The organism is Bacillus sp. PS217 (assembly GCF_037963535.1).
GTDB classification, from domain to species: Bacteria; Bacillota; Bacilli; order Bacillales; family Bacillaceae; genus Bacillus; species Bacillus subtilis.
In genome coordinates this window covers 2639556-2754898 of record NZ_CP150157.1, presented here as the reverse complement: position 1 = coordinate 2754898, position 115343 = coordinate 2639556, and the positions used below count along the sequence as shown (strand labels likewise).

General features: G+C 43.7%; 118 protein-coding genes, 1 other RNA gene, 5 pseudogenes and 2 other annotated features (2 of these 126 cut by a window edge). Of the genes and pseudogenes, 96 read left to right on the top strand and 28 right to left on the bottom strand.

What is annotated here, in order from left to right:
• The 10 genes from NSQ83_RS14365 to NSQ83_RS14320 all read left to right on the top strand — a co-directional run.
• On the top strand, nt 1-771 hold the end of the coding sequence (locus NSQ83_RS14365; RefSeq protein ID WP_167568561.1) for a phage tail tape measure protein. The gene continues 3006 nt to the left of window position 1, outside the view; only the last 771 of its 3777 coding nucleotides appear in the window; its start codon lies off the left edge, out of view; it ends in the stop codon at nt 769-771.
• 12 nt (nt 772-783) lie between these two features.
• The gene (locus tag NSQ83_RS14360; RefSeq protein WP_167568563.1) at nt 784-1617 is read left to right on the top strand and encodes a phage tail domain-containing protein; all 834 of its coding nucleotides are present in this window, start codon (nt 784-786) and stop codon (nt 1615-1617) included.
• Nucleotides 1618-1639: 22 nt separating this feature from the next.
• A complete protein-coding gene (locus NSQ83_RS14355; protein ID WP_339239241.1) occupies nt 1640-3505 on the top strand; it encodes a prophage endopeptidase tail family protein in 1866 nt (621 codons plus the stop codon).
• A gap of 10 nt (nt 3506-3515) precedes the next feature.
• Complete coding sequence (locus NSQ83_RS14350) at nt 3516-5411, top strand: teichoic acid biosynthesis protein (protein WP_339238575.1); 1896 nt, start codon at nt 3516-3518, stop codon at nt 5409-5411.
• Between the two features lie 12 nt (nt 5412-5423).
• Complete coding sequence (locus NSQ83_RS14345) at nt 5424-7220, top strand: BppU family phage baseplate upper protein (RefSeq protein WP_339238572.1); 1797 nt, start codon at nt 5424-5426, stop codon at nt 7218-7220.
• A gap of 11 nt (nt 7221-7231) precedes the next feature.
• On the top strand, nt 7232-7597 hold the full coding sequence (locus NSQ83_RS14340) for a hypothetical protein (protein WP_167568571.1): 366 nt from the start codon (nt 7232-7234) through the stop codon (nt 7595-7597).
• Nucleotides 7598-7798, top strand: coding sequence for an XkdX family protein (locus NSQ83_RS14335; RefSeq protein ID WP_042975107.1), 201 nt, complete (start codon nt 7598-7600; stop codon nt 7796-7798).
• A gap of 49 nt (nt 7799-7847) precedes the next feature.
• Nucleotides 7848-8270 carry a holin family protein gene (locus NSQ83_RS14330; RefSeq protein ID WP_167568573.1) on the top strand — a complete coding sequence of 141 codons (423 nt, stop codon included), beginning with the start codon at nt 7848-7850 and terminating at the stop codon, nt 8268-8270.
• A gap of 43 nt (nt 8271-8313) precedes the next feature.
• Complete coding sequence (locus tag NSQ83_RS14325) at nt 8314-9129, top strand: N-acetylmuramoyl-L-alanine amidase (protein ID WP_167568575.1); 816 nt, start codon at nt 8314-8316, stop codon at nt 9127-9129.
• A gap of 445 nt (nt 9130-9574) precedes the next feature.
• A complete protein-coding gene (locus NSQ83_RS14320) occupies nt 9575-9817 on the top strand; it encodes a helix-turn-helix domain-containing protein (protein WP_042975111.1) in 243 nt (80 codons plus the stop codon).
• Nucleotides 9818-10354: 537 nt separating this feature from the next.
• Here NSQ83_RS14320 and NSQ83_RS14315 read toward each other — a convergent pair.
• Nucleotides 10355-10507 (bottom strand): hypothetical protein, encoded by a 153-nt coding sequence (locus NSQ83_RS14315; protein WP_042975112.1) that lies wholly within the window; start codon nt 10505-10507, stop codon nt 10355-10357.
• 127 nt (nt 10508-10634) lie between these two features.
• On the opposite strand from NSQ83_RS14315, the pseudogene radC reads away from it, so the two are divergent.
• The 11 genes and pseudogenes from radC to rpmA all read left to right on the top strand — a co-directional run.
• Nucleotides 10635-10940 (top strand): annotated as a pseudogene (gene radC, locus NSQ83_RS14310) (DNA repair protein RadC); the annotation flags it as partial.
• Nucleotides 10941-11031: 91 nt separating this feature from the next.
• On the top strand, nt 11032-12045 hold the full coding sequence (gene mreB, locus NSQ83_RS14305; RefSeq protein WP_003229650.1) for a cell shape-determining protein MreB: 1014 nt from the start codon (nt 11032-11034) through the stop codon (nt 12043-12045).
• Nucleotides 12046-12075: 30 nt separating this feature from the next.
• The gene (gene mreC / locus NSQ83_RS14300; RefSeq protein WP_009967915.1) at nt 12076-12948 is read left to right on the top strand and encodes a rod shape-determining protein MreC; all 873 of its coding nucleotides are present in this window, start codon (nt 12076-12078) and stop codon (nt 12946-12948) included.
• Complete coding sequence (mreD, locus tag NSQ83_RS14295; protein ID WP_004398811.1) at nt 12945-13463, top strand: rod shape-determining protein MreD; 519 nt, start codon at nt 12945-12947, stop codon at nt 13461-13463. The genes mreC and mreD overlap by 4 nt, the downstream gene beginning before the upstream one ends.
• Nucleotides 13464-13515: 52 nt before the next feature.
• On the top strand, nt 13516-14196 hold the full coding sequence (gene minC, locus NSQ83_RS14290) for a septum site-determining protein MinC (protein WP_004398901.1): 681 nt from the start codon (nt 13516-13518) through the stop codon (nt 14194-14196).
• A gap of 1 nt (nt 14197) precedes the next feature.
• Complete coding sequence (gene minD / locus NSQ83_RS14285; RefSeq protein WP_014664846.1) at nt 14198-15004, top strand: septum site-determining protein MinD; 807 nt, start codon at nt 14198-14200, stop codon at nt 15002-15004.
• 148 nt (nt 15005-15152) lie between these two features.
• Nucleotides 15153-15947, top strand: coding sequence for a stage IV sporulation protein SpoIVFA (gene spoIVFA / locus NSQ83_RS14280; protein ID WP_004398684.1), 795 nt, complete (start codon nt 15153-15155; stop codon nt 15945-15947).
• Nucleotides 15940-16806 carry a stage IV sporulation intramembrane metalloprotease SpoIVFB gene (gene spoIVFB / locus NSQ83_RS14275; RefSeq protein WP_014480452.1) on the top strand — a complete coding sequence of 289 codons (867 nt, stop codon included), beginning with the start codon at nt 15940-15942 and terminating at the stop codon, nt 16804-16806. The genes spoIVFA and spoIVFB overlap by 8 nt, the downstream gene beginning before the upstream one ends.
• A gap of 57 nt (nt 16807-16863) precedes the next feature.
• Nucleotides 16864-16939, top strand: a sequence feature (ribosomal protein L21 leader region).
• A gap of 13 nt (nt 16940-16952) precedes the next feature.
• Nucleotides 16953-17261, top strand: coding sequence for a 50S ribosomal protein L21 (gene rplU / locus NSQ83_RS14270; RefSeq protein WP_003229668.1), 309 nt, complete (start codon nt 16953-16955; stop codon nt 17259-17261).
• 2 nt (nt 17262-17263) lie between these two features.
• Nucleotides 17264-17602, top strand: coding sequence for a ribosomal-processing cysteine protease Prp (locus NSQ83_RS14265; protein ID WP_003229669.1), 339 nt, complete (start codon nt 17264-17266; stop codon nt 17600-17602).
• Nucleotides 17603-17614: 12 nt separating this feature from the next.
• Entirely contained in the window at nt 17615-17899 is a 285-nt protein-coding gene (gene rpmA, locus NSQ83_RS14260) for a 50S ribosomal protein L27 (RefSeq protein WP_003222623.1), read from the top strand.
• A gap of 120 nt (nt 17900-18019) precedes the next feature.
• Here rpmA and NSQ83_RS14255 read toward each other — a convergent pair whose 3' ends face one another.
• The gene (locus NSQ83_RS14255; protein ID WP_003229671.1) at nt 18020-18142 is read right to left on the bottom strand and encodes a hypothetical protein; all 123 of its coding nucleotides are present in this window, start codon (nt 18140-18142) and stop codon (nt 18020-18022) included.
• Between the two features lie 77 nt (nt 18143-18219).
• Here NSQ83_RS14255 and spo0B point away from each other — a divergent pair, with 77 nt between their 5' ends.
• Genes spo0B through pheA form a run of 4 tightly spaced genes read left to right on the top strand, consistent with a single transcriptional unit; the run spans nt 18220 to nt 21496 of the window.
• Complete coding sequence (gene spo0B, locus NSQ83_RS14250; protein ID WP_004399131.1) at nt 18220-18798, top strand: sporulation initiation phosphotransferase Sop0B; 579 nt, start codon at nt 18220-18222, stop codon at nt 18796-18798.
• Nucleotides 18799-18831: 33 nt separating this feature from the next.
• Complete coding sequence (obgE, locus tag NSQ83_RS14245; protein ID WP_003246161.1) at nt 18832-20118, top strand: GTPase ObgE; 1287 nt, start codon at nt 18832-18834, stop codon at nt 20116-20118.
• A 60-nt stretch (nt 20119-20178) separates the two neighbouring features.
• Nucleotides 20179-20622, top strand: a complete 444-nt coding sequence (thrR, locus tag NSQ83_RS14240) for a transcriptional regulator ThrR (RefSeq protein WP_003222630.1) — start codon at nt 20179-20181, stop codon at nt 20620-20622.
• 16 nt (nt 20623-20638) lie between these two features.
• The gene (gene pheA, locus NSQ83_RS14235; protein WP_014477545.1) at nt 20639-21496 is read left to right on the top strand and encodes a prephenate dehydratase; all 858 of its coding nucleotides are present in this window, start codon (nt 20639-20641) and stop codon (nt 21494-21496) included.
• A gap of 23 nt (nt 21497-21519) precedes the next feature.
• Here the strand turns inward: pheA and NSQ83_RS14230 are convergent, their stop codons facing one another.
• Together NSQ83_RS14230 and nifS are read right to left on the bottom strand one after the other, a co-directional pair.
• Nucleotides 21520-22062, bottom strand: a complete 543-nt coding sequence (locus tag NSQ83_RS14230; protein WP_004398582.1) for a transcription repressor NadR — start codon at nt 22060-22062, stop codon at nt 21520-21522.
• Complete coding sequence (nifS, locus tag NSQ83_RS14225) at nt 22022-23209, bottom strand: cysteine desulfurase NifS (protein WP_029727121.1); 1188 nt, start codon at nt 23207-23209, stop codon at nt 22022-22024. Before nifS ends, NSQ83_RS14230 begins: the two co-directional genes overlap by 41 nt.
• Nucleotides 23210-23311: 102 nt before the next feature.
• Here nifS and nadB point away from each other — a divergent pair, with 102 nt between their 5' ends.
• The 6 genes from nadB to NSQ83_RS14195 all read left to right on the top strand — a co-directional run bounded on the left by nadB (nt 23312) and on the right by NSQ83_RS14195 (nt 29672).
• Nucleotides 23312-24907: an L-aspartate oxidase gene (nadB, locus tag NSQ83_RS14220; RefSeq protein WP_106073631.1), complete on the top strand. Its 1596-nt coding sequence runs from the start codon at nt 23312-23314 to the stop codon at nt 24905-24907.
• Nucleotides 24861-25730 carry a carboxylating nicotinate-nucleotide diphosphorylase gene (nadC, locus tag NSQ83_RS14215; RefSeq protein ID WP_198878590.1) on the top strand — a complete coding sequence of 290 codons (870 nt, stop codon included), beginning with the start codon at nt 24861-24863 and terminating at the stop codon, nt 25728-25730. The genes nadB and nadC overlap by 47 nt, the downstream gene beginning before the upstream one ends.
• Nucleotides 25717-26823: a quinolinate synthase NadA gene (gene nadA / locus NSQ83_RS14210; RefSeq protein WP_198878591.1), complete on the top strand. Its 1107-nt coding sequence runs from the start codon at nt 25717-25719 to the stop codon at nt 26821-26823. Before nadC ends, nadA begins: the two co-directional genes overlap by 14 nt.
• A gap of 116 nt (nt 26824-26939) precedes the next feature.
• Nucleotides 26940-28103, top strand: coding sequence for a spore coat assembly protein SafA (gene safA, locus NSQ83_RS14205; RefSeq protein WP_131227743.1), 1164 nt, complete (start codon nt 26940-26942; stop codon nt 28101-28103).
• A 147-nt stretch (nt 28104-28250) separates the two neighbouring features.
• Nucleotides 28251-28847, top strand: coding sequence for a spore germination protein SgpA (gene sgpA, locus NSQ83_RS14200; RefSeq protein WP_015714450.1), 597 nt, complete (start codon nt 28251-28253; stop codon nt 28845-28847).
• Nucleotides 28848-28949: 102 nt separating this feature from the next.
• Complete coding sequence (locus NSQ83_RS14195; protein ID WP_004398802.1) at nt 28950-29672, top strand: YebC/PmpR family DNA-binding transcriptional regulator; 723 nt, start codon at nt 28950-28952, stop codon at nt 29670-29672.
• 40 nt (nt 29673-29712) lie between these two features.
• Here NSQ83_RS14195 and NSQ83_RS14190 read toward each other — a convergent pair whose 3' ends face one another.
• From NSQ83_RS14190 to NSQ83_RS14175, 4 genes and pseudogenes are all read right to left on the bottom strand, one after another.
• On the bottom strand, nt 29713-31167 hold the full coding sequence (locus tag NSQ83_RS14190) for an alanine/glycine:cation symporter family protein (protein ID WP_198878592.1): 1455 nt from the start codon (nt 31165-31167) through the stop codon (nt 29713-29715).
• Between the two features lie 163 nt (nt 31168-31330).
• The gene (locus NSQ83_RS14185; RefSeq protein ID WP_029727127.1) at nt 31331-31471 is read right to left on the bottom strand and encodes a hypothetical protein; all 141 of its coding nucleotides are present in this window, start codon (nt 31469-31471) and stop codon (nt 31331-31333) included.
• 6 nt (nt 31472-31477) lie between these two features.
• On the bottom strand, nt 31478-31846 hold the full coding sequence (locus NSQ83_RS14180) for a DUF5412 family protein (protein WP_173614414.1): 369 nt from the start codon (nt 31844-31846) through the stop codon (nt 31478-31480).
• A gap of 3 nt (nt 31847-31849) precedes the next feature.
• Nucleotides 31850-31924: pseudogene (locus NSQ83_RS14175) on the bottom strand (hypothetical protein); the annotation flags it as partial.
• Between the two features lie 84 nt (nt 31925-32008).
• Here NSQ83_RS14175 and NSQ83_RS14170 point away from each other — a divergent pair.
• Nucleotides 32009-32131 carry a hypothetical protein gene (locus tag NSQ83_RS14170; RefSeq protein ID WP_128422329.1) on the top strand — a complete coding sequence of 41 codons (123 nt, stop codon included), beginning with the start codon at nt 32009-32011 and terminating at the stop codon, nt 32129-32131.
• 45 nt (nt 32132-32176) lie between these two features.
• On the opposite strand, the gene NSQ83_RS14165 is transcribed toward NSQ83_RS14170, so the two are convergent.
• A complete protein-coding gene (locus tag NSQ83_RS14165; protein WP_003246159.1) occupies nt 32177-32824 on the bottom strand; it encodes a phosphotransferase in 648 nt (215 codons plus the stop codon).
• A 237-nt stretch (nt 32825-33061) separates the two neighbouring features.
• Here NSQ83_RS14165 and iolG point away from each other — a divergent pair, with 237 nt between their 5' ends.
• From iolG to yajC, 9 genes are all read left to right on the top strand, one after another.
• Nucleotides 33062-34087: an inositol 2-dehydrogenase gene (iolG, locus tag NSQ83_RS14160; RefSeq protein WP_015714446.1), complete on the top strand. Its 1026-nt coding sequence runs from the start codon at nt 33062-33064 to the stop codon at nt 34085-34087.
• A gap of 70 nt (nt 34088-34157) precedes the next feature.
• Entirely contained in the window at nt 34158-35465 is a 1308-nt protein-coding gene (locus NSQ83_RS14155) for an MFS transporter (RefSeq protein WP_003246197.1), read from the top strand.
• Between the two features lie 47 nt (nt 35466-35512).
• Nucleotides 35513-36025 (top strand): sporulation cell-cell signaling protein BofC, encoded by a 513-nt coding sequence (bofC, locus tag NSQ83_RS14150; RefSeq protein WP_003229715.1) that lies wholly within the window; start codon nt 35513-35515, stop codon nt 36023-36025.
• A 137-nt stretch (nt 36026-36162) separates the two neighbouring features.
• Complete coding sequence (gene ruvA / locus NSQ83_RS14145; RefSeq protein ID WP_003229717.1) at nt 36163-36768, top strand: Holliday junction branch migration protein RuvA; 606 nt, start codon at nt 36163-36165, stop codon at nt 36766-36768.
• Nucleotides 36769-36778: 10 nt separating this feature from the next.
• Entirely contained in the window at nt 36779-37783 is a 1005-nt protein-coding gene (ruvB, locus tag NSQ83_RS14140) for a Holliday junction branch migration DNA helicase RuvB (RefSeq protein ID WP_003229718.1), read from the top strand.
• Nucleotides 37776-37976, top strand: coding sequence for a DUF2905 domain-containing protein (locus NSQ83_RS14135; RefSeq protein WP_003222669.1), 201 nt, complete (start codon nt 37776-37778; stop codon nt 37974-37976). Before ruvB ends, NSQ83_RS14135 begins: the two co-directional genes overlap by 8 nt.
• A gap of 29 nt (nt 37977-38005) precedes the next feature.
• Complete coding sequence (gene queA, locus NSQ83_RS14130; RefSeq protein ID WP_003229723.1) at nt 38006-39034, top strand: tRNA preQ1(34) S-adenosylmethionine ribosyltransferase-isomerase QueA; 1029 nt, start codon at nt 38006-38008, stop codon at nt 39032-39034.
• A gap of 26 nt (nt 39035-39060) precedes the next feature.
• Nucleotides 39061-40206 carry a tRNA guanosine(34) transglycosylase Tgt gene (tgt, locus tag NSQ83_RS14125; RefSeq protein WP_003229725.1) on the top strand — a complete coding sequence of 382 codons (1146 nt, stop codon included), beginning with the start codon at nt 39061-39063 and terminating at the stop codon, nt 40204-40206.
• 36 nt (nt 40207-40242) lie between these two features.
• On the top strand, nt 40243-40509 hold the full coding sequence (yajC, locus tag NSQ83_RS14120; RefSeq protein WP_004398708.1) for a preprotein translocase subunit YajC: 267 nt from the start codon (nt 40243-40245) through the stop codon (nt 40507-40509).
• A 56-nt stretch (nt 40510-40565) separates the two neighbouring features.
• Here yajC and NSQ83_RS14115 read toward each other — a convergent pair whose 3' ends face one another.
• Nucleotides 40566-40955, bottom strand: a complete 390-nt coding sequence (locus NSQ83_RS14115; protein WP_014477528.1) for a TIGR04086 family membrane protein — start codon at nt 40953-40955, stop codon at nt 40566-40568.
• Between the two features lie 197 nt (nt 40956-41152).
• Here NSQ83_RS14115 and NSQ83_RS14110 point away from each other — a divergent pair, with 197 nt between their 5' ends.
• Entirely contained in the window at nt 41153-41809 is a 657-nt protein-coding gene (locus NSQ83_RS14110; RefSeq protein WP_106073629.1) for a DUF421 domain-containing protein, read from the top strand.
• Nucleotides 41810-41812: 3 nt separating this feature from the next.
• On the opposite strand, the gene spoVB is transcribed toward NSQ83_RS14110, so the two are convergent.
• Nucleotides 41813-43369, bottom strand: a complete 1557-nt coding sequence (gene spoVB / locus NSQ83_RS14105) for a stage V sporulation protein B (RefSeq protein WP_106073628.1) — start codon at nt 43367-43369, stop codon at nt 41813-41815.
• 115 nt (nt 43370-43484) lie between these two features.
• Here spoVB and comN point away from each other — a divergent pair, with 115 nt between their 5' ends.
• From comN to dtd, 8 genes are all read left to right on the top strand, one after another.
• Nucleotides 43485-43781: a post-transcriptional regulator ComN gene (gene comN, locus NSQ83_RS14100; RefSeq protein WP_004398498.1), complete on the top strand. Its 297-nt coding sequence runs from the start codon at nt 43485-43487 to the stop codon at nt 43779-43781.
• Nucleotides 43782-43819: 38 nt separating this feature from the next.
• Nucleotides 43820-46033, top strand: a complete 2214-nt coding sequence (gene secDF, locus NSQ83_RS14095; protein ID WP_015251564.1) for a protein translocase subunit SecDF — start codon at nt 43820-43822, stop codon at nt 46031-46033.
• A 157-nt stretch (nt 46034-46190) separates the two neighbouring features.
• A complete protein-coding gene (locus NSQ83_RS14090; protein WP_003229739.1) occupies nt 46191-46688 on the top strand; it encodes a cation:proton antiporter regulatory subunit in 498 nt (165 codons plus the stop codon).
• A 75-nt stretch (nt 46689-46763) separates the two neighbouring features.
• Complete coding sequence (locus NSQ83_RS14085; protein WP_003229740.1) at nt 46764-47087, top strand: lipopolysaccharide assembly LapA domain-containing protein; 324 nt, start codon at nt 46764-46766, stop codon at nt 47085-47087.
• A 66-nt stretch (nt 47088-47153) separates the two neighbouring features.
• Nucleotides 47154-49514 (top strand): single-stranded-DNA-specific exonuclease RecJ, encoded by a 2361-nt coding sequence (gene recJ / locus NSQ83_RS14080; RefSeq protein ID WP_198878593.1) that lies wholly within the window; start codon nt 47154-47156, stop codon nt 49512-49514.
• Between the two features lie 5 nt (nt 49515-49519).
• Nucleotides 49520-50032, top strand: a complete 513-nt coding sequence (locus NSQ83_RS14075; protein WP_003229745.1) for an adenine phosphoribosyltransferase — start codon at nt 49520-49522, stop codon at nt 50030-50032.
• Between the two features lie 167 nt (nt 50033-50199).
• On the top strand, nt 50200-52404 hold the full coding sequence (gene relA / locus NSQ83_RS14070; protein WP_003229747.1) for a GTP diphosphokinase: 2205 nt from the start codon (nt 50200-50202) through the stop codon (nt 52402-52404).
• A 12-nt stretch (nt 52405-52416) separates the two neighbouring features.
• On the top strand, nt 52417-52857 hold the full coding sequence (gene dtd / locus NSQ83_RS14065) for a D-aminoacyl-tRNA deacylase (protein ID WP_004398689.1): 441 nt from the start codon (nt 52417-52419) through the stop codon (nt 52855-52857).
• 26 nt (nt 52858-52883) lie between these two features.
• Here the strand turns inward: dtd and NSQ83_RS14060 are convergent, their stop codons facing one another.
• The gene (locus tag NSQ83_RS14060) at nt 52884-54440 is read right to left on the bottom strand and encodes an SH3 domain-containing protein (protein WP_004399040.1); all 1557 of its coding nucleotides are present in this window, start codon (nt 54438-54440) and stop codon (nt 52884-52886) included.
• A gap of 132 nt (nt 54441-54572) precedes the next feature.
• Here NSQ83_RS14060 and NSQ83_RS14055 point away from each other — a divergent pair, with 132 nt between their 5' ends.
• From NSQ83_RS14055 to NSQ83_RS14035, 5 genes are all read left to right on the top strand, one after another.
• Nucleotides 54573-54743, top strand: a complete 171-nt coding sequence (locus NSQ83_RS14055; RefSeq protein ID WP_004399157.1) for a YrzK family protein — start codon at nt 54573-54575, stop codon at nt 54741-54743.
• Nucleotides 54744-54802: 59 nt separating this feature from the next.
• Nucleotides 54803-55035, top strand: a binding site (T-box leader).
• A gap of 89 nt (nt 55036-55124) precedes the next feature.
• Nucleotides 55125-56399, top strand: a complete 1275-nt coding sequence (gene hisS / locus NSQ83_RS14050; protein WP_015251569.1) for a histidine--tRNA ligase — start codon at nt 55125-55127, stop codon at nt 56397-56399.
• Nucleotides 56400-56412: 13 nt separating this feature from the next.
• Nucleotides 56413-58191, top strand: coding sequence for an aspartate--tRNA ligase (gene aspS / locus NSQ83_RS14045; protein WP_198878594.1), 1779 nt, complete (start codon nt 56413-56415; stop codon nt 58189-58191).
• 60 nt (nt 58192-58251) lie between these two features.
• A non-coding RNA gene (ssrS, locus tag NSQ83_RS14040) (6S RNA) lies at nt 58252-58444 on the top strand.
• Between the two features lie 82 nt (nt 58445-58526).
• Nucleotides 58527-59291, top strand: a complete 765-nt coding sequence (locus NSQ83_RS14035; protein ID WP_003229763.1) for a tRNA threonylcarbamoyladenosine dehydratase — start codon at nt 58527-58529, stop codon at nt 59289-59291.
• Nucleotides 59292-59330: 39 nt separating this feature from the next.
• Here NSQ83_RS14035 and NSQ83_RS14030 read toward each other — a convergent pair whose 3' ends face one another.
• Nucleotides 59331-60596, bottom strand: a complete 1266-nt coding sequence (locus tag NSQ83_RS14030) for a replication-associated recombination protein A (protein WP_015714437.1) — start codon at nt 60594-60596, stop codon at nt 59331-59333.
• Nucleotides 60597-60798: 202 nt separating this feature from the next.
• Between NSQ83_RS14030 and cymR the strand changes: the two genes are divergently transcribed.
• From cymR to NSQ83_RS13990, 8 genes are all read left to right on the top strand, one after another.
• Complete coding sequence (cymR, locus tag NSQ83_RS14025; protein ID WP_003225879.1) at nt 60799-61215, top strand: cysteine metabolism transcriptional regulator CymR; 417 nt, start codon at nt 60799-60801, stop codon at nt 61213-61215.
• 18 nt (nt 61216-61233) lie between these two features.
• On the top strand, nt 61234-62376 hold the full coding sequence (locus tag NSQ83_RS14020; RefSeq protein WP_003229769.1) for a cysteine desulfurase family protein: 1143 nt from the start codon (nt 61234-61236) through the stop codon (nt 62374-62376).
• 27 nt (nt 62377-62403) lie between these two features.
• Entirely contained in the window at nt 62404-63519 is a 1116-nt protein-coding gene (mnmA, locus tag NSQ83_RS14015; RefSeq protein ID WP_004398509.1) for a tRNA 2-thiouridine(34) synthase MnmA, read from the top strand.
• Between the two features lie 85 nt (nt 63520-63604).
• The gene (locus tag NSQ83_RS14010) at nt 63605-64225 is read left to right on the top strand and encodes a tetratricopeptide repeat protein (protein WP_206697897.1); all 621 of its coding nucleotides are present in this window, start codon (nt 63605-63607) and stop codon (nt 64223-64225) included.
• A 24-nt stretch (nt 64226-64249) separates the two neighbouring features.
• Nucleotides 64250-66646: an ATP-dependent RecD-like DNA helicase gene (locus tag NSQ83_RS14005; RefSeq protein WP_198878595.1), complete on the top strand. Its 2397-nt coding sequence runs from the start codon at nt 64250-64252 to the stop codon at nt 66644-66646.
• Nucleotides 66647-66702: 56 nt separating this feature from the next.
• On the top strand, nt 66703-67227 hold the full coding sequence (locus tag NSQ83_RS14000) for a PRC-barrel domain-containing protein (RefSeq protein WP_119899626.1): 525 nt from the start codon (nt 66703-66705) through the stop codon (nt 67225-67227).
• An 11-nt stretch (nt 67228-67238) separates the two neighbouring features.
• Nucleotides 67239-67430: a hypothetical protein gene (locus NSQ83_RS13995; RefSeq protein ID WP_003225893.1), complete on the top strand. Its 192-nt coding sequence runs from the start codon at nt 67239-67241 to the stop codon at nt 67428-67430.
• Nucleotides 67431-67451: 21 nt separating this feature from the next.
• On the top strand, nt 67452-67583 hold the full coding sequence (locus NSQ83_RS13990) for a YrzQ family protein (protein WP_003229780.1): 132 nt from the start codon (nt 67452-67454) through the stop codon (nt 67581-67583).
• Nucleotides 67584-67617: 34 nt separating this feature from the next.
• Here NSQ83_RS13990 and NSQ83_RS13985 read toward each other — a convergent pair whose 3' ends face one another.
• From NSQ83_RS13985 to NSQ83_RS13970, 4 genes are read right to left on the bottom strand one after another with little or no spacing between them, the layout of a single operon-like run.
• Nucleotides 67618-68274: an amino acid ABC transporter permease gene (locus tag NSQ83_RS13985; protein WP_198878596.1), complete on the bottom strand. Its 657-nt coding sequence runs from the start codon at nt 68272-68274 to the stop codon at nt 67618-67620.
• A gap of 16 nt (nt 68275-68290) precedes the next feature.
• Complete coding sequence (locus tag NSQ83_RS13980) at nt 68291-68941, bottom strand: amino acid ABC transporter permease (protein ID WP_198878597.1); 651 nt, start codon at nt 68939-68941, stop codon at nt 68291-68293.
• Nucleotides 68942-69001: 60 nt separating this feature from the next.
• Entirely contained in the window at nt 69002-69823 is an 822-nt protein-coding gene (gene glnH, locus NSQ83_RS13975; protein ID WP_032722249.1) for a glutamine ABC transporter substrate-binding protein GlnH, read from the bottom strand.
• Nucleotides 69824-69844: 21 nt separating this feature from the next.
• Nucleotides 69845-70573: an amino acid ABC transporter ATP-binding protein gene (locus NSQ83_RS13970; RefSeq protein ID WP_032722248.1), complete on the bottom strand. Its 729-nt coding sequence runs from the start codon at nt 70571-70573 to the stop codon at nt 69845-69847.
• A 156-nt stretch (nt 70574-70729) separates the two neighbouring features.
• Between NSQ83_RS13970 and NSQ83_RS13965 the strand changes: the two genes are divergently transcribed.
• The 13 genes from NSQ83_RS13965 (at nt 70730) to NSQ83_RS13905 (ending at nt 84012) form a co-directional block, all read left to right on the top strand.
• Nucleotides 70730-71791 carry an AI-2E family transporter gene (locus tag NSQ83_RS13965; protein ID WP_198878598.1) on the top strand — a complete coding sequence of 354 codons (1062 nt, stop codon included), beginning with the start codon at nt 70730-70732 and terminating at the stop codon, nt 71789-71791.
• 330 nt (nt 71792-72121) lie between these two features.
• Nucleotides 72122-74758 (top strand): alanine--tRNA ligase, encoded by a 2637-nt coding sequence (gene alaS / locus NSQ83_RS13960; protein ID WP_198878599.1) that lies wholly within the window; start codon nt 72122-72124, stop codon nt 74756-74758.
• Between the two features lie 84 nt (nt 74759-74842).
• On the top strand, nt 74843-75109 hold the full coding sequence (locus NSQ83_RS13955) for an IreB family regulatory phosphoprotein (protein ID WP_003225903.1): 267 nt from the start codon (nt 74843-74845) through the stop codon (nt 75107-75109).
• 7 nt (nt 75110-75116) lie between these two features.
• Nucleotides 75117-75533, top strand: a complete 417-nt coding sequence (gene ruvX / locus NSQ83_RS13950) for a Holliday junction resolvase RuvX (protein WP_003229795.1) — start codon at nt 75117-75119, stop codon at nt 75531-75533.
• 17 nt (nt 75534-75550) lie between these two features.
• Entirely contained in the window at nt 75551-75832 is a 282-nt protein-coding gene (locus NSQ83_RS13945; protein WP_003246199.1) for a DUF1292 domain-containing protein, read from the top strand.
• Between the two features lie 130 nt (nt 75833-75962).
• Nucleotides 75963-77045: an endolytic transglycosylase MltG gene (gene mltG, locus NSQ83_RS13940; protein WP_003229799.1), complete on the top strand. Its 1083-nt coding sequence runs from the start codon at nt 75963-75965 to the stop codon at nt 77043-77045.
• A gap of 151 nt (nt 77046-77196) precedes the next feature.
• Nucleotides 77197-77850: an O-methyltransferase gene (locus NSQ83_RS13935; RefSeq protein ID WP_014480416.1), complete on the top strand. Its 654-nt coding sequence runs from the start codon at nt 77197-77199 to the stop codon at nt 77848-77850.
• A 5-nt stretch (nt 77851-77855) separates the two neighbouring features.
• Complete coding sequence (locus tag NSQ83_RS13930; protein ID WP_015714428.1) at nt 77856-78785, top strand: peptidase U32 family protein; 930 nt, start codon at nt 77856-77858, stop codon at nt 78783-78785.
• 18 nt (nt 78786-78803) lie between these two features.
• Nucleotides 78804-80072, top strand: coding sequence for a U32 family peptidase (locus NSQ83_RS13925; RefSeq protein ID WP_204551347.1), 1269 nt, complete (start codon nt 78804-78806; stop codon nt 80070-80072).
• A 6-nt stretch (nt 80073-80078) separates the two neighbouring features.
• On the top strand, nt 80079-80714 hold the full coding sequence (udk, locus tag NSQ83_RS13920; RefSeq protein WP_003225916.1) for a uridine kinase: 636 nt from the start codon (nt 80079-80081) through the stop codon (nt 80712-80714).
• A gap of 250 nt (nt 80715-80964) precedes the next feature.
• Entirely contained in the window at nt 80965-81438 is a 474-nt protein-coding gene (gene greA / locus NSQ83_RS13915; RefSeq protein WP_004399078.1) for a transcription elongation factor GreA, read from the top strand.
• Nucleotides 81439-81491: 53 nt separating this feature from the next.
• Complete coding sequence (locus NSQ83_RS13910; protein ID WP_033882969.1) at nt 81492-83246, top strand: penicillin-binding protein 2; 1755 nt, start codon at nt 81492-81494, stop codon at nt 83244-83246.
• 64 nt (nt 83247-83310) lie between these two features.
• Nucleotides 83311-84012: a YrrS family protein gene (locus NSQ83_RS13905; RefSeq protein ID WP_038429387.1), complete on the top strand. Its 702-nt coding sequence runs from the start codon at nt 83311-83313 to the stop codon at nt 84010-84012.
• 36 nt (nt 84013-84048) lie between these two features.
• On the opposite strand, the gene NSQ83_RS13900 is transcribed toward NSQ83_RS13905, so the two are convergent.
• A complete protein-coding gene (locus tag NSQ83_RS13900) occupies nt 84049-84252 on the bottom strand; it encodes a YrzA family protein (RefSeq protein WP_088326636.1) in 204 nt (67 codons plus the stop codon).
• Between the two features lie 192 nt (nt 84253-84444).
• Here NSQ83_RS13900 and NSQ83_RS13895 point away from each other — a divergent pair, with 192 nt between their 5' ends.
• The 5 genes from NSQ83_RS13895 to NSQ83_RS13875 all read left to right on the top strand — a co-directional run bounded on the left by NSQ83_RS13895 (nt 84445) and on the right by NSQ83_RS13875 (nt 88244).
• Nucleotides 84445-85086, top strand: a complete 642-nt coding sequence (locus tag NSQ83_RS13895; protein WP_003229807.1) for a class I SAM-dependent methyltransferase — start codon at nt 84445-84447, stop codon at nt 85084-85086.
• 20 nt (nt 85087-85106) lie between these two features.
• Entirely contained in the window at nt 85107-85802 is a 696-nt protein-coding gene (gene mtnN / locus NSQ83_RS13890) for a 5'-methylthioadenosine/S-adenosylhomocysteine nucleosidase (protein ID WP_009967881.1), read from the top strand.
• 64 nt (nt 85803-85866) lie between these two features.
• A complete protein-coding gene (locus NSQ83_RS13885; RefSeq protein ID WP_204551346.1) occupies nt 85867-86790 on the top strand; it encodes an O-acetylserine dependent cystathionine beta-synthase in 924 nt (307 codons plus the stop codon).
• 1 nt (nt 86791) lies between these two features.
• Entirely contained in the window at nt 86792-87931 is a 1140-nt protein-coding gene (locus NSQ83_RS13880) for a bifunctional cystathionine gamma-lyase/homocysteine desulfhydrase (RefSeq protein ID WP_204551345.1), read from the top strand.
• An 82-nt stretch (nt 87932-88013) separates the two neighbouring features.
• Nucleotides 88014-88244, top strand: coding sequence for a YrhC family protein (locus NSQ83_RS13875; protein WP_003237358.1), 231 nt, complete (start codon nt 88014-88016; stop codon nt 88242-88244).
• A 36-nt stretch (nt 88245-88280) separates the two neighbouring features.
• On the opposite strand, the gene NSQ83_RS13870 is transcribed toward NSQ83_RS13875, so the two are convergent.
• Together NSQ83_RS13870 and fdhF are read right to left on the bottom strand one after the other, a co-directional pair.
• Nucleotides 88281-88763, bottom strand: coding sequence for a DUF1641 domain-containing protein (locus NSQ83_RS13870; protein ID WP_014664782.1), 483 nt, complete (start codon nt 88761-88763; stop codon nt 88281-88283).
• Between the two features lie 18 nt (nt 88764-88781).
• Nucleotides 88782-91724 carry a formate dehydrogenase subunit alpha gene (gene fdhF, locus NSQ83_RS13865; protein ID WP_010886582.1) on the bottom strand — a complete coding sequence of 981 codons (2943 nt, stop codon included), beginning with the start codon at nt 91722-91724 and terminating at the stop codon, nt 88782-88784.
• Nucleotides 91725-92039: 315 nt separating this feature from the next.
• Between fdhF and NSQ83_RS13860 the strand changes: the two genes are divergently transcribed.
• From NSQ83_RS13860 to cypB, 7 genes are all read left to right on the top strand, one after another.
• Nucleotides 92040-92408, top strand: coding sequence for a DUF2294 domain-containing protein (locus NSQ83_RS13860; protein ID WP_003229814.1), 369 nt, complete (start codon nt 92040-92042; stop codon nt 92406-92408).
• Nucleotides 92409-92669: 261 nt separating this feature from the next.
• Nucleotides 92670-93470 carry a formate/nitrite transporter family protein gene (locus tag NSQ83_RS13855; protein WP_024572080.1) on the top strand — a complete coding sequence of 267 codons (801 nt, stop codon included), beginning with the start codon at nt 92670-92672 and terminating at the stop codon, nt 93468-93470.
• A 389-nt stretch (nt 93471-93859) separates the two neighbouring features.
• Nucleotides 93860-94009: a YrzI family small protein gene (locus NSQ83_RS13850; RefSeq protein WP_004399102.1), complete on the top strand. Its 150-nt coding sequence runs from the start codon at nt 93860-93862 to the stop codon at nt 94007-94009.
• A gap of 156 nt (nt 94010-94165) precedes the next feature.
• Nucleotides 94166-94324 (top strand): hypothetical protein, encoded by a 159-nt coding sequence (locus NSQ83_RS13845; RefSeq protein WP_003229817.1) that lies wholly within the window; start codon nt 94166-94168, stop codon nt 94322-94324.
• Between the two features lie 188 nt (nt 94325-94512).
• The gene (locus NSQ83_RS13840; RefSeq protein WP_198878602.1) at nt 94513-95055 is read left to right on the top strand and encodes a class I SAM-dependent methyltransferase; all 543 of its coding nucleotides are present in this window, start codon (nt 94513-94515) and stop codon (nt 95053-95055) included.
• Between the two features lie 222 nt (nt 95056-95277).
• Nucleotides 95278-95862, top strand: coding sequence for a transcriptional regulator FatR (gene fatR / locus NSQ83_RS13835; protein WP_198878706.1), 585 nt, complete (start codon nt 95278-95280; stop codon nt 95860-95862).
• Between the two features lie 16 nt (nt 95863-95878).
• Nucleotides 95879-99043 (top strand): bifunctional cytochrome P450/NADPH--P450 reductase CypB, encoded by a 3165-nt coding sequence (gene cypB, locus NSQ83_RS13830; RefSeq protein WP_198878603.1) that lies wholly within the window; start codon nt 95879-95881, stop codon nt 99041-99043.
• 243 nt (nt 99044-99286) lie between these two features.
• On the opposite strand, the gene NSQ83_RS13825 is transcribed toward cypB, so the two are convergent.
• The 5 genes and pseudogenes from NSQ83_RS13825 to NSQ83_RS13805 all read right to left on the bottom strand — a co-directional run bounded on the left by NSQ83_RS13825 (nt 99287) and on the right by NSQ83_RS13805 (nt 104094).
• Nucleotides 99287-99577 carry a YrhK family protein gene (locus NSQ83_RS13825; protein WP_147772298.1) on the bottom strand — a complete coding sequence of 97 codons (291 nt, stop codon included), beginning with the start codon at nt 99575-99577 and terminating at the stop codon, nt 99287-99289.
• A 133-nt stretch (nt 99578-99710) separates the two neighbouring features.
• Nucleotides 99711-101602, bottom strand: a pseudogene (oatA, locus tag NSQ83_RS13820) (peptidoglycan O-acetyltransferase OatA).
• Between the two features lie 110 nt (nt 101603-101712).
• Nucleotides 101713-102570, bottom strand: coding sequence for an anti-sigma-V factor RsiV (rsiV, locus tag NSQ83_RS13815; RefSeq protein ID WP_198878604.1), 858 nt, complete (start codon nt 102568-102570; stop codon nt 101713-101715).
• Nucleotides 102570-103070 carry an RNA polymerase sigma factor SigV gene (sigV, locus tag NSQ83_RS13810; RefSeq protein ID WP_198878605.1) on the bottom strand — a complete coding sequence of 167 codons (501 nt, stop codon included), beginning with the start codon at nt 103068-103070 and terminating at the stop codon, nt 102570-102572. Before sigV ends, rsiV begins: the two co-directional genes overlap by 1 nt.
• 196 nt (nt 103071-103266) lie before the next feature.
• Complete coding sequence (locus tag NSQ83_RS13805) at nt 103267-104094, bottom strand: TrmB family transcriptional regulator (protein ID WP_029727150.1); 828 nt, start codon at nt 104092-104094, stop codon at nt 103267-103269.
• Between the two features lie 152 nt (nt 104095-104246).
• Here NSQ83_RS13805 and NSQ83_RS13800 point away from each other — a divergent pair, with 152 nt between their 5' ends.
• A complete protein-coding gene (locus NSQ83_RS13800) occupies nt 104247-104879 on the top strand; it encodes a LysE family transporter (RefSeq protein WP_014477480.1) in 633 nt (210 codons plus the stop codon).
• Between the two features lie 95 nt (nt 104880-104974).
• Here NSQ83_RS13800 and NSQ83_RS13795 read toward each other — a convergent pair.
• Together NSQ83_RS13795 and NSQ83_RS13790 are read right to left on the bottom strand one after the other, a co-directional pair.
• Nucleotides 104975-106364: pseudogene (locus tag NSQ83_RS13795) on the bottom strand (amino acid permease).
• Between the two features lie 38 nt (nt 106365-106402).
• Nucleotides 106403-106542: pseudogene (locus NSQ83_RS13790) on the bottom strand (hypothetical protein).
• A gap of 545 nt (nt 106543-107087) precedes the next feature.
• Between NSQ83_RS13790 and levR the strand changes: the two are divergent.
• The 7 genes from levR to sacC all read left to right on the top strand — a co-directional run bounded on the left by levR (nt 107088) and on the right by sacC (nt 114878).
• On the top strand, nt 107088-109895 hold the full coding sequence (gene levR, locus NSQ83_RS13785; RefSeq protein ID WP_198878607.1) for a transcriptional regulator LevR: 2808 nt from the start codon (nt 107088-107090) through the stop codon (nt 109893-109895).
• A 189-nt stretch (nt 109896-110084) separates the two neighbouring features.
• On the top strand, nt 110085-110525 hold the full coding sequence (gene levD / locus NSQ83_RS13780) for a PTS fructose transporter subunit IIA (protein ID WP_014480391.1): 441 nt from the start codon (nt 110085-110087) through the stop codon (nt 110523-110525).
• A complete protein-coding gene (levE, locus tag NSQ83_RS13775; RefSeq protein WP_004399158.1) occupies nt 110525-111013 on the top strand; it encodes a PTS fructose transporter subunit IIB in 489 nt (162 codons plus the stop codon). The genes levD and levE overlap by 1 nt, the downstream gene beginning before the upstream one ends.
• A 16-nt stretch (nt 111014-111029) precedes the next feature.
• Nucleotides 111030-111839 carry a PTS fructose transporter subunit IIC gene (gene levF, locus NSQ83_RS13770; RefSeq protein ID WP_003229833.1) on the top strand — a complete coding sequence of 270 codons (810 nt, stop codon included), beginning with the start codon at nt 111030-111032 and terminating at the stop codon, nt 111837-111839.
• A gap of 21 nt (nt 111840-111860) precedes the next feature.
• Nucleotides 111861-112688 carry a PTS fructose transporter subunit IID gene (gene levG, locus NSQ83_RS13765; RefSeq protein ID WP_003229834.1) on the top strand — a complete coding sequence of 276 codons (828 nt, stop codon included), beginning with the start codon at nt 111861-111863 and terminating at the stop codon, nt 112686-112688.
• Between the two features lie 80 nt (nt 112689-112768).
• On the top strand, nt 112769-112936 hold the full coding sequence (locus tag NSQ83_RS13760) for a hypothetical protein (protein WP_225722062.1): 168 nt from the start codon (nt 112769-112771) through the stop codon (nt 112934-112936).
• A complete protein-coding gene (sacC, locus tag NSQ83_RS13755) occupies nt 112869-114878 on the top strand; it encodes a levanase (protein ID WP_250629430.1) in 2010 nt (669 codons plus the stop codon). Before NSQ83_RS13760 ends, sacC begins: the two co-directional genes overlap by 68 nt.
• Before the next feature lie 43 nt (nt 114879-114921).
• Here the strand turns inward: sacC and yraA are convergent, their stop codons facing one another.
• Nucleotides 114922-115343, bottom strand: partial view of a cysteine protease YraA gene (yraA, locus tag NSQ83_RS13750; protein WP_003229836.1) — the 3' portion only. The gene runs 88 nt beyond the window's last position; 422 of the gene's 510 nt are visible here — the last part of the coding sequence; the start codon falls outside the window, past its right edge; it ends in the stop codon at nt 114922-114924.

Sequence of the window (115343 nt, the reverse complement as noted above, 5' to 3'; positions counted from 1 at the left end):
ATTAAAGATAAGTTTGGAGAATCAAGCAACTTCGGTGAAGGCGGCACTGCAGCCGTCAAAAAGTGGGTTGCTCAAGCCTTAAAGATAAAAGGGCTGGGTTCAGAATATGCCTCAGCACTTGAGACAATAGCGATGAAGGAATCAGGCGGAAATCCGAATGTCGTAAACAGATGGGATTCAAACTGGAAAGCGGGGCATCCTTCCCAGGGGCTTATGCAGTTCATTCCAAGCACCTTCGAAGCTAACAAAGAACCAGGATACGGGAATATCAAAAACCCTGTACACCAAATTCTAGCTTCAATCAACTATCTCAATAGTCGATATGGGGGCATTCTGAATCATCCAGGCTTGAAGTCTATGGCACGCGGCGGCCGTTACATCGGTTACGATACAGGCGGATTAATTACGCGTGATCATATGGCTGAGGTGCATAAAGGAGAAATGTTGCTGCCGTTGCGTCAATTTAGGCGCAGCCAAGCTCATAAGGTTCTCAGCCAGGCGGGTAAAATGGTTGGGTATGAGCCGGAAAGCCGGTCAAGCTCAAGCGATGCAAACGCATTGAAAACCATGGTGACTTTACTGCAGCAACAAAACAGCAATCAGCAAGCGGAAATTAATCTGTTAAGCCAAACGGTAAGACTATTAACGCAGCTTGTGGCGAAAGACCCGAATGTAATACTAAGTGTCCAGGAATTAAATAAAATTCAAGACGAAGCATACAACAAGGAAAGAAACCAAAAGGGATTGCTGAATAATGTAAGCTTCTCTTAGGAGAGTGGTAGGTTGATAAACTATGATCTAATAATAGACGGCAAGTATTTAAGCGAGACTCTTCCAGGTGTCTCGCTTTCTTCATTTAGGCCGGAGGCGCCAGTGTTCGAAAGGCAGACGGCAGGAACAAACGCGCTCATTAATGGGACAATGATGCTTAAGCAGGGGAACACTGGGCGCTACACAGAAAGAAAAATCAACATAAAAGTGATTGTGGAGGCAAACAGCTCTTATCAGTTCCAGATCAAAAGGGATGCCGTTTACAACCTTTTTATAAGAGAGGACCCCTACTATGTGATCAATACACAGCAGCCTTATAAACGTTGGCTTGTTACATGTGATGACGCATTTTCCATCTATCAAGAAAACGGCAAAAAGTATCAGGAAGTGGATATTACATTAACGGCCATTCAGGGTCTTGCTGAGTCTTTAAATGACAGCACTGCATCTATGGAATTGAAGGACGAAAAGTTTCACTTGGGCATGAATATCCGCCGGGACTCAACACCTGTGTTTCACTTTCAAAATAAAAACTCTTTTGTAGTGGATAACATAGGGGACGTAAGACTGGACCCGATTAACTACAATTACAACGTCGAAATGTATCTGCAGGGTACTGATATTTCAATCACTAATATCACAACAAATGAGACCCTGACGCTGAACGGGAAATTTTCAAAAATGGATAAGATAACGCTTTTGAAACATCACATTTTGAAGAACTCTGCGCCTATTTTCGATAGAAGTGGGCGGTTCCCGACTCTAGCAGCCGGCCAGAATCAATTTAGGATTGCCGGCGCTACCTACAGCGATATCCGATTCATTACACACTTTTATTATAAATAGGGGGTGATGCTCTTTGAATCAGATGTTTGTTCATGACATTAAAACCGGTCAAAAACATGAGCTTATTCACGTTGAACCTAAAGTGAATGATGATGTCACCGGGAAAAAAGATTTATCTTTTTCAATTACCTTGACTGAATACAATCAGATCCCTTTCAATGCTTTAGTCGGGAGAAATTTTATTATTATCGACGAGGTGCGATATAAAAAGCAGCAGTATTTCATTAACACGCCCACGATCAAACAGGAAGGCGCTCTGCTAACGAAAGACATAACAGCCACGCACATCTATTCCTTTAGGGCGATCAAGCATGTTGTGCATGAGACGATAGAAGGCACAAAAACTCTCAATGAAGCACTTAAGCACGCAGTAAAAGGCAGTGAAATCACATTTACAATTATGCCGGATGCGAAAGGGATCGGGGCTAAAAAGCTGGAAGGTTTCGGCAATAAAAAGACCTCTGAACTGATGGACGAAATCATTTCTACCTTTGGGGTTGAAATCATCCCGGATAACACGCATTTATACATCTACAAAAAAGCCGGCAAAGAGATTGTAAAAAGGCTGGATAACCTTTCGAATCTAACGTCTTTACAGATCACAACAAGCGAAGATAACACGACAACACGGGTGAGAGGATACGGGAAGCTCAAAGAAGAAAAAGACATCCTGGGAGATCAATCGATTCCCTACGATTCAAAAACAGGCACCTGGGCGTATGATAGCTCATTAAAAGCTGATTATACGAAGAAAATAGGAGCCACGTTTTCTTTCTCTTTCACAGGGACAGGCTTTAAATTCAAAACTCTTGTGTCGAAGCTGGGCGGCAAATGGGAATTTAAAATAGGTGATCAGACAAAAACCATATCTGTCTATAAAGATTCAGCCCCGACAGAAAAAGAGTTTGATGTCATTCGCGGCTTGGACAATAAGACTTATAAAGTAGTAGCTACCTTTAAAGGCAGGGACAGCAATAACCCAAATACCAAAGGCGCAAAGAAAGCTGACCCGGTCATGTATCTCCTACGCGGCAACATTATTGGGGTGTACAGAACTTTCAAGAATGAGGATGAAAAGTATGTCTTTCCTCCGGTCACCTATGTTCACCCAGAAGAAAAAAAGTTTCTAATCAACGGGCAGCCATCCTGGGCGGAACCGGTCACAGATGATTCTATCACCAAAAAAGAGGATATGATTAAGCTGCTTAAGACCAAAGTCAATCCTTATGCAGAGGTGTCCTATGATGCCGACTATGTGGAATTGTTAGATCAGGCCCTGGCTGATATAGAAGAGCCGGTTATGGCAGGGGACACCATTCGTGTATATGCTGATACGCCCCTAAACGGAATCACTTTTGATGGGAAGCTGAGAGCAACTGGGGCTTCATATAACCCATTGAGACCAGAACAGCCTTCTGACCTGACAATTGACGGGAAACGAAAAAGCCGTGTAGACATGGAAATTGAAGAGAAAAAGCGTGCGAAGAATCAGGAGCAGGCTATCAAGAATTACCAAAATCAATTGGCTTCTGGGCTTGCTGAGATCAATCAAATAAAGCAAAGCCTTGCGAATACGCAGGCCTCACAGCAGACCACATATACTTTCTCTTTGCAATTTTTAAATGGTGAATGGTCTGTATCTTCTGGCGATGGTTTTGCTTCCTTGGCGGCGAGCATTCTTTCTTTGAATACGGATGATGATTATGCAATCCAGTATGTGACCGGCGATGCCAATTCCATTATGAAAGAGGCGGGCTATACGTTGTACGCGGAAGATGTGGACACAAACATCATTAATATAACCCTTTATAAAGACGGAAAAATAAGTGATCCTCTGGGTGTTCCAGAAGGTTCAAAAGTAAAAATCCTCATAGTAGGACAGAAATAGAGGTGAAAACATGACGCTTTATCTTAATAAAAGGCATGGGGATGCACCGAATGCCAAACTGTTCACTCAGTTGGATGACAACGCCAAGGCAACCGAAACGGAAGTCAATCTGCTTAACAATAAACTTAAATATCATGAAAGTTCAACGACCGCCCATAAATCAAGTCAAATTGATCACGGCGGTCTTTCTGTTTCTACAGAACTAGAAACGATGAAAAAGCGTTTCGCCAACGTGATTACCAAAGCAGATGGCACGAACGTAAAAGAGGTTCTGGACCTACGCATAAATCGTGAAGGTAAAGAATTTGACACAGCGAATGAGCGTGTTGTAGAGATTGAGAAATCACTCTCTGACCTTGATGCCTCTGTTCAAAAAGAATACGGATTCGATTACACGACAATACCGCCCGTTTATCACACGAGTTTGAACCTTGCAGATAAAACGGTGCTGCAGTGTTTCGTAATCGACGAGAAAACAGGCGATATTTACGCTACCCAGGTGGGGAGTGGCAACACAGATCAAAGTCAAAACTTCGTCATTACCAGGATGAATAAAAACGGCGTAATGCTTGATAGCATGACAGTCATTCATGGCGGGCACGGTACCACAATCGGGCTTGAACGAGAAAACGACAGAATGTATATCTGGTCAAACTATGATGTTGTCGATTCAAACGGCAGTACGATTGGTCATGACCTGGTTCGTTTCCCGTACACTGCCGGTGCGACGATCAACGGCGGAAACGGTGGGATTAAACGATTCAACAAATTTACTGAGTTGTATGCTATCCCTGTAATTGATCAACAAAACGGCTTAATTGCATTACGTTTAAAAGACAGCAACGATGACAGCGTTGTGCAGCTGCGTAAATTGAATGACGTGAAAAACGGTATTGATAACCTGCTGGGAGAAGTGACAGTTCCAAACGATTTGCATTACCTGCAGGGCTTCACTATCGACGGATACGACTTGTATTGGTACACAGGAGATACAAACAGCGTCACATACCCAGCAGAATTGTCTTTGTTTAGCTTCAAAGATGGGAAGCTTAAAAAACGTATTACGTGTGATTTTGGCCGAGGTCCTGATGGGAAATACGAGGGGGATTTTCGGGAGCCGGAATCCGTTTTTCTTTATAAAGACCCAATGACAGGGAAGAAATCATTATTCGCTGCGATTGCAACGGGTTCAGTCGGAAAGCGCCTGGCAAAAGTGTATGCCTACCACTCAAAAGACAATGCGGCTGCCTTTGCCACAGACCTATCACAAGGGTTTCAGGGCTACCCGTTAACGAAAAACAACGGAAATGCAAAGCGGCTGCCCGATGGAATAACGAAACTAAAAGACTTTCGCCAAGTTGGCTATTATTATATGACTACGGCCGAGACTTCCAAGCTTACAGATCATCCAGCAGGTGGGGACGCGGGCTGGTGGTTTCATGTTGCGCCGGCTGACATTTCGGGGTCTGTTATTCAGACACTGACACGAAACTCTACAGGGCGACCCATCAAAATTTTTACCCGTGTTGTAACTAACGCAGGTGTTGCCGGAGATTGGACGGAGCTTATGTCCAGTCAGGCTTTAGATTGGACAAATCTACCTTTAAAAAACGGGGCTTCAAATCCGGATTCAGATGATAAGCTGCAGTATGCCATTAATGGCGGTCTTGTTTACTTGCGCGGAAGGGTTAAAATTCCGGAAACGGACGGGGTAATATTTGCAGTCCTGCCGGCAGGTGCTAGACCAGGGAAGGCCTGGTTTACCGGTTGCCAGGTTGCAGGAACGTCTGGGGATCGGAAAATAGATGTGCGTGCCAACGGTGAAATTGTTGCATGGGGCTTTAATGTAAACAGTGTGGACAAGGTCACTTACACATACTTAAATATTGTCTTCCCAATAGGGTAAGGAGGGGGATTCATGATCTATAAAGATGCTGCGATAAGTGCCAATGTAGGCACTAGCTCAAGTAGCAGGACAACAAACATACATTTTAGTACGCAAGATATAGGGACGGCCAAATTGACATTTGAAGTGTTCAAAGATGGCGTCCCTTTACCTTTGTCCGCGGTGACTGGGAAACTTGTTTTGGTGATGGCCGACAGCAGTAAGTTCATCAAGAATATTACGATTGTCGATAAGTTGAACGGCATTGCTGAATACGTTTTGACAAGTGAGGAAATCAAGCATTACGGCAAGGTTCAAGCGTCTCTTAATTTGTATTACGACAATAAACAGTCACTGGGCGTCACTCAGTTTGCTTTTCAGATAGACAAAGACCTTATTGACTCGGATATTGTCCCAATTGCTGAGTATTACATTGAAGATTTTGAGTCATTGAGGCAGTCAGTTGAGGCGATAGTGGCGGACCTTCAGGAGAAATTTAAAGACTTGGATAATGTTGAGACAAAGGCAGGCGCACAGGAGAAAGCTGACGCTGTCCAGGCGAATCTGGACACTCACACAAGGAATAAGTCGAACCCTCACGGGGTGACGAAAAACCAAATAGGATTGGGCAATGTGGACAATGTGCAGCAAGCTTCTAAACAAGATTTTGACCTGCATGTATCGGATGCTGTTAAGCACATTTCAACAGCTGAAAGGTCTAAATGGAATGGGGCGCAGATCCACAAAATCACCCAAGATGATGGGAGAGTGATTTATAAGAGTGCAACAGAAGTCACTGATTATAACGACTTAACGGATACAGGCATGTATTTAATATACAATAAAGGGCTAAATGGTCCAGGTCTGCCCTATGCCTTTCTCCTCGTGATGAGCTCTAAAAACACCCTTGTACAAATAGCTTATGATGGATATAAGGGAGAACAAGTATTATTTAGACTGAGAAAAAACGATTCTATAACATGGACGGCATGGGTTGAATTAGAAAGCACTGTTGGCGCTCAAAAGAAAGTCGATGCTCACGCAAATAGAAAGGACAACCCACATGCCGTTACGAAAGCGCAAGTTGGCTTGGATAAAGTCGATAATGTGCAGCAAGCTTCTTTAGCGGAATTTAACGCACATAACTACAACAGCGTAAGACACGTTGTGCAAGCTGATAAGGATAAGTGGAATGGTGCTCAATTATCTAAAATTACTGCAGATCACGGGGGCGTATCAATCGCAGCTAATGAAGGAGAGGACATTCTCCAAAAAATAGTTGATCAGGGGCGGTCGATGGGCACTTTCTATGCGCATGGAAAAGCTGTTAACGCTCCTTCAACATATTCAACAAGAGGGATATTTCATCTGACCGGCCTTTCTTCAGACGGGAAAGGTATGTATGGATGGGTTTACGCTACAGATTACAAGAATAATGTCTTTACAAACTACTATGACGGCAGTACAACGTATTGGCAAGGGTGGAAAAAGCTTGTTACAGATGTTGAGTACGACAGCTTAATATGGCAAAACGTCACGCTTAAAAACGGCGCATCTACCGGTGACAGACCGTTTCAGTATGTGAAGTGGGGCAATCTACTTCTTCTACGCGGACATATTACAGCTACTCGAGAAGTAGTTTGCGGAACAATTCCATCTGACAGATTGCCGGCAAACGGTGCGGCTGTGATGGTCCCGGTTTCAGGTACTACGGGGTATAGTAAGTTATTTATTAATGCGAGCGGAGATATGAAGCTGACCGGTATTCACTCAAACAATGACAGCAATGTGACGGGTTACTACATGGATGCCGTTGTCGCTTTAAACTAAGGAGGTTAAGAATGTTACAGGTTTATAGATATGATGAAAATTATATGTTTATTGAACCCATATTAGTCACTGAAATAGACGAAAAAGGTGATTATATCATTCCTGCAGATTGCACGACCGTAGAGCTGCCGGATTCTCCTTCATTATTCAAACCAAAGTTCGATACAGAGAATCAAGAATGGACGGAGACAGCCACACAGGAAGAGATTGACGAGATTCTAAGCGCCGGGGCATCCGAAGTGTCGCCGGTAAGCCAATTAAAAGAACAAAACGCGTTGCTGCTCATGCAGCTGGCGGAAACTCAAAAACAATCGCAAGAGCAAGCCGAGACAATAGCGAGCCTATTAATGTCTTTGACTGAAAAAGGAGTGTTGTAAATGGAATGGTTTAAATGTATTCAATACTGCTACAGCTGGAAGGCTTACAATGATGAAGATGTTGCTAAATATGTGGAACTAGGCAAGATAACAGATATTCAATACAAAGAAATTACCGGAAAGGAATACCCTTCTCCCAGCGACGTCCCTTCTGGGGAGACTGACGAGCCTGCTGGGGTTGAATTGAACAAAGAAGGATAACGCTTAATAGGCGTTTTTATTTTTGCCTCTAAGGAGGTGATAACAAGAAATGGAGGAGACAACGGTGTTTATTAATTTTGAAACATTGGATTTAGCGAGAGTTTACCTGTTTGGGGGTGTGAAGTACCTTGATTTACTGCTGGTTCTCAGTATTCTCGACGTAATAACGGGCGTGATCAAGGCTTGGAAATTCAAAAAGCTGCGGAGCCGAAGCGCATGGTTTGGTTATGTACGGAAAATGCTTAGTTTTCTGGTGGTCATTGTGGCAAATATCGTAGATACAATCCTCAATCTGAACGGTGTCCTGACATTTGGAACCGTTCTTTTTTATATCGCAAATGAGGGGCTTTCCATTACGGAGAACCTGGCACAAATCGGCGTTAAGATTCCGGCTGCCATCACTGACCGGCTTCACGTAATCGAAAATGACAATGATCAAACAAATGAAAAGGATGAACAGGCTGCTGGATAACCCGGCGGCTTTTTCTATATCAAAAATAAAGGAGAGAACACTTATGACAATCAAAGTGAAAAAGAATCTTGTATCAGAAGCTAAATATGGTTTGAAATGTCCTAATCACATGGACGCTGAATACATCACCATCCACAATACAGCGAATGACGCGTCAGCTGCCAATGAGATCAGCTATATGATCGGAAATACTAGCTCGACAAGCTTTCATTTTGCCGTTGATGACAAAGAGGTTATTCAAGGGCTACCGTTAAATCGTAACGCATGGCACACAGGAGACGGCACAAACGGCACAGGGAACCGTAAGTCTATTGGGGTTGAAATCTGCTACAGCAAGTCAGGAGGCGCTAAATATAAGGCAGCAGAAAAGCTGGCGATTAAGTTTGTGGCGCAGCTGCTCAAAGAGCGAGGCTGGGGTATTGACCGTGTCCGCAAACACCAAGACTGGAATGGCAAGTATTGTCCTCACCGTATTTTGTCAGAGGGTAGATGGAATGAGGTTAAGGCTGCCATTGAAGCAGAATTGAAGTCACTAGGCGGGAAAACAAGCTCAAGCAAAACAAACACAACCAAAAAGACAACAACAAGCTCAAGCAAAAAGAAAACGTCATATGCGCTGCCTTCTGGCATCTATAAAGTGAAAAGTCCAATGATGAAAGGCGCGTCTGTAACACAGATTCAGAAAGCGCTGGCGGCTCTTTATTTCTACCCAGACAAAGGAGCGAAGAATAACGGCATTGACGGCGTGTATGGTCCGAAAACAGCAAACGCGGTCAAACGGTTCCAGCTGATGCACGGGCTTTCTGCAGATGGTATCTACGGACCGAAAACAAAAGCAAAATTAGAAGCCCTACTATAATAGAAAATCCCTCTCTTTTTACCAAGGGAGGGAAATTTTTTTTGTTATATGTATAGACGAATGTCTACACATATGCTATAATAAATATATAAGGAGGTGAGGAAATGCTAGACAACATAATAAAAATCCTTCAAATTATCTTCTATGTTGTTTCTATCGGTTGGATTTTTCAGCAGTCCCACGATAGTAACAAGAAAGATAATAAGAAGGATTAACGATTGCAGGGAAGCGAGTGGGAGCTCGCTTCTCAATAACATTATAATCAGTCTAGCATAAAAAATGAAGAAAAACCAAAAGTTCATCTTTTCATTAATTCTTTTGAGTGCGGCAGCGATAGGCGTGCGCTCCTTTTGGACAAACGCATTTACAACGTCTGTAATGGCTATAATTGTAGCATTGACAATTTATGCTGTTCTCAAAGATATGGCTTTAAGGAGAAAATAACATGGAATTTCATTTAAGAGGTCGCCAGGAGGTTGAGGGCTTCGTAAAAACTGAGGTCCTCAGCACTTCCGAAGTTGCCGAGATTTTAGGGGTAAATAAGCAGCGCATGAGTAAGTTGATAAGTGACAAACGCATTGAAGCTGTAAAAAAGATAGGGAATACAAGTTTGTTTTTACGCCAGGATGCGGAGGCTTTAAAAGAAGAACTTGAAGCAAATAAAAAATATCGCCCCCATAATAATTGAGCCCACTCATATGAGCAGGGCTTTTTTACTTATCTAGTAATCACATGGTACTTTTCTCCCCTTTATCTCGAACTGAGGGTTTTTTGATTGTTTAAGAACAAATGTTCTGTTATCTTCTTTTTGAGGTGATAGGTGTGAAAGAGCTGCCAAAAGAGCTACTTGAAGAACTTGAAAGAACTACCTTCCTACTTAATGAAGTTATAGAGATATACGAGCAGCACGAAGGAGAGCCAGCAGAAAAGCCGGCTATCACTTGCCCATCATGCCGTAAAGAATCGACTAATTATGTTTGCGATTGGTACGGTAATAGGCACGTCCATTTCCTTTGTGATTGCGGCTGCCGTGTCCATCAATAAACAAAAGGCCTCTCGTCATACGAAAGGCCTTTTTACTTATGCGCCTACTCTTATTTCACGACCTAAACCCATTCCAATTGCTGGGTCATGGTGTGTACCTACCGGTAACTCACGTTGAATTTTCATCTTAATCACTCCTTCCTATAATGAGGAATACTGCATCTTTCCCAATTCTCCTTTTTTATTTAAATAGATTCCGTAATAGTTTATTTGTTGCTTTACCGGCTGCACGGCGGGCAATACGTTTCCCGAGAGTGCCGTTTTTAGCAGCATTAACATCCCCTAAAATTTTAGCCGACTTGTAGAGCGCTGATCTTATTTTATTAATGTTCATAAGTGCCTCCCTGGTTATTTCTACTTAAATTATAAACCTTTTTTAAAATCTGAAAAATTTTTTTGAAACATTTCGTGCAGCTGTGCGTCTAACATACGTATCCTTAGATATTTTCTGTATTTATGTCTATTTTACATGTTTATACTTAAATACAAAAAATCAAGTCATCCATAAACGCACCGTATTTATCGGAAGCCTGAATTCATCTATTGTCCACCCGCGAGAGGTGTTTAAAGAAGCGTTTAAACGATCTGCCGCTTCCTTTATCTGTGTTCATAATCATCCTTCTGGAGATCCGACGCCTAGCAGGGAAGATATTGAAGTGACAAGACGGCTGTTTGAATGCGGAAACCTGATTGGCATCGAGCTGCTTGACCATTTGGTGATCGGGGATAAAAAATTTGTGAGTTTAAAGGAAAAAGGATATTTGTAACACTTTTTTTTTCGTCGAATTAAGCTATAATAGAGTTTATGAGTTTTTCCCTTTAGGGTATTTTTGCTTTAAGAAAGGAAGATACATACATATGTTTGGAATTGGTGCTAGAGACCTTGGTATAGATCTTGGAACTGCGAATACGCTTGTTTTTGTAAAAGGAAAAGGAATTGTTGTGAGAGAGCCGTCAGTTGTCGCTTTGCAGACGGATACGAAATCGATTGTCGCTGTCGGAAATGATGCGAAAAATATGATTGGACGGACACCGGGCAACGTGGTGGCTCTGCGCCCGATGAAAGACGGCGTTATCGCTGATTATGAAACAACGGCGACGATGATGAAATATTACATCAATCAGGCCATAAAAAATAAAGGCATGTTTGCCAGAAAACCATATGTAATGGTATGTGTCCCATCAGGCATTACAGCTGTTGAAGAACGCGCTGTTATCGATGCGACAAGACAGGCGGGAGCGCGTGACGCGTATCCGATTGAAGAGCCTTTTGCCGCAGCAATCGGAGCCAATTTGCCAGTTTGGGAACCGACTGGAAGCATGGTTGTTGATATCGGGGGCGGTACGACAGAAGTTGCGATTATTTCCCTCGGAGGCATCGTAACGTCTCAGTCAATCCGTGTAGCCGGTGATGAGATGGATGACGCGATTATCAACTACATCAGAAAAACGTACAATCTGATGATCGGTGACCGTACGGCTGAAGCGATTAAAATGGAAATCGGATCTGCAGAAGCTCCTGAAGAATCCGACAACATGGAAATCCGCGGACGCGATTTGCTGACAGGTCTGCCGAAAACAATTGAAATTACAGGAAAAGAGATTTCTAATGCTCTACGCGACACTGTATCTACAATTGTCGAAGCAGTGAAGAGCACACTCGAAAAAACACCGCCTGAGCTTGCAGCAGATATCATGGACAGAGGTATAGTGTTAACCGGCGGCGGAGCGCTTTTGCGCAATTTGGACAAAGTCATCAGCGAAGAAACAAAAATGCCGGTTCTTATCGCCGAAGATCCGCTTGATTGTGTAGCGATCGGAACAGGGAAAGCACTGGAGCACATCCATCTTTTCAAAGGGAAAACTAGATAATCGGGAGTTCAATAGAAGAGGTGTAACACGATGCCGAATAAGCGGTTAATGCTATTACTTCTGTGTATTATCATATTGGTGGCTATGATTGGATTTTCGCTGAAGGGCGGCCGCAATACCACCTGGCCTGAGAAAGTGATCGGCGATACGACGGGAGTATTTCAAAATATTTTTCATACGCCTGCCGAATTTTTTGCAGGAATATTTGAGAACATCAATGATTTAAAAAACACATACAAAGAAAACGAGCGTCTAAGAGAAAAACTTGACGGACAGACACAATATGAAGCTAAGCTTCAAGAGCTTGAAGAAGAAAACAAATCCTTGCGTGACGAGCTTGGCCATGTCAAATCGATTAAAGATTACAAGCCGATTTTAGCAACGGTCATCGCCAGAAGCCCTGATAATTGGGCGAAACAGGTCACCATTAACAAGGGGACTCAGCAAAACGTAGCGAAAGATATGGCCGTTACAAACGAAAAAGGCGCATTAATCGGCAAGATCAAAAGCTCCGGACTTAACAATTTTACGTCTGCTGTTCAGCTTTTAAGCGATACTGACCGCAATAACAGAGTCGCGACAAAAATTTCCGGAAAAAAAGGCAGCAAAGGCTACGGCTTGATCGAAGGATATGACAAAGAGAAAAAACGTCTTAAGATGACAATTATTGAGCGTAAGGATAAACAAGACGTGAAAAAAGGCGATCTTATTGAAACATCAGGGACAGGCGGTGTTTTCCCAGAAGGGCTGACAATCGGTGAAGTGACTGATATCGAGTCAGATTCCTATGGATTAACGAAGGTTGCTTATGTAAAACCTGCGGCTGACCTTACAGATTTAAATAATGTGATCGTTGTTAACCGTGACGTGCCGACTGTCGATACAGAGGAGGAAGGATCGTGAAACGTTTCCTTCTCCCTTTCGTTATGATGCTTGTTTTTTCTGCGGAAAGCATTTTTACAGATTTGGTGCATTTTCCTTTCGTTACAGATGACCAAGTGCTCGCCCCGCGTTTTTTGATGCTTGTATTGATATTCATGTCGGCTTTTATCAACCAAAAACACGCGATGATTTACGGATTTATTTTTGGTTTTCTATATGACATGAACTATACAAGTCTATTAGGCGTTTACATGTTTGGTTTTGCAGGGCTATGCTATTTGGCTTCAAAAGCGTTTAAAGTGTTACATACAAACGCATTTGTAGTGATATTGATAGCAGTTCTGGCTGTCTGTCTGCTCGAATTTTACGTATTCGGCATTCAGTCTTTGATTCATAAAGATATTATGACGTTTAACGGATTTGTGCTTGACCGGTTTATACCGACAATTTTATTAAATATTGCAGCAGCTCTTATTCTTGTTCTGCCATTTAGATTGTTTTTTATGAGTCTAAAGAAAGAATTGAGAGATGAGTAAAAAGGATTTTATCTTTTTTTGACGAAATGAGTATGTTGTTGAGGTGAATATTGTGAAGACCAAAAAGCAGCAATATGTAACAATAAAAGGAACAAAGAATGGACTAACATTGCATCTGGATGATGCATGTTCTTTTGATGAGCTTCTCGATGGTCTTCAGAATATGCTGTCAATTGAACAATATACCGATGGAAAAGGCCAGAAAATCAGCGTTCATGTTAAGCTGGGAAATCGCTTTTTATATAAGGAGCAAGAGGAACAGCTAACCGAATTAATTGCGTCAAAGAAAGATTTGTTTGTTCATTCTATTGACAGTGAAGTCATTACTAAAAAAGAAGCACAGCAGATAAGAGAGGAAGCCGAAATTATTTCTGTTTCAAAAATTGTCCGTTCAGGCCAAGTGCTGCAGGTAAAAGGCGACTTGCTCCTGATCGGTGACGTGAATCCCGGCGGAACAGTCAGGGCCGGAGGGAACATTTTTGTTCTGGGCTCACTGAAAGGAATCGCGCATGCCGGGTTTAATGGAAATAATCAAGCGGTCATCGCCGCCTCTGAAATGCTTCCGACACAATTAAGAATCAATCATGTGTTAAATCGCTCCCCAGACCACATTCAAAAAGGGAACGAAATGGAATGTGCTTATTTAGATACAGACGGAAATATGGTCATTGAACGCCTTCAACATTTGGCTCATTTAAGACCTGATCTAACAAGGCTTGAGGGAGGAATGTGAATTGGGTGAGGCTATCGTAATAACTTCGGGAAAAGGCGGAGTAGGTAAGACAACAACATCTGCGAACCTCGGTACCGCCTTAGCCATTTTAGGGAAGCGCGTATGCTTAGTAGATACTGATATAGGACTGCGCAACCTTGATGTTGTAATGGGTCTTGAAAATAGAATTATTTACGATCTGGTAGACGTTGTAGAGGGCAGATGCAAAATGCATCAGGCGCTCGTAAAAGACAAACGTTTCGATGATCTGCTCTATTTAATGCCCGCTGCTCAAACGAGCGATAAGACAGCTGTTGCTCCTGAACAAATTAAAAACATGGTCCAAGAGCTCAAACAGGAATTTGACTATGTCATCATAGACTGTCCTGCCGGAATCGAGCAAGGGTACAAAAATGCCGTTTCCGGAGCTGATAAAGCGATTGTGGTCACTACGCCTGAAATCTCAGCTGTTCGTGATGCTGACCGTATTATAGGGCTGCTGGAGCAAGAAGAAAATGTTGAATCGCCGCGGCTTGTTGTAAACAGAATCAGAAATCACCTGATGAAAAACGGTGACACGATGGATATCGACGAAATCGTACAGCATCTGTCGATCGATTTGCTCGGAATCGTGGCTGATGATGATGAAGTCATCAAAGCTTCCAACCATGGTGAACCGATTGCGATGGACCCGAAAAATCGCGCTTCTATTGCATATCGCAATATTGCCCGCCGCATCTTAGGTGAATCTGTTCCTTTACAGGTGCTTGAAGAGCAAAACAAAGGAATGATGGCTAAGATTAAGTCATTTTTCGGAGTAAGATCTTAATGTGATAGAATCAAAGAGAAGAATCTGACAAAGCATATGCTGTGTCAGGTTTTTTTGTTTTTGCCTGCTTTGTTCTTGACTAAACCGAATATTTGCCATGGACAAGACATATGATGTACAAACCCAACGAATGCAAAGGATGATGGCAATGAGTCACAGAGCAGATGAAATCAGAAAACGATTAGAGAAAAGAAGAAAGCAGCTTTCCGGCTCAAAACGTTTCTCTACTCAGACAGTTTCTGAAAAGCAGAAACCCCCGTCCTGGGTGATGGTAACGGATCAGGAAAAACATGGAACACTCCCGGTATATGAAGATAACATGCCAACATTCAACGGAAAACACCCATTGGTGAAAACAGATTCAATTATCCTGAAATGTCTTCTGTCGGCCTGCCTTGTTCTCGTTTCAGCTATAGCCTATAAAACAAACATTGGACCCGTCAGTCAGATTAAACCCGCCGTAGCCAAAACCTTTGAAACTGAATTTCAATTTGCCTCAGCAAGCCATTGGTTCGAAACCAAATTCGGAAATCCGCTTGCTTTCCTGGCTCCTGAACACAAAAATAAGGAACAGCAGATTGAAGTAGGCAAAGATCTGATCGCGCCTGCATCCGGGAAAGTACAGCAGGATTTTCAGGACAATGGGGAAGGAATTAAAGTCGAAACAAGCAGCGATAAGATTGATAGTGTAAAAGAAGGCTATGTGGTTGAAGTCAGCAAAGACAGCCAGACGGGACTGACGGTTAAGGTGCAGCATGCTGACAACACCTATAGTATCTATGGCGAGCTCAAAGATGTGGATGTTGCTTTATATGATTTTGTGGATAAAGGCAAAAAGCTCGGTTCGATTAAGCTTGATGATCATAATAAAGGGGTCTATTATTTTGCCATGAAAGACGGCGATAAATTTATTGATCCGATTCAGGTGATTTCATTTGAATAAATGGCTCGACCTTATCTTAAAGATCCATGTGCATCCTTTTCTTTGGATTATCGCGGCGCTGGGCTTGCTCACAGGCCATATGAAAGCATTATTTTGTCTGCTCCTGATTGTATTGATTCATGAGCTGGGGCATGCTGCTCTGGCTGTGTTTTTTTCTTGGAGAATCAAGCGTGTTTTTTTGCTGCCGTTTGGCGGAACGGTCGAAGTGGAAGAGCACGGGAATCGGCCGTTAAAGGAAGAGTTTGCGGTCATTATTGCCGGACCTCTTCAGCACATCTGGCTTCAGTTTGCCGCCTGGATGCTTGCAGAAGTCTCAGTGATTCATCAGCATACCTTTGAACTCTTCACCTTTTATAATCTTTCTATCTTATTTGTCAATTTACTGCCGATCTGGCCGCTGGATGGAGGAAAACTGTTATTTTTGTTGTTTTCCAAACAGCTGCCTTTTCAAAAGGCTCACCGACTTAATCTAAAAACGTCGCTCTGCTTCTGCCTGCTGCTCGGGTGCTGGGTTTTATTCGTGATTCCTCTGCAAATCAGCGCATGGGTTTTGTTTGTCTTTCTGGCTGTTTCCTTGTTTGAGGAATATCGGCAAAGGCACTATATCCATGTGAGATTTCTCCTCGAAAGGTATTACGGAAAAAACAGGGAGCTTGAGAAACTTCTGCCGCTGACAGTAAAGGCGGAGGATAAAGTCTATCATGTGATGGCCGAGTTCAAACGTGGCTGTAAGCATCCGATTATTATAGAAAAATCAGGCCAAAAGCTCAGCCAGCTTGACGAGAATGAAGTGCTGCACGCTTACTTTGCCGATAAGCGGACGAATTCTTCCATGGAGGAACTGCTTCTGCCCTACTAAAACTGATTGACAAACGCCTTGTATTTTGGTATATTTTTTAATGTTATGGATGTAGCACCATTGCTACAACCGCTCAGTACAGGTGTTAAGAGCTTTTACAGCCCCCTGGTATCTGGCGAGTCTTAGTCTAATAGGAGGTGCAGAGAATGTACGCAATCATTAAAACAGGCGGTAAACAAATCAAAGTTGAAGAAGGCCAAACTGTTTACATCGAAAAACTTGCTGCTGAAGCAGGTGAAACAGTTACTTTTGAAGACGTTTTGTTTGTTGGCGGAGACAACGTGAAAGTCGGCAACCCTACAGTTGAAGGCGCAACAGTAACGGCTAAAGTTGAAAAACAAGGCCGCGCGAAAAAAATCACTGTTTTCAGATACAAACCAAAGAAAAACGTTCATAAAAAACAAGGTCATCGTCAGCCTTACACTAAAGTGACGATCGAAAAAATCAACGCGTAAGCATGATTCAGGCAACAATCAGGAGGTCTCATGATAAAGGCATATTGTCTTTTGAAATGACGGGCCATGCGAATTTTGCTGAACATGGACAAGATCTTGTTTGTGCCGGAGTGACAGCCGTTGTGTTTGGAGCCGTTAACGCGGTCATTGTGCTCGCGGGCTTCGAGCCGCTTCTTGATATAGGGGAGGACGGGGGTTATTTTTATTTTGAATTCCCTGAATCTCTTGATCCAGAGGCACGCCAAAAAGCTCAGCTGCTGATTGAAGGCATGATTGTTTCGCTGGAGACAATCGAACGGGATTACAAAGACAACTTGCGTGTGACCACAAACATAATATAGGAGGTGAGCTACATGCTTAGATTAGATCTTCAGTTTTTCGCTTCTAAAAAAGGAGTAGGTTCTACAAAGAACGGACGTGACTCTGAGGCTAAACGTTTAGGTGCTAAACGTGCTGACGGTCAATTCGTAACAGGCGGTTCTATCCTTTACCGTCAACGCGGAACAAAAATTTACCCAGGTGAAAACGTGGGCCGCGGCGGAGATGACACTCTATTTGCGAAAATCGACGGAACTGTTAAATTCGAACGTTTCGGCCGTGACCGCAAAAAAGTGAGCGTATATCCTGTAGCTCAATAATGATTCAAAAAACTCCGGTCGATGATGACTGGAGTTTTTTTTGCAATATGCGGAGTAAACACCTAGAATGAAATGCAGAGTATGTGCGAGCAGACCCCGCCAAGAATGAGAATAAACATCTCAAACCCACTGGATATGTTCCCCAAGCAGTAATACATAAAATGTTCTGCCTGGCTGCAAATCAACCAAAGCCAGAAAAAAGGAACATGATATTTCTGGGAAAAACAATTGTTTTTCTAACAAAGCCTTCTCTGTTATAATTCATAATACACACTTATACAGACTCCTAAATAAGAAATTAAATGATTGGGAGTGCGAAAATGAAGGATGTTTCAAAAAATCAAGAAGAAAATATAAGCGACACGGCATTAACAAACGAACTGATTCATCTGCTTGGCCATTCCCGGCATGATTGGATGAATAAGCTGCAGCTGATTAAAGGAAACTTAAGCTTACAGAAGTATGACCGTGTCTTTGAAATGATTGAAGAAATGGTTATAGACGCAAAGCACGAATCAAAGCTCTCAAACCTGAAAACACCGCATTTGGCGTTTGATTTTCTTACGTTTAATTGGAAAACCCATTATATGACGCTTGAATATGAAGTTCTCGGAGAAATTAAGGATTTGTCGGCTTATGATCAAAAGCTGGCGAAACTGATGAGAAAGCTGTTTCATCTGTTTGATCAAGCAGTCAGCAGAGAGAGTGAAAATCATTTAACGGTTTCGCTTCAAACGGATCATCCTGACAGACAGCTGATTCTGTACCTTGATTTTCACGGCGCCTTTGCCGATCCATCTGCTTTTGATGATATTCGGCAGAATGGATATGAGGACGTTGATATCATGCGTTTTGAAATCACGAGCCACGAATGTCTGATTGAAATTGGGTTGGACTAGCGGAGTTTTTAACGGTTTAGAACGGAGGACATTATGTTTGTAGATCAGGTCAAAGTATATGTAAAAGGCGGCGACGGCGGCAACGGTATGGTTGCGTTTCGCCGTGAAAAATATGTGCCGAAAGGCGGCCCTGCCGGCGGTGACGGAGGAAAGGGAGGAGACGTCGTTTTTGAAGTAGATGAAGGTCTCCGCACCCTGATGGATTTTAGATACAAAAAACACTTTAAAGCGATTCGCGGCGAGCATGGCATGTCCAAAAACCAGCACGGGCGAAATGCTGATGATATGGTCATTAAAGTTCCGCCGGGCACCGTTGTGACAGACGATGATACAAAACAGGTCATCGCTGATTTAACAGAGCACGGACAGCGGGCTGTCATTGCAAGAGGCGGAAGAGGAGGAAGAGGGAATAGCCGCTTTGCTACACCGGCTAATCCCGCGCCTCAGCTTTCAGAAAACGGCGAGCCGGGAAAAGAACGCTACATTGTTCTTGAATTAAAAGTGCTTGCAGATGTCGGACTTGTCGGGTTCCCGAGTGTGGGAAAATCTACTTTGCTGTCTGTTGTCTCATCTGCAAAACCGAAAATTGCGGACTATCACTTTACAACGCTTGTCCCGAATCTCGGCATGGTTGAAACGGATGACGGACGCAGCTTTGTCATGGCTGATTTGCCGGGGCTGATTGAAGGCGCACACCAAGGCGTCGGACTTGGCCACCAGTTTTTGCGCCATATTGAACGGACAAGGGTTATTGTTCACGTCATTGACATGTCAGGCTTAGAAGGCCGTGATCCATATGATGATTATCTTACGATTAACCAGGAGCTGAGCGAGTACAATCTGCGTCTCACTGAGCGTCCGCAAATTATCGTTGCAAATAAAATGGACATGCCGGAGGCTGCGGAAAATCTCGAAGCCTTTAAAGAAAAGCTGACGGATGATTATCCGGTATTCCCGATCAGTGCGGTGACAAGAGAAGGTCTGCGTGAGCTTCTGTTTGAGGTTGCCAATCAGCTTGAGAACACACCGGAATTCCCGCTGTATGACGAGGAAGAGCTTACACAAAACCGTGTCATGTACACGATGGAAAATGAAGAAGTGCCATTTAACATTACACGCGATCCAGACGGTGTATTTGTGCTTTCAGGAGACAGCCTTGAGCGGTTATTCAAGATGACTGATTTCTCACGTGATGAATCGGTTAAACGGTTTGCAAGACAGATGCGCGGAATGGGTGTTGATGAAGCACTCAGAGAACGCGGAGCCAAGGATGGAGATATAATCAGGCTTCTGGAATTTGAATTTGAATTTATTGATTAATGAATGTTGGCTGAAAAGAGAGCCTGGTGCCAGGCTCTCTATTTTAAAGGGGGGATGCAAATGAAAGAGGAGACATTTTATCTTGTCCGTGAAGATGTATTGCCCGATGCAATGAGAAAAACATTAGAAGTCAAAAAGCTGCTTGATCGAAAAAAAGCAGATTCAGTAGCAGATGCCGTTCAAAAGGTCGATTTAAGCAGAAGTGCGTTTTATAAATACAGGGATGCTGTTTTTCCATTCTACACCATGGTAAAAGAACAAATTATCACACTTTTCTTTCATTTGGAGGATAGGTCAGGTGCGTTATCTCAGCTTCTTCAGGCGGTAGCTGATTCTGGAAGCAACGTTCTTTCCATTCACCAGACCATTCCGCTTCAAGGCAGAGCAAATGTGACACTGTCTATCAGTACGTCGGCAATGGAAGAAGACATTCATACATTAATGAATAAGCTCAGGAAGTTTGATTTTGTAGAAAAGGTTGAAATATTAGGTTCAGGTGCATAAGGGAGAGAAAATCGTCATGAAAGTCGGTTATTTAGGTCCAGCAGCTACATTTACACATCTAGCAGTCAGTTCTTGTTTTCAAAACGGCGCCGAACATGTTGCTTACCGCACCATTCCGGAGTGTATAGATGCAGCCGTTGCAGGCGAAGTTGATTTTGCTTTTGTTCCTTTGGAAAATGCATTAGAAGGATCTGTTAATCTAACAATAGACTATTTAATACATGAACAGCCCTTGCCAATCGTGGGTGAAATGACGTTGCCGATTCATCAGCACTTGCTCGTCCATCCCTCTAGAGAGAATGCATGGAAAGAGCTCGACAAAATTTACTCACATTCACACGCGATTGCGCAATGCCATAAATTTCTTCATCGACATTTTCCTTCCGTTCCATATGAATACGCCAATTCTACCGGGGCGGCAGCAAAGTTTGTCAGTGACCATCCCGAGCTGAATATCGGGGTCATTGCCAATGATATGGCAGCTTCTACATACGAATTAAAAATCGTGAAACGGGATATACAGGATTATAGGGACAATCATACAAGATTTGTTATCCTGTCTCCTGATGAAAACATATCTTTTGAAGTGAATTCAAAATTGAGTTCTAGGCCCAAAACGACCTTAATGGTCATGCTGCCGCAGGATGATCAGTCCGGGGCGCTGCATAGAGTGCTGTCTGCATTTTCTTGGAGAAATTTAAACTTGTCAAAAATTGAGTCACGTCCGACTAAAACCGGATTAGGCCATTATTTCTTTATTATTGATATTGAAAAAGCGTTTGATGATGTATTGATTCCAGGGGCCATGCAGGAGCTTGAAGCGCTCGGCTGCAAAGTGAAGCTCCTAGGTGCATACCAGTCTTACCAATTATAAAAAAGCCCTCTAGAGGGCTTTTTTTAGTCTTTAATTAAAATGCCGGCTTCTTCGAGGGCTTGGCAAGCTTGATCGATGCGATGTTCATCAGGTGCTGTCAGTGTATGCAGGTGCACGCCGTCGGTCAGCTGTGATAAGTAGGCAGCATTCGTAGAATTGATTTTTTTAATGAAATGGCTAACTTCCTTCCGGGTGCCTACTTGGATGGCTGCAGTTAAATCTCCATACACGGGATGCTCGATTTTTACGTCTTTTACTGTAACGCCTTCGTCGACGATGAGCTGCAGTTCCTCTTCTGTCCGTTCAGGACCGTGCAGACATGCTATGATTCTTTCTGCCTGCTGGTGCTGCTGAGCGGCTGCATCCATGTATACATATCCTTGGCTTGTGGCGATAATCGGTACATTTTTCGCTTTCAAGAGCGATATATCCTGTACAATAACCTGTCTTGAAACGTTCGCTTTTTTTGCGAGTTCTCCTCCTGTCAGCGGTGATTTAGATTCCTTCAGCCACAGAAGAAGCTGGTCACGCCTGTTGGCGCCCATTAGCTTTAATTCTTCGGTCAATATCAAATTCTCCTTTCTTTTGTTCCCAAAGCACTGTAAACGTATGTAATAACTGTTCCAGCTGTTCAGCTGTTGTATGCCTGCCAAAAGAGATGCGGATAAATTGCAGAGCTTCTTGTTCGGTTTTTCTTAATGCCTTCATTGTTTCAGACGGACCGTGGTAACCTGCAGAACAAGCGCTGCCGGTTGAAATGCAAATATTACTCCGATTACATTCTAACATAACATATTGTCCTTCAAATGAGTGAAAAAAACACCCTATAATATGCGGAAGACATTCTGCTTGCGAAGTGTCTGCCGCAAGGGTTACAGGGAGAGACCGAATACGGATTTGGTCTAGAAAGTATGTTCTTAATGCCTCATTGCGGGATATCTGTTTTTCCATTTCGCTTACGATCAATTCTGCAGCGGCAGTGAAGGCACCGATCCCGGGAACATTTACGGTGCCGGCTCTGAATCCGTATTCGTGAGTAGTCAGAGGATAAACGGGTTTCCAAGGGACATCCGGACGGATATAGACCGCCCCTACTCCTTTTGGACCGTGGATTTTATGGCTGGACATTGAGAGTGCATCTACTCCCAGATTTTTTGTATTGATCGGGATCTTTCCAAACGTTTGAACAGCGTCGCAATGAAGAAGAATGCCCTTATTGTGCAGGTATGAAGACAGGCGGTGAATGGGCTGAATGATCCCGGTTTCAGAATTTGCATGCTGAATAGATACAAGGCCTGTTTCCGGCCGGATATGGGCTAGTAATATTTCCTCGGTAATAAGCCCGTATTCATTTGGTTCAATGACTGTTACATCATACCCCTGCTGTTCCAAAAAAGCAGCGCAATTGTGAATGGACTGATGCTCCATGGCAGTCGTAATAAAATGTCTTTTCGTTTTTGGCAGGCCGTTTAGCAATGATTGAATGGCCAGAAAATTGGATTCAGTGCCGCCGCTTGTAAAATAGATGCCGCTTGCTTCTCCGCCAATGATGTTGGCGATTTTTTCACGGCAGTACTCCAGTATGTGCTTTGCTTTTCCTCCTGCATCATGCAGGCTGCTGGCATTTCCGTACATATCCATACTAAGCTTCTGATATACAGTAAGGGCTTCCTCACAAATAGGCGTTGTCGCTGCATAATCTAAATAAATCATCCGGTCTTCCTCCATCCGTTCTCCATAAAAAACTCTTGAGTTTATTTTATCCTTGTGTAAATATAGGTGTCAAGACAGGTGTAAACAACAGGAGGATGGCATATGTCTAAAAAGACGATTGCAGTCATCGGTTCAGGGGCGGCGGCACTTTCCTTAGCTGCAGCTTTCCCGCCCTCATACGAAGTGACTGTTATCACAAAAAAAAGCGTCAAAAACAGCAATTCTGTCTATGCACAAGGCGGGATTGCTGCGGCCTATGCAAAAGATGACTCGATTGAAGCCCATCTGGAGGATACGTTATACGCAGGGTGCGGCCATAATAATCTAGCTATTGCAGCAGACGTATTACATGATGGAAAAATGATGGTTCAAAGCCTATTGGAGCGTGGATTTCCATTCGACCGCAATGAACGAGGCGGTGTTTGTCTTGGAAGAGAAGGGGCCCACTCATACAACCGCATATTTCATGCAGGCGGAGACGCAACAGGCAGGCTGCTTATCGATTATTTGCTCAAACGGATCAACAGCAAAATCAAGTTAATCGAGAATGAAACGGCAGCAGATTTGCTTATAGAGGACGGACGATGTATCGGCGTCATGACAAAAGACAGCAAAGGGCGGCTCAAGGTAAGGCACGCAGACGAAGTTGTGCTGGCTGCCGGCGGCTGTGGAAACCTGTTTCTTCACCATACGAATGATCTCACTGTCACAGGTGACGGTCTTTCTCTGGCTTACCGGGCCGGGGCGGAATTAACGGATTTGGAGTTTACTCAGTTTCACCCGACACTGCTTGTGAAAAATGGTGTTTCCTACGGGCTTGTTTCAGAAGCTGTCAGAGGGGAAGGCGGATGTTTAGTAGACGAAAACGGCCGCAGGATTATGGCTGAACGGCATCCTTTAGGTGACCTGGCCCCAAGAGATATTGTCTCACGGGTTATTCACGAAGAAATGGCAAAAGGAAATCGCGTTTATATAGACTTCAGTGCGATTTCTGATTTTGAAACGCGTTTCCCTACCATCACTGCTATTTGTGAAAAAGCAGGGGTTGATATCCACAGCGGAAAAATTTCTGTTGCTCCGGGAATGCATTTCTTAATGGGAGGTGTTTCAGTTAATCGCTGGGGAGAAACGACAGTGCCGGGGCTTTATGCGATTGGCGAGACAGCATGCTCCGGTTTACATGGAGCAAACCGGCTTGCAAGCAATTCTTTATTGGAAGCGCTGGTATTTGGAAAAAGGGCAGCAGAGCATATTATCCAAAAACCGGTTTATAACAGGCAATATCAATCAGGGCTAGAAACCAGTGTCTTCTACGAGGTGCCGGATATAGAGGTGCATGAACTGCAAAGCAAAATGACAAGCCACATGTCTATTCTGCGGGAACAAAGCAGTTTGATTGAGCTTAGCATCTGGCTTCATACGCTGCCTTTTCAGGAAGTAAATGTGAAGGATATCACAATTCGGCAGATGGAACTTTCTCATCTATGGCAAACTGCAAAGCTGATGACGTTTTCTGCGCTTTTGCGGGAGGAAAGCAGAGGGGCTCACTTCCGCACCGATTTTCCTCATGCTGAGGTGAGCTGGCAAGGAAGACAAATTGTCCATACAAAAAAAGGAACGAAGATCAGAAAAAACGAGGGGATTTGGAACAATGAATCATTTACAGCTGAAAAAATTACTGAATCACTTTTTTCTTGAGGATATTGGGACAGGGGATCTTACATCGCAGTCTATTTTTGGAGAACAGAGCTGTGAAGCGGAGATTGTTGCAAAGTCAGAGGGTATTTTTGCAGGAGCAGCGATCATAAAAGAAGGCTTTTCGTTATTGGACGAAAATGTTCAAATCATTTTACACAAAAAAGATGGGGACATGTTGCATAAAGGTGAAGTGATTGCCGAGTTACATGGTCCCGCAGCTGCGCTCCTTTCAGGAGAGCGGGTCGTATTAAATCTTATTCAGAGGCTGTCAGGAATTGCGACAATGACAAGAGAGGCTGTTCGGTGTCTGGATGATGAACAGATTAAAATTTGTGACACGAGAAAAACAACACCGGGGCTTAGAATGCTGGAGAAATATGCTGTCAGAGCCGGCGGCGGGTATAATCATCGATTCGGTTTGTATGACGGCATCATGATTAAAGATAATCATATCGCAGCATGCGGCTCTATTTTAGAGGCGTGCAAAAAAGCCCGTCAGGCCGCAGGGCACATGGTAAATATCGAGGTGGAAATTGAAACGGAGGGACAGCTGCGGGAAGCAATTGCAGCTGGCGCGGATGTTATTATGTTTGACAACTGTCCGCCTGATACGGTCCGTCATTTTGCAAAGCTCACACCGGCTCATATAAAAACTGAAGCCTCTGGCGGGATTACGTTAGAATCTTTGCCTGCTTTTAAAGGGACGGGTGTGAATTATATTTCATTAGGATTTCTGACTCATTCCGTCAAAAGTTTAGATATCAGCATGGATGTTACGTTATCAAATGAATCTGTGGAGGAATGCTGTTATGTCAATTCTTGATGTGATCAAACAATCGAATGATATGATGCCCGAAAGTTATAAAGAACTATCGAGAAAGGATATGGAAACGCGCGTTGCCGCCATTAAGAAAAAGTTCGGCAGCAGGCTCTTTATACCAGGCCATCATTATCAAAAGGATGAAGTGATACAATTTGCTGACCAAACAGGCGACTCCCTGCAATTGGCCCAAGTAGCGGAAAAAAACAAAGAAGCGGATTATATCGTATTTTGCGGCGTTCACTTTATGGCAGAAACCGCCGATATGCTGACAAGCGAGCAGCAAACGGTCGTCCTGCCAGATATGAGAGCTGGATGTTCTATGGCTGACATGGCTGACATGCAGCAGACCAATAGGGCATGGAAGAAGCTTCAGCATATATTTGGAGATACGATCATACCTTTAACTTATGTGAACTCCACTGCGGAGATCAAGGCATTCGTCGGAAAGCATGGCGGAGCAACTGTGACTTCTTCGAATGCGAAAAAAGTGCTTGAATGGGCGTTTACACAGAAAAAAAAAATTTTATTTTTGCCTGATCAGCATTTAGGGAGAAATACGGCTTATGATCTGGGCATTGCGCTTGAAGATATGGCTGTGTGGGATCCGATGAAAGATGAATTAGTAGCTGAATCCGGGCATACGAATGTGAAAGTGATTTTGTGGAAAGGGCATTGCTCTGTTCACGAGAAATTCACCACTAAAAATATCCATGATATGAGAGAGCGAGACCCCGACATTCAGATCATTGTGCACCCGGAATGTTCACACGAAGTCGTGACACTAAGCGATGATAACGGATCAACGAAATATATTATCGACACAATCAACCAGGCTCCGGCGGGAAGCAAGTGGGCAATCGGGACAGAAATGAATCTTGTTCAGCGGATCATTCACGAGCATCCAGATAAACAAATCGAATCACTCAACCCTGACATGTGCCCTTGCCTGACAATGAACCGAATTGATTTGCCGCATTTGTTGTGGTCGCTGGAACAAATTGAAAAAGGAGAACCTTCAGGCGTCATCAAGGTGCCAAAAGCCATTCAGGAAGATGCACTCCTTGCCCTGAATCGAATGCTTTCGATCACGTAGATCAGAAATATTTTCCCTTCCTTTACTCATAACTTCTTTTGTTCAGGCATATGTTGTGAAGAAACATATTGTAATCACAGCTGAACTGTTCACGTTTTGCATAGGAGGGGAAAACGTTGAAAATCCATATCGTTCAAAAAGGCGATTCGCTCTGGAAAATAGCTGAAAAGTACGGAGTCGATGTTGAGGAAGTGAAAAAACTCAATACACAGCTTAGCAATCCAGACTTAATCATGCCTGGAATGAAAATAAAAGTGCCGTCAGAAGGAGTCCCGGTCAGAAAAGAGCCAAAAGCGGGCAAAAGTCCTGCGGCCGGGAGTGTGAAGCAAGAACATCCATATGCGAAAGAGAAGCCTAAATCCGTTGTCGATGTAGAAGACACAAAGCCGAAAGAAAAGAAGTCCATGCCGTATGTCCCGCCGATGCCTAATTTGCAGGAAAATGTGTACCCTGAAGCTGATGTGAACGATTATTATGATATGAAACAGCTTTTCCAGCCTTGGTCGCCTCCTAAACCGGAGGAGCCGAAAAAACATCATGACGGAAATATGGATCATATGTATCATATGCAAGACCAATTTCCACAACAGGAGGCTATGAGTAATATGGAAAATGCAAATTATCCGAATATGCCTAATATGCCAAAGGCGCCAGAGGTAGGCGGTATAGAAGAGGAAAACGTTCATCACACAGTTCCGAATATGCCGATGCCGGCTGTTCAGCCTTATTATCATTATCCGGCTCATTTCGTACCGTGTCCGGTGCCTGTTTCGCCAATTCTTCCAGGATCAGGATTATGCTATCCGTACTATCCGGCACAAGCTTTTCCAATGCATCCGATGCATGGATACCAGCCAGGCTTTGTATCGCCTCAGTATGACCCGGGTTATGAAAACCAGCATCATGAAAACAGCCATCACGGACATTACGGTTCATACGGTGCGCCGCAATACGCATCTCCGGCTTATGGATCTCCGTATGGACATATGCCGTATGGCCCTTATTACGGCACTCCCCAAGTAATGGGAGCATACCAGCCTGCTGCGGCTCATGGTTACATGCCATACAAAGATCATGACGACTGCGGCTGTGACGGTGATCATCAGCCATATTTCTCTGCGCCTGGCCATTCGGGAATGGGAGCTTATGGAAGCCCTAATATGCCATATGGCACAGCTAACCCAAATCCAAACCCATATTCGGCAGGAGTTTCTATGCCAATGACGAACCAGCCTTCTGTAAACCAAATGTTTGGCCGGCCGGAAGAAGAAAATGAGTGATCGTTCGGAACGATGTAAATCGTTCCTTTTTTTGTTTTCAAGCAGATCACTGCCAAATGGAGAGAACTGACACGCTTAACATGCCCCCCATACGCACATGATAAAAGCGAGCAAACATGCTCAATTCGTCCACGGGGGGTTTTTCCATTGGGTAAAAAAATGACGATCGCTAGCTTGATTCTAATGACAGCCGGCTTAACAGCATGCGGAGCAAACGATAATGCTATGAATGATACGCGCAATAACGGCAATACCCGTCCAATCGGATATTATACAAATGAAAATGACGCCGATAGACAGGGAGACGGAATCGACCACGATGGTCCTGTTTCTGAATTAATGGAGGATCAGAACGACGGTAACCGAAACACCACGAATGTAAATAACCGTGACCGTGTTACTGCTGACGATCGTGTTCCTTTAGCAACTGACGGAACATATAACAACACGAATAACCGAAACATGAATCGGAATGCAGCGAACAACGGGTATGACAACCAAGAAAACAGAAGACTGGCTGCAAAAATTGCCAACCGTGTGAAACAAGTGAAAAACATCAATGACACACAAGTTATGGTATCGGATGACCGAGTAGTTATCGCAGTCAAAAGCCACAGAGAGTTCACAAAGTCTGACAGAGATAATGTCGTAAAAGCAGCGCGCAACTATGCAAATGGCCGTGACGTTCAAGTATCAACAGATAAAGGGCTCTTCAGAAAACTTCATAAAATGAACAACCGCTAGGAAGGAAGGGCTGCCGGAAGTGATATTCGGCAGCCTTTTTCTTTGCATCAGCGAACAATTCCCATTAAAGTGTACATAGAAAATGTAAAAGAAGGTGAAAACATGGCAGGCCATTCCAAGTGGAAAAACATTCAAAAAAGAAAAAATGCACAGGATGCAAAACGCGGGAAAATATTTATGAAGCTGGCAAAAGAAATCTATGTGGCAGCGAAAGAAGGCGGAGCGGATCCAGAAGCAAATTCAGCATTGCGTCTTGTCATCGAAAAAGCAAAAGGCGCCAATATGCCGAATGAAAATATAGATCGGGCCATTAAAAAAGCTGCGGGAGGCCAAGACGGAAGCAGCTATGAAGAAATCACCTATGAAGGCTACGGCCCTTCAGGGATTGCCGTCATGGTTGAATGCGTAACAGATAATAAAAACCGAACGGCGTCAAATGTGCGGACAGCCTTTAATAAAAATGGCGGAAGTCTGGGAGAAAGCGGATGTGTAGCCTTTTTATTTGAACGAAAGGGGTTCATTACGATAGACCGTACTGAACGGCAAATAGAAGAAGATGAGCTCATGCTAGATGTGCTTGAAGCAGGAGGAGAAGAGCTGCGAATTGAAGAAGACCTATATGAGGTTTTCACAGAGCCTGAGCATTTTGAAGAGGTGAAAACAGCCCTCGAATCGAAATATCTAATTTCTTCGGCGGAGGTGACCATGCTTCCCAATACCTATGCAGAAGCCGATGATCAGGCTGTTGAGAAGCTGGAAACATTAATAGACGTCCTTGAAGATGACGATGATGTTCAAGAAGTGTATACAAACTATCGTTCATAAAAAACCGGCACGAGGTCATATCGGGCCGGTTTTAGTATGTTCAGGAGACACGTTCACTTTCATGAGTGTATTCTTTCTCCCAGAAATCAGCGTTTTTGATACCCAGCGCTTTTGGATCAAAGATCGGGTCTAAGCCCTGCTTCTTTTGGCGCTCATAATCCTTTAAAGCAAGGAGCGCCGGCTTGGCAAGCAGCACAATGGCAATGACGTTCAGCCATACCATAATGCCAAGCCCTGCATCCCCTAATGCCCAAGCAAGTGAAGCTGTTTTCACAGTACCATAGAACGTGGCGGCTAAAATAATCAGTTTTAAGCCAAGCATCGCCCATTTGCTTTCTCTGCCTCGTGCTAAATAGGCGATATTTGTTTCTGCGATGTAGTAGTACGCCATAATTGTTGTAAAAGCGAAGAAGAATAAAGCGATGGCAACAAAGCCTGCACCGAATCCGGGAAGAACACTGTCAATTGCCGCTTGTGTGAAACCAGGTCCTGCTTCTACGCCTTTAAGCTGGTGAACGATAAAGGAACCATCTGCAGCCTGGGTATTGTACATGCCGGTAAACAAGATCATGAAAGCTGTAGCGGAACATACAAACAAGGTGTCAATATAAACAGAAAATGCCTGAACCAGTCCCTGCTTGACCGGATGAGAAACTTCTGCAGCGGCTGCCGGATGCGGGCCTGTTCCCTGGCCGGCTTCGTTTGAATAAATGCCACGTTTAACGCCCCAGGAAATCGCCATGCCGATCAAGCCGCCAAAAGCGGAATCCAATGCAAAGGCGCTTTTGAATATTAATGAGATCACAGCAGGCAATTCAGACACATTCATGACAATAATAATCAAAGACAGCAGGATATATCCAATGGCCATAAATGGAACAATCATTTGCGCCGCATTGGCAATTCGTTTGACGCCGCCAAAAATAATGAACCCTAATAATAAAACCAGACCACACCCTGTGACGAAAGGAGAGATGCCGAATGCATTTTGGATCCCAGCCGCAATGGAGTTGGACTGTACGCCCGGCATTAGAAAGGACATTGCAATAAGGGCAGCAGCGGCAAATAAGACGGCAAACCACTTAATGCCTAAGCCTTTTTCTATATAATAAGCAGGGCCGCCCCGATATTGACCGTCTTGTTTCACTTTGTAAATTTGAGCAAGCGTTGATTCTACAAAGGCACTCGCCGCCCCGATAAAGGCAATCGCCCACATCCAGAACACTGCACCGGGTCCGCCGAATGCAATTGCTGTCGCCACTCCCGCGATGTTTCCTGTGCCCACACGGCCGGACAGCGCAATCGATAACGCTTGGAAAGATGAAACGCCGGCTTCAGAGCTCTTGCCTTTGAACATCTGAACAATCATTTCTTTTAAATGTCGGACTTGTAAAAAACGGGTCATAATTGAAAAGGCGAATCCAATTCCCAATAAAATATAAATGACGGGCGTACTCCATAAGACCGCATTCAAACTAGCAACAAAATCTGCCATCAAGCTTCCCCCTCACTTCAAATTCGAATACATGTATAAAAAGGATTTTGGTCTAATCGAACTATTTCTACAATCGATTTGTCACATTATATGACCTGTAATTATCAATAAGAAGAGGAAGGGAAAAAGAAAAAACGCGGCGTATCGACTACGCTGCGTTTTTCTACAGAGGCAAACTTATGGCAATTGTTATAAAATCCTTCAGCAACAAATAGCCTAGTTCAGTCAAACCGTATATAAAGGATAAAGCAATCACAAAATGATTGAAATGCTTGTCATCATTTGTTCCGTTCATCTTATTCATGTTTCATCACCTCACTGACGCCTGCGGCGGTTCTTCACGGATCCAATGATCATCTTTTCGCCAATCATACGTTTCACCAGTATCAAGATGTAAAGTCTGATTGCCGATTTTCACTGTATTGTGATTGATCCACGTCACTGCTGGGCGGCTGTCCGGGTAATTCCAGTAGATTGTTCTCTTGACAAGTGTTTTTTCATTTACAAGTTCACCTCTGGCTGCATCTAAGCTCAAGGTGTTTTCGGATACATAAGTGTTTAACGTATAGCTGCCGTCCGGCGATTCAACCGATTGGACGAGATTGCCTTTCGGAACGTTTTTTAGTGAAAATAACATCCAATAGATGGCGCCGCCGAAGAAGACCAGCAGGGCAAACATAATAAGCGGGATGTTGCTGCGTGTCTTAATGTGACTCTCTCCCTTTTTTTCTCTCATTTTACTATATATCGGATTCATATGATCTTTACATTTCTTTAAAATTACCTTAATAAAGCAATGATAAGATGAAATAAAGCCAATAAAGGGTGAGGGGAGACAGAAATGGAGAAAATGTATTGTCATTCCGGCGAGAAGGACCCAGAAGCGGTCTACTTAACTGTGAGAGGCTATCGAATTAAGCTGTCGCCTGAACAAATGAAACTGATTTCTGCCGTCAGAAAGTAAAAAATACATGATAAAGGCAGCCGCTTGTGCGGCTGCCTTTTTGATTTAAGAATATTTTCTTTTCCGCTGTGCGAAATGCTTTTGAAACCAATCTTTCTTATATAAAAATGCGATGATCTCCAGCCAAAAACCCGGAATCTTTTTGGGGAATATCGGTTTTTTGTAGAGTGCATGATATGCGGATTTTAAGTCGTCCCACTGCGTGCATGTTTTTGTCTGCTCAAATCTCGCAACATCAATCACCCGCACCGCCCCGGTTTCTGTCAATATCAGATTCCGCAAATGAATATCTGACGGGTTCAGTCCGGCTGCCCGGGCGTCAGAAAGCGCTTCTTCAACCTGCTGAATCATGTCATCACTGATTGCAATGCCTTTCTTCAGACAGTTATAAAAGGTTTCACCTTTAATATATTCCATGAGAATAAATGAATCGCCAGTTTCGTAAATGTCAGGATAGAATGCGGACCCGGCTAATTTTTCATAGATCGCTGCTTCTTTGACTGCTGTCGCTTGATATTCCGGAAAAAATACTTTCAGCGCCATTTTTCGACCGCCTTCTGTTAAGGCAAACACATAGGCGCTTCTTCCCTTGCCGATTAGTGTTAATTCCTCGGATTTCTCTTTGACTTTATCAAATCTGCTGTTCTTGCGGTATATGACGGTATGGGCCAGTGCCTCTGCTTTTGTCAGCATTTCATTCACCTTCTTTGCTCTATTTTATGCAGCTGTTTATAGGAAAATCATAAACTGTTCAGGAAAAAGAGCCTAATTCTAGTGTATCTGGTCTTGAAGAAGAAGGCTACTTATAAGCATGAATTGTGATAAAAGAGACATAGAACGTTTAATTTCCATTCTTGAAAAGCGCTTACAAATGGGATAGTATTAATTTTAAATAAAGCGCTTTCGTGAATGATCAAGGGGGAAGAAGTCATGACAAAACAGATTGTAACAGGGATTATCGGTGCAGGCCGCATCGGCAAACTTCATGTTCAAAATATAAGCCGGATTCCTCACATGAAAATAAAAGCAGTCTCTGACATTCAGGCAAGCCGTATAAAAAGCTGGGCCGACAGTCATCAGATTGAATACATAACCTCTGATTATCGTGATTTATTACATGATCCTGATATTGATGCTATTTTTATTTGCTCTCCTACAGCCGTACATGCACAGATGATCAAAGAAGCAGCCGAGGCGAAAAAGCATATATTTTGTGAGAAGCCCGTTAGTTTCTCTCTGGACGAAACGAGTGAAGCGCTTGCGGCTGTCCGGAAACACGGTGTAACACTTCAAGTCGGATTTAACCGCCGCTTTGATCCTCATTTTAAGAAAATCAAAACAATTGTTGAAAATGGTGAAATCGGTACACCTCATTTATTAAAAATCACGTCCCGGGACCCAGAACCCCCGAATATAGATTATGTCCGTACGTCAGGCGGATTGTTTATGGATATGTCGATCCATGATTTTGATATGGCCAGATATATTATGAAAAGCGAAGTGACGGAAGTGTATGCCAAAGGGGCAGCTTTGGTGAATCCTTCTTTTGCGGAGCTGGGTGATATTGATACAGCTGTTATTACACTGACTTTTGAAAACGGTGCCATGGCTGTGATTGATAACAGCCGCCAAGCTGTGTACGGATATGACCAGCGGGTTGAGGTTTTCGGGACGAAAGGCTCTGCAGCGGCTGACAATAGCAGGCCGACAACGGTTGAGGTGTCAACAGCTGATTTTGTGATGAAGGATAAACCGCATTTCTTTTTCCTTGAACGCTATAAGGATTCATATGAGGAGGAGATTCTCCGTTTTGCAGAAGCGATCGGCACAAACCAGGAGACTCCCTGCACCGGCAATGACGGTTTACAGGCCGGAAGGATCGCCAGAGCAGCACAGCAATCGCTTGCTTTTGGCATGCCTGTCAGCATTGAGCACACTGAAAAAATCGCTTTTTAATCTAACAGGATTACAATTCAGCAAGCTTGGGTATATACTCCATTGATACTTTAAGTAGGCGGTGGAGAAAATGAATACAGTACATGCTAAAGGAAATGTTTTGAACAAAATCGGAATTCCTTCTCACATGGTTTGGGGTTATATTGGCGTTGTCATCTTTATGGTTGGAGACGGCCTCGAACAAGGCTGGCTGTCTCCTTTTCTCGTTGATCATGGTCTCAGTATGCAGCAATCCGCATCGTTATTTACCATGTACGGCATTGCTGTCACCATCTCAGCTTGGCTTTCAGGAACGTTTGTCCAAACTTGGGGGCCGAGAAAAACGATGACCGTCGGATTGCTTGCATTTATCCTCGGTTCGGCCGCTTTTATCGGCTGGGCGATTCCTCATATGTATTATCCGGCTCTCTTGGGCAGCTATGCTCTTAGAGGCTTGGGATATCCGCTGTTTGCATACTCTTTTCTCGTATGGGTGTCATACAGCACCTCTCAAAATATTCTTGGAAAAGCCGTCGGCTGGTTTTGGTTTATGTTTACGTGCGGCCTTAACGTGCTCGGCCCGTTCTATTCCAGCTATGCAGTTCCGGCCTTTGGAGAAATCAATACGCTTTGGAGCGCTTTACTGTTTGTGGCGGCAGGCGGAATTCTTGCCTTATTTTTTAACAAAGATAAATTTACTCCGATACAAAAACAAGATCAGCCGAAATGGAAAGAACTGTCGAAGGCATTTACGATTATGTTTGAAAACCCTAAGGTAGGCATCGGCGGAGTGGTCAAGACGATTAATGCGATAGGACAATTTGGATTTGCCATCTTTCTTCCTACTTATTTAGCACGATACGGGTATTCGGTTTCGGAATGGCTGCAAATATGGGGGACGCTGTTTTTTGTGAATATTGTGTTTAATATCATTTTCGGTGCAGTCGGAGATAAACTTGGCTGGCGCAATACGGTCATGTGGTTTGGCGGTGTCGGATGCGGTATTTTTACGCTGGCGCTGTATTACACGCCTCAGCTGATCGGGCATCAGTATTGGGTGCTCATGATTATCGCCTGCTGCTACGGCGCGGCTTTAGCAGGGTACGTTCCATTAAGCGCGCTTTTGCCGACGCTTGCACCTGATAATAAAGGTGCTGCCATGTCAGTGTTGAATTTGGGATCTGGTTTATGTGCGTTTATCGCGCCGGGCATCGTGAGTCTTTTCATTGGGCCGCTCGGTGCAGGTGGCGTGATTTGGATCTTTGCGGCATTGTATTTTTTCAGTGCCTTTCTGACGCGATTCTTGACAATTTCTGAGCAAAGCACAGATGTGTATACGGAGGAACGGTTTGTCAGGGAAAATGTGCAGACAAATTTTGATAAAACGGTTAAGCAGTAGCCTCTTTGGTCAAACTAATCATAAACGTGTGCAAAGAGGTGTAGAGGGTGAAACGATTCAGCACGGCGTATCTTTTGCTGGGCATTCTTTGCTCAGCGGCAGTATTTTTAATAGGAGCTCCTTCCCGCGCACTTGGCGCGGAAGTGGAGCACTATGAGCCGCTGCAGGTGCATGTGCAGCTTGAAAAGGTGTATTTGGACGGCGATGTCAGCATTGAGCATAAGCATGAAAAAGTGTTTTCTATGGATGATTTTTGGGCAGCTTATGCCGGATGGACGCTTGTGGAACAAAAAAAGGGATATGTGCTCTTCCGGAAGCAAATGGACGATATATCTCCGCTCAGCAAGGTCAACGGGTATATCGGTGTATCGGATAATGGAGTGATTTCCACTTTTCATGGGCGGCCTGAGCCAGCTTCCGAACCAATTCAGTCTTTTTTTCAAATTGATTTAGAAAGGCTGGAAAGCCATATGCAAAAAAATCTGCTGAAAGGCATTCCATTTCGGACAAAAGCGGAGTTTGAGGATGTCATCGAACATATGAAGACATACAGCGGGTAACGTCCGCTGATTGAAGACATGTATTCATGTCTTTTTTTCGTGAAAGAATGAGAGAGAAGCGAACATATGTTAACTTTTCTATAAGACTTTGGCTGTTTTTATGGTACAATGAAGAACAGTCAAAGAGGTGAATTTGCGTGATTGAATTTGTTAAAGGGACGATTGATTATGTATCTCCCCAATATATTGTCATAGAGAACGGCGGCATCGGCTATCAGATTTTCACGCCGAATCCGTTTATATATAAGGAGAGAAGCCAGGAAACGATTTTTACATACCATCATATCAGAGAGGATGCTTTTTCGCTTTACGGTTTTTCAACAAGAGAGGAGAAGGCGCTCTTTACAAAGCTGTTAAACGTGACCGGAATTGGCCCGAAAGGAGCACTTGCCATCTTGGGCTCGGGTGATCCCGGAGCGGTCATCCAAGCAATTGAAAATGAGGATGAAGCTTTTTTGGTCAAGTTTCCTGGAGTAGGAAAGAAAACCGCACGCCAGATTATTCTAGATTTAAAAGGAAAGCTGGCAGATGTTGTGCCTGAAATGATTGAAAATCTGTTTAATCATGAAGAAAGGCTTGAAAAGCAAACAGCGGAAACGGCTCTTGAAGAAGCACTTGAAGCCCTCAGGGTTCTCGGATATGCTGAAAAAGAAATCAAAAAGGTGCTTCCTCACCTTAAAGAAGAAATTGGGCTGACAACAGACCAATATGTGAAAAAAGCATTACAAAAACTATTAAAGTAAGGTGATGTTCATGGATGAACGGCTCGTCTCAAGTGAAGCAGACAACCATGAATCAGTGATAGAGCAAAGCCTGAGGCCGCAAAATCTGGCACAGTATATCGGGCAGCATAAGGTAAAAGAAAATTTGCGCGTGTTTATAGATGCGGCGAAAATGAGACAGGAGACGCTGGATCATGTTCTTCTGTACGGGCCGCCCGGACTCGGAAAAACAACGCTTGCTTCGATTGTTGCTAATGAAATGGGAGTGGAATTGCGGACGACCTCAGGGCCTGCGATTGAAAGGCCTGGTGATTTGGCTGCTATATTAACGGCGCTGGAACCGGGAGATGTATTATTTATTGATGAAATACATAGGCTGCACAGATCGATCGAAGAGGTGCTTTATCCTGCAATGGAAGACTTTTGCCTGGACATTGTGATTGGCAAAGGCCCATCTGCCCGCTCGGTTCGGCTCGACCTTCCGCCTTTTACGCTGGTGGGAGCCACGACGAGGGTGGGGCTTTTGACGGCTCCTTTAAGAGACAGATTCGGCGTCATGTCTCGCCTTGAGTACTATACACAAGAAGAACTGGCGGATATTGTCACAAGAACCGCTGATGTATTCGAGGTTGAGATTGATAAACCGTCGGCGCTTGAAATTGCAAGAAGATCGAGAGGGACGCCCCGCGTGGCGAATCGCCTGCTGAGAAGGGTGCGCGATTTCGCCCAAGTGCTGGGTGACAGCAGGATTACGGAAGACATTTCTCAGAATGCGCTGGAGCGGCTTCAGGTTGACCGCCTCGGTTTGGATCATATTGATCATAAGCTGCTGATGGGCATGATCGAAAAATTCAACGGCGGCCCAGTAGGCCTTGATACGATTTCAGCTACCATCGGCGAGGAATCGCATACGATTGAAGACGTATATGAACCATATCTGCTGCAAATTGGATTTATACAAAGAACGCCGCGTGGAAGGATCGTGACACCGGCCGTTTATCATCATTTCCAAATGGAGGCTCCCCGATATGACTGAATTTCCTAAGATCATCATGATTCTTGGTGCTGTTTTGCTTATTATCGGAGCAGTTTTGCATTTTGTCGGCAAGATGCCGGGAGATATTTTTGTAAAAAAAGGAAATGTCACGTTTTTCTTCCCGGTTGTCACTTGTATTATTATAAGTGTGGTATTATCAATTTTGCTTAATCTTTTTGGCAGAATGAAATAACAAAAGACTAGAATAAAGGTGAAATCATCATGAAAGTCGATTTATTTGATTTTGAACTACCAGAACGTTTAATTGCACAAGTACCGTTGGAGCAGCGTGATGCTTCAAGGCTGATGGTGCTCGATAAACATACAGGAGAGCTTACTGACAGCTCGTTTAAACACATTATCAGCTTCTTTAACGAAGGCGATTGTCTAGTCCTGAACAATACCCGGGTACTGCCTGCGCGGTTATTCGGCACAAAAGAGGATACCGGCGCCAAAGTGGAACTTCTTTTGTTGAAACAGGAAACCGGTGATAAATGGGAAACACTTGCCAAACCGGCGAAACGGGTGAAAAAAGGAACTGTTGTCACATTTGGAGACGGAAGATTGAAGGCAATCTGCACGGAAGAGCTTGAGCACGGCGGCAGAAAGATGGAATTTCAATATGACGGTATTTTCTACGAGGTGCTTGAATCCCTTGGAGAGATGCCGCTCCCTCCATATATCAAAGAACAGCTTGATGACAAAGAGCGCTACCAGACAGTATATTCAAAAGAAATCGGCTCTGCTGCTGCGCCTACAGCTGGCCTTCACTTCACGGAAGAAATCTTACAGCAGCTGAAAGACAAAGGCGTGCAAATTGAGTTCATCACACTGCACGTAGGCCTTGGAACGTTTCGCCCTGTGAGTGCCGATGAAGTGGAAGAGCATAATATGCATGCAGAGTTTTATCAAATGTCAGAAGAAACGGCTGCAGCCTTAAATAAAGTAAGAGAAAATGGCGGTCGGATCATTTCTGTCGGCACGACCTCGACACGCACGCTTGAGACGATTGCCGGGGAACATGACGGGCAATTTAAAGCATCAAGCGGCTGGACATCTATTTTTATTTATCCGGGCTATGAATTTAAAGCCATTGACGGAATGATTACAAACTTCCATTTGCCGAAATCGTCATTGATTATGCTGGTCAGCGCGCTTGCTGGAAGAGAAAACATTCTGCGTGCCTATAACCATGCAGTGGAAGAAGAATACCGTTTCTTCAGCTTCGGAGACGCGATGCTGATTATATAATTTGAGAACAGGAGGCCTCATCAAAAGTGGCTGAACAACCAATACGCTATGAATTTATAAAAGAATGCAAACAAACAGGAGCGCGGCTGGGCAAAGTGCATACGCCTCACGGCTCCTTCGAAACGCCGGTTTTTATGCCGGTCGGTACACTGGCGACAGTCAAAACAATGTCGCCTGAAGAGCTGAAAGCAATGGATGCAGGCATCATTTTGAGCAACACTTATCATCTATGGCTTCGTCCGGGCCAAGACATTGTCAAAGAAGCGGGCGGGCTCCATAAATTTATGAACTGGGACCGCGCAATTTTAACAGATTCAGGCGGTTTTCAGGTCTTTTCTTTAAGCAAGTTTCGTAATATAGAGGAAGAGGGTGTCCATTTCCGCAATCATCTAAATGGAGACAAGCTGTTTTTATCTCCGGAAAAAGCGATGGAGATCCAAAACGCACTCGGCTCTGATATTATGATGGCGTTTGACGAATGCCCGCCATACCCGGCGGAGTACGACTACATGAAGAGGTCAGTTGAACGGACAAGCCGTTGGGCGGAACGCTGCCTGAATGCCCACAATCGTCAGGATGAACAAGGGCTGTTTGGTATTGTACAAGGCGGAGAATATGAAGATCTGCGGACACAAAGTGCGAAGGACTTGATTTCGCTTGATTTTCCGGGATATGCTATAGGCGGATTGTCTGTAGGTGAACCGAAGGATGTCATGAATCGTGTACTCGAATTTACAACACCGCTCTTGCCGAAGGATAAACCGAGATATCTGATGGGAGTAGGTTCTCCGGACGCACTGATCGACGGAGCGATCCGCGGGGTCGACATGTTTGACTGTGTGCTGCCTACTCGGATTGCAAGAAACGGCACAGTGTTTACTGCTGAAGGACGACTCAATATGAAAAATGCGAAATTTGAAAGAGACTTCCGTCCGATTGATGAAGAGTGTGATTGCTATACATGTAAAAACTACACTCGCGCGTACATTAGGCACTTGATTCGCTGCAATGAAACATTCGGCCTTCGATTAACAACTTACCATAACCTTCATTTTCTGTTACACTTAATGGAGCAGGTGAGACAGGCTATTCGCGAGGATCGTCTCGGTGATTTCAGAGAAGAGTTCTTTGAGCGTTACGGCTATAACAAGCCAAATGCGAAAAGCTTCTAAATAAACATAACAGGCTTACAGAAAGGGGTGAAAATGATGACTGGCACTTTAGGTACATTGGTTCCTATTATTTTAATGTTTGCGGTCCTTTACTTCTTGCTGATTCGTCCTCAGCAAAAGCAGCAAAAGGCTGTACGCCAAATGCAAGAGGAACTGAAAAAAGGCGATTCAGTAGTGACAATCGGGGGATTGCACGGTACTGTTGACTCTATCGATGAAAGCAAAGTCGTAATTAAGACTGGTGATAACACACGTCTTACGTTCGACCGCCGCGCGATCAGAGAAGTTTCTGCTGCTGAATAACAGCAGGAGCTATACATAGCAAACAAAAAAGAGCGGGCAAGTGAGCCCGCTCTTTTTTATGTGGAAGACCTGTTTCCCCTCATGTTTACGCCGAAAATCCCGCCCAGCATGCACACCCCTAAAAATCCCAGATGGAAGATCAGCTGTTCTGCTGTAAATGTCTTTCCGAATCCTAAATACTGAAACAATAAGATAATCAGAGAAAAACTTATGGCAGTCAATGCTCCAATCATCCAGCCTCTTTCCTTGCCTTTCCCGCCTGAAATGAACCCGCCGATAAATAAAGAGAGAAATGAGATAGCTGTGATCAGCCAGTTAAATGATGATTCTTCCAGCGAGGTTGCGGTCAATAAAAGTGAAACCGCTAAACTTGTCAGGAGCATGGCTGAAAATATGGCGATTAAGCCGTAAAGAATGCCTTTTCCAACTTGTTTCGTTTCCTCCATGATTGTCTCCTCTCTGCCTGTATTAAAAGGCTTCTGTTCTTTTTGTTCAAAACCGTCAGACATGCTGATGGCTCGTCTTTGTAAAAATGTATTCCCTTATCCCTTGAATTAGACGTAAAAGCTTTGTGAAATGCAATCGGTTTTTCTTACATAAATTGATCATTTTGTTGCAACCTATAATGAGTTGGAGGTGCATGATGGAAGAGCTTCTCACTATTGCGTTTCGCACAGTCGTATTGTATTTTGTGATATTGGTCATTTTTCGTTTCATGGGCAAACGGGAGATCGGAGAGCTTAGTATTTTAGATCTCGTTGTCTTTATCATGATGGCTGAAATTGCCGTTTTAGCCATAGAAAACGTAGACGATCATCTATTTCATACCATTTTGCCAATGCTTGTATTAATGATCATTCAAGTGACTTTGGCATACTTTTCTTTAAAAAACCGAAAAGTCCGCCAGCTTCTTGACGGTAAGCCGACCATAATTATCAAATATGGAAAAATTGACGAAGAAGCCATGAAATCACAGCGTTATAATTTTGATGATTTAATGGTTCAGCTCAGAGAAAATAGCGTCGACAGAGTAGCTGACGTATCATTTGCCATATTAGAGCCGTCGGGCAAACTGACTATTGTAAAGAAAGAAAATAGCGGAGAGCATCGGCAGCTCGAAATGCCGCTCATTATAGACGGCTTCATTCAAACAGAAAACCTGTCCAGAATCAGTAAAGATAAAAAATGGCTGCTCGAAAGTTTGCAAAAACACGGATACACAAACCCTTCAGATATTTCATTTTGCTCGTTTACAGACGGAGAATTATTTATTGATGAAAAAGATGGGCACCGCACGTGACTATTATCGGATGATCAGACGTCCGATAATGGGAATGCGGCGAAGCTCATCTTTTTTAATTAAACGGAAAACGAGCAGGAGGATTATATAAATGGCGGCGCTCACCGCAATCCATCCGGCTAGATTGACAGCCTCAGATGCTCCAAAGCTTATATATTGTTTGATGGCGGAGCTGATAAATCCGCAAATTACAATAACAGCGAAGCTGAGCGCATACTCCTTGATTTTGATGCTGATCGGCAGCACTTTGCTTACGGTTGCTGCGTGCAATAGCGTGACGAGCACCATGCCTGTCACAATGGCTAATGCCGCGCCCATAATGCCAAGAGAAGGCCTTGTGGCAAGGACAAAAATAAGGCCTGTTTTGACTAGCGCTCCGATTAAGCTGTTCATCATCGCAGCTCCTGCCAAATTAAGCGCCTGCAGCACAGCTTGAAGCGGGCCTTGAAAATAATAAAGCAGAAAAAACGGGGCCATCACTTTTATAAATACAGCTGCGCCTGAGGAACCGTACATCACTCTCATCAGCTCATCCGCAAATACAAATAAAATAACAACTGAAATGCCTCCGCTGAGCAGACAGAGACGCATCGCCTGTTCCAAGCGGTATTCCACCACCTGCAATTTTTTCTGCTCCATTCCTTCACTGATCGCAGGAACAAGCGCGGTCGACAAAGAATATGTAATAAAGCTGGGCAGAGTCAGCAGCGTCATGGCAAAGCCGGTCAGTTCCCCGTATTGCTTTGTTGCGGCAACTGTTGCCACACCGGCGATGGCAAGGCTTTGAGCGACGACGATTGGCTCGAAAAACCAAGAGAGGTTTCCGATAAAGCGGCTCCCGGTTGTTGGAAGGGACACGCTCATTAATTGGGTAAAGGTTTGTTTTCCGTTTTTAATTGACTGGAAAAAATGCTTTCTGATTTTAATTGTCTTTTTATACTTAAAGCAAACGAATAAATAAAGAAGTGATGCCAGCTCCCCTGCCACTGAGGATAGCATTGCCCCCGCTGCAGCATATTCAATTCCGTAAGGGAGAAAAATCGTTGTGCAGACAGCCACGAGTGAAATGCGGACGACCTGTTCAAGGACTTGTGACATAGCAAGCGGGTTCATATTCTGTTTTCCTTGAAAGTATCCCCTCAGCACACTCGATATAGCAATAATCGGCACAACCGGCGTAATGGCCAAGAGCGGGTACAGTGTTCGCTTATCTGTCAGCATCGTTTCAGCCATAACCGGGGCGAAAAACAGAAACAGCGGTGTAAAGATGAGGCTGAGCACTCCCGTAATGGTCAGAGACATGACTAAAATATTTTTCGTTTTTTGATGATCTCCGCGCGCACTGGCTTCAGCGACTAGCTTGCTGATCGCGACCGGCAGACCGAATTGAGTTAATGTAGTGGCCAAGAAGAAGGTAGGCGCTGCCATCATGTAAAGCCCGACTCCTTCTTCACCGATAAAACGGGCGATAACCACCCGGTTGACAAACCCGAGCATTCTTGTAACCATTCCTGCTGCGATAAGGATAAGAGTGCCCTTTAAAAACGTCTGTTTCGCCATTTTTACCCCCTGCCTTCTCAAACTACCTGGAATCATATACAATAAAGATATGCGTATATGTCGTCCAAGCATGACAAGTCTTCTTGAAAAACAATAAAAAAGGAGCGTGGAATTCGTGGAGAAGCATCCAGCCGATCTATATAAAGACCACGTCAGGCCGTTTCTTTACAGCAAACTGGAAGAGTTTAAGATTCTCGGGTATGATGATGTTGAACTCGAAAGTTTGTGGTCATACTTAACAGATAAGAAGTGGAAAAAGAAAACGGAACTGAGCATTTATGAACTGGCGAGTGATATTTTATCAGTGAAAATTGGCGAATTTATGAACTATGCAACCGTTGAGTCATTTAAAACGTCTAATTGGCTGGGCAGTGAAGAGGGCCAGGAAGCATTGGAAGAACTGCTGAGATAGCAGGTTGATTCGCACAGGTTTAAGGGAGGATATACATAATGAAAAAAGGACGCTTGATTGCGTTTTTCCTTTTCGTTCTATTGATCGGCACGGGCTTGGGCTACTTTACGAAGCCTGCCGCTAACAATATTACGTTAGGATTGGATTTGCAAGGCGGATTTGAGGTGCTGTATGATGTACAGCCTGTAAAAAAAGGTGACAAAATCACAAAAGACGTTCTGGTCAGCACAGTAGAGGCACTGAACCGCCGGGCCAATGTTCTCGGTGTCAGCGAACCGAACATCCAAATTGAAGGGAATAACCGGATTCGCGTTCAGCTCGCAGGTGTGACAAACCAAAACAGAGCGCGTGAAATTTTGGCGACTGAAGCGCAGCTTTCTTTCAGAGATGCAAATGATAAGGAACTGTTAAACGGTGCTGATTTAGTCGAAAACGGCGCTAAACAAACTTATGATAGCACAACAAATGAGCCAATTGTCACGATTAAGCTGAAAGACGCTGATAAATTTGGTGAAGTGACCAAGAAGGTCATGAAAATGGCGCCAAACAACCAGCTTGTCATTTGGCTGGATTATGATAAAGGTGATTCCTTTAAGAAAGAAGTTCAAAAAGAGCATCCTAAATTTGTATCCGCTCCAAATGTAAGTCAGGAACTAAATACAACTGATGTAAAAATTGAAGGTCATTTCACAGCTCAAGAAGCGAAAGATTTAGCCAGCATTTTAAACGCCGGTGCGCTTCCTGTAAAACTGACTGAAAAATATTCAACATCAGTAGGCGCACAATTCGGCCAGCAGGCTCTCCATGATACGGTGTTTGCCGGTATTGTCGGTATCGCAATTATTTTCTTATTTATGCTTTTCTATTACCGTCTGCCGGGGTTAATCGCGGTGATTACGCTATCTGTTTATATCTACATTACACTCCAGATCTTTGACTGGATGAATGCCGTACTCACGCTTCCGGGAATTGCCGCTCTCATTTTAGGTGTCGGGATGGCTGTTGATGCCAACATTATTACCTATGAGCGGATTAAAGAAGAGCTCAAGCTAGGAAAGTCAGTCCGCTCTGCCTTCCGTTCAGGAAACAGACGGTCATTTGCGACGATTTTTGACGCGAATATTACAACCATTATTGCAGCGGTTGTGCTCTTTATCTTTGGGACAAGCTCTGTTAAAGGGTTTGCGACAATGCTGATCCTATCGATTTTGACAAGCTTTATCACTGCCGTTTTCTTATCGAGATTTCTCCTCGCTCTCCTTGTGGAAAGCAGATGGCTTGATCGGAAAAAAGGCTGGTTTGGTGTCAATAAGAAACATATCATGGATATTCAGGATACGGATGAAAATACAGAGCCGCATACGCCATTCCAAAAATGGGATTTCACGAGCAAACGCAAATACTTCTTTATTTTCTCCAGTGCAGTCACGGTTGCCGGGATTATTATCCTGCTTGTGTTCAGGCTGAATCTTGGCATTGACTTTGCAAGCGGTGCACGGATTGAAGTGCAAAGCGACCATAAGCTGACGACAGAGCAAGTTGAAAAGGACTTTGAATCTCTTGGTATGGACCCTGATACTGTCGTTCTGTCAGGCGAAAAGAGCAATATCGGTGTTGCCCGTTTTGTCGGGGTGCCAGATAAAGAAACCATAGCAAAAGTAAAAACGTATTTTAAAGACAAATACGGGTCTGAGCCAAATGTCAGCACAGTTTCACCGACAGTCGGTAAAGAGCTGGCAAGAAATGCGCTGTACGCAGTTGCTATAGCTTCTATTGGCATCATTATTTACGTTTCAATCCGATTCGAATACAAAATGGCGATTGCTGCCATCGCCTCATTGCTATATGACGCATTCTTTATCGTCACGTTCTTCAGTATTACAAGGCTTGAGGTAGATGTTACGTTCATCGCGGCCATCTTGACGATAATCGGGTATTCCATTAACGATACAATCGTTACATTTGACAGGGTCCGCGAGCATATGAAAAAGCGTAAGCCGAAAACATTTGCCGATCTGAACCATATTGTAAACCTGAGCCTGCAGCAAACCTTTACACGTTCAATTAACACTGTATTAACCGTTGTGATTGTTGTTGTGACATTGCTGATCTTTGGAGCATCTTCTATTACTAACTTCTCAATTGCTTTATTGGTCGGGCTGTTAACAGGCGTTTATTCTTCTCTATACATTGCCGCACAAATTTGGCTTGCATGGAAAGGAAGAGAACTGAAAAAAGATTCGGCGCAATAAAAAATATCAGGCTGTCCTCTGCAGGGCAGCCTGTTTTTTGAAGTTTCATTGAACTTAAAATAGACATTTGCTATAATGACATACGCTTACATTTAAACATATATATGGTGTTAAAAGTGTTTATGACTGGTTTTCAGATATGTAGGAGGGTTTATATATGAGGGTTCGCGAATCAGAGCTGCCGGGCATAGGACAAAAAGTTGAAATGATTACTAGAAACCGTGATAAAATTTCAATTATCATTCATCATGACGGACGGAGAGAGCTTTACTATTTTGACGAAAACGACCATGAGGAATGTGTTGCCTCCGTGCAGTTTGATGACGCTGAAGCAAGGCAAATGTCTGCAATTCTTGGCGGAATGGCATATAAACCGAAAGCATTAGAACAGGTCGAGTCAGCCCTTGATGATTTGATTATAGAGTGGTGTAAAGCAGAGGCGGGAGCGCCTGCCATTCATCAGACGATTGGTGATTTGAATGTGGGTCAGGAATATCATGTGACGGTCATTGCAATTGTTAAAAAGAATCAGGATAAACAACTGAATCCGAGCTCTGAAACAGTCATTGACGAAGGCGATACACTTGTGATTTCCGGTGAGGGAACCGGACTGAAGAGGCTGATTCGGGAAAAATTAACAGCGAAGGGGGCTTAACCTAGTGTTAAGCCATGTTTAAAACCAGTCTTGATGGGGAAAGTTACCTCAATAAGAAGTTTGGGGGAAAAGAGAATGAATAAACAATGGACCATTATTTTCGCACTTATTTTCACCTTAATTGTCGCTATTTTCGCAGTCATTAATGTTCGATCCGTAGAAGTTGATTACCTGTTTGGAAGATCAGAATGGCCGCTCATTCTTGTTATTTTGGGCTCAGTTTTAATGGGAGCGCTGATCGTATTTTCTGTCGGCATTTTTCAGGTAATGAAATTGAAGCGGGAAATAAAAACCTTGCGGAAAGAAAATAGAACAGCAATACATAAACAAGAGGATACTCATCTTGCTGATCAGACTGACACACAGGATGCATCAGCCATGATTGAGAAAAAAGACTAGTTTTCGAATATTATTTGAAACCCCTCAGCCTGCTCTAGTATAATAGGGTGGTTGAGGGGTGAATTTATGTTAGCGTCAAAAATGCGATGGGAAATCCAGCGACCAGATCAGGATAAGGTCAAATCACTCACAGAACAATTGCATATAACACCTCTTGTTGCGTCCCTGCTTGTAAAAAGAGGCTTTGATACGGCAGAAAGCGCTAGGCTGTTTTTACATACAAAGGATGCCGATTTTTATGATCCTTTTGAAATGAAAGGCATGAAAGAAGCGGCAGATCGAATAAAACAGGCGATTTCACAACAAGAAAAGATTATGATATATGGCGATTATGACGCCGATGGGGTTACAAGTACGTCAGTGATGCTTCACACGCTGCAAAAACTGTCGGCTCAAGTTGATTTTTATATACCTGACCGTTTTAAAGAAGGATATGGACCTAATGAACAGGCGTTTCGTTCGATTAAAGAACGGGGCTTCTCTTTGATCATTACGGTTGATACAGGAATTGCCGCTGTGCATGAAGCGAAGGTGGCAAAGGAACTCGGACTGGATGTCATCATTACCGATCATCATGAACCGGGACCGGAGCTTCCGAATGTCCATGCGATCGTCCACCCGAAGCAGCCGGGCTGCACTTACCCGTTTAAAGAGCTTGCCGGGGTTGGAGTCGCGTTTAAGCTTGCCCACGCTTTATTGGGTGAACTTCCTGATGAACTGCTTGACCTGGCGGCTATCGGCACCATTGCCGATCTAGTCCCGCTGCATGACGAAAACAGATTAATTGCAACACTAGGACTGGAAAGGCTTCGACGGACAAATCGGCTCGGCTTAAAAGAGCTGATTAAGCTGTCAGGCGGAGACATCGGAGAAGCGAACGAAGAAACTGTCGGATTTCAGCTCGCACCAAGGCTGAATGCCGTTGGAAGAATCGAACAGGCGGATCCCGCTGTTCATTTGCTTATGTCAGAGGATTCGTTTGAAGCGGAAGAGCTTGCCGCAGAAATTGACCAGCTGAACAAAGAGCGCCAAAAAATGGTCAGCAAAATGACGGATGAAGCGATTGAAATGGTTGAACAGCAAGGGCTCGATCAAACTGCAATTGTCGTGGCCAAAGCCGGATGGAACCCGGGAGTCGTCGGGATTGTGGCTTCAAAGCTTGTGGACCGTTTCTACCGACCGGCCATTGTTCTTGGCATTGATGAAGAAAAGGGAATCGCTAAAGGTTCGGCCCGAAGCATCAGAGGATTTAATTTATTTGAGAGCCTTTCTGAATGCAGAGATATTCTTCCTCATTTCGGCGGCCATCCAATGGCTGCGGGGATGACGCTGAAAGCCGAAGATGTGCCGGATTTGCGAAGCAGGCTGAATGAAATAGCGGACAATACGCTTACGGAAGAGGATTTTATTCCCGTACAGGAAGTCGACCTTGTCTGCGGCGTCGAAGACATTACAGTTGAAAGCATCGCAGAAATGAACATGCTGTCTCCTTTTGGCATGCTGAACCCGAAACCGCACGTTCTCGTAGAAAACGCAGTACTGGAAGATGTCCGCAAGATAGGGGCAAATAAAACTCATGTCAAAATGACGATCAGAAACGAGTCGTCCCAGCTTGATTGCGTCGGTTTTAATAAAGGCGAGCTTGAAGAAGGCATCGTACCGGGTTCAAGAATTTCCATTGTCGGTGAGATGTCAATCAACGAATGGAACAATCGAAAAAAGCCGCAGCTTATGATAAAGGATGCCGCTGTTTCTGAATGGCAGCTGTTTGATTTAAGGGGAAAACGGACGTGGGAAGACACAGTTTCCGCCCTTCCATCTGCTAAACGGGCCATTGTCTCTTTCAAAGAAGACTCATCAACATTACTTCAAACTGAAGGCCTTCGCCGAGAAGTGCACGTCATCAGCTCTGAAGATCAAGCAAAGGCGTTTGACCTCGATGGTGCATATATTGTATTACTGGATTCGCCGCCTTCGCTGGACATGCTCGCACGTTTGCTGGAAGGCAAGGCGCCTGAGCGGATATATTTTATTTTTCTCAATCATGAGGACCACTTTTTATCAACTTTTCCCGCAAGAGACCACTTTAAATGGTATTATGCGTTCTTGCTGAAAAGAGGCGCTTTTGACGTGAAAAAACACGGTTCAGAGCTTGCAAAACATAAAGGCTGGTCCGTTGAAACAATCAATTTCATGACAAAGGTGTTTTTTGATCTCGGTTTTGTTAAAATAGAGAATGGTGTGCTGTCTGTTGTGAGCGGAGCAAAGAAACGCGACTTAACAGACTCACAAACATATCAGGCGAAACAGCAGCTGATGGAACTGGATCAAAAGCTGAATTATTCTTCTGCTGAAGAGCTGAAGGAATGGCTGAATAAGCTGATGAAACAAGATTCAGAGGCTTATGAAAGTACGAGGAGGACATAAAACAGATGGATTTAAAACAATACGTAACAATTGTACCGGATTACCCGAAAGAGGGCGTGCAATTTAAAGATATTACGACACTGATGGACAAAGGCGATGTATACCGCTATGCCACAGATCAAATTGTTGAATATGCGAAAGAAAAGCAAATTGATTTGGTCGTTGGCCCTGAAGCGCGCGGCTTTATTATCGGCTGTCCCGTTGCTTACGCGCTTGGCGTGGGTTTTGCGCCGGTCCGCAAAGAAGGCAAGTTGCCTCGTGAAGTAATCAAAGTGGATTATGGCTTGGAATACGGAAAAGACGTATTAACGATCCACAAAGATGCGATTAAGCCTGGTCAGCGTGTGCTTATTACAGATGACCTGCTTGCGACAGGCGGCACAATTGAAGCGACAATCAAACTTGTTGAAGAGCTTGGCGGCGTTGTTGCTGGTATCGCTTTCTTAATCGAGCTTTCTTACCTTGACGGCAGAAATAAGCTCGAAGATTACGACATCTTAACATTGATGAAATACTAAGGATAACCGCATAACGAAAAAGCACTCCATGTCAGGGTGCTTTTTTCCTATTGTTTTGCATTTATTTTATATAATATTTGGCTATTTGAACTTCTGCTCTTTACATCTTTCGTTTTTTTCTTGATAATAAACTACAATACAGTTTACATTTTAAAAAAGGTGATTCCATGGCGAACGAACAAGTATTGACTGCCGAGCAAGTTATAGATAAAGCGCGCAGCTATCTATCTGATGAGCATATCGCATTTGTCGAAAAAGCATATCTGTACGCTGAAGATGCTCATCGCGAGCAATACCGCAAATCGGGCGAGCCATATATTATTCATCCGATTCAGGTTGCGGGGATTCTCGTTGATCTTGAAATGGACCCTTCCACAATCGCGGGTGGATTTTTGCACGATGTCGTGGAAGATACAGATGTGACGCTCGATGACCTGAAAGAAGCATTTTCCGAAGAAGTGGCAATGCTTGTAGACGGCGTAACGAAACTCGGCAAAATTAAATATAAATCTCAAGAGGAACAGCAGGCGGAAAATCATCGCAAAATGTTTGTCGCTATGGCTCAAGATATCAGGGTCATATTGATCAAGCTGGCGGATCGTCTTCACAATATGCGGACACTGAAACATCTGCCTCAGGAAAAACAGCGGAGAATCTCCAATGAAACGCTGGAAATTTTTGCTCCTTTGGCGCATCGTCTCGGGATTTCAAAAATTAAGTGGGAATTGGAAGATACGGCGCTCCGTTATTTGAACCCTCAGCAATATTACAGAATTGTCAACCTCATGAAGAAGAAACGTGCAGAACGAGAGCTTTATGTCGATGAGGTTGTCAATGAAGTGAAGAAACGTGTCGAAGAAGTAAATATCAAGGCTGACTTCTCGGGACGCCCGAAACATATTTACAGCATTTATCGAAAAATGGTGCTGCAAAATAAGCAATTCAATGAAATTTACGATTTGTTGGCTGTCCGTATTCTTGTGAATAGCATAAAGGACTGCTACGCGGTGCTTGGCATCATTCACACATGCTGGAAACCGATGCCAGGCAGATTCAAAGATTATATCGCAATGCCGAAGCCGAATATGTATCAATCGCTTCATACAACGGTTATTGGGCCTAAAGGCGATCCGCTTGAAGTGCAGATCCGCACCTTTGAAATGCATGAAATAGCGGAATACGGGGTTGCGGCTCACTGGGCTTATAAAGAAGGGAAAGCAGCCAATGAAGGTGCAACCTTTGAGAAAAAGCTTTCTTGGTTCCGTGAAATTTTAGAATTTCAAAATGAATCGACAGATGCAGAAGAATTTATGGAATCGCTCAAAATTGATTTGTTCTCTGACATGGTGTATGTCTTTACGCCAAAAGGAGATGTAATCGAGCTTCCGTCCGGTTCTGTTCCGATTGACTTTTCTTACCGGATTCACTCTGAAATCGGCAATAAAACAATCGGTGCCAAAGTAAACGGAAAAATGGTTACGCTTGACCATAAGCTTCGGACAGGTGATATCGTTGAAATTCTCACCTCTAAGCATTCCTACGGTCCGAGCCAGGATTGGGTGAAGCTTGCCCAAACATCCCAAGCGAAGCATAAAATCCGTCAATTCTTTAAGAAACAGCGGCGTGAAGAAAATGTCGAAAAAGGCCGTGAGCTGGTCGAAAAAGAAATTAAAAACTTGGATTTTGAATTGAAGGATGTTTTAACGCCAGAGAATATTCAAAAGGTTGCTGACAAATTTAATTTCTCAAATGAAGAGGATATGTACGCGGCGGTCGGTTACAACGGCATCACAGCTCTGCAGGTGGCGAACCGCCTAACAGAAAAAGAGAGAAAGCAGCGCGACCAGGAAGAACAGGAAAAGATCGTTCAGGAAGTCACTGGGGAACCTAAGCCATACCCGCAAGGAAGAAAACGGGAAGCTGGCGTTCGTGTCAAGGGCATTGACAACCTCCTTGTCCGTTTATCAAAATGCTGCAATCCTGTGCCAGGTGATGATATTGTCGGCTTTATCACAAAAGGCAGAGGGGTTTCGGTCCATCGCGAAGACTGTCCGAATGTCAAAACGAATGAAGCCCAAGAGCGGCTGATCCCGGTAGAGTGGGAACATGAGTCACAAGTTCAAAAGCGCAAGGAATACAATGTTGAGATAGAGATTCTTGGGTATGACCGCCGTGGATTGCTGAACGAGGTACTCCAGGCAGTGAATGAAACGAAAACCAATATTTCATCTGTCTCTGGCAAATCGGATCGCAATAAAGTGGCAACCATCCATATGGCGATTTTTATCCAGAATATCAATCACTTGCATAAAGTCGTCGAGCGTATTAAACAGATTAGAGATATCTATTCTGTGCGCCGCGTCATGAACTAAAGGGGTTAGAAAATGAGATTAGTTGTTCAGCGAGTAACAGAAGCAAGCGTTACAGTGGACGAAGAGGTCGTCGGCCAAATTGGACAAGGCCTTATGGTGCTGGTCGGCATCACTCACGATGATACAGAAGATGATGCAGCTTATTTAGCCGATAAAGTTGTCAATCTCCGTATTTTCGATGACAGTGAAGGGAAAATGAATCTGTCTCTTGTAGATATAGGAGGAGAGATTTTATCCGTCTCACAGTTTACGCTTTATGGAGATACGAAAAAAGGGCGCCGGCCGAACTACATGAACGCGGCCAAACCTGATAAAGCTTTAGGTCTTTATGAAAAATGGAATGACCTGCTTCGTGAAAAAGGAATCAAAGTGGAGACCGGAACGTTTGGAGCAATGATGGATGTTCAGCTTACAAACTCCGGACCGGTCACGCTCATTATGGATTCAAAATAAAAAAAGCTGCCAAAAGGCAGCTTTTTTTATTGGAAGTATTTCTCTAATCCGCTTTCGATCCCATCTGTTACTTTTTCTTGGTATGAATTGCTATGTACAATGGCTTCTTCCTGCGGATGGCTTACATATCCCAGCTCGTACAGCATAGCGGGCTGTCTGTTTTCCCGGAGCACATAATAATCTCCGAATAATACGCCGCGGTCTGGAATGGAAGAACGCTTCACCACTTCTGAGTGGACATCTGATGCGAGTTCCTGATCTTTGGCAGGACTGTAGTAATATGCTGTACTGCCTCTTGTAGAGGTATCCGCATAGCTGTCATAATGAATGCTGATAAAGGCGTCAGCGTTACGGTAGTGAGAGGTAGAGACCCGTGACTGCAGGCTGACAAAGGTATCATCCTGGCGTGTCACATATACATCCGCTCCAGCCGATCTAAGTTTGCTGGCGAGCAGTTTTGCCGTTTTGATCGTCAGGTTTTTCTCGAATTTCCCCGAATACCCGATCGTTCCGCTGTCTTTTCCTCCATGTCCCGGGTCAACAATAATCGTTTTATTGTTTAGAGAGCCGTTTCCAGACGGGGAATCAGAGACTGGCGGTTCACCTGCTTCTTCTGCGCTTTTAGACGTTTGGACCACCCAATTGGCTACATAAGCAGTCTGCCCGTTATCAAGCTTTATTTCATACCAGCTTCCCTTTGAACCGGTAATGGTGTATGAATCTCCTTTGGCAGCGCGCTCAACGATCGAAGCTGATGTTGACGCATCACTTCTTAGATTCGTTCCTCCGTACATGATATAGGCTTTTTTAGCGGAGGATGAACTGCCGGCATTTGCTGAATCATCAGCTGGAACAGAACTAGTCAAAAGGTAATGGCTTGCAACCCAGCCTTTTAGCCCGTTCACCTCAATGTGAGCCCAGCCATTTTTCTCGTTGAGAACCGTCAGTTTCGTTCCGCGATCAAGTTTTGTTATAATTGCCGCGTCATGTGAGGCGGAGGCTCTTACATTTAGCGAAGAAACACCGACTGTGCCCGTCGTTGACGCACCGGAATCCTCGGTTTGGTCACTCTCATCAGACGCTGAACTGCTGCCTCCTGATGTGACATATTCAGATGATACCCATCCGGTGGCACTGTGATAGGATATCTTGATCCAGCCCGAATCTTTATCAATGACAGATGCTTGGCTGCCTTGCGGGAATTTGCCGATGACTTCGTAGGAAGTGCCCGGGCCGCTTCTCATCCGCAGATCGGGGTCTGTTGATGTCACAGTGTCACTGCTTCCTGAGGAGCTTGTGCTGGCCTGGTCTTCCTTTGTAATAAGCCAGGAGACTACCCAGCCCTTTTCTCCAGAACCAAGCTGTATCTGCACCCAGTCTCCATCTTCCTTTAAAATTGGATAGCGTTCTCCCTTTTTTACTTCCGCTGTAATGCCGTAGCTAAGCCCTGGGCCGCTTCTGACGTTCATTTCATCTGTTGCGATGACCGCTTCTCCTTGAGCAGCTGTAACGGATGAAAAGGTCGGGAATAGCGCTGAGGTGAAAATAATACATACAATAAGGACAAAGTATTTCTTGTTCATTGTGTCCTCCTTTCTGATGATCATTAAAAAAGCATTCTTGTTTAATATCGTAAAGTCCTTTCTGATTTTTAAATAAAAATAAAATGATTTGTTTATACTAAGCGTAAATACAATCAAAAAGGTGTGCAAATCATGAAATATCATCCAAAAATGGGACGTGCATTTCACGACGGTGAAGCGAATCTGCATTACAGCGATCACGCAGATCCCGATACGACTGGTTATCTTACGGAAACAGCATCTGAATTTGGTCTTATGTCCAAAGAAGCAGCGCTGAGGAAAAACAACCGGAATAAAGCTTGACAGAGAACCCCAATCCCATTATTATAATAGAAATTGAGTACATAGCAAATGATGAAAGATTTGAACCAATAATGGAGAAGAGTAGGTCAGATTGCATGATTAGAGAGGAACCCGCCCCAGGCTGAAAGCGGATCCCATTGCGTCTTTCTCGAAACAACACTCCGGAGGTTTCCTGCTGAACGCGTGAATAACGCCATTAGGCAGTGAACGTGAACCTGCGTTAAAGGATCGAGCGGGAATATGAACGTATTCCAACTAGGGTGGCACCACGGGTATAACTCTCGTCCCTACTATCATGTATAGTAGGGGCGGGAGTTTTTTTCATTTTCATCATTAACGATCATTGGATATTTTATAAGGAATACATAAGGAGGTCTACCTATGGGATATAACATTCCGAGAGGAACACAGGATATTCTGCCTGGAGAATCAGATCGCTGGCAGTTTGTTGAACAAATTATGAGAGACACTTGCCGCACTTATCAATATAAAGAAATCCGCACACCGATTTTTGAGCATACAGAACTGTTTGCCAGAGGCGTCGGAGAATCAACGGATATCGTACAAAAAGAAATGTATACCTTCGAGGACCGCAAAGGCAGAAGCCTGACGCTTCGTCCGGAGGGAACAGCTGCTGCGGTTCGCGCTTTTAATGAAAACAAGCTGTTCGCAAATCCTGTACAGCCGACAAAGCTTTATTATGTCGGGCCGATGTTCCGTTATGAACGTCCTCAGACGGGCCGTTACCGCCAGTTTTATCAGTTTGGAATTGAAGCGATTGGTTCGAAAGACCCTGCAATCGACGCTGAAGTAATGGCGCTTGCGATGAGTATTTATGAAAAAGCAGGTTTAGAAAACGTTAAGCTTGTCATAAACAGTCTCGGCGATCAAGATAGCCGCAAAAGCTACAGAGAAGCGCTCGTGAAACACTTCGAGCCTCGCATCGAAGAATTTTGTTCAGACTGCCAGTCCCGGCTGCACACGAACCCGCTTAGAATTTTGGACTGCAAAAAAGACCGTGATCATGAGCTGATGAAATCGGCACCTTCGATTTTGACATATTTAAATGAAGAATCAGCCGCTTATTTTGAAAAAGTGAAACAATACTTAAATGATCTTGGCATTTCGTATGAAATCGATCCGAACCTTGTGAGAGGGCTGGATTATTACAACCACACCGCATTTGAAATTATGAGCAATGCGGAGGGCTTTGGCGCGATTACGACACTTGCCGGCGGCGGACGCTACGACGGGCTTGTCGAACAGATCGGCGGACCTGAAGCACCGGGCATCGGATTTGCGATGAGCATCGAACGCTTGCTTGCCGCAATTGATGCTGAAAAAAGAGAGCTGCCTGTTGATAAGGGAATCGACTGCTATATCGTCACACTAGGCGAAAAAGCAAAGGATTATTCTGTTTCATTGGTGTACAAACTGAGAGAAGCAGGCATTTCCAGTGAAATCGATTATGAAAATAAGAAAATGAAAGGCCAGTTTAAAACAGCTGATCGCTTAAATGCCAGATTTATTGCGATTTTGGGTGAAGATGAGCTTGCCCAAAACAAAATCAATGTAAAGGATGCACAGACTGGCGAACAGATTGAAGTGGCACTTGATGAATTTATACATGTGATGAAGGCAAACCAAAAGGGATAAGGAGTGAAACGCATTGTTTGGAAGAACATATTATTGCGGTGATATAACTGAAAAAGCAATTGGCGAATCTGTAACGCTGAAAGGATGGGTCCAAAAAAGACGAGACCTCGGCGGATTGATTTTTATTGACTTGCGTGACCGTACGGGCATTGTTCAAGTCGTTTTTAACCCTGATGTGTCAAAAGAAGCGCTTGCTGTTGCGGAAGGCATCAGAAATGAATACGTGCTTGATATTCAAGGAAAAGTGGTGGCGCGTGAAGAGGGAACAGTTAATCCGAATTTGAAAACAGGCGCGATCGAAATACATGCTGATGGAGTGAACGTATTAAATGCTGCAAAGACACCTCCATTTGCGATTTCTGATCAAGCTGAAGAAGTGTCAGAGGACGTTCGTTTAAAACACCGTTACTTAGATTTGCGCAGACCGGCTATGTTCCAGACGATGCAGCTGCGCCATAACGTGACGAAAGCTGTTCGCAGCTTTTTAGATGAAAATGGGTTTCTTGATGTTGAAACGCCGATTTTAACAGGAAGTACGCCTGAAGGCGCACGTGACTACTTGGTGCCGAGCCGTGTGCACGAAGGTGAGTTCTACGCGCTGCCGCAGTCTCCGCAGCTATTTAAACAGCTTCTGATGGTATCAGGCATTGAACGATATTATCAAATTGCCCGCTGTTTCCGCGATGAAGACTTGCGTGCGGACCGTCAGCCTGAGTTTACGCAAATTGATATTGAAATGTCCTTTATGAGCCAGGAAGACATTATGTCATTGGCTGAGGAGATGATGGCAAAGGTTATGCGTGAAACAAAAGGTGAGGAACTTAAGCTTCCTCTTCCTCGAATGACGTATGACGAAGCAATGAACAAGTACGGTTCTGATAAACCGGATACGCGTTTTGACATGCTTTTGACGGATGTGTCTGACATTGTAAAGGATACGGAATTTAAAGTGTTCTCATCAGCTGTAGCAAACGGCGGCGTGGTCAAAGCCATCAACGTAAAAGGCGGTGCCGGCGATTACTCCAGAAAAGACATCGACGCTCTTGGCGCTTTTGCTGCAAACTACGGGGCAAAAGGGCTTGCCTGGGTGAAGGTTGAGGCAGACGGAGTGAAAGGCCCGATCGCTAAATTCTTTGATGAAGAAAAGCAGTCTAAGCTGATTGAAGCACTTGATGCTGCTGAAGGTGATTTGCTGCTGTTCGGAGCGGATCAATTCGAAGTTGTGGCCGCATCACTCGGCGCCCTGCGCTTAAAGCTTGGGAAAGAACGCGGGCTGATTGACGAAAAATTGTTCAATTTCTTATGGGTCATCGACTGGCCGCTATTAGAGCATGATCCGGAAGAAGGCCGTTTTTACGCAGCGCACCATCCGTTCACAATGCCTGTCCGCGAAGACCTTGAGCTGATTGAAACAGCGCCTGAAGACATGAAAGCACAAGCTTATGACCTCGTCTTAAACGGCTATGAGCTTGGCGGCGGTTCAATCCGTATTTTCGAAAAGGATATTCAGGAAAAAATGTTTGCGCTTCTCGGCTTCTCACCAGAAGAAGCGGCTGAACAGTTTGGATTCCTGCTGGAAGCATTTGAATACGGCGCTCCTCCGCACGGCGGAATCGCACTCGGCTTAGACCGTCTCGTTATGCTTCTCGCTGGACGTACGAACCTGAGAGATACGATTGCATTCCCGAAAACGGCAAGTGCAAGCTGCCTGATGACAGAGGCGCCGGGAGAAGTAAGCGACGCTCAGCTTGACGAGCTTCATCTTTCTATCAAGAAAAAAGTTAAGAACTGAATGTGCAGTTCGATTCTTGAAAATCAAAATCGTCTGTGATATGATTTTGACAAGTTAAATAAAGTCCTGATGTGTTAGTTGTACACCTAGTTTTGACCGAACATTTTTTTGATTTGGGAGCCCGCATTTTTAAATGGCGTACATGCCTCTTTTCATTCGGTAAAGAGGACTTACAAGATTTAAAAGAGGGCACCCACCTGCTGAGAGCGGGTTCAAAACAAAGGAAAGCTGCAACGGCACTATTGGGACTTTATTTTTTGTGCGCAGAAAAAACGGCTGCTCATGGATCAGCCATTTTATAGATGAAACCAGAATACGAATGTGGAGTGAGGTTCTTGTTACACCAGTTTTCACGCAATGAATTAGCTATCGGAAAAGAAGGCCTTGAAACGCTGAAAAACAGCACAGTTGCTGTGCTTGGGGTCGGCGGAGTCGGATCGTTCGCGGCAGAAGCGCTCGCGCGGTCAGGCGTCGGCCGCATTCTGCTTGTCGACAAAGATGATGTGGACATTACAAATGTAAACCGTCAGCTTCACGCGCTACTTTCAACTGTCGGACAGCCGAAAGTTGATTTAATGAAGGCGCGGATCGCAGACATTAATCCGGAGTGTGAAGTGATCGCGTTAAAAATGTTCTATACGGAGGAAACGTATGAGCAGTTTTTTGACTATGATCTTGACTATGTCATTGATGCGTCAGACACCATCTGTTATAAAATTCATTTAATGAAGGAATGTCTGAAACGGGATATTCCGCTCATCTCCAGCATGGGTGCTGCAAATAAAACGGATCCGACACGCTTCCAAATCGCTGATATCTCAAAAACGCACACTGATCCAATTGCGAAGGTCGTCCGTACGAAATTACGCAAGGAGGGTATCAAAAAAGGCGTTCAAGTGATTTTCTCTGATGAAAGCCCGATTGTCATTCGGGAAGATGTCAGAAAAGAAGTGGGGAATGACGAAGCGAAAATCCGTAAAGCAAAAATGCCGCCTTCCTCTAATGCTTTTGTGCCGTCAGTTGCAGGTTTGATTATGGGCGGACATGTTGTCATGGATCTTTTGAAAGACATTGAAATCAAACGTGTGAAGGATAAATAATGCATAAAAACAGCCTTGATGATCAAGGCTGTTTTTGTTTTATTTTCTTTTCATTAATTTATCGTACACCTGCTTTAAGGCGGATTCGAATTTTCCTGTCTGTTTCGGCTTATAGTATTGCTTATTTTTCAGAGGATCAGGGAGGTATTGTTGTTCGACCCAACCGTTGTCGTAATTGTGCGGGTATTTATAGTCGATTCCTCTTCCTAATTCCTGAGCTCCTTTATAATGCGCGTCTTTTAAATGCTTCGGGACATCCCCAATTTTTCCGGCTCTGATATCTGCCAGGGCCTCATCGATTGCCAGAATGGCAGAGTTTGATTTCGGTGAGAGGCAAAGCTCAATAACTGCGTTGGCCAGCGGGATTCGCGCTTCAGGAAACCCGACTCGCTCAGCGGTCTGAATAGCGTTCAGCACTCTAGGACCGGCTTGCGGGCTTGCTAAACCGATATCTTCATAGGCGATAACAAGCAATCGTCTTGCGATGCTCTCCAGATCACCGGCTTCAATTAATCTAGCCAAATAGTGAAGAGCAGCGTTGGCATCAGAGCCGCGGATCGATTTTTGAAAAGCGGACAGTACATCATAATGCGCGTCACCATCTTTATCGTGAGAAAAGCTTTTTTTCTGCAAGCATTCTTCCGCGGTTTCTAATGTAATGTGAATTTCACCGTCTGCTGACTCCTTCGTTGACAACACGGCAAGCTCAAGCGCATTTAAAGCGGAGCGGACATCTCCTCCGCATCCGTGGGCAAAATGCTCCATCGCCTGATCATCAATGGATACAGAATAGGTGCCAAGGCCCCGATGCTCATCATGGAGCGCACGTTCCAGTGCCTGTTTAATCAGATCAGGTGTTAACGGTTCAAGCTCAAAAATCTGGGTCCGGCTTCTGATCGCCGGATTAATGGCATGATACGGGTTAGCCGTCGTTGCTCCGATCAAAATGATCATTCCGTTTTCTAAATAGGGTAATAGAAAATCCTGTTTTCCTTTATCCAGCCTGTGGACTTCATCCAGAATCAAAATCACTTGGCCGGACATCTTGGCTTCCTGAGCTACGATTTCCATATCTTTTTTATTGTTAATGACAGCATTCAGCTTTCGAAAAGCAATACTTGTTGAACCGGCGATTGCTGTTGCGATTGATGTTTTTCCAATTCCGGGCGGCCCGTACAAAATCATGGATGACAAATGTTTTGCCTGGACCATTCTGCCAATAATTTTATCTTCAGCCACCAGATGCTGCTGGCCGATAATATCCTCTATTTTTGTCGGACGCATCCGATATGCCAATGGCTTCATCTATCATCTCTCCTTACTTAATTACAGGGTAACGGAAAACCGTACATTAGAAAAGGGTAAAGGCCCCTTTCCTTCTGCCTCAATGAAAATTCGCTGAAGGTATGTTATAATAACAGTTGGTCTATAAGATAATAAACGGACGAAACATATAGAAATTACCATTATAAATGTGGAAAATCATGAAATAACAGAGGTGTTCATGTTGAAAATATCAACTAAGGGAAGATACGGGCTCACCATTATGATCGAGCTTGCAAAAAAGCACGGTGAAGGCCCGACTTCATTAAAAAGCATCGCACAGACGAATAATTTGTCCGAGCATTATTTGGAGCAGCTGGTATCGCCGCTCAGAAATGCCGGTTTAGTGAAAAGCATCAGAGGCGCATATGGCGGATATGTATTAGGCAGTGAGCCGGATGCCATTACTGCGGGAGATATTATCCGTGTGCTTGAGGGGCCGATCAGCCCTGTTGAAGTGCTGGAAGATGAGGAGCCTGCCAAGCGTGAGCTCTGGATTCGCATCCGGGATGCTGTAAAAGAGGTTTTAGACAGTACAACATTAGAGGATCTTGCCAGCTATACAGACGGAGAGCAAGAAGCTTATATGTTCTATATTTAGATCAGAGGTGTAAACATAATGGAACGGATTTATTTAGATCATGCCGCAACGTCTCCGATGGATGAGCGCGTGCTGGAAAAAATGATACCGCACTTCTCCGGCAGTTTCGGTAATCCCTCCAGTATTCATTCATTTGGCAGAGAATCTCGAAAATGGGTGGATGAAGCAAGAGCGCAGATCGCAGCAGAAATCGGAGCGGCAGAGCAGGAGATCATTTTTACAAGCGGGGGAACGGAAGCTGATAACTTGGCGATCATGGGAACCGCACTTGCAAGAAAAGATCTTGGCAGACATATCATCACAACAAAAATTGAGCATCACGCCGTGCTTCACACATGTGAAAAACTTGAGGAAGACGGATTTGACATAACGTATCTGGACGTTGACCAAAATGGAAGAGTCAGTGCAAAACAGGTGAAAGAAGCACTGCGTGATGATACAATCCTTGTGACAGTGATGTATGGAAATAATGAAGTTGGAACAGTGCAGCCGATCGAAGAAATCGGTGAGCTGTTAAAGGAACACAAAGCTTATTTTCATACCGATGCTGTTCAGGCATTCGGGTTGCTGCCAATTGATGTGAAAAACAGCCATATTGACCTTCTGTCTGTTTCCGGGCACAAGCTCAACGGGCCAAAAGGGACAGGCTTTTTATATGCTAGTAAAGATGTGAAGCTTTCACCGCTTTTATTCGGAGGAGAGCAAGAAAGAAAACGCCGTGCCGGAACGGAAAATGTTCCAGGCATTGTCGGGCTGAAAGAAGCGATCAAGCTGTCAAGTGAAGAACGTGACGAAAAAAACGAGAAGTATCAATCGTTTAAAGCAATCTTTGCCGACACGCTTAGAGATGCAGGTGTGGCATTCGAGGTCAACGGGGACAAAGAGCATAGTCTGCCGCATGTTCTGAATCTTTATTTCCCCGGTGTGTCAGTGGAAGCGCTGCTGGTTAATCTTGATATGGCTGGTGTCGCTGTCTCCAGCGGTTCAGCGTGCACGGCCGGTTCAGTCCTGCCGTCACATGTTCTGACTGCTATGTTCGGCGAAGAGAGTGACCGGCTGACGTCCTCTATTCGAATCAGCTTCGGCCTCGGCAATACGGCTGAGCAAGTGAAAACTGCTGCCAAACATGTGGCCGACGTTGTCAAACGGCTGACACAATAAGGCGGCGTAGTAATTGGAGTGAATGAAATGGAAAAACGGCCGGAGGATACAAGAGTCGTTGTCGGCATGTCCGGCGGAGTAGACTCATCTGTGGCGGCCCTGCTGTTAAAAGAACAGGGCTATGATGTAATCGGAATCTTTATGAAAAACTGGGATGATACGGACGAAAACGGTTTTTGCACGGCGACAGAGGATTATGAAGATGTGATCCGCGTCTGCAACCAAATCGGAATTCCGTATTATGCCGTAAACTTTGAAAAGCAATATTATGAGAAGGTATTTCAATACTTCCTTGATGAATATAAAGCAGGCAGAACACCAAACCCGGATGTATTGTGCAACAAAGAAATTAAATTCAAAGCCTTTTTGGAGCATGCATTGTCACTTGGCGCCGACTATTTAGCGACTGGCCACTATGCAAGAGTAGACAGAAGCGGCGGAAAAGTCAGAATGCTGCGCGGCATTGATGAAAACAAGGATCAAACGTACTTCCTGAATCAGCTGACAGAAGATACGCTGAGCAAAGTCATGTTCCCGATCGGCGAACTTCAAAAAAGCCGTGTGCGTGAAATCGCCAAAGAAGCAGAACTTGCAACGGCGACGAAAAAAGACAGTACAGGCATCTGCTTTATCGGCGAACGCAACTTCAAAACGTTTCTCAGCCAATATCTCCCTGCACAGCCGGGCGATATGATGACGATGGACGGCGAAGTAAAAGGCCGCCACGACGGGTTGATGTACTATACGATCGGACAGCGTCACGGCCTTGGCATCGGCGGAAGCGGCGAGCCGTGGTTTGCGGTAGGCAAAGATCTTGAAAAGAACATCCTCTACGTGGATCAAGGGTTCCATAACCCGCTTTTATATTCTGACAAAATCACAGCAACAAATATCAGCTGGGTACGTTCGGATATCATGAAGGGCGAAGAGATTTCCTGCACGGCTAAATTCCGTTACCGCCAAGAAGATCATAAAGTAACGGTGCGCATGACTGGCGAGGGTGAAGCGGAAGTCATCTTTGATGAACAAGTCCGCGCTGTAACGCCGGGACAAGCCGTTGTCTTCTATGACGGCGAAGAATGCCTTGGCGGCGGGACAATTGATGATGTGTACAAAGACGGAACAAAATTGTGGTACGTATAAAAGATGAAAAACCTCAACACTGAGTTGGGGTTTTTTAATGAAAGGAAGATGATCGGTGGATTATAATCAACTCGGTATAGAGGCGATGCAGGAAGGCGATTACGAGAAAGCGGCAGAGGCATTTACAAAAGCGATTGAAGAAAATAAAGAAGACGCGATTCCGTATATCAATTTTGCCAACCTTCTTTCATCCGTAAACGAGCTGGAACGTGCGCTTGCGTTTTATGATAAAGCGCTTGAATTAGACAGTAGCGCAGCCACTGCTTATTATGGAGCAGGAAATGTCTATGTTGTAAAAGAAATGTACAAAGAAGCCAAAGACATGTTTGAAAAAGCGCTTCGTGCGGGGATGGAAAACGGCGACCTGTTTTACATGCTCGGAACGGTGCTTGTCAAGCTCGAACAGCCTAAGCTTGCACTACCATATTTACAAAGAGCGGTCGAACTGAATGAAAACGATACGGAAGCGCGTTTTCAATTCGGGATGTGCTTAGCCAACGAGGGCATGCTGGACGAAGCGCTCAGCCAATTCGCAGCTGTAACAGAGCAAGACCCGGGGCATGCAGATGCATTTTATAATGCCGGTGTCGCTTATGCTTATAAAGAAAACCGAGAAAAAGCGCTGGAAATGCTGGACAAGGCAATTGATATCCAGCCAGATCATATGCTTGCGCTTCATGCTAAAAAACTGATTGATCCATCATAACAGGCACAGGAGGAGGGACAGCTCGTGCAGCAGCATCCGGATCAGCTTAAACTGGAGGAAGAGCCCTATTTAAAAGGGACAGTCAACACAGTCATCTATCATAATGACACCAATTTATATACGGTTCTGAAAGTGAAAGTCACAGAGACCTCCGAAGCCATTGAAGATAAAGCCGTATCCGTGACGGGCTACTTCCCTGCGCTTCAAGAAGAAGAGACCTACACGTTTTACGGAAAGATCGTAACCCATCCAAAATTCGGGCTCCAATTTCAGGCGGAGCATTTCAAAAAGGAGATTCCAACGACTAAGGAAGGCATCATTCAATATTTATCGAGTGATTTATTCGAGGGGATCGGCAAAAAAACAGCTGAAGAAATTGTGAAAAAGCTGGGCGACAGCGCCATTAATAAAATATTGGCTGACGCTTCAGTGCTTTATGATGTTCCAAGACTCTCAAAAAAGAAAGCAGACACGCTGGCTGGCGCATTGCAGCGGCATCAGGGACTGGAGCAAATCATGATTTCCTTGAATCAGTTTGGCTTTGGCCCGCAGCTGTCTATGAAAATCTATCAAGCCTATGAATCCGAGACGCTTGAAAAGATTCAGGAAAATCCTTATCAGCTTGTGAAGGATGTAGAAGGCATCGGGTTTGGAAAAGCGGATGAGCTGGGCAGCAGAATGGGTCTTTCGGGTAATCATCCTGAGCGGGTAAAAGCTGCTATTTTGTACACGCTTGAAACGACTTGTCTGTCAGAGGGGCACACGTACATAGAAACGGAACAGCTGATCATTGACACCCAATCTCTGTTAAATCAGTCAGCAAGGGAAGGGCAGCGCATCACAGAAATGGATGCCGCTAACGCGATTATTGCCCTTGGCGAAAATAAAGACATTGTCATTGAAGATGGCCGCTGTTATTTTCCGTCGCTGTTTTACGCAGAACAAAACGTTGCAAAGCGTGTGAAACATATCGCTAGCCAAACCGAATATGAGAACCAGTTTCCCGAATCAGAGTTTTTGCTCGCGTTGGGAGAACTGGAAGAACGGATGAACGTTCAGTATGCCCCCAGCCAGAAGGAAGCGATTCAAAAAGCCCTTTCCTCGCCGATGCTTCTTTTAACAGGCGGCCCGGGAACAGGAAAAACGACGGTAATCAGAGGGATTGTCGAGCTCTACGGAGAGCTTCACGGTGTGTCACTAGACCCGTCAGCTTATAAAAAGGATGAAGCTTTTCCGATTGTTTTGGCCGCTCCGACAGGGAGAGCAGCAAAACGGATGAGTGAATCAACGGGACTCCCTGCAGTTACGATACACAGGCTGCTTGGCTGGAACGGCGCTGAAGGCTTTACTCATACAGAGGATCAGCCGATCGAAGGGAAGCTGTTAATTATCGATGAAGCCAGTATGCTTGATATATGGCTGGCGAATCATTTGTTCAAGGCGATCCCTGATCATATACAAATCATCATTGTCGGAGACGAAGACCAGCTGCCTTCCGTCGGTCCGGGACAAGTGCTCAGAGACCTGCTGGCATCCCAGGTGATTCCGACTGTGAGACTGACAGACATCTATCGCCAGGCAGAAGGGTCATCAATCGTCGAGCTTGCCCACCAGATGAAAAATGGATTGCTGCCGAACAATTTGACTGCCCCGACAAAGGACCGTTCCTTTATTCGCTGCGGCGGGTCGCAAATCAAAGAAGTAGTTGAGAAGGTTGTCGCCAATGCATTGAAAAAAGGCTATACAGCAAAGGACATTCAGGTCCTCGCTCCGATGTACAGAGGAAAAGCCGGCATTAATGAATTGAATGTGATGCTGCAGGACATTTTAAATCCTCCTAAAGAAAAACGGAGAGAATTGAAGTTCGGGGATGTTGTCTACAGAACCGGAGATAAAATTTTGCAGCTTGTCAATCAGCCGGAAAACAATGTGTTCAACGGAGATATTGGCGAAATCACGTCGATATTTTATGCAAAGGAAAATACAGAAAAAGAAGACATGGCCGTCGTTTCTTTTGAAGGCAATGAAATGACATTTACGAAAAAAGATTTTAATCAATTTACCCATGCGTATTGCTGTTCTATTCATAAATCGCAGGGAAGTGAATTTCCGATTGTGGTTTTGCCTGTTGTGAAAGGCTATTATAGAATGCTCAGAAGAAACCTTCTTTATACCGCGATTACAAGAGCGAAGAAATTTCTCATTTTATGCGGGGAAGAGGAGGCGCTGGAGTGGGGCGTGAAAAATAATGATGCAACTGTCAGACAGACCTCCTTAAAAAACAGGCTGTCCGTACAGGTTGAGGAAATGGATGCCGAGCTTGAAGCTTTGCAAAAAGAGCTCCCGTTCAGCGTACACGACGCCAACATTGGCATGGAAGGCATTACACCATTCGATTTTATGAAAGAAGAACAGCAATAAAATGCTCCCGTGAAAGCGGGAGTTTTTTTCATTTGCAGTGGAATTGATTTCATCGTATGAGTCTAAGGCGCAAAGCAAAACCTAAGCCTGTTCAACAAAAGGTGGTTGATCACACTTTGAGAACATGCCATGAAGTAGAAGGATTCCCAGTATACTCAGAACGAACTTCTTGTTATCTCGGGGCAATTTCCGATATTTGTTTTTCTCTGAAAGGAGATTGTCTTGGGTTTATTCTTGCACAAAAACGCTTTTTGCATCATCATCATGCGCTATTACGGGCGTGTGATATCTCTTCCATTCTTGATGACCGCATATTGGCTACGGTCAGTTCAGAACAGCTTTTGCCTCTTCCGAAATCATGCTTCACATACGAGCAGATGAAGATGAAGCTTGTGAAATCGCAAGAGGGCGATATATTGGGGATGCTGGAAGATGTATACTTTTGTTTGGACAGGGGCATAATCGTAGCATATGAACTCTCGGACGGTTTCTTTTCTGACCTGGCGGGAAGCAAGCGCCAGATCCAAAGAGCGGATTCGCTTGTCGAGGTGCGGAAAGACGAGATCGTTCTGAACGGATAGAGGTGTGAGGTATGCTTATATGCCCGAATTGCAAAAGTAAGGATATCGGCAAAATCGGCGTGAACCAATATTATTGCTGGGGCTGTTTTATTGAACTGACAGTGGCGAAAGGGAAGATTGCAACTCATCAGGTGGAAGAAGACGGAACGTTAAGCAGCTTGGATGATTTGTTTTCTGAGGATGAACGCAGCATCAATTTTTAATCATGAAAGGAGATGCGCAGGATGAATCGGACGATGACTTCTCTTTTGGCAATGGGAGCCGGAGCTCTCGTGTACCGAATGGCGACTCAATCTGACATGCTGAATAATCGAAGCATGAAGCGGATGAGAAGAAGAATTACGAAAATGTTTTAATGCAAAAAGGATACTCTCCAAAGAGTATCCTTTTCTATGTTTGCCGGACCTCGAGGCGTCTTGCTGCGAGTGAAAGGCTGTAGTTGACTGCGAAATACATAAGGACCGCAAGTAAAAAGATCGGGAAAAAATAACTGCCGTCTGCGCTTTGGCCGTTAATAATTTGCGCGTTGTGAATCAGTTCAGGCAGGGCGATCACAACAGCGAGCGATGTATCTTTTAATAAAGAAATAAACTGGCTTACGATGGGCGGAACCATGCGGCGAAGCGCTTGCGGCATAACAATAAAGAACAGGGTCTGTGTATAGCTCAGCCCGGAGGAGCGCGCCGCTTCAATTTGTCCTTTGTCAATTGATTTCAGTCCGCTTCGGATAATTTCAGATAGCATAGCGGATTCAAAAATCGTTAGTGCTGTAATTGCAGCAGCTGTAATTTCAAGCTTAATCCCAATTTCCGGAAGGGCAAAAAACGTAAAGAAAATAATTAACAGCAAGGGGAGGTTTCTGATCGTTTCAACGAGAACTGCAATCAATTGAGAAAGAACGGGAACTTTCGCATAACGCAGGGTGCCTGCGATTAAACCGAAGAAAAAGCTCAGAATGATGGAGATGAAAGCAACGTACAAGGTGACGAGAAAGCCATCCCATAAAAACGCTAAATGCTCCTGTGAATAAGCACCGATGAAATCCAATGTAACACACTCCTTATCAATAGCTTTTTTCCAGCCGTTTTTCCAGATAGTTAACACCGATGCTAAGCGGAATCGTCAGCACTAAGTAAAAAAGCGCCACAAAAATATAAACATCAAATACAACGAGTGTGCTCGACGAAACTAAATCGGCTTGGTACATAAGATCCAATCCGGCCACAACCCCAAGAATCGAAGAGTTTTTGACTAAGTTTAAAAATTGATTGCCTAAAGGCGGAATGACGATTTTGATTGCCTGCGGCAAAATGATATGGAGCATGGCTTGGCTGTAGGTAAAGCCTGACGAGCGTGCCGCTTCCATCTGCCCTTTTGAAACAGACTGGATGCCTGCTCTGATGGCTTCAGCGATAAACGCAGAGGTATAAATGGTGAGAGCAACCGTTCCCGCTTGAAAACCGTCAAGCCTCAGGCCTGCGTTTGGAAGTCCGAAATAGAAAACAAAGGTAATTAAAAGAAGAGGGATGTTGCGGATGAATTCTACATATGCGGTCCCGAACCATTGCAGCGGCTTAAAGACTGTTATTCTCATAACCGCTACAGCAACGCCGAGGACAAAACTGCCGGCCAGCGCGATAACACTTGCGAGCAAGGTATGGTAAAAACCGTCCATATACATGCTGAAGTTATCGAAAAGAATTGACACATTCATCTGCCTATTCACTCCTTATCAAATTGGGATGAGCATCACCTGCTCATCCCGGGATGGTTGTTATTCAGCTGGGTCTTCTTTAATCCATTTTTTATAAATTTCATCGTATCTGCCATCCGACTTCATCTTTTTAAGTGAAGCGTTGATTTCTTTCGCGAGAGCAGATTGCCCTTTTTTCACGGCGATCCCGTAAGGCTCATCTGTAAAAGGCTTTCCTGTTAATTGATAATTTTTATTTTCATCAGCCATTCCATATAAAATCGCATTATCTGTGGTGAGGGCATCGCCTTGCCCCGATTTAAGGGCTGTAAAGGCTTCTGCGTAGTTTTCAAATTCTAAAACAGATGCTTCAGGCGCCTTTTCACGAATGTTTTGAGAGGAGGTGGAGCCTTTTACTGCAAGAACTTTTGAGCCTTTGCCAAGATTCTCGACACTCTTGATTTTGCTGCCTTTTTTCACGAGAAGCGATTGCCCGGCCTCGAAATAGACATCAGAAAAATCAACTTCCTTTTTTCGTTCTTCAGTGATCGTCATTGTGGCGACAATGGCGTCGATATCCCCGTTTTGCAGCATAGGAATCCTTGTTTTTGAGGTGACCTCTTTAAATTCAGCTTTTTTCTCATCACCTAAAATGTCTTTAGCAATTTGTTTGGCAATATCAATATCAAAACCCTCAATCTCACCTGAGCTTGGATTTTTAAGACCGAACAGTCGAGTGTCCGTTTTTACGCCGAAGACAATTTTGTCATTGTCTTTAATGGCGGCTAGCGTATCTTTTTTGCTCTCCTTTGAGGCTTCTCCGTTTGATCCCTTGCTGCCGCAAGCGGCAAGCAAGATGACAGCGAATAAAGAAATCAATGCTAAAGAAAAAATCTTTTTCATACAAGCTCCCCCATTTCTGGTTTAATGATTTAAAATACGGCTTAAGAATAAACGGGCCCGTTCTTCCTTCGGGTTCGCGTAAAACTCAGCCGGCACTGCTTCTTCTAAAATCTTTCCTTCGTCAATGAAGACAATCCGGTCGGCAACTTCTTTGGCAAACCCCATTTCGTGTGTCACGACAACCATTGTCATGCCTTCTTTGGCGAGTGTTTTCATGACATCTAGCACCTCACCGATCATTTCAGGATCAAGTGCTGATGTCGGCTCGTCAAACAGCATGACCTCCGGCTTCATCGCCAGTCCTCTTGCGATGGCAACACGCTGCTGCTGCCCGCCGGAAAGCTGGGAAGGATAGGCGTCAGCCTTGTCTGGGATGCCGACTTTTTCAAGATAGTACCGCGCCGTTTCCTTTGCTTGTTCAGATGATTGTCTAAGCACTTTTACCGGAGCCAGCATGATGTTCTGCAGCACTGTTTTATGCGGATATAAATGAAAGTGCTGAAACACCATCCCGATATTTTGCCGCACTTGATTGATATCAGTTTTTCTGTCGTTAATGGCGGTGCCGTTTACTGTAAGCACTCCCTCATTGATCGACTCAAGTCTGTTGATGCATCTGAGCAATGTGCTTTTACCGGAACCGGATGGGCCGATGATAACAACGACTTCACCTTTTTCGATTTGAAGATTAATTTGTTTTAACACGTGAAAATCTCCGTAATGCTTGTTTACATTTTGAAATGTGATCATCGCAATCCTCCTATCAGAAAATTTGACCAAAAAAGTAAATGATCAAACTTTTCTGAAAATTAAAAGTGAAAAAATGTCCATGACTTCTGACTGACTAAAGAAACATAAAGAATAATTCCGTGTAAACCTCAAAAGATATAGGTGAGGTGAAAGCAGATGCTCCAAAAACCGGTGCAGCTTTTGTTGTGGGTGGCTATTTGTTTGCTGGTTCTGTTAACAGTCTATGTCTTTTTTATGCTTGATATGTTATGGTCACCCTTTTGGCTCGTCATAAAAACGATCTTTATTCCCTTGATCATTTCTATTTTTATATCTTATTTATTGCTTCCGGTCACAGAATGGCTGCATGGCAAAGGATTGCCTAGGACTTTGAGCATCTTGGTCATTTATGTTCTTTTTTTTGGCGGGATTGGCTGGGCGTTGTATAAAGGGGTGCCTGTTTTAATCGTGCAGCTGACGGATTTGTCAGAAAATATACCCATGTTTGCCGAAACGTATAACGGGCTTCTTCTTCATGTGCATAACCATACGGATGACTGGCCTGATGGTATGCATCACCGTATAGATAAAATGATCCGCCAGACGGAGGCGTTTTTTGCGGGAACGATCGAGGGTGCGATCAGCGGGATCCGCAATGTGCTTGATTACTTCTTAATTGCTGCAACAATCCCTTTTCTCGTGTTTTATATGGTGAAGGACATTGAGTTAATGAAAAAGACAGTATGGTACTTGACTCCGAAGTCGTGGAGAAAGCGGGGCAGCGCCTTTTTGCGGGATGTGGATGATTCGCTTGGCGATTATATCCGCGGCCAGCTTTTGGTCTGCTTGATTCTTGGCGTGATTGCAGGCATTTCGTTCTGGGTATTTGGGCTTCCGTATCCGCTGATACTTGGCCTTATCTCTGGAGTAACGAATGTCATCCCTTATTTTGGCCCTTTCATCGGAGCTGTTCCTGCGTTGTTAATTGCGATGACGATCTCAGTCAAGGCTGTTCTTGTTGTGGTGATTACGGTGTTTATTCTGCAGTTTATGGAAGGAAATATCCTCAGTCCGTTCATTGTCGGCAGAAGCCTTAAAATGCATCCGGTCGTTATCATGCTTGCACTCCTTGCCGGAGGGGAGCTTGCGGGAATCGTCGGGATGATTCTGGCTGTTCCTGCGACGGCTGTTTTAAAAGTAATGATGATCCATTATTTGCGGATGAGGACGGAGCATTGACATCGGCGTGCCGCTTGTCTATAATTTCTCGTAGAATACATACGAATCTCGAGTGACGGATCTGAGTACGCCGAAGCCCTGTTAAAGAGAGAAGCTCCATAAGCTGAAAGGAGCTTTATCAGAAGATCGGAGGAAGCTAATCCTGAGTGCAGTTAATCACTGCCGCTTATCCTGCGTTACAGGGTTAAAGGTGACGGGCGCATGAATGCCCGTAATCAGGGTGGTACCGCGAGACAGCTCTCGTCCCTGTGTAAACGTTGGTTTGCATAGGGGGAGGGCTTTTTTGCTGTCACTGAAGAGAATTTCGATTTTTATAGAGGAGGAAATACAATGAAACACTTAACTTCTGCGGAAGTGCGTCAAATGTTTTTGGATTTCTTTAAAGAAAAAGGACATGCGGTAGAGCCAAGCGCGTCATTAGTGCCTCATGAGGATCCTTCACTGCTTTGGATCAACAGCGGTGTTGCGACGCTGAAAAAATATTTTGACGGCCGTGTCGTGCCGGAAAATCCAAGAATCGTAAACGCTCAAAAAGCGATCAGAACAAACGATATAGAAAATGTAGGTAAAACTGCGCGCCATCACACTTTCTTTGAAATGCTCGGAAACTTTTCCATCGGCGATTATTTCAAAGAAGAAGCCATTACATGGGCTTGGGAGTTTTTAACGAGCGACAAGTGGATTGGCTTCGACAAAGAGCTTCTCTCTGTTACGGTTCATCCTGAAGATGAAGAGGCATATGAGTTTTGGGCGAAAAAAATCGGTATTCCTGAAGAAAGAATTATCCGTCTGGAAGGGAACTTCTGGGATATCGGTGAAGGGCCGAGCGGACCGAATACGGAAATCTTTTACGACCGCGGTGAAGCATACGGTAATGATCCAGAAGATCCGGAGCTTTACCCAGGCGGGGAAAACGACCGTTACCTGGAAGTATGGAACCTTGTGTTTTCAGAGTTCAACCATAACCCTGACGGCACGTACACACCGCTTCCAAAGAAAAACATTGATACAGGCATGGGTCTTGAAAGAATGGTATCTGTCATCCAGAATGTTCCGACAAACTTTGACACCGATTTGTTTGTTCCGATCATTAAAGCAACAGAATCGATTTCTGGTGAAACATATGGCAAAGACAATGTGAAAGACACTGCGTTTAAAGTGATTGCTGACCATATCAGAACGGTTGCCTTTGCTGTCAGTGACGGTGCGCTGCCGTCAAATGAAGGCCGCGGCTATGTATTAAGACGCTTATTACGCCGTGCCGTGCGTTATGCCAAAACGATCAACATCCATCGTCCGTTCATGTTTGATTTAGTGCCGGTTGTCGCAGAAATCATGGCTGATTTCTATCCTGAAGTGAAAGAGAAAGCGGATTTCATCGCAAAAGTCATTAAAACCGAGGAAGAACGCTTCCATGAGACCCTTAATGAAGGGCTTGCGATCCTGTCAGAAATGATCAAAAAAGAAAAAGACAAGGGCAGCAGCGTTATCTCAGGTGCTGATGTGTTTAAACTGTATGATACGTATGGATTCCCGGTTGAATTGACTGAAGAATACGCAGAAGACGAGAACATGACGGTTGACCATGAGGGCTTTGAGGAGGAAATGAACCAGCAGCGTGAACGGGCAAGAAACGCCCGCCAGGATGTAGGCAGCATGCAGGTGCAGGGCGGCGCACTGCGCGACGTGACAGATGAAAGCACATTTGTCGGCTATTCTCAAACCAAAGCTGATGCCAATATCATTGTGCTTCTTCGGGACGGCCAATTAATCGAAGAGGCTCATGAAGGAGAAAGCGTTCAAATCATTCTTGATGAAACACCGTTCTATGCAGAAAGCGGCGGCCAAATCGGCGATAAAGGCTATCTCCGAAACGAGCAGGCAGTTGTAAGAATTAAAGATGTTCAAAAAGCGCCGAACGGCCAGCATGTGCATGAAGGTGTTGTGGAGAGCGGTACTGTTCAAAAAGGCCTGCATGTTACGGCTGAAGTTGAAGACCATATGAGAAGCGGCGTCATTAAAAACCACACGGCAACGCATTTATTGCATCAGGCTCTAAAAGATGTTCTTGGAACTCATGTCAATCAGGCGGGCTCTCTTGTAACGGAAAACCGTCTTCGTTTTGACTTCTCGCACTTTGGCCAAGTGACAAAAGAAGAGCTCGAACAAATTGAAAGAATCGTAAACGAAAAGATCTGGGCGAGCATCCCGGTCAGCATTGATTTGAAACCGATCGCTGAAGCAAAAGAAATGGGTGCGATGGCACTGTTCGGCGAAAAATATGGCGATATTGTCCGTGTCGTTCAAGTTGGAAATTACAGCATAGAGCTGTGCGGCGGCTGCCATGTCAGAAATACAGCAGAAATCGGCTTGTTTAAAATCGTTTCTGAATCCGGAATCGGAGCAGGCACAAGACGGATTGAAGCTGTAACGGGACAAGGCGCTTACGTCGAAATGAACAGCCAGATTTCTGTATTGAAGCAGACCGCTGACGAGCTGAAAACAAATATCAAAGAAGTGCCGAAACGGGTCGCGGCTCTGCAGGCTGAACTGAAGGAAGCACAAAGAGAAAATGAATCTCTTCTTGCAAAACTAGGCAACGTGGAAGCAGGAGCAATCCTGTCGAAAGTAAAAGAAGTTGACGGCGTAAACGTGCTTGCGGCAAAAGTAAATGCAAAAGACATGAATCATCTCCGCACTATGGTCGATGAACTCAAAGCAAAGCTTGGCTCTGCGGTGATCGTGCTTGGTGCGGTACAAAACGATAAAGTTAATATCTCTGCCGGAGTCACAAAGGACCTCATTGAGAAAGGACTTCACGCCGGCAAGCTGGTTAAACAAGCTGCGGAAGTTTGCGGCGGAGGCGGCGGAGGCCGTCCGGACATGGCGCAGGCAGGCGGCAAACAGCCGGAAAAATTAGAAGAAGCTTTGGCTTCTGTAGAAGATTGGGTGAAATCCGTTTTATAATTCGCCCATGTAGTGTAGAATGATGGTAAGATTAGGACCCCAGGCTGAACTTTGCCTGCGAATTTGGGAAAGAGGTGCAAAACGGTGAGCTCGTTTGATAAAACGATGAAATTTAATTTCTCCGATGATTCTGCTGAGACTAACGTAAATGAGGTGCTGATTACAGTGTATGACGCGCTTCAGGAAAAGGGCTACAATCCAATCAACCAGATTGTCGGATACTTGCTGTCAGGTGATCCCGCTTATATTCCTAGGCATCGTGACGCTCGCAATTTAATTCGCAAACTTGAAAGAGACGAATTAATCGAGGAATTGGTAAAGTCTTATTTAGAACAGCATAAAGAGGCGTAAATAAAGAATGAGAATATTAGGACTCGATTTAGGAACCAAAACACTCGGTGTAGCTCTGAGCGATGAAATGGGCTGGACTGCTCAAGGCATTGAGACCATAAAGATAAATGAAGCAGAAGGCGATTATGGTTTATCCCGTTTATCTGAACTGATAAAGGACTATACTATAGATAAAATCGTGCTCGGCTTTCCTAAGAACATGAACGGAACAGTCGGCCCGAGAGGCGAAGCCAGCCAAACATTTGCGAAAGTGCTTGAAACAACGTACAATGTTCCTGTTGTGCTGTGGGACGAGCGTCTTACCACAATGGCGGCTGAAAAAATGCTGATTGCAGCTGACGTCAGCAGGCAAAAACGAAAAAAAGTCATTGATAAAATGGCGGCTGTTATGATTTTACAAGGATATCTTGACAGCTTAAATTAAAGCCAGAGGTGAAGAAAATGGAACACGGCGAAAAAAATATTACAATTGTTGACGATCAAGGAAATGAACAGCTTTGTGAAGTGCTGTTTACATTTGAAAACGAAGAGTTTGGCAAGTCTTATGTCTTGTACTATCCAATCGAATCAAAAGATGACGAAGAAGTAGAAATTCTTGCTTCCAGCTTCACGCCAAACGAAGACGGTGAAAACGGTGAGCTATTCCCGATTGAAACTGACGAAGAATGGGATATGATCGAAGAAACACTAAACACATTCTTAGCGGACGAAGACGAAGAGTAAAACATCGCGCAAAATCAAAGCCGGAGCTATACTGCTCCGGCTTTTTTCTGCTTTATGCAGGCCTCTTTTTGTAATAAATTGCCGAAATACAATGAATCATGTAGTATAAGAGCTGATGGGAGGAGACCTAATGTATATCAATCAGCAAAAAAAATCGTTTTTTAATAAAAAAAGAATTATACTGTCTTCCATTGTTGTGCTGTTTCTCATCATTGGCGGGGCATTTTTATATGGGAAATCATTGCTTGAACCTGTTGAAAAAGACAGTAAAACGACAGTTAATATTAACATTCCGAGCGGTTCGTCTGTTTCAGCCATCGCATCGATATTAAAGAAAAATGATGTCATAAAAAGCGAGAAGGCGTTTCAGTACTATGTGAAATATAAAGGTGCTTCCGGGTTTCAGGCCGGATTCTACCATCTGAATAAAGGTATGGATTTAGATGCCATTATTCAGAAGCTGACAAGCGGGGCTACAGGTTACGCTTTTCAAATCACAGTGACTGAGGGAGCACAGCTGACCCAAATCGCGGCTGCTATTGCTGATGAAACAAAATACTCTAAAAAACAAGTCATAGCGAAGCTGGACGATGAAACATTTATCAATCAGCTGAAGAAAGAATTCCCGGACACTGTGACAAATGATGTTTTCAATAAAAACATTAAGCACCCGCTTGAAGGGTACCTATTCCCGGCTACATACCCTTTTAACGATCCGGACACATCACTTGAAGACATTATCAAGGCAATGATTAAGCAGACAAATTCTTATGTGGAAACATATAAATCAGAAATGAAGAAAAACAAAGTTTCTGTGCATAAGCTGCTGACAATGGCTTCTTTGATAGAAGAAGAAGCGACTGAAAAAGCCGACCGCCATAAAATTGCGAGCGTCTTTTATAACCGCCTGAAAAAGAAAATGCCGCTCCAAACAGATCCGACCGTCCTGTACGCGGCAGGCAAGCATAAAGATCGGGTTCTTTATAAGGATCTGGAAATCGATTCACCATACAATACGTATAAAAACACAGGGCTGACGCCAGGGCCGATTGCCAATGCCGGCATGTCGTCATGGGAAGCGGCGCTGCATCCGGATAAAACGGACTATCTGTATTTCTTGGCCAAATCAAATGGTGAGGTCGTATTTACAAAAACGCTAAAAGAGCATAATAAAGCAAAAGAAAAATACATTTCCTCAAAAAATGAGAAATAAAAGGAGAGCAAAAAGCTCTCCTTTTGTTCGCTTTCCGCAAGGTTTTATGATAAAATATATCGGGTTGTTTACCGATGTATCATGATGTATTCAGAGAGTGTCCTGCGCATAAGACTGGGGCACTCCTTTTTAGAACGGGAGGCTGTTTGTAGTGACTGACCGGTATGAACAAATAAATGACTATATAGAAGCATTATTAAAGCCTCGGCCGGATAACGTGAAGAAGCTTGAAGCATATGCAGAAGAACATCATGTCCCGATTATGGAAAAAGCGGGCATGGAGGTGCTGCTTCAAATTTTGTCTGTGAAACAGCCGAAAAAAATACTAGAAATCGGAACGGCCATTGGTTATTCAGCCATTCGAATGGCTCTGGAGCTGCCGTCTGCTGAAATATATACAATTGAACGCAATGAGAAACGGCATGAAGAAGCGGTAAACAATATCAAGGAATTTCAGCTTGATGACCGGATTCATGTTTTTTACGGAGATGCGCTTGAATTAGCCGACGCCGTTCATGTAACCGCGCCTTACGATGTCATTTTTATTGACGCTGCAAAAGGTCAGTATCAAAACTTTTTTCATTTATATGAACCGATGCTTTCACCGGACGGGGTGATTATAACAGACAACGTGCTGTTTAAAGGTCTGGTGGCAGAGGATTACAGCAAAATAGAACCGAAGAGAAGGCGCAGGCTTGTAGCAAAAATTGATGAATATAATCATTGGCTGATGAATCATCCGGATTATCAAACTGCGATTATTCCTGTCGGGGACGGACTTGCGATTAGTAAAAAGAAGAGGTGAACGTCATGAAAAAACCAGAGCTCTTAGTGACTCCGACGAGTACAGCGGACATTTTGCCGCTTATACAGGCTGGGGCAACTGCGTTTTTAGTTGGGGAACAGAGATACGGCTTGAGATTAGCCGGAGAATTTTCTCGTGAAGATGTAACAAAAGCCGTAGAGATTGCTCACAAAGAAGGGGCAAAAGTATACGTTGCTGTAAATGCAATTTTCCATAATGATAAAGTGGGTGAGCTTGGCGAATATCTGGCTTTCTTAGCAGAAGCCGGTGTCGATGCAGCGGTATTCGGCGATCCTGCCGTGCTGATGGCTGCCCGTGAATCTGCGCCTGATCTGAAGCTTCATTGGAGCACAGAAACGACAGGTACCAACTATTATACATGCAACTACTGGGGACGCAAGGGTGCGGCGCGTTCTGTGCTTGCCAGAGAATTAAACATGGACAGCATTGTTGAGATTAAAGAAAATGCTGAAGTCGAAATTGAAATCCAGGTGCATGGAATGACGTGCATGTTCCAATCGAAGCGTTCTTTGATTGGAAACTATTTTGAATATCAGGGCAAAGTCATGGACATTGAAAGAAAGAAAAAAGAATCAGGCATGTTTTTACACGATAAAGAACGTGATAATAAATATCCGATTTTCGAAGATGAAAACGGCACTCACATCATGAGCCCGAACGATGTGTGCATCATTGATGAGCTCGAGGAATTGATAGATGCCGGAATTGATTCTTTCAAAATCGATGGTGTTTTGAAAACGCCTGAATACCTAATAGAAGTCACCAAAATGTACAGAGAAGCAATTGATTTGTGCGTGGAAAACCGTGACGAATACGAAGCGAAAAAAGAAGACTGGATCGAACGCATTGAAAGCATCCAGCCAGTAAACAGAAAAATTGATACCGGATTCTTCTTCAAGGAAACGGTTTATTAATCAAAAGGAGGTTAAGCTATGACTGCCGTAAATGATAAAATATCCACAATCGTTAATGGAAAGCGTGTGATTACGAAAAAGCCGGAGCTTCTCGCACCTGCGGGTAATCTTGAAAAGCTGAAAATCGCTGTTCATTACGGAGCGGACGCGGTCTTTATCGGGGGACAGGAATACGGGCTTCGCTCGAATGCCGATAACTTTACGATCGAAGAAATTGCAGAAGGCGTTGAATTCGCAAGGAAATATGGCGCGAAGATCTACGTAACAACGAATATTTTCGCCCATAATGAAAACATGGACGGGCTTGAAGACTATTTAAAAGCGCTTGGAGACGCCAACGTTGCCGGTATTATTGTGGCAGATCCGCTTATTATTGAAACATGCCGCAGAGTGGCGCCGAATGTTGAGGTTCACTTGAGCACACAGCAGTCTCTTTCAAACTGGAAGGCTGTCCAGTTCTGGAAGGAAGAAGGTCTCGACCGCGTCGTGCTGGCACGTGAAACTAGCGCTCTTGAAATCAGAGAAATGAAAGAAAAGGTAGATATCGAAATCGAATCCTTCATTCATGGCGCAATGTGTATTGCATATTCCGGCCGCTGCGTGCTGAGCAATCACATGACAGCGCGGGATTCCAATCGCGGAGGCTGCTGCCAGTCATGCCGCTGGGATTATGATCTCTATCAAACAGACGGTGCCAACGCCGTTGCTTTGTATGGTGAAGAAGATGCACCATTTGCGATGAGCCCGAAAGATTTGAAGCTGATTGAATCCATTCCAAAAATGATTGAAATGGGGATCGACAGCTTAAAGATTGAAGGCCGCATGAAATCCATTCACTATGTAGCAACTGTTGTCAGCGTATACCGCAAAGTAATCGATGCTTATTGCGCTGATCCAGAGAACTTTGTGATTCAAAAAGAATGGCTTGAAGAGCTTGATAAGTGCGCCAACAGGGACACTGCGACAGCTTTCTTTGAAGGAACGCCAGGTTATGAGGAGCAAATGTTCGGCGAACACGCCAAGAAAACGACATATGATTTTGTCGGCTTAGTGCTGAATTATGATGAAGATACACAAATGGTCACGCTTCAGCAGCGCAATTTCTTCAAAAAAGGCGACGAAGTGGAATTTTTCGGTCCAGAAATCGAAAACTTTACACATACGATTGAAACCATTTGGGACGAAGACGGAAATGAGCTAGATGCTGCCCGCCATCCCCTGCAAATTGTCAAATTCAAACTAGACAAAAAGATTTATCCGAGCAACATGATGAGAAAGGGGAAGTAACAGCCCATGGGTAAGAATCCAGTAGTCATTGGAATCGCAGGAGGTTCCGGTTCAGGAAAAACGAGTGTCACACGGTCCATTTATGAACAGTTTAAAGGACACTCAATTTTAATGATCCAGCAGGACCTTTATTATAAAGACCAAAGCCATCTTCCGTTTGAAGAAAGGCTGAACACAAACTATGATCATCCGCTTGCGTTTGATAATGACTATTTAATCGAGCATATTCAGGATCTATTGAATTACCGCCCGATTGAAAAGCCGATTTATGACTATAAGCTTCACACACGTTCAGAAGAAACGGTTCACGTAGAGCCAAAGGATGTTATTATCCTTGAAGGCATTCTTGTTCTTGAAGACAAAAGGCTTCGTGATCTGATGGATATCAAGCTTTATGTTGATACGGACGCTGACTTGCGTATCATCAGACGGATTATGAGAGATATTAATGAGCGCGGACGCTCTATTGATTCTGTCATTGAACAATATGTGTCAGTGGTCCGTCCGATGCATAACCAATTCGTCGAGCCGACGAAACGATACGCTGATATTATTATCCCGGAAGGCGGTCAGAATCACGTCGCAATTGATCTGATGGTCACAAAAATTCAAACCATTCTTGAACAAAACGCGATTTTGTAATACCATAGCATAGACATAAATAACTCTGACCATATTATGTATAGGCAGGAAGGGAATGTGCGAATTCCCTTCTTTCCCTGTTTATAAACGCGAAATATTTGCAGAACGACACGATTCAGTTTAAGATAAACAGTACCTATATGGGAGAGAAGAACGAGGACTGCCCTGTGTTCTCATTCTTGTATTTTTTAGTTTATGCTCTCATACATAATCGAAGATGTTGAGGGACAACCAGAAGGAGTGAAGGGACATGGCACAAGAGAAAGTTTTTCCTATGACTGCAGAAGGAAAACAAAAACTTGAACAAGAATTAGAATATTTGAAAACGGTTAAACGAAAAGAAGTAGTAGAGCGAATCAAAATTGCGAGAAGCTTCGGAGACCTTTCCGAGAACTCTGAATACGATTCAGCGAAAGAAGAGCAGGCATTTGTAGAGGGCCGCGTGACGACTCTTGAAAATATGATTCGCAATGCGAAAATCATTGAAGATGACGGCGGCTCTAACGTTGTCGGTTTGGGTAAAACCGTCACTTTCGTCGAACTGCCTGACGGTGATGAAGAATCATATACGATCGTCGGAAGCGCGGAAGCTGACCCGTTTGAAGGGAAAATCTCAAACGATTCACCGATCGCAAAAAGCCTCTTGGGCAAAAAAGTAGATGAAGAAGTCACAGTACAAACACCGGGCGGAGAAATGCTCGTGAAAATTGTGAAAATTTCATAATATCTGTTTAGCAGCGAAACACCTCGTCCACAATGTGGGTGAGGTGTTTTTTTATGAAGATATCGAAACGAATGAAGCTGGCAGTCATCGTTTTTTTGATTGTATTTTTTCTGCTTCTGCTGAGGCTTGCAGAAATCCAGCTGTTTTTCACAGAATCATTTTCTAAAAAGAAAATTAATTTGATTCAAGAAAGTGTGAAACAGCGGACGGAGGAAGTGCTCATTTCAGATGGAAGAGGCTCTTTTTTAGATCGAAACGGGCGGGCGCTGACAGGACAAAGCGAGCCTGCGGTTGTTTTGTTCCCTTTTCTGCTGACGCAGGATTGGCCGATCAAAAAAGTTGCGGACATCCTCGGCATGTCTGAAGATGATTTGCGCCAGACACTAGGTAAGGCAAAAAAACCGGTCATTTTGCAGCAAAAGAAAATCAAAACACTTTCAAAACAATCTATCACAAAAATTAATTCTTTGAAATATCCCGGCATTTACGGCGTATATATGGAGAATGAAGACAAGCCCAGCCTTGCTTCACATACGATAGGGAGCACGAACCAAGATCCGGCGCTGCTTCGCAAGAAATATCCTGACAAGGAGAGCCTTCCGATTACAACAGAAATCGGAACAACCGGTTTAGAACGGACATTTGACGAGTTTTTGCTTCCGGAACAAGACACAAAGCTTTTATATCATGTGGACGGAAAAGGAAACCCTTTGTTTGGCATGGACGTCAAATATACAGCTGAAGCCAATACATTTTATCCGCTCCAGGTCAAAACAACGATCGATCAAAGCATTCAAAAAGCGATGGAGGAGGTATTGGATGAACAGGGGCTGAAAAAGGGAGGAGCTGTGCTGCTGGACATCGAAAATAGCAGTGTTCTGGGAATTGTAAGCAAACCAGATGCGGATGTGTCCCGACAAAACACACTTCAAAATTATATGCTGACGCCAATCTATCCCGGATCAGTTTTTAAAACAGTCATTGCCGCAGCTGCAATCGAAAATAATATGGTGAAGCCTAGTCAAACCTTTAATTGCAATTTAAACCTGTACGGGGAACCGGGGGACGACAAAGGAACCTTGTCTTTTGATGAAAGTTTTGCACAAAGCTGTAATTACACATTTACGAGTCTTGCAGAACAATTAATGAAAAAAGACAGCTCGGTTATTGAAGATATGTCCGAGAAGCTGGCTCTCACTGATCGGGCAGGCTGGGAGGGAAAACTGTACCACGAAACCGATTTCCGCCAGCTGTATAACGAAAAAAGCGGCGTGATTTGGGGGGATGAAAAAGACAAATCAGTCAAAAAAGCCATTGCGCAAACAGCAATCGGGCAGAAAAATGTAAAGGTAACGCCGCTGGAGGTAGCCAATATGATGGCGACAATCGCCCGCGGCGGAGAAAAACGGCAGGTGAAAATTGCCGAACAAATTGAGTATAAGAACGGCACAACGCTCGTTACGTTTAAAGATCAGAAGCTCAAAGGGGAAACGATAGACAAATATACGTCACAGCAGCTTCAAAAAATACTGCGGCGGGTAGTAGAATCTCCTTCCGGAACGGGCAGAAGGTTTCAAGATCTTCCGTATACTGTAGCAGGGAAGTCGGGCACAGCCCAGACAGGCAAGCTTTCAAAAGAGAAGGAAACGCTCTATGAAAAATGGTTTGCCGGATATTTTCCCGCGGATAAGCCGAAATACGCTCTGGTTGTTTTACACATGGATATACCGGGAGATAAGGCTCTGACAAATTCGGTGTTTTATGATATTGTTAAAAAAGTACACGAAATTGAAATCAATCAGAAATAGAACAACTTCTCAGCACATGTTAAAATATATGCTGAGCCAAGAGGGATAAAGGAGTGCAGAATTATTGAGCAATAATCAATCTCGTTATGAAAATCGTGATAAACGCAGAAAAGCCAATTTAGTGCTTAACATTTTAATCGCAATCGTATCCATACTAATTGTCGTAGTAGCAGCGAATCTCTTCATTAACAGTCCTTCTAGCAAAGATGTCAGCAAGGATTCTGAAACGACGCAAAAACAGGAATCTCCGGCTTCAGGAAAGACGGAAAAGAAATCGGATGAGGATATAAAAGACAGCAAGAAAGATACATCTGACAGTGAAAAGGATTCTGAGAAGTCTTCTGACTCTGATTCCAAAAAAGATGATTCTCCTTCTAAAAAAGATGACTCTGATTCAGATTCAAGCTCAGATTCAGCCGGTGACGGGCTTAAAGATGCAAAAGTAACAGAAGGCGGCTCATCGAGCGATGTGGAAAAAACGTATGAAAATCCTGACTGGAAAGCAGTCGGAACTGAGCAGACTGGCGAGCATGCCGCTACTTATGATTCAAGCTCACAAGACTGGGCTGAGATGCTGAAAGCCATTTCGTACGCAACTGGTGTCTCAACAGATAACATGACGGTGCTCTGGCTCGGAAATAACGGCAGCCCTCAGGATGCCAAAGGCAAAATTTTGGACAAGGCGACTGGGAATAAATATCAAGTCACGATTACATGGGTCGATGAAAAAGGCTGGAAGCCGACAAAAGTAGAAAAGCTAAAATAAACAAAAGCAGCCGGGTTACAACCGGCTGCTTTTGTTTTAGGCTTCAGCTGCGAAATGAACCACCGCGCTGTACAATATTCTTCCTTCTGCCACAGCAATTTGGTGTGAAACAGATTTCACCCGAAGCATGATGGCTTTATTGTTTTCAATTTGTGTATTGATTTTCTTTTCAAGCTCCTGCAATGAAGCCGCTTCAAAAAATTCCACTTTGTCTTTAATCAGATCTAATTGAAAATTCATGTCTTGACCCTCCAGCTTTCACAAGTCATATGAAGTATAAGCTTTTTTGCGGTCAATGCGCAATATGAGATGGCATAAAATACACAAAGTGTTTTAGTACCTGCTTTTCAGAAGATGTGGTATTATAGGAACTGTTCCATCATTAATCCATAGTATACTTATAGGAATTATTAAATATGGAGTGTGACAAATATGGGCCGTGAATTTATCCCTCTCTTTGAAGATTGGGCAGCAACTTATGATCAAACAGTACAAGGTTTAGATATTCAGTATAAAGAAGCGTTCAGAGGCTACGATCATATCCTTGATGCCATCGTCAGAAAATCTGGAACGCATGTGTTAGAATTTGGCCCGGGGACCGGGAATTTGACAGCTAAGCTGCTCGATGCAGGCAAAACTGTATTTGGAATCGAACCTTCTCCAGCAATGCGTAAACTGGCTTCTGACAAGCTCTCAGGCAGGACGGAAATCGTTGATGGAGACTTCCTGACATTCCCTGAGCCGCCATTTCAGGCTGATACGATTGTCAGTTCATATGCTTTTCATCATTTGACTGACGAAGAAAAGCGGGCTGCCATAAAGCAATATGGCAAATACCTTCACTTGCATGATAAAATAGTGTTTGCCGATACCGTCTTTGAAAATGCGCAAGCGTATCAACAGGCTATCGATAAAGCCCGTTCTCAAGGCTTTTATCAGCTTGCAAATGATTTAGAGACAGAGCATTATCCTACATTGGATGCGTTGAAAGAAATGTTTACAGCTGAAGGTTTTGCAGTCCGATTCACTCAGCAAAACGACTTCGTGTGGATAATGGAGGCGATCAAACGGTAAAGTGAAGGGAATGTGAATAGATGAGACTAGCAGTCATCGGAGCAATGGAAGAGGAAGTTACCATCTTAAGAAACAAACTTGAAAATGCAAAAACAGAAACGATCGCACACTGTGAATTTACAACAGGCGAATATGAAGGAACTGAAGTGATTCTTTTAAAATCAGGAATTGGAAAAGTAAATGCTGCGATCAGCACGACGCTTCTGCTTGACCGTTACAAGCCTGATTATGTCATTAACACAGGCTCAGCCGGCGGATTTCATCATACATTGAATGTAGGGGATGTTGTTATTTCCACTGACGTTCGCCACCATGATGTAGACGTAACGGCTTTTGACTATGAATACGGCCAAGTGCCGGGTCTTCCGGCTGCTTATGCGGCGGATGAAAAGCTGATCAGCATCACTGAAGAAGCGGTATCTGAACTCGACGGCATTCAGGTTGCAAAAGGAACGATTGCAACAGGCGATTCTTTCATGAACGATCCGAAGCGGGTTGAAGAGGTGCGTGCGAGATTTTCTGATCTGTACGCGGTTGAAATGGAGGCTGCGGCAGTGGCTCAAGTGTGCCATCAATTTAAAACGCCGTTTGTCGTCATCAGAGCGTTATCTGATATTGCAGGAAAAGAATCACATGTTTCATTTGACCAATTTTTAGAGCAGGCGGCTGTCCATTCAACAGAGCTTGTGTTAAAGGTGATCAAACGAATTCATTAAAACGGGGAGAACGTTCTCCTCCGTTTTTCTCTAAAAACAACCTCTATTAAGGAGGAGGACATATATGACAGTGATTACGGACATTACCGAGCTGATTGGGAATACACCGCTTCTCCGCTTGAAGAACTTTGATGTTCCAGAAGGAGTCGCGGTGTATGCCAAGCTTGAAATGATGAATCCAGGGGGAAGCATCAAAGACAGACTGGGAGATATGCTGATTCGTGACGCGCTCGATTCAGGCAAAGTGAAACCCGGCGGAGTGATTATAGAAGCTACGGCAGGCAATACAGGGATCGGCCTTGCGTTAAGTGCCAGAAAATATGGGCTGAAAGCGATTTTCTGTGTCCCTGAACATTTCAGCAGAGAGAAACAGCAAATTATGCAAGCGCTTGGCGCATCAATCATTCATACACCGCGTCAAGACGGAATGCAGGGAGCCATTCAAAAAGCCATTCAGCTGGAGACTGAAATTGAAAATTCTTATTGCGTTTTGCAATTTAAAAACCGAGTAAATCCATCGACTTACTATAAGACGCTTGGACCTGAAATGTGGGAAGCGCTTGACGGGAATATTCATACATTTGTCGCAGGGGCAGGATCAGGGGGCACATTCGCAGGGACAGCTTCCTTCTTAAAAGAAAAAAATCCAGCAGTCAAAACGGTGATTGTTGAACCGGAGGGCTCGATTTTAAACGGAGGAGAGCCCCACGCTCATAAAACAGAGGGCATCGGCATGGAGTTTATCCCCGATTATATGGATAAGAGCCATTTTGACGAAATCTACACCGTAACAGATGAGAATGCGTTTAGTCTTGTGAAAGAAGCGGCAGAAAAAGAAGGCCTGCTGATCGGAAGCTCTTCAGGTGCAGCGCTTTATGCGGCATTGGAGGAAGCGAAAAAAGCATCCGCTGGAACTAACATTGTCACAGTATTTCCTGACAGCAGCGATCGATATATCAGCAAACAAATATACGAAGGAGGCATCTGATATGAAGAAAAAAACATTGATGATACATGGCGGAATCACAGGTGATGAGAAAACAGGCGCAGTTTCCGTGCCGATTTATCAAGTAAGCACGTACAAGCAGCCGAAAGCAGGGCAGCATACAGGCTACGAGTATTCAAGAACGGCCAATCCGACTCGAACCGCTCTCGAAGCACTAGTGACAGAACTGGAAAGCGGGGAAGCAGGCTATGCGTTCAGCTCAGGAATGGCTGCCATTACAGCGGTTATGATGCTGTTTAACAGCGGAGATCATGTCGTGTTGACTGATGATGTGTACGGTGGAACATATCGCGTGATGACAAAGGTGCTTAACCGTCTTGGCATTGAATCAACATTTGTTGATACGAGCAGCAGGGAAGAAGTTGAAAAAGCGATTCGCCCTAATACAAAAGCCATTTATATTGAAACTCCGACAAACCCGTTGCTCAAAATCACCGACCTGACGCTCATGGCTGATATCGCAAAAAAAGCGGGTGTTCTGCTTATCGTAGACAATACCTTTAATACTCCTTATTTTCAGCAGCCGCTTACTTTAGGCGCTGATATCGTACTGCACAGTGCGACAAAATATCTTGGCGGACACAGTGATGTCGTCGGAGGTTTAGTTGTGACAGCTTCGAAAGAGCTTGGAGAAGAGCTGCATTTTGTGCAAAACTCCACAGGCGGCGTGCTCGGCCCTCAAGATTCCTGGCTGTTGATGAGAGGAATCAAAACGTTGGGACTCAGAATGGACGCGATTGATCAAAATGCACGGAAAATCGCAAGCTTTCTTGAGAATCATCCTGCTGTCCAAACGTTATATTATCCAGGTTCTTCAAATCATCCCGGACATGAGCTTGCAAAAACGCAAGGATCGGGCTTCGGCGGCATGATCTCCTTTGATATTGGCAGTGAAGAACGGGTTGATGCGTTTTTAGGAAATCTGAAACTGTTTACCATTGCTGAAAGCCTGGGGGCGGTTGAAAGCTTAATTTCTGTTCCTGCAAGAATGACACATGCCTCTATTCCGAGAGAACGCCGGCTTGAGCTCGGCATTACGGACGGCTTGATCAGAATTTCTGTAGGAATTGAAGATGCGGAAGACTTGTTGGAAGATATCGGCCAAGCGCTTGAAAATATATAACAAATGGATAGAATTACTTTCTCTGTAAGCCGCCGGATTATATTATAATAGTCGTATACTATGAATCTGGCAGGTGATTCTTTTGAACAAAAATAGAATGAAATCTTTAAAAGAAGACTACAAGCATTTTGCTTTTACATTGCTTGCAGTCAGCACTTTTTTATATATAGGCGCAGTTCTCCCTGATCAAGGTTTAACATTAGGCCAGAAATCGACGATGTTTTTAGCGGATTGCGTATTTTTAGCCGGTGCCTTCTTTTGCGCTGACCGTTCACTTATTTACAAGAAGCGTCTGGAAGAAGCCGACGAATAAAAAAACAGCCATCATCAAGCGATGGCTGTTTTTCTGTTATTTTTCTCGAAGTTCTTTTCCCATGCCTTTTAAAAACTGAAGACCGAAGCCGACGGCTCTGTTGATGTCAGGATCGTTCATTGCTTTTAACAGGTCGAGAATCCCGACTTTCTTGTCTTCTTTTAAAAAGCTTTGTGCCTGTTCAGTCCCAGCCATTACGCTTTCTAAAAGCTTTGCTGTAAACTCAGGATCGGCTTTTGTCAATGCGCCTCCGGCAGCCATCATCGTGTTGATGAGGTTGGTGACAGGCTCGCGGGAAACTTGGCCAAGCGCAATCTTGGCAATGTCTTCCTTCGCTCTGAGCATGCTTGTTGCCGCATCAAAAATTCCAAGATCATTGAGTTCATTCATTAACGTCATCGTTTTAGAGACGGCGTCCTCATTTTCCGCCAGCAGCTCTTTCAGTTCTTCTATTTTTTCAAGCTTCATTTGCTCAGCTGTTTTTGTTTCTTTTTTGATCGTCGTAATCGGAGTGGCCATTCGTTTTCCTCCTATCGTTTAATCAGTCAGATGGACATAGCCAGGGCGGTTCCATTTTCTTTCTGCTTCGACTCCGTTTTGCGGATGCCGTTTTTTGTTGCGCGGATTTGTTTTTGGAAGCGGCGCTGTTTCACAGCCGCCAAGCACTTCCATGCGGACCTTTGTCTGTTTATAAGCAGGCGTGTTCGTCCGTTTATCAGCTGCAGGGCCCGTCAAGAAGTTAATCGCTGACTCCTTGTCTGTCGAGTTCATTGGCAAATAGAGTTCATTTTTCCGTACCCGGTCTGTGATCAGCGCGTTCAATTTGACTGCTCCGAACGGAGAAACGAGCCGTACAAGCGAACCGTCACAAACACCTCGCTCTTGTGCAAGCTCAGGTGAGATCTCAACGAATACATTCGGCACTTTCGCTTGGATGCCTTTCGATTTATTTGTCATGTTTCCTTCGTGGAAATGCTCCAGCATCCGGCCGTTATTGATATGAAGGTCATATTCCTCCGGAAATGCCGCTGGCTCGGTCCAATCAGAAAGGGCAAAGCGTGCTTTTTTGTCAGGGAAATTAAATCCGTCTTCATACAGAAGCGGTGTGCTTTCACCTGTGAAGCTGCCCCATAGGAAGCTGTTCCAGCCTTCAAGCACCTCATAGCTTGCTTTGGCAAACAGAGGAGAAAGACTCGCCATTTCAGAGAAAATGTCACTTGGATGGCTGTAATTCCAATTCGCTCCTAAACGGTTTGCCACCTCTTGAATAATCCACCAGTCCGGTTTTGCGTCACCAAGCGTCGGAAGCGCCTGATACAATCGCTGGACACGGCGTTCTGTGTTGGTAAATGTTCCGTCTTTTTCAAGTGAAGGAGTGGCCGGCAAGACGACATCAGCATATTGAGCTGTTCTTGACAGGAAGATGTCCTGTACCACGAAGAAATCAAGGCTTGATAAAATATCATGCACATGGTTCGCGTTTGAATCGACCAGTGCCATATCCTCACCGACAAGATACATAGCTTTCATTTTTCCTTCTTCAATGGCATGAAGCATTTGAATATTATCTAAACCAGGCTTTCCATCAATCTCGACACCATATGCCTCTTCAAATTTAGCGCGTGCTTTGTCATCTGTAATATGCTGATATCCCGGCAGCCAGCCAGGCAATGTTCCCATATCACATGCGCCTTGCACGTTATTGTGTCCGCGCAGAGGATAAGCGCCGGCACCTGGACGGCGATAGTTGCCCGTAGCGAGAAGCAGGTTTGAAATGGCTGCTGATGTATCAGAACCGCCTGTATTTTGTGTGACACCCATTCCCCAAAGGACACAAGTGCCGTCAGCATCACGAATCATTTCAGCAATTTGAATGATGTTTTCTTTTGAAAGGCCTGTGATGCGTTCTGCATAATCAAGCGTATACGTTTTAAGGGTTTCTTTATAATCTTCAAAGTAATTGACGTTCTCATCAATAAACGCCTGATCGTGCCAGCCTTGGTCGATCATATATTTCGTAACAGCCATCAGCCAAACTTGGTCTGTGCCTTGTTTAGGGCTGATGAACAGATCAGATCGCTCAGCCATCTCATTTTTACGCAGGTCAGCAACAATCAGTTTTTGACCGTGGAGCTTGTGTGCCCGTTTGACGCGTGTTGCGAGCACTGGGTGTCCTTCCGCCGGATTGGCACCGACAATGATGACCAGGCCTGCTTTGGCAATATCTTTAATCGTGCCGGCGTCACCGCCCATGCCGACAGTGCGGAACAATCCGTCTGTAGCAGGAGACTGGCAGTAGCGTGAGCAGTTATCGACGTTGTTTGTTTCAAATACCTGACGCGCTAGTTTTTGAATGACGTAGTTTTCTTCATTCGTAATTTTAGAAGAAGAAATAAACCCTACAGAGCCTTTACCGTATTGCTCTTTAATTGATCCTAATCTGCTTGCGACAAGATCGAGGGCTTCTTCCCAAGAAGACTCCACAAAGGCTCCGTTTTTACGGATTAAAGGCTTTGTGATCCGCTCTTTTGAATTGACAAAATCCCAGCCGAATTTCCCTTTGACACATGTGGAAATCGCGTTAACCGGAGCATCAGAAACAGGCTGGATCTTTAAAATATCCCGTCCTTTTGTCCATACTTCAAATGAACACCCGACACCGCAGAACGTACATACAGTTTTCGTTTTTTTCGTTCTCGTTTCACGCATTGCCGCTTCGACTTCAGAAATGGCAAAAATGCTGCCATACCCCGGTTCAACATTTTTCACGAGATCAATCATCGGTTCCATGACGTCCTCTTTAATGCCTGTCATAAAACCAGCCTGCCCGAGCATTGATTTTTCCATCAGTGCATTACATGGACATACTGTTACACACTGACCGCAGCTGACACAGGAAGATTCATTGATCGGAACTCCCTCATCCCAAATGACGCGAGGGCGTTCGCGCTCCCAGTCGATTGAGAGTGTTTCATTTACCTGAAGGTTTTGACAGACCTCAACACACTGGCCGCAGGCAATACATTGGTTTGGATCATAGCGGTAAAAAGGATGAGACATATCAACCGCGCAAGAAGGATCTTCTTTTGGCGTGTATGGGTATTTTTGATGCTCGATCCCCATCATTTCCGCTGTATTATGCAGCGTACAGTTTCCATTGTTGTTATCGCAAACTGTACAATACAGCAAATGATTTTCAAGAAGGCGGTCCATCGCTTCGGTTTGCGCTTCTTTCACTCGATTTCCTGAAAGATCAATAGACATCCCGTTTTCTGCAACCGTCGCGCATGAACGAACCAGCTTGCCGTTTGCCTCTACTATGCAAGTATCACAAGTTTGAATCGGGTCAACCTCTGGTACGTGGCAAATCTGCGGGTACTCAATTCCGTTTTCATTTAAAATATCTAAAATTGTGGCCCCTGCTCGTGCTTGAATTTCTGTTCCGTCTACACGGACACTGATCGACTTAACGTCCATCATATTCATATTCCCCTCCATCTGTCTTTCAAGAAGTCAAAAAAAGCCATGTATAGATACACCTGCCCTTAATTCTAAGAAGGTGTAAACACACATGGCGGAATAGTTCACTAGCAAGTCTTACTAACAGACCAATCCTTGATTTTTATAAAACGATAGACTCATAACAAGATCCTATTACAAATCCATCAACACTGCTTTTATTATAATGTGATATTTATTATAATACAATATGGCAGGAAAATTTTAACCAAGTGAAATGTCCTGAGGGGAACCGGGAAAAGCCTTTATAAGGCAATATCGGAAGGGGTAATCAGCATGTCTAAAAAAATTCATGAATTCAATGATATCATTCGAAAACTTCGCAAAGAATTGTTCGGAAAAGGGCCTGAGAGAATTCATACTGTATTTGTAGAAAACATGGCAGTTTCAACACTATACGGAAATCTGAGTGCAAGCGAGCAGTTTATCGCCCGCACGCCTGAAGGAAGAGAGATGGTACATGCGGCCCGGACAAGCCTAATTCAAGACCTTTATTCCAAACAAACACCGGAAGGAATGGAGGAACTCATGGGAGCTAAGCTAGTCCATTTGTTTTCTGATATTAAAATTGAGGAAAACATCGCTGTATCTGTATTTGTTTTTGACCGAAAAATAGATGAGCAAAAAGAAGTTCTGCAAAGCTAGTATATTTGTCATTGACACAAATTTGTCACATTTGATATGATGTTGCTACAGTTATAGAAGGCTAAAGCAATGGAATGTATGCACGAACTGTATATATTCTCTTTCAATATCTTCATACTGCTTGATATTGTTGTATGGGTATGCATACAAGTTAGGCAGCATTCAAACGCCTGGTTTGACACAGGTTATTTGAGTGCTGCCTTTTTTATTGCCTTTCTTGCATAACTGTGAAAAAAGAAGAAATAATGGAGGCGTTTAATTATGGCTTTTCGAAAACCGGATGAAATAGCGGAAGCAGCAATTGAAGCAGGGATGAAAAAAATAAAGCTTCCGCTGCCGTCACTGCTCGTGCTGGGGTTTTTAGGCGGTGCATTTATCGCGCTTGGGTATTTGCTTGATATCAGGGTAATCGGCGATCTTCCGAAAGAATGGGGGAGCCTGTCCAGTTTGATTGGAGCAGCAGTATTTCCAGTCGGCCTGATCCTTGTCGTACTCGCTGGCGCTGAACTGATCACAGGCAATATGATGTCAGTTGCGATGGCGTTATTTTCGAGAAAAATATCAGTAAAAGAGTTAGCGATTAACTGGGGAATCGTCACAATTATGAACTTAATCGGCGCATTGTTTGTTGCGTACTTTTTCGGGCATTTGGTTGGATTGACTGAAACAGGTCCTTATTTAGAAAAAACGATTGCCGTTGCCCAAGGAAAGCTCGATATGAGCTTTGGCAAGGTTCTCATTTCCGGCATCGGCTGTAACTGGCTTGTATGCCTTGCAGTGTGGCTTTCTTTCGGCGCCCAAGACGCAGCAGGAAAAATCCTTGGCATCTGGTTCCCAATCATGGCTTTTGTGGCTATCGGATTTCAGCACGTTGTCGCCAACATGTTTGTGATTCCTGCTGCCATTTTTGCAGGCTCATTCACGTGGGGGCAGTTCATCGGAAACATCATTCCAGCTTTTATCGGTAATGTCATCGGCGGAGCTGTATTTGTCGGTCTCATTTATTTTATTGCATATCATAAGAAAGACCGCTCCAGAAAAGAAATGAAGCAGGTGTCATGACCAACGGGCAAATCCATTCGATGATTTGCACAATTTCCGTCCATTTTTAGAAAAAGATGTTTACAAAATGGAATTTGATGGATATACTTACAAAGTAAGAAAAAAGCAAAGGAGGCTGAACCAAAATGACAATGAGACAACGACGTCAACCTGTACGTGATACACATGTAAAAGTTCATGGTTTATTCAGCCTGTGGAAGAGTTCGTGTCCTTCCTTAACCGATGCTTATCGCACGCATTAAATTCGGAATAGTCGGACATACGCAACTCCCCGCAGGCAGTAGAGGCATTGGTGTCTTCTTTTGTCTGCGGTTTTTATTTGCCCGCGGCAGAAGGGGTGTGCCGCGGGTTATTTCGCTTGATGCGGACTTTGAAAGGGGGTGAGCGATATGACGATTAATCTATTCTTTTTAACGTTAACGATAAAAAAAAGGTTTAAAAGCCTGGAAGAATTCGAACGAGAACAGCAGATTGAGCAGATTTATGATGAAATGAAAGAGTCTCAGTTAAAGCATCTTTATTTAACAAACTGGCGCTAAAAGCAACGAAAAAAACTGAAGGGGGAATGGCATATGCTTAGAATGGAATTATTGATGCATTATACAATGGAGAAGGACCAAGTTTAGCGATACGACTGTCAAGAAAATGCCTGCCTGCATACAATAAATCAACGTTACTGTGAGGCAGGTGATGGCATGATGAACGATTATCAAAAAAGGCTGCCGTCGATTGGCCATGGTTATGCGTCCATGCCGCATTCGTTCAAACATGGTTATGGAAATCCATTCCGACAGCAGAGGCTGATGGCAATGCAGCAGCAAAGGCTGTATGTATTCCCTTATCATTGGCATTAGAAAGAGGGCAGAAAACATTATGTTTTCTGCTTTTTTTGCGGAAAAAAATGAAAAAGTTTAGTTCTGTTGAAACATTTTTCAATACATTGCCGTCTAGTTGGTACCTTCCTTCACTTTTAGAAATGAAGATGATATTTATTTTTTTAAGATAATAAATAAACATAGGAAACCAAAAGCAGGTGTTTAAAATGCTAGAAAATAGACTCTATAAACGATCGGATTTTTGGAAATTATTTTCTCGGAAATATAAGCTAACCAAAACAATTGAGCATATGATGATTGACTCTATAGATATACAAGAAAATGACAGAATTTTAGAAATTGGAATTGGAAACGGCACTGTCTTTAAAAGCATAACCAAGAAACTAGAAAAGGGAAGCCTAAAAAGCATTGATCCTTCAAAACGAAAGGTAAGACAGATATCATGTGCGAATCGAAAGAACATGGGGAACGGGGAGGTTTTTCATGGCTATCCAGAGGACATTCCCTTTGATGACCGTACCTTTAATAAAGTCTTTTCTTTACATACGGTTCAAAGCTGCACCAATATTAGGCTTGCATTAAGAGAAATTTACAGGGTGCTTCAAATTGACGGCCGGTTTTATATCAGTATTGACACAAATACCGGTGAAAAAGAGAAAACGTATATTCAACTGCTGAAAGACCAGCATTTCAGGGATCTTTCTGTTATCAGGCGTGATTCCTGTCTATGTATTGTGGCTGTTAAATAAAAAATTTCTCGGGAAATATATCCAAGATCCTCGCATTAGGATTTGGGTATATTTTCTTAATTTTTTATTTTTTGCATATACTTTATATTAAAAAAAGTTTTTTTCATATAAACTTATAACAGAAGAAAGAACAAAGAGGTGATATCAGACAGGGCAGACATTCTTTGTGAACAAAAGGAATGAATATTCATTCCGTAAACGAATCGGAGGTTGTCAGATTACATGATATCCGCATCCAGCAGTAAATACGACATGATTATGAAAGCGTCGGTCTCACTTTTTACGGAAAGGGGTTTTGACGCTACCACTATTCCTATGATAGCTGAACGTGCTCATGTAGGGACAGGAACGATCTATCGTTATTTTGACAGCAAAGAAACACTCGTCAACGTACTGTTTCAAGAAAGCATCCAGCGATTTACGGAAAAACTGAAGCAAGACGTTTCAGAATTGCCTGTCAGAGAAGGCTTTCACCACGTATTTTGCTGTCTCGTTCAGTTTACGAAAGAGAGCGACTATGCGCTTTTTTTTCTTGAAACCAAAAAAGATGCTCATTACTTAAATCATACAAGCAAAAAAATGATAGAAAATCTGACTCAAATGCTTGATGACTATTTTAATAATGGAAAAGCGGAAGGCGTGATTCGCAGCCTGCCCTCTAATGTGTTAATTGCGATTGTATTAGGGGCGTTTCTCAAGATATATCAGCTCGTTCAAACAGGTGATATAGAGATGGACACTGATTTAATTACTGAATTGGAACAATGCTGCTGGGACGCCATTAAGCTTCATTCATCACAAAAATAAGGAAAGGGAGATGTTAATGAAACAGGCAAGCGCAATACCTCAGCCCAAAACATACGGACCTTTAAAAAATCTTCCGCATCTGGAAAAAGAACAGCTTTCTCAATCCTTATGGCGGATAGCTGATGAATTGGGACCGATTTTCCGTTTTGATTTTCCGGGAGTATCCAGTGTTTTTGTTTCGGGCCACAATTTTGTGGCTGAAGTGTGTGATGAAAAACGCTTCGACAAGAACCTTGGCAAAGGCTTGCAAAAGGTGCGTGAGTTCGGGGGAGATGGCTTATTTACAAGCTGGACGCACGAACCGAACTGGCAAAAAGCCCACCGCATTTTGCTGCCGAGTTTTAGTCAAAAAGCGATGAAAGGCTATCATTCTATGATGCTGGATATCGCAACCCAGCTGATTCAAAAGTGGAGCCGGTTAAACCCTAATGAAGAAATTGATGTAGCGGACGATATGACACGTCTGACGCTTGATACGATTGGGTTATGCGGGTTTAACTATCGATTCAACAGCTTTTACCGTGATTCACAGCATCCGTTTATCACCAGTATGCTCCGTGCCTTAAAAGAGGCGATGAATCAATCGAAAAGACTGGGTCTGCAAGATAAAATGATGGTGAAAACAAAGCTGCAGTTCCAAAAGGATATAGAAGTCATGAACTCCCTGGTCGATAGAATGATAGCGGAGCGAAAGGCGAATCCGGATGAAAACATCAAGGATCTCTTGTCTCTCATGCTTTATGCCAAAGATCCAGTAACCGGTGAAACGCTGGATGATGAAAACATAAGGTATCAAATCATCACATTTTTAATTGCTGGACATGAGACGACAAGCGGTTTGCTTTCCTTTGCGATTTACTGTCTGCTTACACATCCGGAAAAACTGAAAAAAGCTCAGGAGGAAGCGGATCGCGTGTTAACGGATGACACGCCTGAATATAAACAAATCCAGCAGCTCAAATACATTCGGATGGTTTTAAATGAAACCCTCAGACTGTATCCAACAGCTCCGGCTTTTTCTCTATATGCGAAGGAGGATACTGTTCTAGGCGGGGAATATCCGATCAGCAAAGGGCAGCCAGTCACTGTTTTAATTCCAAAACTGCACCGGGATCAAAACGCTTGGGGACCGGATGCGGAAGATTTCCGTCCGGAACGGTTTGAGGATCCTTCAAGTATCCCGCACCATGCGTATAAGCCGTTTGGAAACGGACAGCGCGCTTGTATTGGCATGCAGTTTGCTCTTCAAGAAGCGACAATGGTTCTCGGTCTTGTATTAAAGCATTTTGAATTGATAAACCATACTGGCTATGAACTAAAAATCAAAGAAGCATTAACGATCAAGCCGGATGATTTTAAAATTACTGTGAAACTGCGGAAAACAGCGGCAATCAATGTACAGAGAAAAGAACAGGCAGACATCAAAGCAGAAACAAAGCCAAAAGAAACCAAACCTAAACACGGCACACCTTTACTCGTTCTTTACGGTTCAAACCTTGGGACAGCTGAGGGAATAGCCGGTGAATTGGCTGCTCAAGGCCGCCAGATGGGCTTTACAGCTGAAACGGCTCCGCTTGATGATTATATCGGCAAGCTCCCTGAAGAAGGGGCAGTCGTCATTGTAACGGCTTCTTATAATGGGGCGCCGCCTGATAATGCTGCCGGCTTTGTAGAGTGGCTGAAAGAGCTTGAGGAAGGCCAATTGAAAGGTGTTTCCTATACGGTATTCGGCTGCGGAAACCGGAGCTGGGCCAGCACGTATCAGCGGATTCCCCGCCTGATTGATGACATGATGAAAGCAAAGGGGGCATCGCGTTTAACAGCGATTGGGGAAGGTGACGCCGCCGATGATTTTGAAAGCCACCGTGAGTCTTGGGAAAACCGCTTCTGGAAGGAAACGATGGACGCATTTGATATTAACGAAATAGCCCAGAAAGAAGACAGGCCTTCATTATCGATTACTTTTCTCAGTGAAGCGACGGAAACGCCGGTTGCTAAAGCATATGGCGCGTTTGAAGGGATTGTGTTAGAGAATCGAGAACTCCAGACAGCTGACAGCACGCGTTCAACCCGCCATATTGAATTGGAAATTCCGGCTGGTAAAACATATAAAGAAGGCGATCATATCGGAATCCTGCCGAAGAACAGCAGGGAGCTTGTTCAGCGGGTTCTCAGCCGATTCGGTTTGCAGTCCAATCATGTGATAAAAGTAAGCGGAAGCGCTCATATGTCTCATCTGCCGATGGATCGGCCGATCAAAGTAGTGGATTTATTGTCGTCCTATGTAGAGCTGCAGGAACCGGCATCAAGGCTTCAGCTTCGGGAGCTGGCCTCTTATACAGTCTGTCCGCCGCATCAAAAAGAGCTGGAACAGCTCGTTTCAGATGCTGGCATTTACAAAGAGCAGGTACTTGCAAAACGTCTTACCATGCTTGATTTTTTAGAGGATTATCCTGCCTGCGAAATGCCGTTTGAACGGTTTTTAGCACTTTTGCCATCACTAAAACCGAGATACTATTCCATTTCAAGCTCACCGAAAGTTCATGCAAATATCGTGAGCATGACGGTAGGAGTTGTGAAAGCCTCAGCATGGAGCGGCCGAGGTGAATACCGGGGTGTTGCCTCTAATTACTTAGCAGAATTGAATACAGGTGATGCAGCAGCCTGCTTCATTCGTACACCGCAGTCCGGATTCCAGATGCCGGATGAGCCTGAAACGCCTATGATTATGGTCGGGCCGGGCACAGGAATTGCGCCATTCAGGGGCTTTATTCAGGCAAGATCGGTTTTGAAGAAGGAAGGAAGCACCCTTGGTGAAGCACTTTTATACTTCGGCTGCCGCCGCCCGGACCATGACGACCTTTACAGAGAAGAGCTGGATCAAGCGGAACAGGACGGTTTGGTCACAATCCGCCGATGCTACTCGCGCGTCGAAAACGAACCAAAAGGATATGTCCAGCACTTGCTCAAGCAAGATACGCAGAAATTGATGACACTCATTGAAAAAGGGGCTCATATTTACGTATGCGGTGATGGATCGCAAATGGCTCCTGATGTAGAGAAAACTTTGCGATTGGCGTATGAAGCTGAAAAAGGAGCAAGCCAGGAAGAATCAGCTGAATGGCTGCAAAAGCTGCAAGATCAAAGACGTTATGTGAAAGACGTTTGGACAGGAATGTAAAATATAAAATCCCGCCAATCTGATTGGCGGGATTGCTTTGCATATGAGAAAACCGGCACGATAATGAAATCTACTGAAAAGGATGTTATAGGGAGTATCGCGCCGGCCTTATTATTCATATCGGCATGCAGAGGCAAAAGTTTAGTTCTTTTTACCTTATTTTTAAAAATAAATAGTCTAAAAGTCTTGTTTTTGATTTTCAACTCAGGCTTTTGGCATTTTGTTCTTTCTTATTCCTTAAGATCAGTCATCTGTTGAAGATTGATGCTTGAATTGCCGTTCCACATGTTTACGGTAATGAAGGTCATGAATCAGCCGAATGGTCGGCCTGATTAACAGCAGCAAGCTTCCGACCGCAAACAGCCATATCCCTGCCGACTTTAAACGGTCATAGAAAAAGAAAAAGCTTCCAACGAGGAACAAAGCACCGATGATAAAATCGTTTACTGTATAAAGAATCTTATATCGTTTTTTGAAAAAAAGCTCATATCGTTTCAGCTCTTTTTGGATGTCATGTTCTTCATTTCCTTTCATTATCATCCCTCCATTCAATTTTGGCTTACCCTTACGTAACCGGCATGTAAACATAAGGGCTGCCTTGCTGAAAGAAGACATAATCAACGATCAGAAACTAAAGTAAAAAAGTGATCCGTATAGGATCTCTTTTTTACGATTTCATCGCCTGAACAATAAGAGCAGTCAAAGCTTTTGCCCCTTTAGGAACCAAGTGAACACCATCAGGGGTAAAATATTCCGGATGCCGAAGGGCTTCTGTATGCCAGTCAACTAACGTAACATTTTGATGTGCGCTTGCCTGGTGCTGTAAAGATTCATTAACCTTGCTTTCCCATTGGCGGGGAACCCGTGTATTGACGAGATAAATATGGGCTTTTGAGAAAGATTGAAGCAGTTGTTCGATTTGGCTGTTTGTAAAGTAGCCATTGGTTCCAAGCTCAATGATGACAGCCTTGTTGGGCTGATTAAAAGACTTGTATTCCTTTGCGAGTTCCAAAGCTTGAGACATTTGTCTTCCCACCTTTCCATCAATCGTCACATTTGAAAGTGACTGATGCAGGTGTGAAGAAATATCAAGCATGACGGAATCGCCTATAGCTAACACTTCTTTCGCAGTGTCTGCGGGTTCTTTCGACTGTTGAGATTGCGTGTCTTTCTTTTTATGAGTCTCTTGCCCATTATTTTTATTTTCCTTTTGTCCTTGCTTGGAGCCTGGTGTTTTTTGTTCAGGATTGTGTTTTTTATCTGCTGCAGCATCCTTTTCATCCCCAGAAGCTTGGCTGGTGTCAGCATTTGTTTCTTGTGAGCTATAGGTCCATTTGGTAGGGTGCTTTTGCTCGCCGGCTAGCCCTGACAGCCCGCCTGCAAAAATAAGTATAGCGAAAATGATGAAACCAATTGACATTTTGCTGATGACAGATGTCGTTTTCCATTCCTTGATTCTATGTATAAAAACACGGCGGAAAAATGACCTAAATCCCTGTGTCCGTATCGGCTTCTCAATAAAATGGTAGGAAAGCTCGGCAAGTATACATGTCACAATGACCTTTAGCACGATATGCCAAAAAACAGGGTTTCCGATTTCTTGAACTGGCGTGCTTAACACAATAACAGGGTAGGGCCAAAGATAAATTCCGTAAGACCTCGTTCCAAGCCACCGAAGCGGCCTCCATGAAAGCAGATTGCCTAAAAAGCTGCTCGGATGGCAAACACATGCAATAAGGATTGCGGCAGTCACGCTAATGAATAGCATTCCGCCTCTGTAAAGAAAAGGCTCGTATTCATCTGTGAAATAGACACACAACACTAATATACAAAATGCCGAAAATTCAGTGGCGTGCAAAGTGTGCTTCAGTTTGCTAGGCAGCCTGTTGGAAGACAGCCTTTTCATCGGCCATACCAAAGCCAAGGCACATCCGATGAGAAGTTCAAACGAACGAGTGTCTGTGCCATAGTAAACGCGGCTCGGATCTCCGCCAGGTTCATACAGTACGCTCATCATCACGGCTGAACAAAGCGCAAGCAATGATATCACCGCAGCCAATCTGGCGCGGCTTTTCATTATGTACATTCCAACAACTAAGAACATCGGCCATATGATATAAAATTGTTCTTCAATCGCCAGCGACCAAAGGTTTTTTAGAGGTGATGGGGAACCGAAACTATCAAAATATGATAGCTTGTGAAAAATAAACCACCAATTGCTCATATAAAAGAGAGAAGAGATCGCATCTCCACGTACAGTGTGTAATAGTTCTCGATCAAACAATACGACCCACACAACAGTGGAAAAGATCATAAGGTAAGCCGCCGAATGCGGCGCACCCAAAAATCCCGAAAATCAAGATTGATATCATTTCCATATGCCGGTAATAGAATAGATGTAATCAAATATCCGGATAAAACAAAAAAGATATCAACTCCGATAAAACCACCGTTAGCCCAATTGAAATTTAGGTGATAAGTGATAACTGACAGGACGGCGAAAGCCCGAAGGCCATCAAGTCCAGGAATGTATCGATGATGCTGTGTCTTGTGATACATGGGTATTCCTCCAATAGTATGCAAATATTCTCGTTGTTTTTGGTAGCGAGGTTACGACCTCGAATAGAGAAGAGAGAAAACATCCATAATCTTAGATGGATGTTTTTATTTTATCGAATATAACGTTCTCCCACGAGCAAGTTTGAAATGACACGGGTTGGAATTGTAAACTCTGTAACGCCCATATAGCCGGGGGCGACTTCATATTCGTCAAATGAGATCACAAGTTTATGGTCTTCAGTAATGTAAAACGTCTGATCAGGAAGAATCGTTTTGAACGGTTCTGCATCTTCGTCAGTGAGCCAATATATTTTATTTGGATCTTCCTTCATTTGCTGTTTCATTTGTTCTTTGATGTTTTGACTGATGACTTTGATATAGCGCTCATCTTTGAATAAGCTTTTTAATGTAAGTAAAATATCATTCTTTTTGTCAATTGTAATATAACGGCTTTGTGTGTAGGAAGATGCTTGTGTTGTTTCAATATTGCGCCGGATAGAGAGTAAATCTGGCGTGTCTGTGACCGTCTCGTAATCACTGTAGATGCTGAGATGCCCTTTTTTGTTTTGGGATGTGGACTGTATAAACTCTTTATACAGCTGCTGGCTTTCTTTCAAGTATTTCTCGTTAATGCTGTTTTCAAGCTCTTTATTAGAAAGTCCGGACAAAGCAGGTGTTTTGACATCAATGCTTGATTGGTCTTTTTCCTCTTTGATTTCAATAAAGGTGATCGCTTTGACGATTTTGCCGATGACAGGGATCTTTGACATAGCCTGAGCGGCGTCCGGGTTGATATTAACAAGCGCAGTGAATAAAATAGCTGCAGCGATTGCTGCTGATGTCGGCCACATGACGATTCTTTTCTTTTTTGGTTCTTGCTGAAGGGCATTTTCAACAATGATATCCAATTCTTTAGGAATCTGAACATTTTTATATTCTTCTCTTAATTGCTGTAATCTCTTATCCATTAAGAAAGATCCTCCTTCGTCAACTGAATGCGCATCAGCTTCAATGCTCTGTATAGGCGCGTTTTGACGGTATTCGTGTTTTCTCCTGTAATTTCCGCAATTTCTTCTAATTTGAGGTCTTCAAAAAAACGTAAAATAATAACGGTTTTATAGCGGTACGGCAATTCGTCAAGCGCTTCATAGAGATCAGTATCCTTGTAATGGTCTTCCTTTCCTTTGCTTAAAAATTCTATCGTTTCGTCGTCCATCACTCTTATCTTTTTTTGTTTGCGCAAAAAATCAATGGCTGTCCGCACTAAAATTTTATAAAACCAGCTTTTTATCGTCTCAGGGTTCCTGACCGTTTCAACTGAGCTCAGCGCTTTTTTTATCGATTCCTGAACAATATCTAATGCGTCATCTTGATTTTTCACATAACTGAAAGCCAACCTGTAGAAATCTTGCTTATGGTCAGTTATGCATGTGACAAGCAACGCTTTTGTTGTTTGTTTTTTCTTCATTGCAATAAAGGGCTCCTTTTTGAATATACGTATATCGTAGGCTGTTACCTAGGATAGACGCGGCAGGCTGAAAAATAGTTTGCGCAGAATCACATTTTTTTAAAAGAGAGAAGTAAATCAGCATGGGGGGTTTATGCATAAAAAAACAAGGCTTGTTTTGTACAAGCCTTGTTTTTGGGGTAAGAGATGCCAAACATTATTCCAAATAATGTTTTTTGAAATCTGAGTGAATAGAAAATTTACGGCGCAACTGGATGAGATTTTTCCCGAAGCTCTCTTCTAATAGCTCTCTATGCTTTTTCAGAATTTCCATGAGGTACAGATCATGAATGATCACTTCAGTAATAGGCATGACTAAACCTACATGCATCGTCCATGCAGCACGGCTGTCATTGCCAAGTGAGACAATGCCCGCTACTACTTCTGAATCATCTCCGCTATAGACAAGCCACCGTCCGTCATACTCTTCTGTAATTTCACTGCTCATATCATGAAGGTAAACATTGGAAAAATCAGATACGATGTCTCCGTACGCAATAATGGTGACAATAACGCCTTGTTCTGCCGCCTGTTTTAGCTCTGATTCTATCTCCTCAAAGTCCTCTTTCCATATTTCTAAGAGGATTCTTTTTTTGGCAGATAAAATACAAGCCTTCACCTTTTCAAGAATTTCACTGCGGCCGGTGATATTCCAGATGTTTTCCCGGTCATTAGCAGTCTGCTCGAACTTTTCAAAATATTTCTCAGCCTGATCAAAATGCTCTTCCGCTTTGAGCCGGCGGTTTTTAATCAGTTCTTTTGCGGGGACTGGAACATACTGAGGTGTATTTCCATGACTGACAAAAACATCTCCCCTTATGACAAGGCTTTCCAAGACTTCATAAATTTTAGAACGGGGCACTCCGGATTTTTTGGCAACGGCATAGCCTGTTAAAGGTGATTCTTGCAATAATGCCAAATACGCTTTCGATTCATATTCTGTAAAATTGAGGTTTTTTAAAATGTCTAACATATTTTCTTTCATATATCCTCCAATATAAAGAGCAATCGCTGCCTTAGTAATCGCTATTTTAACAAACCATATTGATTTATTCCAAATGCATTGATACACTTTTATAAGTAGTTACTTTTGTAGTCACTATATGATTGAGGGGATTTTTAAAGGGGGAGAGAACAATGCACAGCTTACTCGCATACATACCGATCGCTGCCATGATGGTTATCATGCCGGGGGCAGATACGATGCTTGTGATGAAAAATACGCTTAGGTATGGTCCGAAAGCCGGCCGTTATAACATTCTCGGATTGGCGACAGGACTTTCCTTTTGGACGGTGATTGCCATTTTAGGATTATCAGTGGTAATCGCAAAGTCAGTGATTCTTTTCACAACGATCAAATATTTGGGAGCGGCATACTTAATTTATTTAGGTGTAAAAAGCTTTTTTGCTAAAAGTATGTTTTCGTTAGATGACATGCAATCCCAAGCAAAAAATATGGCAAGTTCTCCGAAACGTTATTATAAAACTTCCTTTATGCAAGGATCACTCAGTAACATTCTCAATCCTAAAACTGTTTTGGTGTATGTTACAATCATGCCCCAATTTATCAATTTGAACGGAAATATAAACCAGCAGCTCATCATTTTAGCTTCAATCCTAACCTTATTAGCGGTGTTGTGGTTCCTGTTTCTTGTTTATATTATTGATTACGCAAAAAAATGGATGAAAAACTCGAAGTTCCAGAAAGTGTTTCAAAAAATTACCGGAATAATATTAGTAGGTTTCGGCATCAAAACTGGTTTGAGTTAACACTTAAATGAAGTGAATGAAATTTGAAACCAAAGTTTAATTTAGTGTTTGACACATATAAAAAGACAAGGGAGTGAGTATCCCTTGTCTTTTTTTTATTTCACCTTATGTCCTCTGCGGGTTTTGCACCTTATACAAAATAATCAATAAAACAAACCAGACCGGGGTGACAAACAAAGCAATACGTGTATCATTCGCCAGTGCCAATATGACAAGAATGAACGCGAGAAATGCAAGTGTTAAATAGTTGGATAATGGGTAAAAAGGCATTTTAAATTTGTTTGCTTTCGCTTCATGCTGCCTTGTTTTTCGATATTTCAAATGGCAAATCACCGTGATGCCCCAAATAAAAATGAAGCATATTGTAGAAACACTTGTAATCAGTGTGAAGACTTGCTCGGGCATTAAATAATTCAGACTAACGCCAATCAGAATGGCGATGGATGAAAAGAACAGCGCATTGCTTGGCACGTTAGAATAAGTTAATTTCTTTAATAGTCCAGGTGCGTGATGATCCTTTGCAAGTGAATAGACCATTCGGCTTGTGCTGAATAAAGCGCTATTTGCAGCTGAGGCGGCTGATGTTAATACAACAAAATTGATCAAACTGGCAGCCACAACGATGCCTACTGCAGAGAAGACCTGAACAAATGGGCTTTCGTTTGGGTTCAACACATTCCAAGGATAGATACACATAATCACGAAAAGTGCGCCAACATAAAAAAGTAAAATCCGGACAGGGATTTGATTGATGGCTTTAGGGATCACTTTTTGGGGATTTTCTGTTTCACCTGCTGTCAGTCCAACAAGTTCAATACCCACGAAAGCGAAGACGACCATTTGGAACGATAGGATAAACCCATGCCATCCATTTGGGAACATGCCGCCGTGGCTCCAAAGGTTGGTGAGGCTGGCAGGGCCGGAAGCTGCGGAAAAACCTTTCGCAATCAGGAAAATACCAGTTACGATCAGAGCCAGTATGGCAATAACTTTGATCAATGCAAACCAAAATTCTAATTCTCCGAAAAGTTTAACGGTGGCAAGGTTCATGATCAGCAGGATAATAAGCGCAAGAAGACCCGGCAGCCATTGAGGCACATCGGGAAGCCAATATTGCGTATAAATGCCGACCGCCGTTAAATCAGCCATCGCGAGGGAAATCCAACAGAACCAGTAGGTCCACCCAGTGATAAATGCTGCCATGTTTCCTAAATAGTCCCTTACAAAATCAACAAAAGAGTGGTATCCCGCATTTGATAAGAGCAGTTCTCCGAGCGAACGCATAATGAAAAAGCAAAATACGCCGGTGATCAAGTAAGCAAATAAAATGGATGGTCCTGCAAAATGGATGGATTTACCTGAACCTAAAAATAAACCTGTACCGATTGCACCTCCAATCGCCATTAATTGTATATGCCTGTTTTTAAGGCCTCTAGACAATTTCTGTTGCTGGCCAAAATTGTCTTTGCTAGAATTGCCTATCAATTTTATTTTCCTCCAGTAATAAAAAGATGAGTAAAGTTTTATCGGATATTATAACATTTAAAAGAATAGATACTTTTATTTTTAAATTTTAAAACTATTTTAAGTGCTGTTACATGTCTTGTGGCTCTATTTTCACTCGTGATTCTACCTGAATAGCAGAGTAAAACAGGAAAGTCATTTGGACAATCTGACAGGCTAGTTTTAATCGGTAACGATTTGTATAATTGCATACCCACTATGTTTGAGGCCTACAGGGGGGATCAAATCGAGAGAATCGGAGATAAAGTTTTTAAGCTTACAGATTCCTTAACTTTGCAAAAATGACGAAGTTTTGCAAATTGTAATACTGTGGCGGTCACATAGAGTGCCCGTCTTTTTAGTTGTGAGCGAACTTAAGGGGTTATATTTGGGTAATTTGTCATGATCTATAAGATTCATTTTTTGTCATTGATGATTTTGACATCATTACATTCCCCGAGAATGATAAACTGTTTACTGATTATTACTTTTGAAGGGGACTGGCCCTCGAGAACTGAGCATCTATCATACTAATATGAGATGCAAATGATTCAACATGTAAATATATACGCATAAAAGCCAGTTTTGTCAATCTGCTATAGAGACCTTTTTAAACGTGTATCAGCAGATAATCTCAACGCGGACTATAAAGTTTCGAAATATTCTTGTTAATGGCTTATCTAATAAGGACAAAGGATGATAGACGTGAGAAGAATAGATAAAATATACCATCAGCTCAAGCATAATTTTCATGATTCAACCTTAGATCATCTTTTAAAAATACAAGGGAATTCAGCAAAGGAGATTGCCGAGCAGCTGAAAATGGAGCGGTCCAATGTCAGCTTTGAATTGAACAATCTCGTCCGGTCCAAAAAGGTCATCAAAATTAAAACGTTTCCTGTAAGATACATCCCAGTCGAGATAGCAGAAAAATTATTCAACAAGAAATGGGATACAGAGATGATGGAAGTGAAAGACCTTCAGGCGTTTTCCGGAAATTCAAAGCAAAATCATCAACACATTTCCACGAATCCCCTAGAGCTTATGATAGGGGCAAAAGGGAGTTTGAAGAAAGCGATCTCCCAGGCAAAAGCAGCTGTCTTTTATCCGCCGACCGGTCTGCATATGCTCCTCCTAGGGCCGACTGGTTCCGGTAAATCCCTTTTTGCGAACCGAATTTACCAGTTTGCCATTTACTCTGACATATTGAAGGCCGGCGCACCATTTATTACATTTAACTGTGCAGACTACTACAACAACCCTCAATTATTGCTTTCTCAATTATTCGGACACAAAAAAGGTTCATTTACAGGTGCTGCCGAGGATAAGGCGGGTTTAGTCGAACAGGCCAATGGGGGCATTCTTTTTATGGATGAAATCCACCGTCTCCCTCCCGAGGGACAAGAAATGCTGTTTTATTTTATTGACAGCGGTTCTTATAACAGGCTTGGAGAATCTGAACATAAACGAACATCGAACGTATTGTTTATTTGTGCGACTACAGAAAATCCGAGTTCTGCACTATTGAAAACGTTTTTGCGAAGAATCCCAATGACCATTCATATTCCTTCGCTTGAAGAACGATCGCTTAAAGAAAGAGTGGATCTGACGACGTTTTTATTAGGGAAAGAAGCAGAGCGAATTAAGAAGAATCTGAGTGTGCATATCGATGTCTATAATGCGCTTATTCACTCTGCGAAATTTGGGAATGTCGGACAGCTGAAATCAAATGTCCAGTTAGTTTGCGCACACGGATTTTTGCATAACCTTGACAGAAATGAAGTTATTGAACTGACTGTTCGCGATCTGCCTGATGAAATCAAGCAAGAATGGATGTCCAGCAGCAAAAACATGCAAAGAAGCAAAGCCATTTCTGAATATGTCAATATTACAACGATTATCTCTCCGATTGTAGAAGATGAAACAACAAAAATTGACGAAGACCTCTCATTTAACTTATATCATTTGATTGAGGAAAAAGTGAAAACGCTTATGAAAGAAGGTTTATCCAAAAAGGATATTAACCAATACATCTTGACTGATGTCCATTTGCATGTCAGACGTTTTTTTCATCATCAAGCTTTTCAAAAAGACAGCCTGCTGACATTCGTTGAAGATGACGTGATTCAAATGACAAAACAGTTAAAAGAAATAGCTGAACATGAGATGGATTGCACATTTGACCGTAAGTTTATTTATTTCTTGAGTATGCATATTGACGCATTTTTAAAGCGAGGAAAGCAAATTGATGTTTTGAATACACAGGAGACGGATGAAATTCGTGATACTCATGTGAAAGAATATCGGGTGGCGATGATTTTTAAAGATAAAATTCAGGAATATTTTAAAGTGGCTATTCCTGAAATAGAAGTCATCTACTTAACGATGTTAATCCATTCCATCAAATCGTTAAAGGAGAACAAAAGAGTCGGTATTATCGTGGCTGCTCATGGAAACAGCACGGCGAGTTCAATGGTTGAAGTCGCGACAGAACTGCTAGGGAGCACGCCGATTGCAGCAGTCGATATGCCGCTTTCTGTTTCACCTTCGGACATTCTTGAATGCGTAGCAGAAAAAATGAAACAGGTTGATGAAGGTGAAGGTGTTTTAATGCTGGTAGACATGGGGTCGCTTGCAATGCTGGAAAGCAGGCTGGAGGAAAAGACAGGCATTTCCATTAAAACGATCAGCAATGTTACGACTTCAATGGTGCTGGATGCTGTCAGAAAGGTCAACTATTTGAATTTAAATTTGCATGCGATCTATCAATCGGTCACGAAGGATTTTATCGAGTTGTGGGAGCGTCAGCCAGCGGCATCCGGCAAAAAGAAGGCATTGGTATCCATCTGCACGACGGGCAGCGGAACGGCCAAAAAGCTGGAAGACATTCTAACCACGATCGTAAACAAGGCCTCCGATACCCCGATTCACATATTGACCGTATCATCGATTAAGCTGGCCAACAGCATAAAAGAAATCGAAAAAGAGTATGAAATCCTTGCGACAGTCGGAACGAAAGACCCTAAAATCAATGCTCCGCATGTATCTTTAGAAGTGTTAATTGAAGGGGAGGGAGAGAAGCTGATTCAACAGGCGATTACAAAAGGAAGCATCCCCTTGAGCAATGGATTGAACGAAGCAAATATTATTGTCAGGGAGCTTTGCGAGGATAGCCTGAAAAAATACCTTGTGTTCTTGAATCCTCATCATGTGATCGAAATGTTATTGGAGTGGCTGCAAACCGTTCAAGATGAGCTGGGGGTCATTTTCAATAATGCGGTTTTGATCAAAGTCATTATGCACACGGCTTTCGCCTTTGAAAGGGTAATTAAGCAGAATCCGATCGCTTTCTCAGAGGAAGAAGAGATCAATGATCAGCTGAAGGAAATGGTGTACGTGACAGAGCGAACATTAGCCCCTTATGAAGAAAAGCTCGGACTTCGCATAAGTGATGATGAAAAATTATTTATAGCCGCCATATTTGCTGAAGAAGTGCATGGCCAGCTGTTTTAAAAACAGTTTTTTCATATGAACCTGTATTAAATGGAACACCATTTTAATACAGGTTTATTTTTTTCGTTTTAAGTGTTTCAACAACAAATTGCTATTGGCTGAAATAACAATGAAAACGCTTAACCCACCTGTGTTGGCACGATCCTTGCATTATATTTGGATGTACAAAACAGGAAAGGAGCAATAGATATGATTTCAGTTATTATCAGCGGTCATGGAGATTTTCCCATAGCATTAAAAGAGTCTTCAGGGATGATATTCGGTGAAGAAAATAACCTGATTGCAGTGCCGTTTTTTAAAGGGGAAGGAATACAAACGCTGCAAGAAAAATATCATCAGGCGCTCAAGGATATCCCGGAAGAACATGAAGTGCTTTTTTTAGTCGATATTTTTGGAGGGACGCCATATAACGCGGCAGCTTCCTTTATTGCTGAGGATCAAAGAATGGATATGGCAGCCGGCGTAAACCTGCCGATTCTGCTGGAGGTATTAAGCCAGAGAGAACATCTGGCTCTCAAAGATTTGCTGAACAACTTAAAAGCAATGAGTCAGCAAAGCTTTCAAGTGTGCAGTGAACATTTAGAAAAAGTAAAAACAGCCAATCAAGATACAAGAGAGGATGAATTATGATGAACATTGTGTTAGCAAGAATTGATGACCGCTTTATTCACGGCCAAATCCTGACAAGGTGGATAAAAGTCCATGCAGCCGACCGAATCATCGTTGTCTCCGACGATATTGCTCAGGACGAAATGAGAAAAACGCTGATCCTTTCTGTTGCGCCTTCAAATGTAAAGGCGAGTGCCGTCTCGGTTTCTAAAATGGCAAAAGCATTTCATAGTCCGCGCTACGAAGGGGTAACGGCAATGCTCTTGTTTGAAAATCCGTCTGATATTGTATCTCTTATAGAAGCAGGTGTACCGATCAAAACCGTAAACGTCGGGGGAATGCGTTTTGAAAATCATCGCAGGCAAATCACAAAATCAGTCAGTGTCACAGAACAAGATATAAAGGCATTTGAAACATTAAGTGACAAGGGCGTGAAACTGGAATTGAGGCAGCTGCCTTCAGATGCCAGTGAGGATTTTGTACAGATTTTACGGAACGTAACAAAATAATCAAGGGGATGAGAATATGTCTTCATTACAAATTATTTTGTTGTTAATCATTGCAGCAATCACCGGAATCGCAAGTGTATTGGATGAAGGGCAGACACACCGGCCGCTAGTGGCCTGTACGTTGGTTGGCTTGGTGCTCGGGGACTTAAAAACGGGAATTATTCTTGGAGGCACACTGGAGCTGATGGCGCTCGGCTGGATGAACGTCGGGCTTGCCATGGCACCTGATACAGCGATCGCCTCTGTCATCTCAACCATTTTAGTTATTACCGCTGATCAAGGAATTGGCGAAGGGATTGCTGTCGCTGTTGCTTTAGCAGCTGCGGGTCAGGCGCTGACGATTTTTGTTCGGACGATCACTGTCTTTTTCATCCACCGCGCTGATCAATATGCAAAAGCGGGAAATATAAAAGGAATTGAAATTATGCATATTACCGCGATGGTGTTTCAAGCTTTGCGCGTCATGATTCCTACATTGATTGTTGCTTTAATTAGTGTCAGCGCTGTTCAGGCGTTCCTGGGAAATATTCCTGATGTCATTACAAAAGGACTGCAAATAGGCGGAGGCATTATTGTGGTTGTCGGGTATGCCATGGTGATCAATATGATGAATATTCCTTATTTAAAGCCATTTTTCTATATTGGTTTCTTATTAGCGGCGTTTACCGATTTTAACTTAGTGGGATTTGGAGCCCTTGGTCTCTGTCTAGCGCTTTTATACCAGCAGGTGATGCAAAAACAAAGCGCTCACGGAGCAGTCGCGGCCGCATCAGACAGTGGCAGTGTTGCTGTTTATGATGACGATGATGATGATCTTGATGCCTAAACGATGAGGGGGGAAGAAAAAATGGAGAAAGAAAAACGATTAACGAAGAAAGAAATTTTCAGCATGTTTATTCGTTCAAATTTTTTACTCGGTTCCTTTAACTTCGAACGTGTGCAGGCAATGGGATATTGTTATGTCATGATACCGGCGATCAAAAAATTGTACGGTCCCGGAGCGAAAAGAAACGAAGCCTTGCAGCGGCATTTGGAATGGTTTAATACACATCCGTGGCTGACAGCGCCTATATTTGGCGTGACGGCAGCCATGGAAGAAGAAATGGCGAACAATAAAGGAATTGACGGAAAAGCGATAAGCGGAATGAAAATTGGTTTGATGGGACCAATAGCGGGCGTAGGCGACCCAATTTTTTGGGGAACGATTCGTCCTGTCTTAGCTGCGCTAGGAGCCTCCCTTGCTTTAGGAGGAAACATTGCCGGCCCTTTGCTATTCTTTTTCTTGCTGAATGCCATAAGATTAAGCACAAAATATTACGGATTAAAGTATGGCTATGTGAAAGGAATGGAGATTCTTCAGGATTTAGCGGGGAATCGCATTCAAAAGCTTACAGAGGGCGCTTCGATTCTCGGATTATTTGTTATGGGGGCTCTCGTGTCCAAATGGACCACCATCAACATTCCAATCGTTGTATCCAGGATTAAGGATGAAAGCGGAAAAGTAGATGTTCAAACTGTACAAAATGTGTTAGACAGCATTATGCCGGGTGCGCTGCCTCTCGGATTAACGTTATTGGTGGCATGGATGCTTCGCAAAGGGGTGAATCCTCTTCTCATTATTTGCGGCATCTTTGTCATCGGGATTCTCGGGTATTGGGCTGGATTCTTAGCATAAGGTGTGTGAAGGAAAAAGAGAGAAACTGCAGCAGTCTTTTCATATATAAATCATTCGGATAACAGCGAAACAGAGGAGAATTGCCAGAAACGGACCAGCTTGCGCAGCAGTCTCTCTTGAAAGTGTTCAAACATGAAGAGAGGAGCGAAGGAACAAATGAAAAAGAGACTTATTCAAGTCATGATCATGTTCACCCTGCTGTTGACTATGGCATTTTCGGTAGATGCAGCCGATTCAAGCTACTATGATGAGGATTACCGTCCTCAATACCACTTCACACCGGAGGCAAACTGGATGAATGACCCAAACGGAATGGTATATTATGCCGGGGAATATCACTTGTTCTATCAATACCATCCATACGGGCTTCAGTGGGGGCCCATGCATTGGGGGCATGCCGTCAGCAAAGATTTGGTTACATGGGAACACCTTCCTGTTGCGCTTTATCCGGATGAAAAAGGCACGATCTTTTCTGGAAGCGCAGTTGTAGATAAAAATAACACAAGCGGTTTTCAAACAGGCAAAGAGAAGCCGCTTGTGGCCATTTATACACAGGATCGGGAAGGCCATCAAGTGCAAAGTATTGCCTATAGCAACGACAAAGGAAGAACATGGACGAAATACGCTGGCAACCCTGTCATTCCAAACCCGGGTAAAAAAGATTTTCGCGATCCAAAAGTCTTTTGGTATGAGAAAGAAAAAAAGTGGGTGATGGTGCTTGCGGCCGGTGACCGAATCCTCATTTATACATCAAAAAATCTGAAGCAGTGGACGTATGCAAGTGAATTTGGACAGGATCAAGGAAGCCACGGGGGAGTATGGGAATGCCCGGATTTATTTGAGCTTCCGGTAGACGGCAATCCGAATCGAAAAAAATGGGTCATGCAGGTCAGTGTCGGAAACGGAGCGGTCTCGGGAGGATCAGGCATGCAATATTTTGTAGGGGACTTTGATGGAACTCATTTTAAAAATGAAAACCCGCCAAACAAAGTTCTCTGGACGGATTACGGCAGAGACTTTTATGCGGCTGTATCCTGGTCTGATATTCCATCCACAGACAGCCGCCGGCTATGGTTAGGGTGGATGAGCAATTGGCAATATGCGAATGATGTTCCGACATCCCCATGGAGAAGTGCAACGTCCATTCCAAGAGAGTTAAAATTGAAAGCGTTTACCGAAGGGGTTAGAGTGGTCCAAACACCGGTGAAAGAGCTGGAAACCATTCGCGGAACCTCTAAGAAGTGGAAGAATCTGACCATATCGCCTGCAAGTCATAATGTGTTAGCGGGGCAATCTGGAGATGCCTATGAAATAAATGCAGAATTTAAAGTAAGCCCTGGTTCAGCTGCTGAATTTGGTTTTAAGGTCCGAACAGGTGAAAATCAATTTACGAAGGTCGGCTATGACCGAAGGAACGCCAAATTGTTCGTTGACCGGAGCGAGTCAGGCAACGACACCTTTAATCCGGCCTTTAACATCGGAAAAGAGACAGCCCCATTGAAGCCGGTAAATGGGAAGGTTAAGATGCGCATTTTTGTTGACCGCTCCTCGGTTGAAGTATTTGGGAATGACGGAAAGCAGGTCATAACGGATATTATTCTCCCAGACCGATCAAGCAAAGGGCTTGAATTATATGCTGCAAATGGCGGTGTAAAGGTAAAATCTTTAACCATACACCCTTTAAAAAAGGTATGGGGAACGTCACCTTTTATGTCCAATATGACTGGCTGGACGACTGTAAATGGCACATGGGCCGACACAATTGAGGGGAAACAAGGGAGGTCGGACGGAGATTCCTTTATCTTGTCTTCAGCATCCGGGTCAGACTTCACTTATGAATCTGATATCACCATTAAGGATGGAAACGGAAGAGGGGCAGGAGCACTAATGTTTCGCTCTGACAAAGATGCCAAAAACGGTTACCTTGCCAATGTGGATACAAAGCATGATCTAGTGAAATTCTTTAAATTTGAGAACGGTGTTGCTTCTGTCATTGCTGAATACAAAACACCGATAGACGTTAATCAAAAGTATCATCTGAAAACAGAGGCCGAGGGCGATCGCTTTAAAATCTATTTAGATGATCGCCTTGTGATTGATGCAAATGATTCCGCATTTTCAGAAGGTCAATTTGGCTTGAATGTGTGGGACGCGACTGCTGTCTTTCAGAATGTAACGAAGGAGTCTTAATGTTAAAAAAGGCACAGACCTGAACAGTCTGTGCCTTCTCGTTTTATTTTAACAAATTTAATGATTCGCGGTTAAATGCTTCCAAATCATCAGGTGTTCTGCTTGTGACAATGTTGTGGCTGACGACTACTTCTGCATCTTTGTAGTTTGCACCGGCATTGATTAAATCTTTGCGGATGCTGCGGTAGCCTGTGATATCTTTGCCTTTTAGAAGATCCGTATCAATCAGTACTTGCGGGCCGTGGCAAATTGCGAAAACAGGTTTTTTGTTTTCGACAAATGCTTTTGCGAATTCACCCGGACGGTCATCTGCACGAAGCAAATCCGGAGAGAATCCTCCAGGAATTAGAAGTGCATCAAAGTCACTTGCATCCACATCAGAGATGGCTTTGTCAATCTTTACTTTCTCGCCATGTTTACCGGTGACTTCTTTGCCGGCTTCCAAATCGATAGCCACAACACTGT

Excerpts from the sequence above, each read along its gene's own strand:
- NSQ83_RS14355 (WP_339239241.1), top strand. The coding sequence starts at position 1,640 with ATGTTTGTTCATGACATTAAAACCGGTCAAAAACATGAGCTTATTCAC.
- NSQ83_RS14350 (WP_339238575.1), top strand. The coding sequence starts at position 3,516 with ATGACGCTTTATCTTAATAAAAGGCATGGGGATGCACCGAATGCCAAA.
- NSQ83_RS14345 (WP_339238572.1), top strand. The coding sequence starts at position 5,424 with ATGATCTATAAAGATGCTGCGATAAGTGCCAATGTAGGCACTAGCTCA.
- NSQ83_RS14340 (WP_167568571.1), top strand. The coding sequence starts at position 7,232 with ATGTTACAGGTTTATAGATATGATGAAAATTATATGTTTATTGAACCC.
- NSQ83_RS14335 (WP_042975107.1), top strand. The coding sequence starts at position 7,598 with ATGGAATGGTTTAAATGTATTCAATACTGCTACAGCTGGAAGGCTTAC.
- NSQ83_RS14330 (WP_167568573.1), top strand. The coding sequence starts at position 7,848 with ATGGAGGAGACAACGGTGTTTATTAATTTTGAAACATTGGATTTAGCG.
- NSQ83_RS14325 (WP_167568575.1), top strand. The coding sequence starts at position 8,314 with ATGACAATCAAAGTGAAAAAGAATCTTGTATCAGAAGCTAAATATGGT.
- NSQ83_RS14320 (WP_042975111.1), top strand. The coding sequence starts at position 9,575 with ATGGAATTTCATTTAAGAGGTCGCCAGGAGGTTGAGGGCTTCGTAAAA.
- NSQ83_RS14315 (WP_042975112.1), bottom strand. The coding sequence starts at position 10,507 with ATGAACATTAATAAAATAAGATCAGCGCTCTACAAGTCGGCTAAAATT.
- mreB (WP_003229650.1), top strand. The coding sequence starts at position 11,032 with ATGTTTGGAATTGGTGCTAGAGACCTTGGTATAGATCTTGGAACTGCG.
- mreC (WP_009967915.1), top strand. The coding sequence starts at position 12,076 with ATGCCGAATAAGCGGTTAATGCTATTACTTCTGTGTATTATCATATTG.
- spoIVFA (WP_004398684.1), top strand. The coding sequence starts at position 15,153 with ATGAGTCACAGAGCAGATGAAATCAGAAAACGATTAGAGAAAAGAAGA.
- rplU (WP_003229668.1), top strand. The coding sequence starts at position 16,953 with ATGTACGCAATCATTAAAACAGGCGGTAAACAAATCAAAGTTGAAGAA.
- NSQ83_RS14265 (WP_003229669.1), top strand. The coding sequence starts at position 17,264 with ATGATTCAGGCAACAATCAGGAGGTCTCATGATAAAGGCATATTGTCT.
- rpmA (WP_003222623.1), top strand. The coding sequence starts at position 17,615 with ATGCTTAGATTAGATCTTCAGTTTTTCGCTTCTAAAAAAGGAGTAGGT.
- spo0B (WP_004399131.1), top strand. The coding sequence starts at position 18,220 with ATGAAGGATGTTTCAAAAAATCAAGAAGAAAATATAAGCGACACGGCA.
- obgE (WP_003246161.1), top strand. The coding sequence starts at position 18,832 with ATGTTTGTAGATCAGGTCAAAGTATATGTAAAAGGCGGCGACGGCGGC.
- thrR (WP_003222630.1), top strand. The coding sequence starts at position 20,179 with ATGAAAGAGGAGACATTTTATCTTGTCCGTGAAGATGTATTGCCCGAT.
- pheA (WP_014477545.1), top strand. The coding sequence starts at position 20,639 with ATGAAAGTCGGTTATTTAGGTCCAGCAGCTACATTTACACATCTAGCA.
- nifS (WP_029727121.1), bottom strand. The coding sequence starts at position 23,209 with ATGATTTATTTAGATTATGCAGCGACAACGCCTATTTGTGAGGAAGCC.
- nadB (WP_106073631.1), top strand. The coding sequence starts at position 23,312 with ATGTCTAAAAAGACGATTGCAGTCATCGGTTCAGGGGCGGCGGCACTT.
- nadC (WP_198878590.1), top strand. The coding sequence starts at position 24,861 with ATGAATCATTTACAGCTGAAAAAATTACTGAATCACTTTTTTCTTGAG.
- nadA (WP_198878591.1), top strand. The coding sequence starts at position 25,717 with ATGTCAATTCTTGATGTGATCAAACAATCGAATGATATGATGCCCGAA.
- NSQ83_RS14195 (WP_004398802.1), top strand. The coding sequence starts at position 28,950 with ATGGCAGGCCATTCCAAGTGGAAAAACATTCAAAAAAGAAAAAATGCA.
- NSQ83_RS14190 (WP_198878592.1), bottom strand. The coding sequence starts at position 31,167 with ATGGCAGATTTTGTTGCTAGTTTGAATGCGGTCTTATGGAGTACGCCC.
- NSQ83_RS14185 (WP_029727127.1), bottom strand. The coding sequence starts at position 31,471 with ATGAATAAGATGAACGGAACAAATGATGACAAGCATTTCAATCATTTT.
- NSQ83_RS14180 (WP_173614414.1), bottom strand. The coding sequence starts at position 31,846 with ATGTTTGCCCTGCTGGTCTTCTTCGGCGGCGCCATCTATTGGATGTTA.
- NSQ83_RS14170 (WP_128422329.1), top strand. The coding sequence starts at position 32,009 with ATGGAGAAAATGTATTGTCATTCCGGCGAGAAGGACCCAGAAGCGGTC.
- NSQ83_RS14165 (WP_003246159.1), bottom strand. The coding sequence starts at position 32,824 with ATGCTGACAAAAGCAGAGGCACTGGCCCATACCGTCATATACCGCAAG.
- iolG (WP_015714446.1), top strand. The coding sequence starts at position 33,062 with ATGACAAAACAGATTGTAACAGGGATTATCGGTGCAGGCCGCATCGGC.
- NSQ83_RS14155 (WP_003246197.1), top strand. The coding sequence starts at position 34,158 with ATGAATACAGTACATGCTAAAGGAAATGTTTTGAACAAAATCGGAATT.
- ruvB (WP_003229718.1), top strand. The coding sequence starts at position 36,779 with ATGGATGAACGGCTCGTCTCAAGTGAAGCAGACAACCATGAATCAGTG.
- NSQ83_RS14135 (WP_003222669.1), top strand. The coding sequence starts at position 37,776 with ATGACTGAATTTCCTAAGATCATCATGATTCTTGGTGCTGTTTTGCTT.
- queA (WP_003229723.1), top strand. The coding sequence starts at position 38,006 with ATGAAAGTCGATTTATTTGATTTTGAACTACCAGAACGTTTAATTGCA.
- yajC (WP_004398708.1), top strand. The coding sequence starts at position 40,243 with ATGACTGGCACTTTAGGTACATTGGTTCCTATTATTTTAATGTTTGCG.
- NSQ83_RS14115 (WP_014477528.1), bottom strand. The coding sequence starts at position 40,955 with ATGGAGGAAACGAAACAAGTTGGAAAAGGCATTCTTTACGGCTTAATC.
- NSQ83_RS14110 (WP_106073629.1), top strand. The coding sequence starts at position 41,153 with ATGGAAGAGCTTCTCACTATTGCGTTTCGCACAGTCGTATTGTATTTT.
- spoVB (WP_106073628.1), bottom strand. The coding sequence starts at position 43,369 with ATGGCGAAACAGACGTTTTTAAAGGGCACTCTTATCCTTATCGCAGCA.
- secDF (WP_015251564.1), top strand. The coding sequence starts at position 43,820 with ATGAAAAAAGGACGCTTGATTGCGTTTTTCCTTTTCGTTCTATTGATC.
- NSQ83_RS14090 (WP_003229739.1), top strand. The coding sequence starts at position 46,191 with ATGAGGGTTCGCGAATCAGAGCTGCCGGGCATAGGACAAAAAGTTGAA.
- NSQ83_RS14085 (WP_003229740.1), top strand. The coding sequence starts at position 46,764 with ATGAATAAACAATGGACCATTATTTTCGCACTTATTTTCACCTTAATT.
- recJ (WP_198878593.1), top strand. The coding sequence starts at position 47,154 with ATGTTAGCGTCAAAAATGCGATGGGAAATCCAGCGACCAGATCAGGAT.
- NSQ83_RS14075 (WP_003229745.1), top strand. The coding sequence starts at position 49,520 with ATGGATTTAAAACAATACGTAACAATTGTACCGGATTACCCGAAAGAG.
- relA (WP_003229747.1), top strand. The coding sequence starts at position 50,200 with ATGGCGAACGAACAAGTATTGACTGCCGAGCAAGTTATAGATAAAGCG.
- dtd (WP_004398689.1), top strand. The coding sequence starts at position 52,417 with ATGAGATTAGTTGTTCAGCGAGTAACAGAAGCAAGCGTTACAGTGGAC.
- NSQ83_RS14060 (WP_004399040.1), bottom strand. The coding sequence starts at position 54,440 with ATGAACAAGAAATACTTTGTCCTTATTGTATGTATTATTTTCACCTCA.
- NSQ83_RS14055 (WP_004399157.1), top strand. The coding sequence starts at position 54,573 with ATGAAATATCATCCAAAAATGGGACGTGCATTTCACGACGGTGAAGCG.
- hisS (WP_015251569.1), top strand. The coding sequence starts at position 55,125 with ATGGGATATAACATTCCGAGAGGAACACAGGATATTCTGCCTGGAGAA.
- NSQ83_RS14030 (WP_015714437.1), bottom strand. The coding sequence starts at position 60,596 with ATGAAGCCATTGGCATATCGGATGCGTCCGACAAAAATAGAGGATATT.
- NSQ83_RS14020 (WP_003229769.1), top strand. The coding sequence starts at position 61,234 with ATGGAACGGATTTATTTAGATCATGCCGCAACGTCTCCGATGGATGAG.
- mnmA (WP_004398509.1), top strand. The coding sequence starts at position 62,404 with ATGGAAAAACGGCCGGAGGATACAAGAGTCGTTGTCGGCATGTCCGGC.
- NSQ83_RS14010 (WP_206697897.1), top strand. The coding sequence starts at position 63,605 with ATGCAGGAAGGCGATTACGAGAAAGCGGCAGAGGCATTTACAAAAGCG.
- NSQ83_RS14000 (WP_119899626.1), top strand. The coding sequence starts at position 66,703 with ATGAGTCTAAGGCGCAAAGCAAAACCTAAGCCTGTTCAACAAAAGGTG.
- NSQ83_RS13995 (WP_003225893.1), top strand. The coding sequence starts at position 67,239 with ATGCTTATATGCCCGAATTGCAAAAGTAAGGATATCGGCAAAATCGGC.
- NSQ83_RS13990 (WP_003229780.1), top strand. The coding sequence starts at position 67,452 with ATGAATCGGACGATGACTTCTCTTTTGGCAATGGGAGCCGGAGCTCTC.
- NSQ83_RS13980 (WP_198878597.1), bottom strand. The coding sequence starts at position 68,941 with ATGAATGTGTCAATTCTTTTCGATAACTTCAGCATGTATATGGACGGT.
- glnH (WP_032722249.1), bottom strand. The coding sequence starts at position 69,823 with ATGAAAAAGATTTTTTCTTTAGCATTGATTTCTTTATTCGCTGTCATC.
- NSQ83_RS13970 (WP_032722248.1), bottom strand. The coding sequence starts at position 70,573 with ATGATCACATTTCAAAATGTAAACAAGCATTACGGAGATTTTCACGTG.
- NSQ83_RS13965 (WP_198878598.1), top strand. The coding sequence starts at position 70,730 with ATGCTCCAAAAACCGGTGCAGCTTTTGTTGTGGGTGGCTATTTGTTTG.
- alaS (WP_198878599.1), top strand. The coding sequence starts at position 72,122 with ATGAAACACTTAACTTCTGCGGAAGTGCGTCAAATGTTTTTGGATTTC.
- ruvX (WP_003229795.1), top strand. The coding sequence starts at position 75,117 with ATGAGAATATTAGGACTCGATTTAGGAACCAAAACACTCGGTGTAGCT.
- NSQ83_RS13945 (WP_003246199.1), top strand. The coding sequence starts at position 75,551 with ATGGAACACGGCGAAAAAAATATTACAATTGTTGACGATCAAGGAAAT.
- mltG (WP_003229799.1), top strand. The coding sequence starts at position 75,963 with ATGTATATCAATCAGCAAAAAAAATCGTTTTTTAATAAAAAAAGAATT.
- NSQ83_RS13930 (WP_015714428.1), top strand. The coding sequence starts at position 77,856 with ATGAAAAAACCAGAGCTCTTAGTGACTCCGACGAGTACAGCGGACATT.
- NSQ83_RS13925 (WP_204551347.1), top strand. The coding sequence starts at position 78,804 with ATGACTGCCGTAAATGATAAAATATCCACAATCGTTAATGGAAAGCGT.
- udk (WP_003225916.1), top strand. The coding sequence starts at position 80,079 with ATGGGTAAGAATCCAGTAGTCATTGGAATCGCAGGAGGTTCCGGTTCA.
- greA (WP_004399078.1), top strand. The coding sequence starts at position 80,965 with ATGGCACAAGAGAAAGTTTTTCCTATGACTGCAGAAGGAAAACAAAAA.
- NSQ83_RS13910 (WP_033882969.1), top strand. The coding sequence starts at position 81,492 with ATGAAGATATCGAAACGAATGAAGCTGGCAGTCATCGTTTTTTTGATT.
- NSQ83_RS13900 (WP_088326636.1), bottom strand. The coding sequence starts at position 84,252 with ATGAATTTTCAATTAGATCTGATTAAAGACAAAGTGGAATTTTTTGAA.
- NSQ83_RS13895 (WP_003229807.1), top strand. The coding sequence starts at position 84,445 with ATGGGCCGTGAATTTATCCCTCTCTTTGAAGATTGGGCAGCAACTTAT.
- mtnN (WP_009967881.1), top strand. The coding sequence starts at position 85,107 with ATGAGACTAGCAGTCATCGGAGCAATGGAAGAGGAAGTTACCATCTTA.
- NSQ83_RS13885 (WP_204551346.1), top strand. The coding sequence starts at position 85,867 with ATGACAGTGATTACGGACATTACCGAGCTGATTGGGAATACACCGCTT.
- NSQ83_RS13880 (WP_204551345.1), top strand. The coding sequence starts at position 86,792 with ATGAAGAAAAAAACATTGATGATACATGGCGGAATCACAGGTGATGAG.
- NSQ83_RS13870 (WP_014664782.1), bottom strand. The coding sequence starts at position 88,763 with ATGGCCACTCCGATTACGACGATCAAAAAAGAAACAAAAACAGCTGAG.
- fdhF (WP_010886582.1), bottom strand. The coding sequence starts at position 91,724 with ATGATGGACGTTAAGTCGATCAGTGTCCGTGTAGACGGAACAGAAATT.
- NSQ83_RS13860 (WP_003229814.1), top strand. The coding sequence starts at position 92,040 with ATGTCTAAAAAAATTCATGAATTCAATGATATCATTCGAAAACTTCGC.
- NSQ83_RS13855 (WP_024572080.1), top strand. The coding sequence starts at position 92,670 with ATGGCTTTTCGAAAACCGGATGAAATAGCGGAAGCAGCAATTGAAGCA.
- NSQ83_RS13850 (WP_004399102.1), top strand. The coding sequence starts at position 93,860 with ATGACGATTAATCTATTCTTTTTAACGTTAACGATAAAAAAAAGGTTT.
- NSQ83_RS13845 (WP_003229817.1), top strand. The coding sequence starts at position 94,166 with ATGATGAACGATTATCAAAAAAGGCTGCCGTCGATTGGCCATGGTTAT.
- NSQ83_RS13840 (WP_198878602.1), top strand. The coding sequence starts at position 94,513 with ATGCTAGAAAATAGACTCTATAAACGATCGGATTTTTGGAAATTATTT.
- fatR (WP_198878706.1), top strand. The coding sequence starts at position 95,278 with ATGATATCCGCATCCAGCAGTAAATACGACATGATTATGAAAGCGTCG.
- cypB (WP_198878603.1), top strand. The coding sequence starts at position 95,879 with ATGAAACAGGCAAGCGCAATACCTCAGCCCAAAACATACGGACCTTTA.
- NSQ83_RS13825 (WP_147772298.1), bottom strand. The coding sequence starts at position 99,577 with ATGAAAGGAAATGAAGAACATGACATCCAAAAAGAGCTGAAACGATAT.
- rsiV (WP_198878604.1), bottom strand. The coding sequence starts at position 102,570 with ATGGATAAGAGATTACAGCAATTAAGAGAAGAATATAAAAATGTTCAG.
- sigV (WP_198878605.1), bottom strand. The coding sequence starts at position 103,070 with ATGAAGAAAAAACAAACAACAAAAGCGTTGCTTGTCACATGCATAACT.
- NSQ83_RS13805 (WP_029727150.1), bottom strand. The coding sequence starts at position 104,094 with ATGAAAGAAAATATGTTAGACATTTTAAAAAACCTCAATTTTACAGAA.
- NSQ83_RS13800 (WP_014477480.1), top strand. The coding sequence starts at position 104,247 with ATGCACAGCTTACTCGCATACATACCGATCGCTGCCATGATGGTTATC.
- levD (WP_014480391.1), top strand. The coding sequence starts at position 110,085 with ATGATTTCAGTTATTATCAGCGGTCATGGAGATTTTCCCATAGCATTA.
- levE (WP_004399158.1), top strand. The coding sequence starts at position 110,525 with ATGAACATTGTGTTAGCAAGAATTGATGACCGCTTTATTCACGGCCAA.
- levF (WP_003229833.1), top strand. The coding sequence starts at position 111,030 with ATGTCTTCATTACAAATTATTTTGTTGTTAATCATTGCAGCAATCACC.
- levG (WP_003229834.1), top strand. The coding sequence starts at position 111,861 with ATGGAGAAAGAAAAACGATTAACGAAGAAAGAAATTTTCAGCATGTTT.
- sacC (WP_250629430.1), top strand. The coding sequence starts at position 112,869 with ATGATCATGTTCACCCTGCTGTTGACTATGGCATTTTCGGTAGATGCA.